Below are 111,117 nucleotides of genomic sequence, written 5' to 3' on the forward strand. Positions count from 1 at the left end.
GCCTTTCTCCCGCCCAGGTCGACGAACTCGATGTCTCGCTGCAGCGGCGCATGGCAGATGCGCGGCGGGACTACCTCTCCGGTAGCGAGGCAGAGCAGCACGCGGCGCGTGTGAAGCGCATGCAGAAGCGCCTTCATCGCTGGCTGGGCGCGTTGAGCCCGCAGCAGCGCGGGCGTGTCGAAGCGTGGAGCCGGGCGTTGCTGCCGACGACCGAGACGTGGCTGCTCGACCGCGAGCGACGCCAGTCTGCGCTGGTAGACGTCCTGCGCGCCGGAGCGGATGCCGCCGCCCTGTCGTCTCACATCCGTCCCCTGCTGTTGCCGGACGAGGGGGGGCTGCCGCCCGCACATCGCGAGCGGCAGGCGCGCAACCGGGCGCTGACCCTGCAACTGCTGGCCGATCTGTTCAATGAGGCGGACATGGGGCAACGCCGCCGCCTGCTGGGCGAGGTCGATGCGCTTGCCAGTCAGTTCGAAAGCATGGCCTGTACGGAGCCTGTTCGCGTTTCCGGCGCCGGCAGCCCATAATCCGGGCCTTTCCGGACGCCCCTTGTCCGGCCACGCCGCAGCCCGGCATGCTTCCCATGCACAAGACCGAACTCGACCGCCTCGCCATCGGCATGATGCTGCTGTTCTGCACCATCTGGGGCCTGCAGCAGGTTGCGATCAAGCTCGCCATCGCGGGGATATCGCCGGTGTGGCAGGCCGGGCTGCGTTCGATCGGCGCTGCGCTGATCGTCCTGCTGTGGTCGCGTCTGCGCGGTGTGCCCCTGCTGGCGCGCGATGGCAGCCTGTGGCCGGGGGTGCTGGCCGGCGTGCTGTTCGCGGCCGAGTTCGCACTGATCTTTCTCGGGCTGCAGTTCACCACGGCCTCGCGGGGTGTCATCTTCCTGTACACCGCGCCCTTCTTCGTCGCGCTCGGTGCGCGCTGGCTGCTGCCGCTCGAGCAGATGCGCAAGGCGCAGTGGGCGGGTATGGCGCTGGCGTTCATGGGCATCCTGGTCCTGTTCGGCGAGCATCTGCTCGCGCCGGTCGGCGCCTCGTGGACCGGCGATCTGATGATCGTCCTGGCTGCGGTGTTCTGGGCTGCGACCACGCTGACGGTGAAGGCGAGCGTGCTGGCGCGCGTATCGGCCGAGAAGACCCTGCTCTACCAACTCACGGTGTCGGGCCTGGGGTTGCCATTGTTGTCGATCGTGCTCGGCGAACCCGGCGTGTTCGCGCCGACGCCTGCGGTCTGGACGAGCCTCTTCTTCCAGACCTTCATCGTGGCCGGTGCGTCCTACCTGGGTTGGTTCTGGCTGATCCGGCAGTACCCTGCGACGCGGTTGTCGTCGTTTTCCTTCCTCACGCCGGTAATGGGGGTGCTCGCGGGCGGCCTGCTGTTGGGCGAGCCGCTGACGCCTGCGGTGTTTGCCGCGCTGGGGCTGGTGGGGGCGGGGATCTGGGTGGCGAACCGGCCGCGCTGAAGCCTCCCGGCGGTGTATCCGTGCCGGACCCATGATGCCGTGCGAGCGTGTTCGCCTATAGTGACGAAGTTCGTCCCCTGCAAGGAGCCTTGCCATGGCCCGTCCGGTCGTCGATTTCTGGTTCGAGTTCGCCAGGACCTATTCCTATCTGGCGGTGATGCGCATCGAGGAGGCCGCGCAGACGGCCGGTGTGGCGCTTGCGTGGAAGCCTTTCCTGCTGGGGCCGGTGTTTCTCGCCCTGGGTTGGAACGATTCGCCCTTCAACATCTATCCGCCCAAGGGGCGGTATATGTGGCGCGACCTGGAGCGCTTGTGTGCCAGGAATGGACTGCCGTTCCGGCGCCCAAGCCGCTTCCCGCGCAATGGCCTGCTTGCCGCGCGGGTGGCGCTGATTGGCGTGGAAGAGGGCTGGGTTGCGCGTTTTGCGCGCGCGGTAATGACGGCGAACTTCGCCGAGGACCGCGAGATCGGCGAGGTTGACGTGATCGAGGGCATTCTCGGCACGCTCGGATTGCCGGTCGCCGAGATCATGGCGCGTGCGCAGAGCGAGGATAACAAGCTCGCCTTGCGCCGACAGACCGAGTTGGCGGCCGAGCTTGGCCTGTTTGGCGCGCCCAGCTTCAGGGTCGGCGACGAGTTGTTCTGGGGCAACGACCGCCTGGAGGATGCCCTGGCCTGGGCAAGACAGTCGGGTTGAGTGCCTATTTCTTCTTCGCGGCCTGTTCTTCCTCGTAGCGGCGGATGCGCTCGTCGTAGCGCGCGCGGTCTTCAGCTGCCTGTTGGGCGCGGCGCGCCGCCGCCTCCTCTGCGCTGCGGCGCTCGCTGGCGCGTTGGTCCTCGGTCTCGGCGCGCTTGCGTGCGGCCTCGGCCTTCGCAGCATCCGCTGCGGCGTCGCGCTGAGCGCGGATGCGCTCCGCTTCGGGGGAAGGCGCGATGCCCGCGTCCGGACCGGGTGCAGGCGCGGCGGCTGGGGGTGTGGTGGGCAGTTCGCTGGGTGTGGCGGGCGCGAGCGAACGCGCATTGCCGCCCGTGTCCGCCTGCGCGGCAGCACGCTGGCGCTCGCGCAGGGTGATGCCGCGGGCCTCGGCTTCAAGCGTCCGGGCGCGCTGGATCGTCTCCAGACGTTGCTTCCGCGCCTGGTCGATGCAGCGGTTGACGAGGAATTTCTCATGACAGCCCGGCACGGTGGCCTCGAAGGTGGCCTCGGCCTGGTCGCGCAGGGCCTTGCCCTCGGCCTCCAGCGCTGCGGCGCGTGCGCGCTCGGCGGCCCGGTGCGCCTCCTCGTCCGTCTGTGCCCGCAGCGGACTGGAGAGCAGGGCGGACAGGGCGAGCGGGACGAGCAACAGGCTGCGGGGAAGCCGGGCACCATTCGAGGACATGGAGGAGGCGGGGCGTGGGCGGATCATCATACGCGCTGGTTTCCGGGGGTCGAGGTTCCGGGTTCGGTTGGGCTGGCGCGTAGAATAGCGCCTTTACTTCAATCCGCGGCCCCGCGGCCGTGTATCCGTTCGTGATCAGTCTTCGCAATTTGCGCCTCGCGCGCGGTGCCAAGGTCCTCATCGAGGCCGCCACGCTGCAGATCCACCCCGGCTGGAAGGTCGGCCTCACCGGCGCCAACGGCAGCGGCAAGTCCAGCCTGTTCGCCCTGCTGCGCGACCAGCTCCACCCCGACCAGGGCGACCTCGACCTGCCGCCGGGTTGGGTGATCGCCCACGTCGCCCAGGAAACGCCCGGGCTGGCGCAGCCGGCGATCGACTACGTACTCGACGGCGACGCCGAGCTGCGCCGCATCGAGGCCGAACTGGCCGCGGCCGAAGCCGCCCACGACGGTTCGCACATTGGCGAACTGCATGCCCGCCTGCACGAGATCGGTGGCTACGCGGCGCGCGCGCGCGCGGCAGCGCTGCTCGACGGTCTGGGCTTCCTGCAATCGGACATCGAGCGCCCGGTCGCAGACTTCTCCGGCGGCTGGCGCATGCGCCTGAACCTGGCGCAGGCGCTGATGTGCCGCTCGGATCTGCTGCTGCTCGACGAGCCCACCAACCACCTCGACCTCGACGCGGTGATCTGGCTCGAGGCCTGGTTGCGCGACTACCGCGGCACCTTGCTGCTGATCTCGCACGACCGCGAGTTCCTCGACGCCTGCGTGACCCATATCGCCCACATCGAGCAGCAGAGGCTCGCGCTCTACACGGGCGGCTACTCGGACTTCGAGCGCCAGCGCGGCGAGCGCCTGATCCAGCAGCAGGCGATGTTCGACAAGCAGCAGCGCGACATCGCGCACATGGAAGACTACATCCGCCGCTTCCGCGCCAAGGCGACCAAGGCGCGCCAGGCGCAGAGCCGGATCAAGGCGCTCGAGCGCATGGAGCGCATCGCCGCGGCGCATGTGGACACGCCCTTCAGCTTCGCTTTCCGCGACGCGCCGCCGGCGCCCGACCCCTTGCTGCAGATCGAGGACGGTGCGGTGGGCTACGGCGACAAGACGGTGCTGGAACGCATCACGCTCACGCTGCGCCCCGGCGAGCGCGTCGGCCTGCTCGGGCGCAACGGCGCCGGCAAGTCGACACTGATCAAGCTGCTCGCGCACGAGCTTCGACTTGCCACTGGCCGCCGCCTGGAGGGCAAGGGCCTCGCCACCGGCTACTTCGCCCAGCACCAGCTCGAGACCTTGCGCCCGGACGAGTCCGCGCTGCAGCACATGGTGCGCCTCGACCCGCAGACGCGCGAGCAGGAACTGCGCGACTACCTCGGCGGTTTCGACTTCCGTGGCGACGGCGTGGGTGGCACTTCGACGCCTGCGACCACCCCCTGCGGGCCGTTCTCGGGCGGCGAGAAGTCGCGTCTTGCGCTCGCGCTGCTGATCTGGCAGCGGCCCAACCTGCTGCTGCTCGACGAGCCGACCAACCACCTCGACCTCGAGATGCGCCACGCGCTGACCATGGCGCTGCAGGACTACGAGGGCGCAATGGTGCTGGTGTCGCACGATCGCGCGCTTCTGCGTGCCACCTGCGACCGCTTCCTGCTGGTCGACGGCGGGCGCATCCAGCCCTTCGACGGCGACCTCGACGACTACCGCGACTGGCTCGCCACCCGGCGTGCCGAGGTGGCCGCGGCGGCGGCCTGTCCCGACCAGGCCGCCGACAAGGCGGCACGCAAGGCCGACCGCGCGCAGGCCGCCGCCGACCGCCAGGCGCGCCTGGTGGCGCGCCGGCCGCTGGTGAAGGAGATCGAGCAGATCGACAAGCGCCTGGCGGCGTGGAACAAGGAAAAGGCCGAGATCGACGCGCAGCTCGCCGATCCGGCGCTCTATACCGGCCCGCAGGCGGGTGAGGTGCCGGCGCTCAACAAGCGCCAGGCCGAACTCGCCGGGCGCATCGAGGAGGCCGAGCTGCGCTGGCTGGAACTGCACGAGGCGCTGGAGGCGATTCCCGCCGACTGAAGCGGGCGACCTCGCAGCCTGCTGCCGATGGCCTATTCCGGCAGCCAGCGCGCGGGGTCGATGTCCCAGGCTTCGAAGTCCTCGTGGCCGACGATGCGGTCCTGCGAGTGGCGCAGGTCCACCGTCTCGGGCGTCAGGTAGTAGCCGCGGGTGTGGAAGATCACCTTCACCACCGGCTGCATCAGATTCTCGGGGTTCTGCGCCTGCACCACGGCCAGGCGGCGGCTTTCCAGCCGCACCAGCGAGCCTGTTGGGTAGATGCCCACGGCGCGGATGAAGGCCTGCACCAGCGTCGGGTTGAAGTGGAACTTGCTCCACTCCAGCAGCTTGCGCAGCGCCTCGGTGGGCGCCATGCCCTTGTGATAGACGCGGTTCGAGGTGATCGCGTCATACACGTCGACGATCGCGCCCATCTGGCCGTAGAGGCTGATCTCGTCGCCCTTGAGCTTGTTCGGGTAGCCGGTGCCGTCGAAGCGCTCGTGGTGCTGCGCCGCCACGTCCAGCGCGATCTGGCTGATGCCCGGCGTGCCCTGCAGGATGATCTTGCTCTGCACGACGTGGCTCTTCATCTTGACGAACTCGGCGTCGGTGAGCTTGGCCGGCTTGTTCAGGATATCGTCGGGCACCTTGGCCTTGCCCACGTCGTGCAGCAGGGCGCCGACGGCGATCTCGTGGATGATGTCGCGGGGCAGTTCCAGCGTGCGCGCGAACGAGGTCATCAGCGTGCATACCGAGACCGAGTGCTGGAAGGTGTATTCGTCGTGGTCCTTGAGCCGCGCCAGCGGCAGCATCGCGTCCTGCTGGCGGAAGATCGAGTCGACGATGCGCTCGACCAGCGGCTCGATCTGCTCGAGCTGGATCTGCTTGCCCAGCCGGATGTCGCCCATCATGTCGCGCACGATGCGGTTGGCTTCGCTGTGAAGGTTGCGGGCGCGTTCCACCTCCCGCTGCACCGAGACGCGCCGAACCGGCGCCGCAGCGTCGGTGGCGATCGCTTCGAGCACCTCGTCCACGTTGTGGGCGGCTTCTTCCTGCGTCGGCGCCTCCTCGACATCGAGCCCTTGCGCGGTGTCGATGTAGATCTCGTGCACACCCAGTTCGCGCACCTTGGTGACGTCCTCGTCGGACTTCACCGCGAAGCGGTTGCGCAGAAAGTTATGCTCCATCCACCCGCAGTTCAGATCGTGGATATACATGCCGGGCTGGAGCTTCTCGATCGGGATGAGCTTGATCATGTGGAGTCTGGTCTGGATTTGCCAGAATTATCCGATTCGCGGGCCTGGGTCGCCACGGCGACTTTGCCCGAAGCGAGAAGTTGTCCACATCCGGCATGCGGCTTGCCCGCGCCGCGCCCGCGCCGGAGGCGAATGCTAGAATCGCGCCTTCGCCAAATTCTTGTCCGCAGGAGCATCCGGTGCGTATCGTCTGTCTCGACCTCGAAGGTGTGCTGGTCCCCGAAATCTGGATCGAATTCGCCGAACGTACCGGCATTCCCGAGCTGCGCCGCACCACCCGCGACGAGCCCAACTACGACACGCTGATGAAGTACCGCCTGAACATCCTGGCGGAGAAGAAGCTCGGGCTGCCCGACATCCAGGACGTGATCGCCAGCATGGGCCCGATGGAAGGCGCGCGCGCTTTCCTCGATGACCTGCGCGATACCTATCAGGTCGTGATCCTGTCCGACACCTTCTACGAGTTTGCCAAGCCGCTGATGACGCAGCTCGGCCTGCCGACGCTGTTCTGCCACAGCCTCGAGGCCAACGACGAAGGCATCCTGGTCAACTACCACCTGCGCATGCCCGACCAGAAGCGCGAGGCCGTCAAGCGCTTCAAGGAACTGAACTTCAAGGTCGTGGCCGCGGGCGACTCCTACAATGACACCGCGATGCTGGGTGAGGCCCATGGCGGCATCCTGTTCCACCCGCCGGAAAACGTCGTGCGCGAGTTTCCGCAGTATCCGGTGGTGCGCGACTACACTGCGCTGCGCGCCGAGATCGACAAGGCATTCGCCCGCGCCGGCTGATCCAGACCATGCATCGCGAGCGCTTCTACACCCTGTCCGCCTCCTGCCCTGACCGCGTCGGTATCGTTGCCAAGGTTTCCGGCTTCATCGCCGAGCACAAGGGCTGGATCCTCGAGACCTCGCTGCACGCCGAGCCGGCGCAGGGCGGCGAGGCCGTCGGCCGCTACTTCATGCGCATCGAGATCAAGGCCGACTCGCTGCCCTTCCACCTCGCCGAGTTCCGTGAGCGCTTCCGCCCGCTTGCCGAGGCGCTCGAGATGGAGTGGAAGATCAGCGATTCCGCGGTCAAGAAGCGCGTGGTCGTGCTGGTCAGCAAGCAGGAGCACTGCCTGTACGACCTGCTCGCGCGCTGGCAGTCGAAGGAACTCGACATCGAGATCCCGTGCGTGATCTCCAACCACGACACCTTCCGTGGCTTTGTCGAGTGGCACGGCATTCCCTTCCACCACGTGCCCGTCACCGCCGACAACAAGGCTGCGGCCTATGCCGAGGTGCAGCGCATCTTCGAGGAGGTGCGTGGCGACACCATGGTGCTGGCGCGCTACATGCAGATCCTGTCGCCGGACCTCTGTGCCGCCTACCCCGGCCGGATCATCAACATTCACCACAGCTTCCTGCCCAGCTTCGTCGGTGCCAAGCCCTACCACCAGGCGTGGGCCAAGGGCGTCAAGCTGATCGGGGCGACCTGCCACTACGTTACCGCCGACCTCGACCAGGGGCCGATCATCGAGCAGGACGTGATCCGCATCGATCACTCGGATGCGGTCGAGGACATGGTGCGTTACGGCAAGGACATCGAGAAGACGGTGCTCGCGCGCGGCCTGCGTTACCACCTGGAAGACCGGGTGCTGGTGCACGGCAACAAGACGATCGTGTTCCGCTGAGCGGGATGGAGACTGGCGCGGCGAGTCTCGGCGGAGCAATGTTCAAGCGCGTCACAAACCAATACGATCGCGGATTTGGAAGGGTTTCACGGCATAACTGGAATGAACGTCATGCAAAGTTCGGAAAAACGGATGATCTCGGTTGAAAAGATCGGCGGCACGTCGATGTCCGCCTTCGGCGATGTGCTGCGCCACATCATGCTGTATGACAGCGCGCGTATCTATGGCCGTATTTACGTGGTGTCCGCCTATTCCGGCGTGACCAATCAGCTTCTGGAGCACAAGAAGACCGGCGAGCGGGGCATCTATGCGCTGTTCGCAGAAGGGGCGGACTATCACGCGGCGCTCAACGGCCTGGCCGTGAGTCTCAAGAAGCTCAATGCCGGGTTCGCCGATCTCGGCCTGCCGCTGGACGTCGCCGATGCATTCGTCGACACCCGCATCGGCGAGGTCAAGAAGTATCTCGATGCGATGCATCACGTACTCGCCAGCGGCTACATCCTGCGCAAGGACGTGCTGCTTGCGGCGCGCGAGGTGCTGGCCTCGATCGGCGAGTCGCACAGCGCCTTCAACAGCGTCGAGATGCTCAAGGCCAAGGGGGTCAATGCGATCCTGCTGGACTTGGCGGGCTTCCACGACGATGAGGCCTGGACCATCGACGAGCGTATCCAGAACAGCTTCAAGGGGCTGGACATCGCGAACAACGTGATCGTCGCCACCGGCTACACCAAGGGCACCGAAGGCATCATGCGCGAGTTCGACCGCGGCTATTCGGAGGTCACCTTCAGCAAGATCGCGGTTGAGGTGCGTCCGGCCGAGGCGGTCATCCACAAGGAATTCCACCTCTCCTCGGCCGACCCCAACATCGTCGGGCTGGAGAATGCGGTGGTTGTGGGGGCGACCAACTACGACGTGGCCGATCAACTCGCCGACGTCGGGATGGAGGCGATCCACCCCAAGGCGGCCAAACCGATGGAACTGGCCGGCATCCCGATCCGCCTCAAGAACACCTTCGAGCCCGAGCATCCGGGCACGCTGATCACCAAGGACTACGTGGGCGAGCGTGCGCGCGTGGAGATGGTGACCGGCAGCGACAAGGTCACGCTGGTCGAGATCCACGACCCCAGCATGGTCGGCACCGTCGGCTTCGACCTCGGCATCATGGAGATCTTCTGCAAGCACGGGATTTCCTACATCCTCAAGGCCACCAACGCCAACTCCATCGCCCATCTGCTGTGGGAGAACACGGTCACGCCTGCGCTGGTGGCCGAACTCGAGGCGCGCTATCAGGTGGTGACGGTTAAGAACAGCGCGATCGTGTGCGCGATCGGCTCCAACATCAGTATCCCCGGCGTACTCGCGCGCGCGGCGCAGGCGCTCGCCGACGCGCAGGTGAACGTAAACTGCGTCTCGCAGACTCTGCGTCAGGTGAACATGCAGTTCATCATCGAGCGTGGGGACTACAGGAAGGCGATCATCGCGCTCAACCACTCGCTTTGCGTCAGCCCCGGCGTGCCCGTGCCGCTGGCCTGAGTATCGCCCGGCGCCGCATTCGTGGCGCGAACGCAGAAGGCGGCCCCGAGGGGTCGCCTTCTGCGTTTACGTCTGCGCCACCTGGACGGCGCGGATCGTTCGTTCTCCCGCCGTCGCGACGATGATTCAAACGAGCGTTTGACATTGGCTTATGTCTGGATAAAATAAAACGAACGTTTGATTTACTTCTGCGGCCGCCGTCTGGCGGCCGCCGTCGATTCCACCCGAAGGAGACCTCCGCGATGCCCCAGTACACGCCGCCCCTGCGCGACATGCAGTTCGTCCTCCACGAAGTACTCGAAACCGTTGGCCAGCTTCAGGCCTGCCCGCCGCATGCCGAGCTCGACGTCGAAACCTTCAACGCGGTCCTCGAAGAGGCGGGCAAGTTCGCGGCCGAAGTGACTTTCCCGTTGAACGTCAGCGGTGACGCCGAGGGCTGCACCCTCGATCGCGGCACCCACGAGGTCAGCGCACCCAAGGGTTTCAAGGAGGCCTATGCGCAGTACGTCGAGGGCGGCTGGCCTTCCCTCGCCTGCGATCCCGAACATGGCGGCCAGGGTCTGCCCATTGTGCTCAACCAGTGCCTGTACGAGATGCTCAACAGCGCCAACCAGTCCTGGACCATGTATCCCGGCCTGTCGCACGGTGCCTACGAGGCCCTGCATGCGCACGGCTCGCCGGAGCAGAAGGCGACCTACCTGCCCAGGCTGACCAGCGGCGAGTGGACCGGCACCATGTGTCTCACCGAGCCGCACTGCGGCACCGACCTCGGTCTGTTGCGCACCAAGGCCGAACCGCAGGGCGACGGCACCTACCGCATCACCGGTGAGAAGATCTTCATCAGCGCCGGCGAGCACGACCTCGCCGCCAATATCGTGCATCTGGTGCTGGCCCGCCTGCCTGACGCGCCGGGCGGCAGCAAGGGCATCTCGCTGTTCGTGGTGCCCAAGTACCTGATCAATGCCGACGGCTCGCTCGGCGCGCGCAATGGCATCCACTGCGGCGGCCTGGAGCACAAGATGGGCATTCATGGCAACGCCACCTGCCAGATGGTGCTCGAGGGCGCGATCGGTACCCTGGTCGGCGCGCCCAACAAGGGCCTGCAGGCCATGTTCGTGATGATGAACGCTGCCCGCCTGGGGGTCGGCAACCAGAGTCTGGGGCTGACCGAGGTCGCGTTCCAGAATGCGCTCGCCTATGCCAAGGAGCGCATCCAGATGCGTAGCCTCACCGGCCCGAAGGCGGCGGACAAGCCGGCCGACCCGATCATTGTGCACCCCGACGTCCGCCGCATGCTGCTCACCGCCAAGGCCTATGCGGAAGGCGCGCGCGCGTTGCTGTGCTTCTGCGCGGTGCTCTCGGACAAGGAGCTGCACCACCCGGACGAGAAGGTGCGCCACGACAGCGCCGAGCTGCTCGCGCTGCTGACCCCGATCGCCAAGGCCTTCGTCACCGACAACGGCTTTGTCGCCACCAACGAGTGCATGCAGGTGTTCGGCGGTCACGGCTACATCAAGGAGTGGGGCATGGAGCAGTTCGTGCGCGATGCCCGCATCAACATGATCTACGAGGGCACGAACACCGTGCAGAGCCTGGACCTGCTCGGCCGCAAGGTGCTCGGCAACAACGGCGCCACGCTGAAGAAATTCGCTCGCCTGGTGGGGGTGCTGGTCGAAGCGGAGGGCGTCAACGAGAAGATGGCCGAGTTCATCAACCCGCTCGCCCAACTCGGTGAGCAGATGAGCAAGTTCACCACCGAGATCGGCTTCAAGGCCCTGCAGAACCCGGACGAGGCGGGCGCTGCCGCGGTGCCCTACCTGCGCGTGGCGGGTCATCTGGTGTATGGCTACTTCTTCGCCCTGATGGCTTCGGTGGCGCTGAAGAAGATCGCAGCCGGCAGCTCCGACCCCTTCTATACCGCCAAGCTGCAGACCGCGCGCTTCTACTTCGCCCGCCTGTTCCCCGAGACCGCGATGCTGATGCGCACCGCGCGCACAGGCAGTGCGGCACTGATGGACACCGACGCGGCGCTGGCCTGACAACCGAGCCCGGGGTGCGCACACCGGGGCTTCGCTCGCACGGCCCACCTTCCGGCCGGCGAACGTCGTCCCGGGCGCGCCCCGCTCCCATCGCAAGGATTCACCTATGTCCCGATTCATCATCAAGCGCGTGGCCGTGCTCGGCGCCGGCGTCATGGGGGCGCAGATCGCCGCCCACCTGGTCAACGTCAAGGTGCCGGTCATCCTGTTCGACCTCGCCAAGGACGGCGCGGACAAGAGCGCCATCGCGCGCCAGGCCATCGCCGGCCTCAAGAAGCTCAAACCCAGCCCGCTCGGCGTAGCCGAGGATGCCGAACTGATCCGCCCGGCCAACTACGACGAGCACCTCGAGCTGCTGCAGGGCTGCGACCTCGTCATCGAGGCGATCGCCGAGCGCATGGACTGGAAGCATGCGCTCTACGCCCGCATCGCACCGCACCTCGCCGAAGGCGCGATCCTCGCCAGCAATACCTCGGGTCTGGCCATCGGCCAGCTCGCCGAGCCGCTGCCGGTGGAACTGCGCCCCCGTTTCTGCGGCATCCACTTCTTCAACCCGCCGCGCTACATGCCGCTGGTGGAACTCATCGCCACTGCCGGCACCGCGGCGCAGGTGCTCGACAGCCTGGAAGCTTTCGTTACCTCCACGCTCGGCAAGAACGTGGTGCGCGCCAAGGACACACCCAACTTCGTCGCCAACCGCATCGGCGTCGCCGGCATGCTGTCCACCATGGCTGAGGCCGAGCGCTTCGGGCTCAGCGCCGATGTGGTCGATGACCTCACCGGCAAGCGCCTCGGTCGCGCAGCCAGCGGCACCTTCCGTACCGCCGACGTGGTCGGTCTGGATACGCTGGCGCATGTGATCCGCACCATGCAGACCCAGCTCCCGGCTGCAAGCGACCCCTTCCAGTCCAGCTTTGCCACCCCCGTGGTGCTGCAGGCCCTGCTCGAAAAAGGGCATCTGGGCCAGAAGACCCAGGCCGGCTTTTACCGCAAGCAGGGGCGCGAAGTGCTGCGCTTCGACCTGGCGCGCGACGACTACGTGCCCGCCGGGCAGAAGGCCGATGCGGTCTATGGCCGCATGCTCAAGCGTCCGGCCGGCGAGCGCCTGCGCCTGCTGCGCGAAGCCGAAGGGCCGCAGGGCCGCTTTCTGTGGGCGATCCTGCGCAACGGCTTCCACTACGCTGCGCTGCACCTGCAAACCATCGCCGACACCGCGCGCGACGTGGATCAGGCGATGCGCTGGGGTTTCGGCATGCAGCAGGGGCCCTTCGAGCTGTGGCAGGAAGCGGGCTGGCTGGAGGTCGCCCGCATGGTGCAGGCGGACATCGACGCCGGTGTCGCACTGTGCGCCGCGCCGCTGCCCGCCTGGGTGTTCGAGGGGCCGGTCGCCGAGCGCGGCGGTGTGCATCAGCCCGAAGGCTCGTGGAACCCGACCAGGGCGCGTTTCGAGCCGGCGCGTGCGCTACCTGTGCATGCGCGCCAGCTCTTCCGCGAGCGCGTGTTCGGAGAGGGGGGTGAAGACTGGCGCAATGCCGGTGCCACGGTATTCGAGGACGAGGCGATCCGGCTGTGGACGCTGGGTCGCAGCGGCCTCGATGATGTGCTGATCGCCAGCATCAAGACCAAGATGCACGCCATCAGCCCGGCGGTGATTGCGGGCCTGTCGCGTGCGGTGGACGAGGCCGAGGCGCGCTTCGCGGGCCTGGTGGTGTGGTCGGGCGACGAGCCCTTCTCGGTCGGTGCCGATCTGCAGGCGACGCTGCCCGCCTTCGCCACCGCGGGCGTACAAGCGATCGAAGCCGCTGAGGCCGAGATGCAGCGCGTCTTCCTCAAGCTGCGCTATGCCCAGGTGCCCACCATCGCCGCGGTGCGCGGCATGGCACTCGGCGGCGGCTGCGAGCTGCTGGTGCATTGCGCGCGCCGCGTCGCCCACATGGAGAGCTACATCGGCCTGGTCGAGGTCGGCGTCGGCCTCGTCCCGGGCGCGGGTGGCCTCACCTACATCGCGCGCCGCGCCGCCGAGAACGCACGTACCAGCACCGGGACGGACCTGCTGCCCTTCCTGTCCGAAGGCTTCAAGGCCGCGGCCATGGCCACGGTCGGCACCAGTGCCCTGGAGAGCCGCAAGCTCGGCTATCTGCTCGACAGCGATCTCGTCGTCGCCCACCGCGACGAACTGCTCTTCGTCGCCATCGGCGAGGCGCAGGCGATGGCGCGCGCCGGTTACCGTCCGCCGCTCGCGCGCTTGTTCCCGGTCGCCGGGCGCTCGGCCAGGGCCACCATCCTCGGCCAGCTGGTCAACATGCGCGACGGCGGCTTCATCACCGCGCACGACTTCCACATCGCCAGCCGCATCGCGCATGTGCTTGCCGGCGGCGAGGTCGAGGCCGGCACCTTGGTCGACGAGGCCTATCTGATGAAGCTCGAGCGCGAGGCCTTCTGCGGCCTCATCGTCCATCCCAAGACGCAGGCCCGCATCCTGGCCCTGCTCGACAGCGGCAAGCCGCTGCGCAACTGATTCCGCGGAGATCCACGACATGAAACAGCTTCAGGACGCCTACGTCGTCGCGGCCACGCGCAGCCCGATCGGCAAGTCGCACAAGGGCTTCTTCCGCAACACTCGCCCGGACGACCTGCTCGCGCAGGTGCTGCGCGCGGCGCTGGCGCAGGTGCCGGGCCTGGACCCGGCTGCTATCGAGGACGTGATCTGCGGCTGCGCCATCCCCGAGGCGCAGCAGGGTCTCAACGTGGCGCGCGTCGGCGCGGTGCTTGCCGGCCTGCCCAAGAGCGTGGGCGGCATCACGGTCAACCGCTTTTGCGCCTCGGGGTTGTCCGCCGTGCAGATGGCAGCCGACCGCATCCGCGTCGGTGAATCGGAGGTGATGATCGCCGCCGGCGTGGAGAGCATGAGTATGGTGCCGATGATGGGCAACACGCCCAGCCTGTCGCCGAGCATCTTCGCCAACACCGAGGACATCGACGACTACGGTATCGCCTACGGCATGGGCCTCACCGCCGAGAAGGTGGCGCAACAGTGGAAGGTGTCGCGTGCGGCGCAGGACGCGTTTGCGGTGGAGTCCCACCGCCGTGCGCTCGCTGCCCAGGCTGCGGGCCTGTTCGCGGACGAGATCACCCCGATCGGGGTGACGGAGCACCGGCTGGATCTGGCCAGCGGCCAGGTGAACACAGCCACCCGCACCGTGAATCTGGACGAAGGCCCGCGCACCGACACCTCGCTGGAAGGCCTCGCGAAGCTGCGTCCGGTGTTCGCCACCCCGCGCCGCGCCGACCTCAGCCCCACCGGGCTGGGCACGGTCACCGCCGGCAACAGTTCGCAGACCTCGGACGGCGCCGGCGCGCTGATCCTGGCGAGCGAGGCGGCGGTCAGGCGCTTCGGGCTCACGCCGCTGGCGCGCTTCGCCGGCCATGCCGCGCGCGGTGTGCCGCCGCAGATCATGGGCATCGGCCCGATCGAGGCGATTCCTGCGGCGCTGCGGGCCGCGGGGCTGAAGCAGGACGATCTCGACTGGATCGAGCTCAACGAGGCCTTCGCCGCGCAGTCCCTGGCGGTGATCAACAGCCTGGGGCTGGATCCGGCGAAGGTGAACCCGATGGGCGGCGCGATCGCGCTCGGCCACCCGCTCGGCGCCACGGGCGCCATCCGTGCAGCCACCGTCGTTCATGCACTGCGCCGCAACAGCCTGCGCTACGGCATGGTGACCATGTGTGTCGGCATGGGTCAGGGGGCGGCGGGCATCTTCGAGCGCGTCTGAGCCTGTAAGATTGCGCACTGAGCCCCGGGGCGTGCCCGCCGCGTCCCGGGGCTCGATTTTTTTGCAAAGGAGAGGACAAGCATGCCGAAACACGCCATGGCGCCAGAGGGGCCGGTGCAGTTCGAACCGGAGTTCATCGCCGGAGTACGCGAGATCTTCGAGCACAAGATCGCCTTCAATGCGCTGATGGGGTTGCAGATCGAGGAGGTCGACGGTGTGCGCGCCACCGGGCGGATCGAAATGCGCCCCGAACTGGTAGGTCATTATCTGCACAACCGTATTCACGGCGGCGTGATCTCCGCGTGCCTGGATGCCATGGGCGGGTTGGCGGTGATGACGGCGATCGGCGCGCGCCACCTCGATGAGCCGCCCCTCCAGCGTCTGCATCGCTTCTCCAAGCTCGGTACCATCGACCTGCGCATCGACTATCTGCGTCCCGGGATCGGTGACGCGTTCCGCATGGAGGCTGAGGTGCTGCGCCTGGGCTCGCGCGTCGCCTCGACGCGGATGAGCTTCCTCGGCGCGGACGGGAAGCTGCTGGCCACCGGCTCGGCGGCGTACATCGTTTCGTGAGCTGGGGATGAACGACGCAGCGTCCACCGCCGGGCGTGGCAATCTCTTCTCCGGGCTGCCGTCGCCGACCGGCAGCGAGATCTTCCAGACCCTGTTCGCATCCGCCGCCTGCCGCATTGAGCGTATCGTCTCGCAGGGCCATGCGAGTGCGCCGGGAGACTGGTACGACCAGGACGAGGAGGAGTGGGTGGCGTTGCTCAGTGGCACAGCCGTACTGATGTTTGAAGGGGGGGAGCCCGTGACGCTGAAGGCGGGCGACTGGCTCGTTATCTCCGCACATCGCCGGCACCGGGTCGCATCCACATCCGCGGATGCGGTATGGCTTGCAGTGCATGCCGCCGCGCAGGCCGATTCATGAGGCACTGAATTCATCTCCTGCGGGGTGGCCCCGCATGGAGGTGCTTCCGTGTGCGCTGTCCCGTGCGGCAGGTAGACGAAAAAACGGCGCCCCGAAGGGCGCCGCGCGAACCGGAACCAGAGGAGTATGGCTCCGGGCGGATGCTCAGTAGCGGTAGGCAGTTTCGCCGTGCGCCGTGATGTCGAGACCCTGGCGTTCCTCTTCTTCCGGCACGCGCAGGCCGACGAGCAGATCTGCGACCTTGTAGGCGACGAAGGCGACCACTGCCGACCACACGATGGTCACGATCACGCTCCAGGTCTGGATCCACACCTGCGAGGCGATGGAGAAGTCCTCGCCGCCGGTGCCGCCCAGGCCGGGTGCTGCGAACACGCCGGTCAGAATCGCGCCGACGATGCCGCCCACGCCATGTACGCCGAACACATCGAGCGCGTCGTCCGCACCCAGCATGTGCTTGAGGCCGTTTACCCCCCAGATGCAGATGAAGCCTGAGAGCGTGCCGATCACGATCGCGCCCATCGGGCCCACCGAGCCGCAGGCCGGGGTGATCGCCACCAGGCCGGCGACCGCGCCCGAGGCCGCACCGAGCATCGAGGGCTTGCCCTTGAGCAGCGCCTCACCCAGCGACCAGGCCAGCACTGCAGCAGCCGTCGCGAGCAGGGTGTTGATGAAGGCGAGTGCGGCGCCCGCGGTGGCCTCGAGGTTGGAGCCGGCGTTGAAGCCGAACCAGCCCACCCACAGCAGCGAGGCACCGACCATGGTCAGGGTCAGGCTGTGCGGCGCGAGTGCCTCACGACCGTAGCCGATGCGCTTGCCCACCATGTAGGCACCCACCAGGCCGGCGATACCCGCGTTGATGTGCACCACCGTGCCGCCGGCGAAGTCGAGCGCGCCATCCTCCAGCAGGTAGCCGCCCGGGCCCCACACCATATGGCAGATCGGCAGGTAGCACAGCGTGAACCAGATCACCGAGAAGATCAGCACCGCGGAAAACTTCATGCGTTCAGCGAAGGCACCCACGATCAGCGCACCGGTGATGCCGGCGAAGGTGGCCTGGAAGGCGATGAAGGCGAACTCCGGCAGCTTCGCGGTCTCGGTGAAGGTATCCGCCAGTGAGTCGATCGTCACCCCGGACAGGAAGACCTTGTCGAGCGAGCCGATGAAGGGGCTCGCCTCGGTAAAGGCCAGGCTGTAGCCGTAGATCGCGAACAGCAGCGCATTGAGCGAGAACACGGTCATCACCTGCATCAGCACCGAGAGCATGTTCTTGGCGCGCACCAGGCCGCCGTAGAACAGCGCCAGGCCGGGCAGTGCCATCATCAGCACCAGCAGGGTGGCGGTCATGATCCACGCCACGTCGCCCTTGTTGACCTCGACCGCGGCGGCAGCGGCCTCCTGGGCGAACGCGCCGCCGGATAGGCCGGCGAGCAGGGTCGCGGCCGGTAGGTAGGTGAGGAGCTTGGTCATTTTGCGGGTCTCCCTTACAGCGCGTCCGTGCCGGTCTCGCCGGTGCGGATGCGGATGGCCTGTTCGAGTTCGAACACGAAGATCTTCCCGTCACCGATCTTGCCGGTGGCGGCGGATTTCTCGATGGCTTCGATCGCCTGGTCGAGGATGTCGTCGGGGATGGCGGCTTCGACCTTCACCTTGGGCAGGAAATCGACGACGTATTCGGCGCCCCGGTAGAGCTCGGTGTGCCCCTTCTGGCGGCCAAAGCCCTTGACCTCGGTGACGGTGATGCCCTGCACGCCGATCGCGGAAAGCGCCTCGCGCACTTCGTCGAGCTTGAAGGGCTTGATGATGGCTGCGATGAATTTCATGGATGTCTCCGGTTCCGGATGGAAGGGCTCAGAAGCTCTTGCTGATCGACAGGATCACGCGCTCGTCGGCGAGATCCGTGTTCTTCACGTCGGTATCCACGTAATGCAGGCCGAACTCGAAGCCACCGTATTCCTTGCTGAGGCCGAGCTTCCAGTCGGTGTAGTTGTCCTGGCCGCGAATGTCGCTGTAGCCGACATGTGCGCCGAGGGTGACGCCATAGCCGATGTCGAACGACGCGCCGAGATCGAAGTACTGGCTGCCGTCGGAATCGGAATAGCCGAACAGGTCGCTGAACGCATACGAGTACTTGAAGGAGAGGGACTCCCACGACAGTCCGACGTAGCCTTCGAGCGTATGCGGCTTCTCGCTGCTGGCGCGATAGGCTGCGCCGTAGCTGCCCGGGTAGTAGTACTGCAGCAGGCCCACGTCGTAGCCGATCGGGCCGGCTTCGCCCGCGTACCCGGCGTACAGGTTGGTCTCGAGGCTGTTGCTGACATCGGTGGACGCATCGGACAGCCAGGAGACATTCGACGCCCAGAACCCGGCATAGAAGCCGCTCGCGTGTGCATAGTCGAACCCTCCCTGCAGTGCCGGGCGCTCGTCGGTCTGGCTGAAACCGCGAAAGGCGTAATCGGACACCAGGCTGAGGTTGGCGCTGAACGGGCTCTCCTCGGCCTGGGCGCTACCCGCGAACGGGAGGGCAGCGAGGAGGGTGGCAAGCGTTGCAACGGCACGGGTCTTTTTCATGATCTGCTCCTTGGGAGAGGTGTCGGAAGGTCTGACGAGCCATCCTAAGCAGACAGCGTGCCAGGTCTCTCAAAGCCCTATAGATAAAGGGGTTCAGAGATCCTGCAGGGGTGTGATGCTGCGGTGCGCCATGAATTCGGGCACAGAATCGGCGCGTGATGCACCGTTGCGGTGCATCACGCGCTCGCCTGGGGCGATTCCGGTGCGAGCGCGTGCGCATGCTAGACTTCCGGCCGTTTTCCAACCTCTCTGCAGGCGATCATGAGCACTCCCCGCTTCCTCGACGAAATCGGCGCAAAGCTTTCGGAAATCGCGGCGAACAGCCCGGTGCGCGACATCGAAAAAAATGCCAAGGCCATGCTCGGAAGCGCCTTCGGCAAGCTCGACCTCGTCACCCGCGAGGAATTCGAGGTGCAGCGCGAAGTGCTCGCGCATGCACGGCAGAAGCTTGCCGAGCTCGAGGCGCGTGTCGTGGAACTCGAGGCCCGGCTTGGCCAAGGTGGCAAGTCCTGAAGCCTGCGCAGCCCTGGCGCGGGTGGCGCGCCGCGAAGAGCCGCTCAACCCCGTGGCCCTGAATGCCCCGGTCGCAGTGCATTCAGGCAGCAGCATTCATTTGTCCTGAATATTCTCTTTTGTCATGCGTGGTATCTCCGCTAGACTGGCGCCCCACCCGGTCTGGAGATATCCATGTCGCTCGCGCTCGTGCGCACCCGCGCGCTGGAAGGGCTTGCCGCGCCCGAGGTCACGGTCGAGGTCCACCTCGCCAACGGCCTGCCGGCATTCAGTCTCGTGGGCTTGCCGGACACCGAGGTCCGTGAGGCTCGCGATCGCGTTCGGGCGGCGATCCAGTCCTCCCACTTCGAGTTTCCCCAGCGAAGGATCACGGTCAACCTCGCGCCTGCAGACCTGCCCAAGGAAGGGGGGCGCTTCGACCTCGCGATCGCGGTCGGCATCCTTGTGGCCTCGGGCCAGGTTGCCGCGGGCCGGATCGAAGCATTCGAGTTCTGCGGCGAGTTGTCCCTGACCGGCGAGCTGCGGCCGGTGCGTGGCGTGTTGGCCGCGGCACTGGCTGCGGCCCGCGCCGGGCGCGGTCTGCTGCTGCACGCGGCCAATGCGCCCGAGGCCGTGCTGGCACGGGGGCTGGAGGTGCTGCCCGCAGCGGACCTGCTTGCGGTGTGTGCGCACCTGAACGGACACGCTGCGCTGCAGCCTTGGCAGGCGGACGTTCTGCCCGAACGCGTGGACGACGGCGCCCCGGATCTGGCCGAGGTCCGCGGCCAGTTGCAGGCTCGCCGCGCGCTCGAGGTGGCGGCGGCGGGCGGGCATTCGCTGCTGTTGTTCGGGCCACCGGGCACCGGGAAGTCCATGCTCGCGCAACGCCTTCCCGGCGTCCTTCCCCCCATGAGCGAGGAGGAGGCGATGGAGGCGGCGGCAGTCGCCTCGATCGAGGGTGAGTTCGATGTCCGTCGTTGGGGGCAGCGCCCCTTCCGTGCGCCGCATCACTCGAGCTCGGCGGCGGCCCTGGTCGGTGGCGGTGCGGTGCCACGACCGGGCGAGATCTCGCTGGCGCACAGGGGCGTGTTGTTCCTCGACGAACTCCCGGAGTTCGACCGGCGCGTACTCGAATCCTTGCGTGAGCCGCTGGAGACGGGCTCGATCACGGTGTCCCGGGCGCGCAGGCGGGCTGAATTTCCGGCGCGCTTCCAGCTCGTCGCGGCGATGAACCCGTGCCCCTGCGGTCACCATGGCGACCCGCTGCACGCCTGCCGATGCTCGCCCGAGCAGATCGCCCGCTATCGCGCGCGGCTCTCCGGCCCGCTGCTCGACCGCATCGATCTGATCGTCGAGGTGCCGGCGGTCGAGCCCGAGGTGCTCGTGCGCAGCCCGCAGGGCGAGCGCTCCAGCGTGGTTCGCGAACGGGTACACGCGGCGCGCGCAGCGCAACTCGCACGCCAGGGGAGCGCGAACGCCCTGCTCCGTGCGGGCGAGGTGGTGGAGCACTGCCAGCCCGATGCAGACGGCGAGCGCCTGCTCTGCCAGGCCATGCAGCGCCTGAAACTGTCGGCGAGAGCGTATCATCGCGTGCTTCGCGTGGCGCGCACGCTGGCCGACCTGGCCGGCGCCGAGCGTCCAGGCACCACGCAGATCGCCGAGGCGATCCAGTATCGGCGCAGCCTAGAGAGTCGTTGAGGCGCGTGCTGAACCGGCTGCCGGGCCGGAACACCGCGCTTTGCAACGGTGTCCGGTCATGCGCCGGTGCGCTTGCCCTTCCTGGGCGCGTGGCGACCGCCCACAAGGCAGAGATGAAACAGAATCCGTCCCTCGATCGCCTCGCGTTCATGCTGGCGATGCTATCCGCCATCGGTCCGTTTGCGATCGACGCCTACCTGCCCGCATTCCCGCAGATTGCTGCAGGGTTGGGGGCGACCCAGCTCGAGGTGCAGCAGACGCTCACCGTGTATATGGCTGCGCTGGCCCTGATGGTGCTCTGGCACGGTGCGCTTGCGGACCGCTTCGGCCGGCGCACCGTGCTGCTGGTCCTGACCCTGGTGTTCTCCGCGGCTTCACTGATCTGTGCGCTGGCGCCGAGCATCGAATGGCTGTGGCTGGGCCGGGCGCTGCAGGGCGTCAGCGGTGGCGCAGGCGTGGTCGTGGGCCGGGCCGTGGTGCGCGACCTGCACGAGGGGCCGCAGGCGCAGCGCCTGATGTCGCGGGTGATGCTCATCTTTGCGCTGGCGCCTGCGCTGGCGCCGATGGTGGGTGCCGGTCTGCTCGCGCTCGCGGGGTGGCGCTCGATCTTCGTGTTCCTGGCGGTCCTGGGTGCCCTGCTGAGCTGGATGGTGTGGCGCTTCCTGCCTGAGACACTGGATGCCGGGGCGCGTCAGCCCCTGCATCCCATGCACCTGCTGCGAGGTTATGCCGCGATCTTCGCGCATCCTGCCTTCATGTTGCTGGCGGCGGGGATTGCGCTGAACTTCAACGGTTTCTTCGTGTATGTGCTGTCCGCGCCGGTGTTCATCATCGAGCATCTCGGGCTCGGTAGCGGCGGCTTCATCTGGCTGTTCGGCCCTGCGGTGGCCGGGATGATGATCGGCTCGCTGCTCTCCGAGCGTGTCGCAGGCCGGTGGTCACAGGTCCGGACCGTGGCGACCGGCTTCGGGCTGATGTTCGTCGCGGTTGCGCTCAACCTGGCAGTTTCCGCGATGCTGCCCGCGGGCGTGCCGCAATCGGTGCTGCCGATCGGCCTGTTCGCTTGCGGCATGTCGATCGCCATGCCGGCGATGAGTCTCCTGGCCCTGGAACTGTTCCCGGCGCGCCGTGGCATGGCTTCGAGTTGCCAGAGTTTCATGCAGATCGGCCTGAACGCAGTGACGGCGGGGATGACCGCGCCCTTGCTATGGTCGAGCACGCTGAGTCTTGCCGGCGGCATGGCCGTGTTCGCCGCCTGCGGAATGCTCACCTGGGTCGCCTGGAAGCGCCTGCCGGCGGCCCTGCGCTGATCGTGGCGGGCCTGCTCAGCACTGCTCCCAGGGCAGGCCGTCGTGGCGCCAGCCATTGACCGAGTTGCGATGGTGCTGGGTGTCGAGCTCGCCCTCGAAGCCATACAGGACGTTGTAAACGGTGGAGAAGCCGGACTCGAGCAGCGCCTTGCCAGCGACCTCCGAGCGGTTTCCGGAACGGCAGATCAGCACCAGCGGCCGGTGTCCGCCGTTGCCCGCGAGCTTCTTCACTTCGCCGATGAAGTTCGGGTTCACCTCCCAGTCCGGGCCATCGTTCCACGATACGTGGATGGCACCGACCGGATGGCCCACGAACAGGTATTCGATCTCGCTACGGACATCGATCAGCAGGGCGTCGGGATTCGACTGGAGCAGTTCGAACGCCTCGGTCGGGGTGATGTGCTTCATGCGCGGTCTCCTTCTTGTTTGGCGCGGAATTATATTCGGATTAGCCGATGCCTTCCGCTCCCTGTCCTTGCCGCCGTGTAGTGGTTGGCCCTGATGTCTGTGCGCCAGCGATTCGACTAACCTTGCGCGACATTTTCCAATCAACATCCCGCTGTCCAGTTCGCCGCCGGGGCCGGACGGTGCGATGCGGCGCCGGCGCATGCCGGCCATGTCCGGTGCAAGGAAACCCGACGCTATGCTTGAAGTGGATGGGCTGGTCAAAGCCTTCGGCGGCTTTCGTGCGGTCGACGGCTGTTCCCTGAGGGTCAGGAAAGGCGAGATTCTCGGCCTGATCGGCCCGAATGGTGCTGGCAAGACGACGCTGTTCAACCTGGTCGCCGGCGCCTTGCAGCCGAGCGGCGGCGCGATCCGCTTCCTCGGTGAGGACATCACCGCCTTGTCGACCGATGCGCGCTTTCACAAGGGGCTGGTGCGCACCTTTCAGATCCCGCACGAATTTCACAACCTCACCGCGCGGGAGAACCTCATGATGGTGCCGCCGCAGCAGCCAGGCGAGAACCTGTTCGCGAACTGGTTTGCGGCCGGCAAGGTGCGTGCGGCGGAAGAGGCGGTGCGCAAAAAGGCTGACGAGACCCTCGCCTTTCTGGAACTGGAGCACGTCGCCGACGAGCGTGCCGGCAATCTTTCGGGGGGGCAGAAGAAGCTGCTCGAGCTTGGTCGAACCATGATGACCGATGCGAAGCTGGTGTTGCTCGACGAGCCCGCAGCCGGCGTCAACCGTACGCTGCTGCGCAAGCTCGAGGAAAAGATCCTCATCCTCAACCGCGAGCGCGGCTATACCTTCATCCTGATCGAGCACGACATGGAGATGATCGAGAAGCTGTGCCATCCGGTGGTGTGCATGGCCGAGGGCAAGGTGCTGATCGAGGGCGACTTCCTGCGTGTGCGCTCGGACGCCCGGGTGCTCGAGGCCTACCTTGGCGAAACGCCGACCGCGATCGAGCGCGAGGCCGCCGAGCACGATCCCCAGGTCGAGGCGCTGCGTGAGCAGGAACTGCACCGGGAGGATCTGTGATGGCGCTGCTCGACATGAAGGAAGTGCGTGGCGGCTACGGCGACGCCGACATCCTGCACGGGGTGTCGATGACAGTGGGCGCGCGTGAGATCGTGGTGATCGTCGGCCCCAACGGCGCGGGAAAATCCACTGCGATGAAGTCCGTGTTCGGCCTGCTCGCCATCCGTGGCGGCAGCATCGTGTTCGACGGCGAGGACATCACCGGCTGGGCGCCCGACCGCATCGTGCAGCGCGGCATCTGCTACGTGCCGCAGGTGGACAACGTGTTCCGCGAGATGACGGTGCACGAGAACTTCGAGATGGGCGCCTTCCTGCGCCGTGGCGATCTCTCCGCGGCCTACGACCGCGTGTATGGGCTTTTCCCCGACCTGAAGGCCAAGCGACGCAATCTCGCCGGCGATCTCTCCGGAGGCCAGCGCCAGATGGTGGCGATGGGCCGCGCGCTGATGCTCGATCCCAAACTCCTCCTCCTCGACGAGCCGACCGCAGGCCTGTCGCCCAAATACATGGAACAGATCTTCCAGATCACCCGCGACGTGCGCGACGCCGGTGTCTCCATCCTGCTCGTCGAGCAGCACGCCAAGCAGGCGCTCGCCTTCTGCGACCGCGGCTATGTGCTCGCCACTGGCGCCAATCGCCACGAGGGCACGGGCCAGGCCCTGCTCGCCGATCGCGAGGTAGCCGAAATGTTCCTCGGCGGCTAAGGGAGCCCGGCACACATGAGTTTCATGGATTTCCTCAACTTCCATCTCGTGCCCGGTGTCGTGCTCGGCTCGATCTACGCGGTGGGTGCGATCGGCATAACGCTGGTGTTCGGCATCCTGCGCTTCGCCCACTTCGCCCATGGCGACATGGCCACGCTCGGTGCCTTCGTTGCGCTTGCGCTCGTCACCGCCGGGATGACGCCGTGGTCCGCGCTGCCGATCGCGATGGCGGTCGTCGCGGTGGTCGCGATCGTGATCGACAAGCTGTTCTACGACTACCTCAAGGCGCGGCCCAAGATCATGACCGTGATGGCCTCGCTCGGTGTCGCGCTGATGCTGCGCGCGGTGGTACAGGTCGTCTTCGGCGTCGATCCGCGCACCTACGCCAGCGGCATCGTTCGTCCGGATGACTACTTCGGCATCCTGTTGCGCGACCGCGAGCTGTACACGCTCGCCGCGGTGGTGCTGATCGTCGTGGGGCTCACGCTGTTCCTGCGTCATTCGCGCTGGGGCAAGGCGATGCGCGCGATGTCGGACAACCCCGATCTGGCAAGGCTTTCGGGCGTCGATAACCGCAAGGTCACGATGCTGACCTGGGCGATCGTCGGCGCCTTGTGTGCGGCCTCGGGCTTCATGCTGGGGATCAACAACGAACTGCAGTCGATGATGGGCTGGCAGGTGCTGCTGCCGATGTTTGCTGCCGCCATCCTCGGAGGGGTCGGACGGGTCGAGGGTGCGGTGCTCGGCGGCCTGATCGTGGGCGTCGCCGAGGAGATGTCGATCTTCATTCTGCCGGCGCAGTACAAGGCGGCCACCGCCTTTGCCCTGCTGCTGCTGATCCTGCTCGTCCGCCCGCGTGGCCTGCTCAACGGGAAGGTGCTCTGATGGATCTGCTCGGACTCGCCAACTACGCGGTCTTCATGGCCATCCTGATCGGCATCTATGCGCTGCTCGCGCTCGGGCTGAACATCCAGTGGGGCTTCACCGGCCTTTTCAACGCCGGCATCGCAGGCTTCTTCGCGATCGGTGCCTACACCTCGGCCATCCTCACCAGCTTGCCTGCGAGCGGACGACTGGGCGGCTACGAGCTGCCGCTGCTGGTCGGCTGGGCGGCGTCCATGGCGGCCGCGGCAGCGATCGCGTGGCCGATCGGCAAGATCTGCCTGCGCTTCCGCTCCGACTACCTCGCCATCGCCACCATCGGCATCGCGGAGATCATCCGCCTGGTGATCCGCACCGAAGGCTGGCTCACCGGCGGCGTGCGGGGCGTGACCGGCATCCCGCGCCCCTTCGGCGACCTCGACTACATGCCGTCGCAGATCGCCTACCTCGCGATCGTGGCCACCCTGGTGCTGATCGCCTACCTGCTCGTGGAGCGTCAGGTGAAGGCGCCGTGGGGGCGCATGATGCGTGCGATCCGCGACAACGAGCTCGCCGCCGCGGCGATGGGCAAGCAGGTCGAGGCGCGCCGGCTGCAGGCCTTCGTATTCGGCTCCGCGCTGATGGGGTTGGCGGGTGCGTTGTTCGTGCACTTCAACCGCTCGGTCACGCCCGAGGCGATCGATCCGATGATTGCGACCTTCCTGATCTGGATCATGCTGATCCTCGGTGGCTCGGGCAACAACCGCGGCGCGATTCTCGGCGCAGCGGTGATCTGGATCATCTGGTCGGTGTCCGAGCTGCTCACCGATCGTCTGCCCACCGAGATCGCGGTGCAGGCCAAGTACGCGCGCGTGTTCATCATCGGCCTTACGCTGCAGCTGGTGCTGCGCTTCCGCCCGGAGGGCATCCTGCCCGAGCGCCGGGTGGGTTCGCCGCCGTATCGCTGAGGGCTCGGAGCGCGGACACGGGAGAATCCGGCAAGGGCCCGCAGGGCCCGACTCAACCATCAGGTGCTTCGGCACATTCAGGAGGTGACAAGGTGAAGAAGAAGACAATCGCAGGTGTGGTGGGTGCGGTGCTGGGCGCCGCGGTCGTTGCGGCTCCGGCCCATGCGCAGGACGTCAAGATCGGCCTGATGGCGGCGATCTCCGGCCCGATCGCGGCGCTTGCGCCGCCGATGGCGGCCGCTTCGAAGCTGGCGGTGGCGCATGTCAACGAACAGGGCGGCATCCTCAAGGGCGGCAAGCTCGAAGCCGTGCTCGGCGACAGTGCCTGCAACCCGCAGAACGCGACCGATGCAGCCACCAAGGCGGTCAACATCGACCGTGTGGTCGCCATCGTCGGCCCGGCCTGCTCCGGCGCGGTGCTCGCTACGGCCAACTCGGTCGCCATCCCGGCCGGCGTGCTGATGATCACGCCCTCGGGGACCTCTCCCGAGATCACCAAGCTCAATGACAAGGACCTCGTGTTCCGAACCCTGCCGTCCGACGACTACCAGGGCCGGGCGCTGGCGCGTACGCTCAAGGCGCGCGGCATCGACAAGGTCGCGGTGGCCTATCTGAACAACGACTACGGCAAGGGCCTGGCCGAGTCCTTCAAGGCGGAGTACGAAGCCAATGGCGGCACCATCGCCGGCTACTCGGGGCATGAGGAGGGTAAGGCCTCGTACCGTTCCGAGCTGGCCGCGCTCTCCCGCGGCGGCGCCGATACGCTGATCATCTTCGACTACGGTGACGGCACCGGCCTGACGATCCTGCGCCAGGCGCTGGAGAACAACTTCTTCAAGACCTTCGTCGGCGCCGACGGCATGAAGTCCGAAGGCCTGGTGAAGGCGATCGGTGCGCAGAACCTCGAGGGTTACTTCGTCTCCGCCCCGGTGGGTGAGGCCTCGGCATCGCTGGACAATTTCAATGCCGCGTTCAAGGCGGCTGGCGAGAACACCGATGCGGTGTTCGCCACCACCTCATACGACGCAGCCTTCCTTGTCGCACTGGCGATCGAGAAGGCGGGCGGGGACAAGGCGAAGCTGTCGGAGTCGCTGCGCGCAGTGGCGAGTGCGCCGGGTGAGCCGATCATGGCGGGGGAGTGGGCCAAGGCCAAGCAGTTGATCGCTGAAGGCAAGGACATCGACTACAAGGGTGCCGGGGGCGACCACGAGTTCGATGCAGCCGGTGACGTGCCGGGCAGCTATGCCTTCTTCAAGGTCAGCGGCAGCGGCTACGAGGCGATCGGCGACATGCAGTGATGGAGAGTGTGCGTGGCCGGCCGCGTGCCGGCCTGCCGCTGTAACTCGAAGGGCCGGACAGGACGCTTCCTGTCCGGCCCTTCTTGCTTTGATGATGCGCCGCCGCCGCGTGCCTCGGCGCATTGCAAACGCTCACGCTTCGGGCATTGCAAATCCGGCGGCCATGGCGGATCCTCGGGGCATGCCGCGCGCGCCGCGGATCGGCCCTGTCGCCGCAGTCCGGTGGTTGTATTGCGCGCTCATGGTGCGGTGCTCGGGAGGGACGGACATGAAACGCTTCATTGCCTGGCTTTGTGGCCTGCTGTCGGCGATCGGCATCACCGCCTGCGACTACATCAACATGCGCGAACTGCAGCCCGGGGTGTCGACCGCTGCCGAGGTGCGCGAACGCTTTGGTCCGCCGCACATGGAGTGGCGCAACGAGGATGGATCCCTGACCTGGGAGTTCAGCCGTCAGCCCGAGGGGATCGAATGCTTCATGATCACCATCGGCTCGGACCAGATCCTGCGCAGCATCGACCAGGTACTGAACGAGCAGACCTTTGCCAGGGTCGAAAAGGGCATGGATCCCGATCAGGTCCGGCGACTGCTCGGCAAACCTGCGTCCAGCCAGTTCTTCGCCGTCAAGCAGGAAACCGTTTGGGACTGGAAGTACTCGCACGGATTCGCCGGCACCAACGAGCCTGAATATTTCACCGTGTCGTTTAACGTCGATGGCCGCGTGACGGGGACCGGGCGATACACCCTTCACCGCGGCCGTTGATACGGAGGCGGTCATGACGTATCCGATTTCGCATCGCTGGCGGCTTATGGCGGCTGCGCTACTGGTGCTCGCAGCCTTGCAGCTTCAGGGTTGTGCCAGCTTCGAGCCGCCGCGGCCCTTCGCCACCGAAGCCGAGGCCCTGGCTGCGCGGGGGGAGCCGACCCGGCGCTGGAGCAACGATGACGGCACCACGACGCTGGAGTATTCCACCCAGCCGAATGGCCGCAGTTGCCTGATGGTACACGTCGATCAGGGCGGCATCGTATTGCGCCAGTGGGATGCGCTGGCGCCGGATAACCTGGCGCGTGTGGAGCGTGGAATGGACAAGGAGCAAGTCTCCCGCCTGCTCGGCGCCCACCGTTCGGAGCAGCGCTTCAGAAACTCGGGCGAAGAGGTCTGGGACTGGAATGTGCGCAATGACGGCCCGGGCATCGCAACCTTGTTCAACGTTCACTTCATCGATGACAAGGTGGTCCGTACCAGCCAGACCTACGTCTATCCGCGCGAGGGCCCGGGATGGGGCGCTTGGGGAGCCTATCCTCCCTACCCCTGGGGCTGGGGGCCGGGTTTCTGGGGCTATCCGCGCCCCTTCTATCCGCACCCCTTCGCGCACCCCTGGTTCTGGTAGGGCCACCCCGCTTTCCCCGTGTCCGGATTGCGTTCGGTGCGGAGGCGGCAGCGTGGGGACTGCGGCGCGTCAGCCCGGTGCGTCCAGCAGCCGTTGCTGGAAAGCCTCGGCAGGCTCCGGGCGGCCGAAGAAGTAGCCCTGGAATCGGTCGCACCCGGCGTCGGCAAGGAACGCGAACTGCGCGGGCTGCTCGACGCCTTCGGCGATCACGATCAGATCCAGGGTCCGGCCGAGCGCGATGACGGTACGTGCGATCGCCGCATCGTTGGGGTCCGTCATGACGTCGCGCACGAAGGACTGATCGATCTTCAGATTCGTCAGCGGCAGGCGTTTGAGGTAGGTCAGGGAAGAATAGCCCGTTCCAAAGTCGTCGAGCGCGAAGCCGACCCCGAGCGCCTTCAGCGCCTCCATGCGCGTGATCGCCGATTCCACGTCTTCGAGCAGCAGGCTCTCGGTCAGCTCGAGCTTGAGGCGTCCGCGCGGGATGTTCGCGTAGCGTACGACGCTGGACACCATGTCGGCGAAGCCCTCGTGGCGGAACTGGCGGGCGCTGACGTTGACCGCGATCTCGATCGGCGGCAGACGTGGATCGCTCGCCCATGCGGCCAGTTGCGCGCATGCGGTTTCCAGCACCCAGGCGCCGAGCGCGATGATGAGGCCGCTTTCTTCCGCGATGGGGATGAACTCTGCGGGTGAGATGGGGCCGCGCTGGGGGTGCGTCCAGCGTAACAGCGCTTCGGCGCCGACGATCCGGCCGGAAGCGTCGACCTGGGGCTGGTAGTGCAGCGCGAGACTCCCGCCCGGCAGTGCTGCCCGTAGCTCGGTTTCGAGCTGGGTACGTTCGGAGAGCGCCTGTTCCATCTCGGGGCCGAAGAAGTGCATGCAATTCCGGCCAGTCGCCTTGCTCCGATACATGGCCATGTCGGCATGCTTGAGCAGTGCATCGGCGCTGTCGGGGGCGCTACCGAACAGGGTTACGCCGATGCTGGCGGAGATCCGCGTCTCGAAATGGCCCGAGCGGTACGCGTGCTCCACGGCGAGCAGGATCTTGTGGCCGATGGCCTCGGCTTGCGCCCGTGCTTCCTCGGGGTCCGTGCCCAGGTCCTCGAGCACCACGACGAACTCATCCCCGCCCAGACGTGCCACGGTGTCGCACTTGCGCGTGCTGCGGGCGAGGCGCTCCGCGATCTCGCGCAGCAGTTCGTCGCCGTGGTCGTGGCCCAGGGTGTCGTTCAGGGTCTTGAAGTTGTCGAGGTCGAGCAGCAATAGCGCGCAGTGCGTGCCCCGACGCTGGCTGCTCGAGATGGCGTGATTCACCCGGTCCATCATCAGGCGCCGGTTGGGCAGATGGGTCAGCGGGTCGTAGTAGGCGAGCGCGTGGATGCGCTGCTCCGCTGTGCGCAGCTCCTCAACCTGGGCTTGCAGACGGATCGACTGCTGGTCGAGTGAAGCCTGGTTGTTGGCGAGCCGGGCACGCATGTCGCCAAGGACGCGATCGAGTTGTGCGATCTCTTCGATGTGCGTGGATAGCGGGGGTGTCGGCGAAAAGTCCAGTTTGCCGATACGCTTGCCGGTGGCGGCGAGTGCTTCGAGCGGTGCGGCGATGCGGCGCGAAACGCGCTGCGCCACGGCCGCAGCAAGGATCATCAGCACGGTAAGGGCGAGTGCCGTGCCGAGCAGCACGCGTGACCAGGGCGCAGCGAACTCGGCGGCGGGCGCCAGGGTGAGCACCCACAGGCGCTGTTCTCCAAGACGATGCTCGTGCATGGCGGCGAGCCATGACTCGCCGCCACTGTCAATGCGCCGCTCCGAGTACGCGGTGCGTCCGGCTTGCCGCCACGCGACCAGCGCCTTGTTCACGCTGTCTAGACCGAGTGCACTCGCCGGCAGGAGCAGGCTGCCGAGCCATTCGTCCGAGGAAACGCCCTCGGGGCGCCGGGGCAGGCCGAGCACCCGCTCGTCGCTGGTGAGGATCAGGGCCAGCCCGCTCTGTCCGACGCGCGCCTGCTGCGTGGAGATCGACAGGTCGCGCAGCATGATGTCCAGGCCGAGGATCGCCTGCGTCCCGTCGCCAAGCTGGAAGCGCCGCGAGGTGGTCACCCCCGGGTCTCCCGTGGTGAAGAAAGTGTAGGGGGTTGTCCAGTGCGCCGCGCCGTCCGCGTTCGATTTCGCGCCGATGTACCAGGGACGGGTGCGGGCATCGTAGTCGAAGCGCTCCAGCGCCTCGCTGCGCTCGCCTTCCGGCGTCTCTTCGATGATCAGGTGCATGTCGCCCCAGTTCGCCCGATTCGTGACCCGGCTGCGCCAGCTGCCATCCGGCAGGCGGATCAGGACCCAGCCCCTGCCGTCTTCGGTGCCGAGCACGACCGAGCTGAGGTTCGGAACATGGGTCAGCAACGCCTTGAAGCGACGCTCGATCTTGAGCGGGTCGTCGAGTTCGGGCGGCAGATCCGCGATCCAGCTCGTCGACGGTGCGAGCAGGGCGGCAGGGAGCGAAACCGTCTGCTGCAGGGCATTGCGCACGCCATCGGCCACCCGGGTGAATTCCTTGGAGGCGAGGGTGTCGTGCAGGGGCTGCAGGCCGAAGATCGCGAACCCGAGCGCAAGCGCTACCACCGCGCTGCCGACGAGCATCATCAGGCGGGTGAAGAGGACGCTGCGAAGTGTGGTGCGTTGCTGCATCTCGAGGGTGGGTGTTCCGGGTGCGGTCGTGGCGCTCTATGCTGCCAGTTGAGCGTCGCGTGGTGTGTGACATTCGTCATTGCGGACGGCAGAACGAACAGTGCGGATCCGCGCTGACAGCGTGCCCGTGCGGTGATGACGCTCGTCCGGACGAGGCCTGGGGCGTCTCCGTGTGGCGAGATTTCCTCGCCATTCTGCCTTGGCAGCGTTTTGCGCAGGGACTAGAATCCAGGGCTTGCCGAGGAGCGCTGCGACCCACCGAACCTGTGCGGGCCAGGCTCGGCAACCGATCAACGGCGCTCACAAACCTTCAGCCGGTTTGTGGCGCCGTTCGCTTTTGTGCGTGGCGTTGCCCGGCGACCGTCGAACGACCGAGGACCCAGCCATGCAATCCGATCGCAGTACCGAACTTCGCCAGCTTCTCGCCGACCGCATCCTGATCCTCGACGGCGCGATGGGCACCATGATCCAGCAGGAGAAGCTGGGCGAGGCGGACTACCGCGGCGATCGCTTCCTCGACCATCCGAAGGATCTCAAGGGCAACAACGACCTGCTGGTGCTCACGCGCCCGGACGTGATCGTCGGCATCCACCGCGCCTATCTCGAGGCCGGCGCGGACATCATCGAGACCAACACCTTCAACGCCACCCGCGTGTCGCAGGCGGAGTACGGGCTTGAGGCGCTGGCCTACGAACTCAACGTCGAGGGCGCGCGCCTGGTGCGCGAGCTGTGCGACGAGTACACCGCGAAGAACCCCGCCAAGCCGCGCTACTGCGCCGGCGTGCTCGGACCGACCTCGCGCACGCTGTCGATCTCGCCGGACGTGAACGACCCTGGCTTCCGCAACATCAGCTTCGATGCGCTCGCCGACGACTACTACGACTCGGCCAAGGCCCTGCTCGAAGGCGGCGCCGACATCCTGCTGATCGAGACCGTGTTCGACACGCTCAACGCCAAGGCCGCGGTGTTCGCGATCGAGAAGCTGTTCGACGAGATTGAGAAAAGCGGCGGCCAGCGCGTGCCGGTGATGATCTCTGGCACCATCACCGATGCCTCCGGCCGAACGCTGTCGGGCCAGACCGCGGAGGCGTTCTGGAATTCACTCAGCCACGCGCAGCCGATCAGCTTCGGCCTCAACTGCGCGCTCGGCGCCGACCAGCTGCGCCAGTACGTCGAGGAACTGTCCAACGCCTGCGACACCCACGTGTCCGCCCACCCCAACGCTGGCCTACCCAACCCGCTGTCGCCCACCGGCTACGACGAAACGCCCGAGCACCTCGCCAGCCAGATTCGCGAGTGGGCGCAGAGTGGCCTGGTGAACATCGTCGGCGGCTGCTGCGGCACCACGCCCGCGCACATCGCGGCGATCGCCGAAGCCGTTGCGGGCCTCGCGCCGCGCGTCGTGCCCACCATCGAGAAGAAGCTGCGCCTGTCGGGCCTCGAGCCCTTCAACGTCGGCGGCGACGCGCTGTTCGTCAATGTGGGCGAGCGCACCAACGTCACTGGTTCCAAGGCCTTCGCGCGCATGATCCTCGAGGGCCGCTTCGACGACGCGCTCGCGGTGGCGCGCCAGCAGGTCGAGAACGGCGCCCAGGTCATCGACATCAACATGGACGAGGCGATGCTCGATTCGGTCGCCGCCATGGAGCGGTTCTGCAAGCTCATCGCTACCGAGCCCGACATCTCGCGCGTGCCGATCATGCTCGACTCGTCGAAGTGGTCGGTTATCGAGACCGGCCTCAAGTGCATCCAGGGCAAGGGCGTGGTCAACTCGATCTCGATGAAGGAGGGCGAAACCGAGTTCCTGCGCCAGGCCCGCCTTGCGCGCCGCTATGGCGCGGCGGTGATCGTGATGGCCTTCGACGAGCAGGGCCAGGCCGATACCTTCCGCCGCAAGACCGAGATCTGCGAGCGCGCCTACAAGCTGCTCACCAAGCCGGTGGCCGAAGGCGGCGCCGGCTTCCCGGCCGAAGACATCATCTTCGACCCCAACATCTTCGCCATCGCCACCGGCATCGAGGAGCACGACAACTACGCGGTCGATTTCATCAACGCCGTGGCTTGGATCAAGGAGAACCTGCCTTACGCCAAGACCTCGGGCGGGGTGTCGAACGTGTCATTCAGCTTCCGCGGCAACGACCCGGTGCGCGAGGCGATCCACACCGTGTTCCTGTATCACGCGATCAAGGCCGGCCTGTCGATGGGCATCGTCAACGCCGGCCAGCTCGGCGTGTATGACGAGCTCGCGCCCGAGCTGCGCGACAAGGTCGAGGACGTGGTGATGAACCGCCGTCCGGGCGCGGGCGAGGCGCTGGTCGAGTTCGCGCAGACGGTGAAGGGACAGGCCAAGGAGTCCGCGCAGGACCTCGCCTGGCGGGAATGGCCGGTGGAGGAGCGTTTGAGCCACGCGCTGGTCAAGGGCATCACCGAGTTCGTTGTTGCCGACACCGAGGAGGTGCGCGCCAGGCTCGAGGCCGAGGGCAAGCCGCCGCTGGCGGTCATCGAAGGCCCGCTGATGGCGGGCATGAGCGTGGTCGGTGACCTCTTCGGCGCGGGCAAGATGTTCCTGCCGCAGGTGGTGAAGTCGGCGCGCGTGATGAAGCAGGCCGTCGCCCACCTCATCCCCTACATCGAGGCCGAGAAGCTGCGCACCGGCGCCACCAGCAAGGGCCGCATCATCATGGCCACGGTCAAGGGCGACGTGCACGACATCGGCAAGAACATCGTCGGCGTGGTGCTGGGCTGCAACGGCTACGAGGTGATCGACCTCGGCGTGATGGTGCCGGCGGCGAAGATCCTCGAGGCGGCCAAGGAACATGGCGCGCAGGCCATCGGCCTGTCAGGCCTCATCACCCCCTCGCTGGAGGAGATGGCCCACGTTGCCGCCGAGATGAAGCGCCAGGGCTTCGAGGTGCCGCTGCTGATCGGCGGTGCCACCACCAGCCGCAACCACACCGCGATCAAGATCGCGCCGCACTACGACCAGCCTGTCGTGTACGTGCCCGACGCCTCGCGCGCGGTCGGCGTGGTCACCGCGCTGCTGTCGGAGGGGCAGAGCGAAGCCTTCAAGGCCGAGGTCGCCGCCGACTACGAGAAGATCCGTGCCCTGCATGCCGGCAAGAAGGGCATGCAGCTGGTGAGTGTCGAGGCGGCGCGCGCCAACGCCTTCCGTACCGATTGGACGGCCGAGCGCGTGGCCGCGTGCAGCACTGCCCACCAGGCCGGATTCACGCCCTACCAGCCCCCGCGACCCAACATGCTCGGCGTGCAGGCGATCGATGTCGAGCTGGGCGAGCTGGTGAGCTACATCGATTGGGGCCCCTTCTTCCAGACCTGGGACCTCGCCGGCCGCTTCCCCGCCATCCTCGACGACGCAGTGGTGGGCGAGACGGCGCGCAACGTGTTCGCGGACGGCAAGGCCATGCTGGACAAGATCGTCGCCGAGAACTGGCTGCAGGCCAAGGCGGTGTTCGGTCTGTTCCCGGCCAACGCGGTCGGCGACGACATCGAGATCTACACCGGCGAGGACCGCAAGCACCTTGCCATGGTGTGGCACGGCCTGCGTCAGCAGCACGAACGCCCGGCGGGCAAACCGCACTGGTGCCTGACGGACTTCGTCGCACCCAAGGAGTCGGGCGTGCCGGACTGGATCGGCGCCTTCGCGGTGACTGCTGGCCTGGGCATCGAAGCCAGGGTCGCCGAGTTCGAGGCCGCGCACGACGACTACCACGCGATCATGCTCAAGAGCCTGGCCGACCGCCTCGCCGAGGCCTGCGCCGAATGGCTGCATGAGCGCGTGCGCCGCGAGTGCTGGGGCTACGCCGCCGACGAGGCGCTCGACAACGAGGCGCTGATCGCCGAGCGCTACCGCGGCATCCGCCCGGCGCCGGGCTACCCGGCCTGCCCGGATCACACGGTCAAGGGGGCGTTGTTCGAGCTCCTCGATGCGCGGCACAATGCGGGCATGGATCTAACCGAGAGCTATGCGATGACGCCGGCTGCGGCGGTGAGCGGTTTCTACTTCGCCCACCCCGAAAGCCAGTACTTCGCCATCCCGAAGATCGGCCGCGACCAGCTCGAGGACTGGGCCCGTCGCACCGGCATGGAGGTGGATGAAGCGGCGCGCTGGCTCGCTCCGCTGCTGTGACCGGGGCGACCCGGGGCACACCGTCGAGGACGGTGGTCGCCGCCCGGGTCGCGATCCTGTGGACGCTGTTTCAGCTGTGGGTGGCGTCGCCGCTGCCGGTGGCGCTCGGCGTCGGCCAGTTCGCCGTGGGGCAGGCGCGCTCGATCCATCTGGCCTTCGCGCTGCTGCTGTGCTTCCCGCTCGTGCCCGCGACGTGGCGCGGGCACGAGCGGGTGGTGCGACTGGTCGACCCGATGCTCGGCGTGCTCGCCGCTTTCTGTGCGGGCTATACCTTCATTTTCTACGCCCAGCTCTCCACGCGGCCAGGTGATCCGTGGGCGATCGACGTCGCCATTTCGCTCGCCGGGCTGCTGCTGCTGTTCGAGGCCGCGCGCCGCCTGCTCGGCTGGCCGCTCGTGATCTTCCTGCTCGTGCTGCTCGCCTATGTCCTGCTCGGCCCGCTCGCGCCTGACCTGATCGCGCACAAGGGCGCCTCGCTTGCGCACATGATGGACCGGCTGTGGCTGGGAACGGACGCGGTGTTCGGTGTTGCGCTCGGCATCTCGGCGGAGTTCATCTTCCTGTTCGTGCTGTTCGGCGCGCTGCTCGAGAGCGGGGGCGGCGGGGCGTATTTCGTGCGCAGTGCGCTTGCGCTCGTCGGCCACATGCGCGGCGGGCCGGCGAAGGCGGCGGTCGGCGTGTCTGCGGCGACGGGGCTGTTCTCCGGGGCGTCGGTGATCAACGTGGTGTCGACCGGCCCGCTCACCATCCCGCTCATCAAGCGCATCGGTTATGCCCCCGACAAGGCCGCGGCGATCGAGGTGGCGTCCTCGGTCAATGGCCAGGTGATGCCGCCGGTGATGGGCGCAGCGGCTTTCCTGATGGTGGAGTACGTGGGCATCCCCTACACCGATGTGCTGCGCCACGCCCTGATCTCGGCGCTGGTCGCCTATGTCGGGCTGCTGATCATCGTGCACTTCGAGGCGGTGAAGGCGGGCATCGAGGGCCTGCCCCGCGAGCCGGTTCGCTGGCAGGCGTCGCTGCGCCGCCTTCTGCGCGGCCTGGTAGGCATGACGGCGGTGCTGGCGCTGCTCGCGGCGCTGGTGCCTTTGGCCAGGGTGTGGGTGCCGGCGGCGGGGCCGCTGGTGGTGGGGGGCTTGCTGGTGCTGGCCTATCTGCTGCTGCTGCGCTTCGGTGCGGCGAGCGCCCTGGAGGACCCCGGGGCGGGGCTGGTCTCGGGGCTGCGCACGCGGCCGGGTGAAGTACTGCGGGCCGGCCTGTACTTCCTGCTCCCGGTCGGGCTGCTGGTGTGGAACCTGATGGTCGAGCACGACGCGCCCGCATTCGCGGTGTTCTGGGCACTCGTGTTTCTCGCCTTCATCGTGCTCACGCAGCGTCCGCTGCTGGTCTGGCTGCGCGGCCAGCCCCGCGCGGCGCTGCGGCAGGCGTGGCGGTCGGGCGTCGAAGACCTGGCGAACGGCGTGTATGCGGGTGCGCGCGGTATGCTGGTGGTGGCGGTGGCGACTGCCGCGGCCGGGGTGGTGGTCGGGGTCGGGTCGCTGACCGGCATCGGGCTGGTGATGACCGAGGTCGTCGGGGTGCTCGCGGGCGGCAACATGCTGCTGATGCTCGCCCTGGTGGCGCTGGTCTGCCTGATCCTGGGCATGGGTCTTCCGACCACCGCGAACTACATCGTGGTGTCCGCGCTGATGGCGCCGGTGATCGTCACCCTGGGTGCGGAGTATGGCCACCCGGTGCCGCTGATCGCCGCGCATCTGTTCGTGTTCTATTTCGGCCTGCTCGCCGACGTGCTGCCGCCGGGCGGACTGGCCTCGCATGCTGCGGCGAGCATTGCGGGCGCCAACCCGCTGCAGACGGGGGTGCGCGCGTTTCGCTATTCGATGCGCATGGCAGTGCTCCCTTTCATGTTCGTGTTCAATCCGCAACTGCTGCTGATTGGCGTCGATCACCCGCTGCATGCGGTACTGACCGTCGCCGCAGCCACTGCCGGGGGCTTCGTGTTCATCTGCTTCAACCAGGCCTGGCTGCTGATGAAGACCACTCTCCTCGAGCGCCTGACCCTGCTCGTGGCCTCGTTCATGCTGTTCAACCCCGCGATGTTCGTGAATCCGCTCTGGCCCGCCCAGGAGCGTGTCGAGGTCGAGGTGATGAGCGCCGCGATCGAGGCGGCCTCGGTGGGCGAGCAGTTGCGTCTGGTCTTCGCGCGCCAGCCGGAGGAGGGGGCGTCGGCGGAGCGGGTGGTGATGCTGCCCATCGCGGCGGGTACGCGCTGGTCATCGCGCTTCGAGGCGATCGGCATGCGGCTGGTCAGCGAGGCATCGGGCGCCCGTGTGGCGGAGGTGAGCTTCGGCAGCGCCGCGGAGCGGATCGGCGTGCTGGCGGGTGATCGCCTGGTGGCGCTCGAGCGCGATCGGGGCGGACCATCGGCGCAGTGGCTTTACCTGCCCGCGCTCGCGCTCGTGGCCTGGGTGTGGCGGAGGCAGCGCACGCGCAGGGCGGCCGCATGAGTGCGCGGTGTGGCTTGCCGGGTCCGGGCAATGCGGGTGGCGCGAGCGACCGGCGCGCCGGGACAGGCTGTGGCGCCGGGTGTATCATGAGCCGTCACTAATATTTACCTGGGGCTTACATGGCAACCCTCGAACTGACCGCTGACAACTTCAACGAAACCGTCGAGCAGAACCCGATCGTCTTCCTCGACTTCTGGGCAGCCTGGTGCGGTCCCTGCCGCAACTTCGCACCCACCTATGAGGCGGCGTCCGAAGCGCATCCCGACATCGTCTTCGCCAAGGTCGACACCGAAGCACAGCAGGAACTGGCTGCGGCCTTCCAGATCCGCTCCATCCCGACCATTGCGGTGATCCGCGAGGGGGTGATGGTGTTCCGCGAGTCGGGTGCGCTGCCTGCGAGCGCACTGACCCAGGTCATCGATGGCGTGCGCGGTCTGGACATGGATCAGGTGCGCGCCGAGATTGCCGAGCAGCAGGCCGAGGGAGGCCAGCAGCAGGCCTGATCGGTCGCCCTCTGCGGGCGCCTGACGAATGCAAAGGCGCTGACAACCGGAAATCAGGTTGTCAGCGTTTTTTTGCGTTCCGCGCCGCCCACAGGCGTGCCGGTCGTGGGACCATCACTCCCGCGGCGACACTCGTGGCCGCCGTGCGGCTTCTCCGGCCTGTGCCTCGTTCAGCATGTCGTCGTGCTCCTGCATCTTCCACGGCAGGCTGCCCGGCGAGATGTGCAGGAAGTGCAGGTACTTCTCGAACTGGTCGAGGATGTCGTCGATGATCTGCTGCACCTCGTAGCCGTAAATGTCGTACGACTGCCCGCCACGACGCAGGAAGACCTCGGCGCGGCAGTAGTGCGCGGGGTTGTCCTCTGCGACCTCGGGGAAGGCGTATTCGGGCATGGCGTACTCGACCATGCGGATGTCGTAGATGAAATCGATCTGGCCTTCCTTGAGCACCTCGATGTAGGCGCGGCCCGACTCGGCGTCGACCACCACCTCCGAGGTCCAGCCCTGGCTGGCGAGCTCGCGCTGAACGTGCTTCATGCTGTCGGTGACCGAGCCGCGGATGAAGGCGGCGACCTCCTCCCGTGCCGGGAAGCGCACGAGCTCTTCCAGGCGCTTCTTCCACGTGCCCGAGCCGGTGCGGCTGCGCGCCATGTGCGACTGCAGCGAGACTTCGCGATGGCCCTCGATGATCAGCGCCCGCCACATGCCGAAGGCGGCGACGAGCATGATGATCGCGAACGGCAGCGCGCTGGCGATGGTCATGGTCTGCAGCGCCTTGAGACCGCCGGCGAGCAGCAGCACGGAGGCGACCACGCCTTCGGTGATGGCCCAGAAGGCACGCTGCCAGGCCGGCGTCTTCGCCGCGCCGCCCGAGGCGAGCGCGTCGATCACCAGCGAGCCCGAGTCGGACGAGGTGACGAAGAAGGTCACGATCAGGATCACGGTCATGAACGACACGATCGCGGTCAGCGGCAGACGCTCGAAGAGCTTGAACAGCGCCAGCGCGTGGTCGGCCTGCACCTCGTCGATGAGCGCCGTGTAGCCCTCGACCATGATCAGGTGCAGCGCGGTGTCGCCGAAGATCGAGAACCACAGGAAGGTGAAGATCGTCGGCACCAGCAGCACGCCGAACACGAACTGGCGGATCGTGCGCCCGCGCGAGATCTTGGCGATGAACAGCCCCACGAACGGCGCCCAGGCGATGGTCCAGCCGAAGATGAACAGCGTCCAGTTGCCGATCCAGTCGCCGCGCGAGTAGGCCTGCAGGTTGAAGGTGCGCTCGACGATGTTGTTGAGGTAGGCGCCGGTGTTCTGCAGGAAGGTCTCGAGGATCATCACGGTGGGGCCGACTGCGAACACGAACAGCATCAGCGCGACCGCCAGCACCATGTTGAGGATCGACAGGTTCTTCACCCCCTTGTCCAGGCCGGCAACCACCGAGATCAGCGCCAGCGCGGTGATCACCGCGATCGCGATCACCTGCACCGTGGTGCCGACCGGGATCGACGGCCACAGATAGTTGAGGCCGGCGTTGATCTGCGTGACCGACAGGCCGAGCGTGGTGGCGATGCCGAACAGCGTGCCGAGGATGGCGATGACGTCCACCGTGTGCCCGATCGGGCCGTGGATGCGCTCGCCGATGAGCGGATACAGCGCCGAGCGCATCGACAGCGGCAGGCCGTGGCGGAAGGCGAAGTAGGCCAGCACCAGACCCACCAGGCCGTAGATGCCCCAGATGTGGAAGCCCCAGTGGAAGAAGGCGATCTGCATTGCCTGGCGCGCCGCGTCCACGGTCTCGGCCGCGCCCTGCGGCGGCGAGGCGTAGTGCAGCACCGGCTCGGCCACGCCGAAGAACAGCAGCGCGATGCCGTAGCCGGCCGAGAACAACATCGCGAACCAGGCCGGAAAGCTGTACTGCGGGGCAGCGTGGTCAGGGCCGAGCTTGATGTTGCCCCAGCGCGAGAAGCCGATGGCGACGATGAAGACGAGGAAGATCGCCACCGACAGCATGTAGAACCAGCCGAAGGTCCTGGTGATCCAGGCTAGCGTCGACGAGAAAAGCTCGCCGGCGAGTTCGGGGTTGCTGATGGTGCCGACCACCAGTAGGAAGGTGACGACGACCGCTGGCGCGAACACCGGGATCAGGATGGTGGAGCTGCCTTTGTTATCTGCTGGACTCATCGGGTCTCCGGAATGGACGAAAACGGGCATCTGCGCAAACGACCGCCTGCGGTGCGAAGAATTTGTGCAAATGGGAATGCCTGAATTTTAGCACGTTGAAAAATCAGCTCATTTTCCCGGCCGCTTCATGGATCGCTTGCATGGCCGGGTGCGACAGACGGCGTTCGGTGGTGATTGCGTACACCTGGGTGGTGACGCCGGTGACCTCACCCAGCGCCTGCACGCCGTACTGCTGGCAGACGTAGTCGGCGATCATCGTTGGCGCTGCGAAGGCGCCTGCACTGGCCTGGCCAAAGGCCTTCATCAGTGCGCTGTCGTCGAATTCGGCCACGATCGAAGGCTGCACGCCATGTGCATCGAACCACTGCAGCAGTCCGGCGCGATGGGTGACGTCCTCGCCCGGCAGCAGGAAAGGCGCGCCGTCGAGGGTGGCGGGAAAGCCGTTGGCGAGGCGGGCAGCCAGCGCGGGTGCGGCGAACATCGTCAGCGAGCTCTCGCCGAGCAGGGTGCTGTGGCCGCGCACGCTGACGGTGGGCGGGATCGGCCGGTCGGCGATGATGAGGTCGAGCCGGCGCACCGCGAGCTCGGCCAGCAGCTCGGCGAGCGGCGCCTCGCGGCATACCAGGCGGCCGGGGCGTTCGGTGTGCAGCGCGGGTTCGATCAGCCGATGCACCACGGATTTGGGCATCGCGTCGGGAATGCCGATGCGGAAGGGCAGGCTACGGCGCAAGCTGTCCTCGCGCACGCTTTCGAGGATGTGGTCGCCGAGCGCGAAGATGCGCTCGGCGTCGCCGAGGATCCGCTCGCCGGCCTCGGTCAGCACTAGGCGGCGCCCGCTGCGCCGGAACAGGGTCACGCCGAGCGCACCCTCGAAGGTAGCGAGTTGGGCGCTGATCGAATGCGGCGCCAGTCCCAGCAGGCGTCCAGCTTCCGCGATGGTGCCTGCACGGGCGACCGTCCAGAAGTAGCGCAGGTGCTTGAAGTTGAGTTCGCTGGTCGCCATGGCGCTTGGTTCCGTCGAAAAAATCGATTTCTAGACTAATCGTAGTCGACTTTTTAAAGGATAGCTGCTGCCGTAGTCTGCACCTGTCGCCGCAACGCACCCCCACCAGGACGGTGGCGGCCGACGAGACCGCATACAAAAGGAGACCACGCCATGCGCCACTACGAAACCGACAGCACCCCGGCGGCTGCCCGTCTGCTCGCCCTCACCGTGCTCGCCGACGGCGGGCTGGACCGCGACGAGGTCGAGGCCATGATGCACACCGACCTTGCGCGTCGGCTCGGCATCGGCAGCGTCGAGTTCGAACGCATCCTGCGCGAGTACTGCGAAGACCTGCTGGCGAGCGCCCACCACATGGACGGCCTGCGCCTGAAGCTGGCCGACGAGGTTCTCGACCTGCTGCTGGAGGACATCACCGACCCAGCGCTGCAGCAGGCCATGCTGCGCGCGATGCAGGAGATCGTCAGCGCCGACGGTGTGGAAACCTCGACCGAGGTCGAAGTGCTGGCGAGGGCACTCGAGAAGTGGAGCAGGCGCCCGCACGCGCGGGCGCTCAACTGATGGCTGGCTGGCGGCCAGGTTCGGGACTAGGGCGTGGTCGTCAGCCCTGCGGCAAGGGAGGCCAGGATGGACAGCAGCGGGATCAAGCGATCGCGACCGCACTGATGGCGATCGCGCGCAAGGTGATCGTCCTCGACCTCAGCACACTGGAGCCCATGTACCTGTTCGCGATCGGCGTCATCGTGCTCGCGCTCGGCGTGACCTACTGGCTCGTTTCTGCGCGGCCTGCCGAGTAGGCCGCTCTGGACGGGGCCGAAAGCCCCGATCCGCTAGAGGATGAAGCGGCTGACCTGTTCCTGCATGCGCGCTGACATTTCCATCAGCCGTCCCGTTGCCGCAGAGGTTTCCTTCGTGACGTTGTGTATGTCGTCGGCACTTTCGGCGATCCCCTCCACGCTGCGGGCGACCTCGGTCGAGGCCGTAGACTGCTCGCTCAGGGCGAGATCGATGTCGTGGATGAGTTCGGCGACCCGACGCGCGATCTCCAACAGCGATTCGATGCTCTGCCCGGCTTCGTTGGCATGCTCTACGCTACGGCCGACTGCGGATACGCCCTCATCGATTCGTGTGACGACCTGTGTGGTGGAGTGCTGGATCGAATCCACCGTCGAGGTGATCTCCCCGGTGGACTGAGCGGTTCGTTCCGCGAGCTTGCGGACCTCATCCGCCACGACGGCGAAGCCGCGCCCCTGCTCGCCCGCGCGTGCAGCCTCGATTGCCGCATTGAGTGCGAGCAGGTTGGTCTGGTCGGCGATCTCCTTGATCACGTTCACGATCTCGGAAATCTTTCGCGATTCGTCGGCGAGATTGCGGATGCCTTCGGATGCGGTGTTGACGACCACCGAAACTCGGTCGATCTCCTGCTCGAGCTTTTTCAGTACGCTGCGCCCCGTGCGCGCTTTCGCATCCGATTCCTCGGCCGCCTTCGAGGCTTCGCCCGTGCGCGTGGAGACTTCGTTGATCGAGACGGTCAGCTCTTCGATACTCGCCGCGATGCTGGACGCCGCGTTGCTCTGCGCGTCTGCGCTTCGCTCGAGCTGCCCGATCCCGTCGCCCAGGTCTTTCGCAGCATCGCCAAGGGTCGAGGAGGAGGTGCGCGTCTGGCCGATCGTGTCGCGCAGCGAACTGCGCATGGATTCGACCGCCTGGAGCAACTGGCCGATTTCGTCGCGGGTCCGCGCGATCGCCGGCCCGGATGCGGGGACCAGGCGCCCCTCCGCGATATCGTTGGCGGCCGAAACCACGTGCCGAAGCCGCCCGCTGATTCGCCCCGCCAGCAAGATCGACAGCAGTGCCGCAAGAATGCTGCCGGCCACCAGCGCGATGATCGCGATCTGTTTGGCCTGCTCGGCTGCAGCCGTGCTCGCGTCACGGATCTGCTTGCCGCGTTCGTTCTGCTGCTTGACCAGTGCGGATGTGGCGTTGGCCACCTGGGTGCCTGCGGCGAGCCATTCCTCCTTCTGGAGCCGGTCGGCTTCGAACCTGTTCCCCTGACGCACAAGATCCACCGCCTTCGTGACCGAGTTCTCGTACGCAGTGGTCGCAGCGATGAATGCCTCCAGCAGGGAAGCTTCTTCTGCCGTGCTGACGAAGCCCCGGTACTCGGCAATCTTCTCCGACAAGGTCGCGGCAATGCTCTGGAGCGATTTCTCGGTCTTTTCCCTTTCGGCGTCGGATTCTGCGAGCATGAACTCGAGGCTGCGGATTCGGTAGCGCATCCGTGTTTCGCTGAGCGTTCCAGCCAGCGCGAGCGCGGGCATCGTTTGCGCCGTGATCTCGGTCGTGCGCTGCTGGAGCCTGTCGATCTGAACGTAGCAGACCAGAATCGCCAGAATCAGCAAGCTGCCAGATACGAAGAAGTTCACCACGAGCTTCGCTCGCAGGCTGAGGTTGTCGAACCAGTTCATCTCGGTCTCCAGGGGGCTGGTTTTTTAATGTTCGTATAAACAGTGAACCTGGTTTAACGACTGAACGCCCTCGGCCTTGAGAGAATTTGACCACGGTCCGTCGGCATGGCGCCCGCCCGTAGAATGCGATTGTTCTATTCGAACAGGGCGCCCACGCTCTGGCCGCTGTGAATGCGCTCGATTGCGGCGGCGAAGAGTGGGGCGACGTTCAGCACGGTGAGCTTGTCGAAGCGCTTCTCTACCGGCAGGCTCACGGTATTGGTGACTACGATCGAATCGATCGCGGCCTCGCGCAGGCGCTCGATCGCCGGCCCGCACAGCACGCCGTGGGTGGCTGCGGCGTGGATGCTGCGTACGCCGGCCGCGCGGAGCGTGTCCACCGAGGATACCAGCGTGCCGGCGGTGGCAATCTCGTCCTCGAAGATCACGATGTCGCGACCTGCAACTTCGCCGACCACGTAGCCCTGCTTCACCTGCGTGTCCGACACCCGGCGCTTGTCGATGATCGCCATCGGAATGCCGAGCCGTTCCGAGAAGCGGCCGGTGCGCTTGGCGCCACCGGCGTCCGTGGCGACCGCCACCATGTTCGACAGGTCGTAATTGCTGCGGAAATGTTCGGCGATGATGGAGACGGCAGTCAGGTGATCGACCGGTACGCTGAAGAAGCCATGCACCTGGTCGGCGTGCAGGTCCATGGTCAGCACGCGGTTCGCGCCTGCGGTCTGCAGCAGGTCTGCGATCAGCCGGCCGGTGATCGAGATGCGCGGCGCGTCCTTCTTGTCCGAGCGCGCGTAGGAATAGTAGGGGATGACTGCGGTGATGCGCTGCGCGGAGGCGCTGCGCAGGGCGTCGAGTGTAACCAGCAACTCCATGATGTGTTCGCTCACCGGCTCGGTGAAGGACTGCACGACGAAGACGTCACGCTCGCGTACGTTCTCGTGGATCTGCACGCGCAGGTTGTCGTTCGAGAAGCGCGAGATATCGATCTGTCCAGGGCGCAAGCCCAGGCGTTGGCTGATGTCGCAGGCAAGGTCGCGGCTGGCGTTGCAGGCGAAGATCTGAAGGCCATGCTTGATCATCGGGGCGTGTCTCCTGTGCTCGGGGGCTGCATGCGGAAGGGAGGGCGTGCGCCGCTCGCGCGCAGCCCTCATGCTACGGGAAGTTTTCGCGTGCAGGCGTGTCCTGACCGCTTGCGCGGCAAGGTTTTTTCCCACATCTTTCCGGTCTGAGGGCGGACCGGCGAGATGACGCACAAAAGAATGCGCCGCGGCCTCCATCGCCACACCGGGAGACGTGCATGGGGGATCTGGGTAAGGCGTTCGGGCGCCTGCGCGGCGATTTCTTCGGCGGCCTGACGGCTGGGGTGGTCGCGTTGCCGCTGGCGCTCGCCTTCGGTGTGGCCTCCGGGGCTGGCGCTGCGGCGGGGCTGTACGGTGCGATCGTGCTCGGTCTGGTTGCGGCCCTGTGCGGCGGCACGCGCACGCAGATCTCGGGGCCAACCGGGCCGATGACGGTCGTGTTCGCGTCCGCGCTGCTGGCGGTGGGGGGCAACATCGGCCTGGCCATGGCCGCGGTCCTCGTCGGCGGTCTGGTCCAGATCGCGCTTGGTCTGCTGCGTGCAGGCGGCATGGTCCGCTTCATCCCCTACCCGGTGGTTTCCGGCTTCATGAGCGGCGTGGGCGTCATCATCGTGCTGCTGCAGACCGCGCCGCTGCTCGGGGCGACGCCGCAATCCTCGCCCCTGGGTGCCGCACTCGCGCTGCCGGATGTGATCGCGGCGTTCAACGGGCAGGCGCTGCTGCTCGGCTTCCTCACCCTGCTGGTGGTCTTTCGCATGCCGATGGCGGTAAGCCGGATCGTGCCGGCGCCTCTGGTCGCGCTCATCGTCATGACGGCGCTATCGGTCACCGCCGGTTTCTCCGTGCCGGTGATTGGAGACATCCCCGCCGGGCTGCCCGATCTCATGCTTCCCTCTGTTTCGCTGGAGACGTGGACGACCGTGCTGGTGCTCGGCATCACACTCGGCATGCTGGGTGCGATCGACAGCTTGCTCACTTCGCTCGTGGCCGACTCGATCACGCGTACCCGCCACCAGTCCAATCGAGAACTGATCGGGCAGGGACTGGGCAATCTGCTGTGCGCCTTCGTCGGTGGCCTGCCGGGGGCAGGGGCGACCATGCGTACCGTGGTCAACATCAAGTCCGGTGGCCGTGGGCGCGCATCGGGGGTGATGCATTCACTCTTCCTGCTCGCGCTGCTGTTGGGGCTGGGGCCGCTCGCGAGCGAGATCCCGCTCGCGGTGCTGGCGGGCATCCTGATCAAGGTCGGCATCGATATCCTCGACTACCGCCTGCTGCGCCTGCTGCGCACCGCCCCGCGCACAGACGTGGCGGTGATGCTTGCGGTGTTCGTGCTCACCGTGCTGGTGGACCTGATCGTGGCGGTCGGGGTGGGGGTGGTGCTGTCGATGGCGCTGATCATTCATCAGCTCGTTCGCCAAGCCCGCTTCAATGTGCGTCCGCTGCCGCATGCCGAACGCGTGCTCGAGGGGGACGGTGGCGCGGACCTGGAGAGCGGTATCCGGGTGATCGAGATCGACGGTGCGTTCTTTTTCGGGTCGGCGAGCCAGCTGCTTGACCGTGTGGATCAGGTCATCGGAACCCGCATTGCGCTCTTCGACTGCAGCCGGGTGCCCTTCATGGATCTGTCGGCGCAGTTTGCGCTCGAGGAGATGATCGAGCGTCTACGCGCGCAGGACATCGAGACGCTGGTGGTGGTGCCCACGGCCATTCTCCCGCAGTTGCAACGCCTGCGCGCGCCCTGCCTGCCGGTGGCGATCCTGCGCGACGATCTGCCGAGTGCGCTCGCCGAGGCGCGACAGCGCGTGGCGGCTCAGGCCGGATAGCGCAGAAAGGGGGCGCGGGCCTGCTCCCACGCCGCTTCGTCGGCGCGCGCTGCTTCGTCCAGCGCTTCCGCAGGTGCGTGCGGGTCGTCCACCCATTCGCGCAGCAGCGGCGAGCCGTTGATCAGGTCGATTGCGAGCCGGTCGAACTCGTACTCGTAGCCGAAGTCGCGCCACAGCGGATATTCGGGCCACAGGCGGCGGATGGCCTTGAACGCAAGCGCCTGTACCCGCCAGGGGCGGAAGGTGGCGTGGTCGTAGTGCGCGGCGTCCTCGACGTGGATCTGTACGCCTGTGCACAGCTTGCCCGCATGCTTGTGGAAGGTGGGCTCGAACCAGCATGCGCGCAGCAGGCAGCCTTTGAGCCAGTTCGGGGCGAGGGCGCGCATCTCGGCGATGAGCGTGCGCGCGTCGAGGTCCGGGGCGCCGAAGAGCTCCAGCGGGCGGGTGGTGCCGCGGCCTTCGGACAGTGTCGTGCCCTCCAGCATCACCGTGCCTGCGTAGGCGCGCGCCATCCATAGGTTGGGCGCGTTGGGGCTGGGGTTGATCCAGGTCCGCTCGCCCAGCGGCCAGCCATGTCCGGGCGCGACGCCCGGCTGCCAGCCCTCCATGTCGATCACATGCAGGTCCACATCCAGCCCGAGCGTGGCCACGAACCAGTGTGCGAGTTCGCCCATGGTCAGGCCGTGGCGCATCGGCAGCGGGCCGGCGCCGACGAAACTCTCCCAGCCTTCGCGCAGCAGCGTGCCCTCGACTGGCCTTCCGGCGGGGTTGGGGCGGTCGAGGACCCACACCGACTTGCCATGCAGTGCCGCCTCTTCCAGCACGTAGCGCAGCGTGGTGATGAAGGTGTAGATGCGGCAGCCCAGATCCTGCAGGTCGACCAGCAGCACGTCGAAGCTGTCCATCATCGCCGCGGTGGGGCGGCGCACCTCGCCGTACAGGCTGAACACCGGGATGCCGAGCAGCGGGTCGGTGTAGTCGGGCGACTCCACCATGTTGTCCTGCTTGTCACCACGCAGGCCGTGCTGGGGACCGAACGCCGCAGACAGGCGGATGTCCGGCAGGGTGGCGAGCGCATCGAGGGAGTGGGTCAGGTCGCGCGTGACCGAGGCCGGGTGCGCAAGCAGCGCGACCCGGCGTCCGGCCAGCGGGCGGCGCAGGGCAGGCTCGGCGAGGAGACGGTCGAGGCCGAAGCGGACAGGGGAGGCCATGCCTTCAATCCGCCTTGTCTGCGCCGACCGTCAGGCTCAGGACGAACGTATCCCGGGCGTGGAAGTCGGGCTGGTCTGCGGTGTGACGCAGCGCCCAGTACTCGAGCGGGCCGTCCCGGCGCTCGATCACCGCGGCGAGGCCAACTTGCAGGTCGCTGCCATCGCCTGTGTCCGGCAGCAGCGCTGCCGGGACATGGGCTTCGAGCAGCAGCGTTCCATCGTCCTGCGTGCAGTGGATCTCCGGTGGGGTGGCGGGGCGGTAGGCCTCATCGCGCTCGCGCGGTGCCCGGAACCCATATACCGCCCACTGTCCCGAGGGCGAGAAGTTGTACTCGCGGTAGGCGGACTCGCCGGGTCGGCCGAGGAACGCCTCGAAGCAGGTGTGCTCCCACAACGCCTCGGCTGCGGCGGGGCGACGCGGTGCCGGGATGACGAGCTGATCGAGGGCGCCGCCTTCGATACGGAACTCGAAGACGGCGCCGCCTTCCGGTAGCGCGTACATCGTCGCCAACAGACGTCCCACCGGACCCTGGCCGGGCGTGCCAGCATCCGGACTGGTGGGGTGCGGGCGCAGGCCGACGGTGATGACGGGGACGCGGGGACGTTCGGTAAGGGGCTGGATCACGATCTGGGCTGGCAACGGAGGGCTGACGATGGGGGCGGGTACGGCTGCCGGACGGGGTGGGGCGCGCACGCGGCATGGGAGGTGCGATGTTAACCGGTTCGGGCGGCCGCGCCCATGGTGCCGCCGCTCGGGCGCGCCGCGCCGCGTGCTGGCCTGGGTGTCCCGCGCGAGGGATTTCCCCGCTTGAGCCCCTGCACCCGGCATCGCACACTGCGGTGCCATGCGTGCACCTCCGCTTCTCCTCATCGTCCTCGCCCAGCTCTTCGGCACTTCGCTGTGGTTCTCCGCGAACGCCGCCGGCGAGGATCTCCTGTACACCTGGGGGCTGCAGCCAGCCGACATTGGCCGGCTGACGATCGCGGTGCAACTCGGCTTCATCGCCGGCACGCTCGGCTTTTCACTCAGCGGGCTGGCCGACCGCTTTGCGGCGAGCCGTATCTTCGCCGTCTGTGCGGTCGCGGGGGCGATGGCCAACGCCGGCTTTGCCTTGCTTGCCCAGGGCTTGGGCGAGGGCTTGGTATGGCGTTTTGCGGTGGGACTTGCGCTCGCCGGAGTGTATCCGCTCGGAATGAAGCTGGTGGTGAGCTGGGTGCCTCAGCAGGCGGGGGCTGCGCTGGCGTGGCTGGTCGGCATGTTGACCCTGGGCACGGCGCTGCCGCACGGCGTGCACATGCTCGATTCCGGTTGGGGCTGGCAAGCCACGCTGCTGGTGTCCTCGCTCCTCGCGCTGCTGGCGGCGGGAATGATCTTCTCGCTCGGGGACGGCCCGCATCTCCCCCGCCGTGCCGGTGCGCCGAAGCTGCGCCTGGGTGAAGGGCTGTACGCGCTGCGGGTACCGGACTTCCGTGCTTCTGCCTTCGGCTACTTCGGGCATCAGTGGGAGTTGTATGCCTTCTGGACGCTGGTGCCGCTGCTGGTGAGCGCAGCGCGGGGGGGCGAGGCCGGGGCGCCTTCCGGGCCGGCCTTCGCGGTGATCGGCATCGGTGCCGTCGGCTGCGTGCTCGGTGGCTGGCTCAGCCGGCGCATCGGCAGCGCGCGGGTGGCCGCGGTGGCACTGGCGGTGTCGGCGCTGTGCTGCGCGTTGTATCCCTTTGCCACCGCCTGGCCGCCGCTGGCGCTGGCGGGACTGATGCTGCTGTGGGGCGCAAGTGTGGTGGCCGATTCGCCGCACTTCTCCGCCCTTTCCGCGCGCGCCTGCCCACAGGAAAGCGTGGGCAGCGCGCTTGCCTTCCAGAATGCGATCGGATTCGCGATCACCATGGCCTCGATCGAGCTCACCACCGGGCTGTGGCCGCTGATCGGTGACCGCGTTGCCTGGGTGCTGCTGCCCGGACCCTTGCTCGGCCTGCTGGCCTTGCGCCCGCTGTTGCGGTCATCGTAGGTCCGCATGCGGCTCCGGAAGCCGATCCCGCGTCGATGGCGGGCTGCGGCGCGTCCAGCACGGGCATAACGATCTGCTTCGTAGCGATCTGCGTCTTATCCCTGCTCGCCGAAGTCGTTAAACTCGCGGTCCTTGTCCAGTTTGAGCCGGAGCGATCCATGACTGTCCAGCGCGTCCTCACCGGGATCACCACCTCGGGCACGCCCCACCTCGGCAACTACGCCGGTGCCATCCGTCCGGCGGTCGCTGCCAGCCGCCAGCCGGGGGTGGAGAGCTTCTACTTCCTGGCCGACTACCATGCGCTGATCAAGACCACCGACCCGCTGCGCGTGCAGCGCTCGACGCTGGAGATCGCCGCCACCTGGATCGCCGCCGGGCTGGACACCGATCGCGTGTGGTTCTATCGCCAGTCCGACATCCCCGAGATCCCCGAGCTCACCTGGCTGCTCACCTGCGTTTGCGGCAAGGGCCTGCTCAACCGCGCCCATGCCTACAAGGCGGCGGTGGACCGCAACACCGCCGAGGGCGTCGACCCGGATGCCGGAGTGAACATGGGCCTGTACATGTATCCCGTGCTGATGGCGGCCGACATCCTGATGTTCAAGGCGCACTCCGTGCCGGTCGGACGCGACCAGATCCAGCACATCGAGATGGCACGCGACATGGCGGGCAGCTTCAATCACCTGTACGGCGAGCATTTCGTGCTGCCCGAGGCCGCCATTGACGCTTCGGTCGCTACCCTGCCCGGGCTGGATGGCCGCAAGATGAGCAAGAGCTACGACAACACCATCCCGCTGTTCGCGCCCACCACCGATCTGAAGAAACTGATCTTCTCGATCGTCACCGACTCCCGGGCGCCCGGCGAGCCCAAGGACGCCGACGGCTCGGCGCTGTTCCAGCTCTACCAGGCCTTTTCCAGCGCGGAGGAGACGCGCACGATGCGCACTGCCTTCGAGCAAGGGATTGCCTGGGGTGAAGCCAAGCAGGCGCTGTTCGACAGGATCGAGGCCACGGTCGCGCCGATGCGCACGCGCTACGAGGCCCTGATTGCCGAGCCCGAGCGCATCGAGAAGCTGTTGCACGAAGGGGCCGCCAAGGCACGCACGATCGCCACGCCCTTCCTTGCCGAGTTGCGCCATGCCGTCGGCCTGCGCCGGCTCTCCACAGTCGCCGGCGCGGCGAAGGCGGAAAAGGCCAAGGCTGCACTGCCGCAGTTCAAGCAGTACCGTGAGGCGGATGGGCGTTTCCACTTCAAGCTCGTCGACGCCGATGGCCGCCTGCTGCTGCAGGGCGAGGGCTTCGCCTCGCCGCGCGAGGCGGGTGCGGTGGTGGCCGCGCTCAAGGCGGGCGACGCCTTCGAGATGAAGGAGGCGGCGCTGTGGCTGGCAGGTGCGCAGGTCGCGGCGCTTGCGGACGACGTGGACGAGGCGGCGCTGCGCGCTGCGCTGGCGGCGTTCGCCGACGGAGGCGCGTAGCGGGTCGTGCAGTCCCGCGTGCGGGAAACCCGTTTGCCGGGTGTCCGACTCACCGGGCACCCAGCTTTGGCATCGGTGCCCGGCTTCGTTACCATCGGCGGTTCGTGTGCCGCTCCGCGCAAGGGGCGTGGCACAGTCTTCATCGCATTCGTCGAGGAGTCCCACTCATGATCGTCTTCGTCACCGGCGCCTCTGCCGGCTTCGGCGCCGCCATCGCGCGCAGCTTCGTCCAGGGAGGGCACCGCGTGGTCGCCACCGCCCGCCGCAAGGATCGACTGGATGCGCTCGCCGCCGAGCTCGGCGACGCGCTGCTGGCGGTGGAGCTCGATGTGCGTGACGCTGATGCGGTCGCTGCCGTGCCGGCGGCGTTGCCGGCGGGTTTCGCCGAGGTGGATGTGCTGGTCAACAACGCCGGGCTCGCGCTCGGCCTCGAGCCGGCGCACCAGGCCTCGCTGGACGACTGGCACACCATGATCGATACCAACTGCACGGGGTTGGTGCAGGTGACGCGGGCCTTCCTGCCCGGCATGGTGGCGCGCAATCGTGGTCACATCTTCAACCTCGGCTCCATCGCCGGGCGCTGGCCCTACCCGGGTGGCAACGTGTACGGCGCGACCAAGGCCTTCGTGCGCCAGTTCAGCCTCAACCTGCGCGCGGACCTGATCGGTACCGCGCTGCGCGTGACCGACGTGGAGCCGGGCTTGTGCGGCGGCACCGAGTTCTCCAACGTGCGCTTTCACGGCGACGACGACAAGGCGGCGAAAGTCTATGCCGACGTGCAGCCGCTGACCGCCGAGGACATCGCCGACTCGGTGTACTGGATCGCCACCCGGCCGGCGCACGTCAATATCAACACCATCGAGCTGATGCCGGTGGCGCAGGCCTTCGGTGCGCTGCCGGTGCACCGCGGCTGAGAGTCGGGGCAGGGGCGGGGTGTCGAAAGGGGCGCCCCGTGCTCAGGGGTGGAAGGGCCAGAACAGCGGGATCAGTGCGCTGCACAGTAGCCAGGTGAGAAGGTTCATCGGCAGGCCCAGGCGCGCGAAATCGGTGAAACGGTAGTTGCCTGCGCTGTACACCAGGGTGTTGGTCTGGTAGCCGATCGGGGTTGCGAAGCTGCAACTGGCGGCGAACATCACACCGACGACGAAGGGGCGCGGGTCCACGCCCATCTGCTGCGCCAGCCCGATCGCCACCGGGGTGAAGAGCACCGCGATCGCGTTGTTGCTCAGCGCTTCGGTCGCGATCGAGGTGATCAGGATCATCAGTGAGAGCATCATCCACGGCGACAGCCCGTCGCCGAACTGTGCGAGTTGCCCGGCAAGCATCTGGTCCAGTCCCGAGTTGCGCATCGCGATGCTGATCGCGAGCATGCCGAAGATCAGCACCAGGATCGGCCACTCGATCGATTTGTAGGCTTCATCGCTGGTGACGCAACCGGTGGCGATCACCACCGCGGCACCGATCAGCGCGAGGCCCTCGATCGGCATCACGTTCAGCGCGGCGAGCAGCATCACGCCGGCGAGGGTGGCCAGCGCGATCGGCGCCTTGTGGCGGCGGCTCGCCATCTGGCGGCCCTCGGTGATCGCGAACAGGTCGCCGTTGTCGCAGAAGCGCTTGATCTGCGCAGGCGTGCCTTCCACCAGCAGCACGTCGCCGCTCAGGAGCTGGAAATCGTCGCCGATCTGCGCGAACGAGGCGTCGCGGCGGTGCACGGCGACAAGATGGATGCCGTAGCGCGCAAGCAGATCCAGGTCGCGGATCGGGCGCTGAATGTAGCGCGAGGTCTGGCCGACGATGGCCTCGACCATCACCACGCCATGGCGGCGCAGCGTCTCGATGTCGTGCCCCGCGTCGGCCTGTAGCCCGACGGCGTCGGTGCAGCGCAGCGCGATCATTGCGTCGCTACGGCTGTGTACCACAACGCGGTCGCCGACCGCGATCCGGGTCTCAGGCGCCGGATCCTTCAGCTCCATGTCGTTGCGCACCAGGTTCAGTACCTTGATGGTTCCATTGGACAGGCGCGCTTCGCGCAACGTCTTGCCGGCCAGGTGTGAGCCCTCGGGTACGAAGAGCTCGGTCATGAACCAGCGCTCTGCGCTGCCGAACTGCTGGCTCAGGGTTTCGCGCACCGGGAGCACGCGCGGGGCCAACACCAGCATGAAGACGCTGCCCACGAGTGCGATCAGGATCGCGGGCAGGCTGATCTCGAACATCGAGAACGGCGCCAGCCCCTGCTCGCGCGCTACGCCGTCGACCAGGATGTTGGTCGAGGTGCCGACCATGGTGATCAGCCCGCCAAGGATGGTGGCGTAGGAGAGCGGGATCAGCAGGCGCGAGGGCGCGAGGCCCTGGCGGGCCGCTACAGCGATCACCGCAGGGATCATCACCATCACCACCGGTGTGTTGTTGATGAAGGGCGACACCGCCACGCAGGCCACGATCAGGGCCAGCAGCAGCCGGCGCTCTCCACCGCCCGCTGCCGCCGCCAGCCACTCGCCGAGCTGGTCGACGCAGCCGGTTCGCGACAGCGCCGCGCTGAGGATGAACAGGCAGGCGATCGTGATCGGCGCACTGTTGGAGAACACGCCGAGCACTTCTTTCGTCCCCAGCACGCCCGCGGCGAGCAGCACCGCGACCGCAGTCATCACTGCCACGTCGGGCTTCACCCATTCGCGCACGAAGGCTGCGAACAGGGCGATGAGTACGAGGCCGACAAGAAGCGGGGCGTGGATCTCCGGGATCAGCATGAGACGGGGAGAGGTTTGCAGAAGACGCAGCTTATCCCGGCCTTTATGCTTCACAAAGACTAAATTGCGCAGAGGTTATTCAAAAAGGTAATTTGAAGGCAGTTGCGCGCTCGACGTGAAACCCAGGGCCTAGCGCCGTGCAGCGGCCAGCCGCGCCTGTGCGGTGCGGTCCAGCTCGGCGGCGCGCTCGCGCAGGAAGCCCAGGAAGGCTCCGGCGAGCGGGGTGAGCTGCTTGCCCGCCGGGTACACCACCTGCCACTGTGTCTGCAGGGGGGTCTCCTTCACGCGCAGGACGGCGATGCCTTCGTCTGCAGCATGGGCAAGGGCGTGGGCGGATAGCAGGGAGAGCCCGAGCCCGCCGGCCACCGCCTGTTTCACCGCCTCGTTGCTGCCGAGTTCCAGACGGGGGCGTAGCACGAGGCCGTGCGCTGCGAAAAACTGCTCTGCGGCCTGGCGCGTGCCCGAGCCGTGCTCACGCAGCACGAATTCTTCTGCTGCGAGCGCCTCGATTGGAAGCCGCTCGCGGCTCGCCAGCGGATGATCGGCGGCCGCGACGACGACGAGGGGATTGGACAGGAAGGGCGTGGCGACCACCGGTGGCGCCTGGGGCGGGCGGCTCATGATGTACAGGTCGTCGAGGTTGTCGGTCAGGCGGCGGATCACCGCGTCGCGGTTGAGAACCACGAGCGAGACCTCGACGGCCGGTCGTTCGCGGCGGAAGTCCCCGAGCAGGCGCGGGATGAAGGTCTCCGCGGTGCTCACCACCGCCAGGCGCAGGCGCCCGACCACGTCACCGCGCAAGCCGGCGAGGCGTTCGTCGAGGGTCTCGAGCTCCTGCTCCAGGCGTTCCGCGGTTTCCACCACGAGCTTGCCTGCGGCCGTCAGGTGCAGGCGCCGGCCTATGCGCTCGAACAGCGGCAGCCTGACCTGGTCGGCGAGTTGGCGCAGCTGTGCGGACAGGGTGGGCTGGGCAAGGTGCAACCGCTGCGCCGCGCGGGAGACGGTGCCTTCGCGCGACACGGTGAGCAGCAGGCGCAGCTGATGGAAGGTGAGACGCATCGATGGAGAGGTAAAAGTGGTGATATAGAGAAAAGTCTATTTACATTACAACAATAAATCATTTTTCTGCATGTGTGCGCTGCGGCAGAATCTACGCGTCCGGTCGTAAAGGCCCCGTCGCAAGAACCTCCCCGCAAGGAATCCCACATGGTCGATGCAGTTCCCTTCTTCTTTGCCCTCGGTGCCGTCGCCTCCCTGGCCCGCTCCGGGCTGCGCCTGCCTGCAGCGGTCTTCGAAACCCTGTCGATCTATCTGCTGCTGGCGATCGGTCTGAAGGGGGGCGTGGAGATTGCGCGCTCGGAGAGCGCGACCCTGTGGCTGGATGCCCTGCTCGCGATCGGCCTGGGTGCAGCGATTCCGCTGTTCGTGTTCCCGCTCTTTCGCATGCGCTTCTCGCGTGCGGATGCGGCGTCGCTGTCTGCGCACTACGGCTCTGTGAGTATCGTGACCTTTGCGGTTGGCGCAGCAGTGCTGGCCGGACGCGGGGTCGAGGTCGAGGGGCATCTCGCCCTGCTCGCCGCGCTGATGGAAGCGCCAGCCCTGATCGTCGCCACCCTGATCGCCCGCTGGGGCGTGAAATCCGCGGATGGCAGTTCCACCGCGGGCGCGCTCGTGCATGAGGTGTTCGCAAACAAGAGCGTGGTGCTGCTTGGCGGCGGCATCCTGATCGGCTGGATCGCCGGGCCACAGGGGCTGGAGCCGCTGTCGCCGCTGTTCGTCGATCTGTTCAAGGGCGCGCTGTGCCTGTTCCTGCTCGAGATGGGCCTGATCGCGGCCGACCGATTGCCCGACCTGCGTCGCGCTGGTTTCTTCCTGGTGGCCTGCGGGCTTGCACTGCCGCCGGTGCTCGCGCTCGGAGGCTGGGCCGTGGCGCAGGCAATGGGCCTGGGGGTGGGCGGAACGGTGCTGATGATGACGCTCGCCGGCAGCGCTTCCTACATCGCGGCGCCGACCGCGATGCGCATCGCCGTGCCCGAGGCCAATCCCGCACTCGGGGTGGCCGCGGCGCTTGCGGTCACCTTCCCCTTCAATCTGCTGCTCGGGATTCCGCTATACCTGTGGTGGGCGCAGAAGATGGCGGGGGTTTGAGCAATGCGCCCGGGTCGCGCTCGCCGGATGGCGGCGCGGCCTGCGCCGCTGAGCCTTCGGCGTCTGCGCCCTCGTGCGCCAGATCGACGCCAGCCGGGAGCGTCGGCGGTGTCCCGGTTCGATCCTCGGAGTCCTCTGCGCTGAATGCGGCCGCGGCCTGGGCTGCGCCGGGCGCTGGAGCGGCTTCCGGGGCCAGAATCGTCTGTGGCTCCTCGGTATCGCCGTCGGCCGTGAGCGCTTCGTCCGGGGAGGCGTCCTGCGCGGTGCGCGGGCCCTGATCCTCGACCTTGTCTTCAACTGCTTCGGGGTCCTGAGCGCTCCCGGCGTTCTCGTCCGGTGTGACCATCTCGAGCACCTCCGGCGAGGTGCGCATCATCGGCGTGAACTGCGCGGGTTCGTCGACGATCTCGTCGGTGGTGCGACGCGAAAGGATGATCGCGAAGATCGCCAGCGGCACGAACGCCAGGCCCAGGTGCAGCGGTAGCGCGATGGCGCCGAAATGGCCCATCAGTGCGCCCGCGATGGCCGGGCCGGCCGCCGCGCCCACGCCGTGCAGGAACAGCACGCCGGTATTGCCGGCCAGGATCTCGTCCTGGTGCAGGTGGTCGACGAGGTGGGCCACCACGATGGGATAGACCGCGAATGCAGCGCCGCCGAACAGGAAGAGTCCGGCCAGGGTCACGTATTCGATGTGGCCGAGGAGTGCGACCAGGGTGCCGGACACCACGGCGCCGGCTGCTGCGACGCCGAGCACCAGGCGGCGGTCGCCGGAGTCCGAGAAGCGGCCCATCGGCCACTGCAGCACGGCGCCGCCGATGATTGCGGTGGTCATCAGTAGGCCGATGCCGGCCGCGTCCAGGCCGATGCGCTCGCCGAACACCGGCGTCAGGCTCCAGAACGCGCCCATCGACAGGCCGGACGAGAGTGCGCCGACGAAGGCGGCAGGGGCCGCACGCCAGATCATGCGCAGATTCAGGCGCGGGCGGCTGCCGATCTGTGGCTGTGGAAAGCGCGTCATCGTGACCGGCAGCAGCGACAGGCAGACGAACACCGCGGCGATCGCGAACAGGGTGAAGTTCTGCGGTGAATCCAGGCGCAGCATCTGCTGCGCAGCCGCCAGCGCAGCGAGGTTCACCACCATGTAGATGGCGAACACCTGGCCACGGCGCTCGGGCGCGGTCTGATCGTTGAGCCAGCTCTCGATGACGGCGTAGAAGCCCACCAGGCCCACGCCGGTGAATACCCGCAGGCCCATCCAGAACCAGGCATCCACGACCACCGCATGGAGCAGGATGCAACTCGCGACCGTGGCGCCGAAGAATGCGAAGGCGCGGATGTGGCCCATGCGCCGGATCAGCCGCGGCGCGACGAAGGTGCCGAGGAAGAAGCCGAGGAAGTAGGTCGAGCCGATGAGGCCGAGGGTGTTGTCCGAGAAGCCTTCCAGGCTGCCGCGCAGGGAGACCACGGTGTTGAGCAGCCCGGAGCCGAGCAGCAGGAGGGCGATGCCGGTGAGCAGGGCGCCGATGGGGACCAGGGTGCGGAGCATGGGCATTGCGGACACGACTGTCCGCCCCGTGTGGGGGCGGTCGCTGCGCCCGTGGAAGGATCGTCGGTGTCTGAATTCTAACAGGCGCGCCCAAACATGCCCCTGCGCGGGCCGTTTCAGCGTGGCCGGCGGGGTGGGCGCAAGTCCGGTGCGCGGGATTGTGCGGGTGTTGCGGCGCCGCATACCTTGCCAAGTGGCGGGGGTCTTGCAAGAATTGTGCGCGGCGCCAATCACGCGCCGTCTGCTTTACCCGGACCGACGCGGGGACGACCCCGCCCGCCATGCGCATGCACGCGGCGAACGTCGGCCTTTTTTTGCGGGACGACCCGCTGGATGAGGGTGTGCGCGAGAGATGCGTCCGCCCGAAGGGTTTCCCCTTGTCTGCCAAACCCAAGCTTCGCTCCTTCCCGGATCGCCTGCGCCAGATCGCAATGTTCGAGCTCGGCGGCCTGGTGCTGATCACGCCGCCCTTCGCCTGGGCAAGCGGGGTCCCGCTGACCGACTCCATCGGCTTGCTGGCACTGCTGGCCCTGGTCGCCGCGATCTGGAACGGCTGCTACAACACCAGCTTCGACTGGGTGGAAGGTCGACTTACGGGTCGCACCGCCGACCGTCGTCCGTTGCGGCTGCGCGTACTGCATGCGGTCGGTTTCGAGTCGGGCCTGCTGGTGATGACCCTGCCGGTCATCGTCGCGTGGACCGGCATGGGCTGGGTCGATGCGCTCATCGCGGACATCGCGCTGGCGATCACCTACACCCTCTACGCTTTCGTATTCAACCTCGGCTATGACCGCTTCTTCCCGATCCAGCCGGTCCGGGACAGGCTGCCGGACCCGGTTTCGGTGGAGCGCTGAGAAATGGCTCCATCGAACGGTCTGGATACGCTCGGCGCCGTTGCCGCAGCAGACCTCCGCAGGCTGAACACCTTCGGCCTGCGCGCGCGCGCCGCGTGCCTGGTCAAGGTGCGCAGTGTCGCCGACGTGCGCGCGGCCATCGCCACACAGCAGTGGCGTACGGGGCGCCGACTGGTGCTAGGGGGGGGCAGCAATCTGGTGTTCACCGGCGATTTCGACGGCACGGTGCTCAAGGTCGAGATCCACGGCCGACGCCTGCTGCGCGTCGATGACGAGGGTTGGACGATCGAGGCCGGGGGCGGCGAGTGCTGGCACGACTTCGTGCGCTGGACGCTCGACCAGGGCTGGCCGGGGCTGGAGAACCTGTCGCTGATCCCGGGTACGGTCGGCGCCGCGCCGATCCAGAACATCGGCGCCTACGGCCTGGAGTTGGCCGATCGCTTCGAGTCGCTCGATGCGGTCGATCTCGATACGGGTGCCCTGCGGATGTTCGACCTGGCGGCCTGCGGGTTCGGCTATCGGGACAGCGTGTTCAAGCGCAATCCGGGCAGGTGGCTGGTGAGTACGGTGCGCTTTCGCCTGCCGCGGCCATGGCAGCCGCTCACCCGCTACGCAGACCTCGCGCTCGAGCTTGCGGCGCGCGGTTGCAGCGCACCTGAGGCCCGGGCCGTCTCGGATGCGGTGATCGCGGTCCGGCGCCGCAAGCTGCCGGACCCCGCCGAGATCGGCAATGCCGGCAGCTTTTTCAAAAACCCGGTGGTCGACGCAGAACGATGCGCCCGGCTGCTGGCCGCCCACCCGGGCATGCCACACTACCCCCAGGCCGCCGGGCAGGAGAAGCTCGCTGCTGGCTGGCTGATCGAGCAGGCTGGCTGGAAGGGGCGAAGCCTAGGGCCGGTAGGCAGCTATTCCCACCAAGCTCTGGTGCTGGTGAACCACGGTGGCGCCACGGGGGGCGATGTGCAGCGTCTGGCGCAGGCCATCATGGCCGATGTGGAAGCACGCTTCGGCGTGTGCCTCGAGCCCGAACCCGTCTTCGTCTGAAAGGGCGTGTTGTCGCCAGTCCCGGCTCCCGCCCGCTACTTTCCCGCTCGTATAGATGATGCCCAAAAACGAATCCGCCGCTCGACTCTCCGCCCTCGGTGCCTCCCCTTCTCTCTCTCCCCCAGCCTCTGCACCCGTGCTCGCAGCGTTGCGTGCTGAGTTCGGCACCGAAGTGCTCTCCGGTGCCGAGGTCGACCCCCGACACTGCACGGACTGGAGCGCCTTGCCGGGTGGCGAGCCGCTGGCCGTGCTGCGCCCGCGCAGCACGGACGAGCTTGCACGCATGCTTGCGCTGTGTAACGCGCATGGTCAGGCCGTGGTGGCGCAGGGTGGGCTCTCGGGGCTGGTGGGGGGGGCGGTGCCGTGCGGGGGCGAGGTCGTGATCTCGCTCGAGCGCATGAACCGGATTGAAGCGATCGACGTGGATTCCGGCACGGTGACCGTGCAGGCGGGCGCGGTACTGCAGACGGTGCAGGATGCGTGCCGTGACGCAGGTGCGCTGCTCGCCATCGACCTCGGTGCGCGCGGTTCGTGCCAGATCGGTGGCAACGTGGCGACCAACGCCGGCGGCAATCGCGTGATCCGCTACGGCAATACGCGCGACTCGGTGCTGGGGCTGGAGGTCGTGCTGGCGGATGGCACCGTGCTCGACATGATGAACCGCATGGTCAAGAACAACGCCGGTATCGACCTGAAGCACCTCTTCATCGGCAGCGAGGGGCTGCTCGGTGTCGTCACGCGTGCGGTGCTGAAGCTGCAGCCCTTGCCGCGCGCCACCTGCACCGCGCTGGTGGCGGTGCCCGACTTCGATGCGGCGCTACGCTTTCTGCGCCATGCGCAGCAGAGTCTGTCCGGGCAGGTGAGCGCGTTCGAGATCATGTGGCGCGACTACTTCGAGGCCGCGCTTGCTGCGACGGGTAGCCGGCGACCGCTCGGGGACGACCACCCGGTCCTGGTGCTGATCGACATGCAGGGTGGCCAGCCGCAGACGGACACGCGACGTTTCGAGGCAATGCTGGAAGAGGCGCTGGCGGAGGGGTTCCTGCTCGATGCGGCGCTGGCGCAGTCGGTGGCCGATGCCGAGGCGCTGTGGGCGATCCGCGATGGAATCGCCGAGATCGTGCGCGACTACGCGCCGACGCTGAACTTCGACGTCTCGGTGCCGGTGGCGGAGATCGGCGCCTGCGCACAGGCCGTGCGCGAGAACCTGCAGGCCGGCTGGCCGGCGCTGCCCGCGCTGTTCTTCGGTCATGTGGGCGATGGCAACCTGCATGTGCTGGTGGGCCGTGTGCCTGAGGACGCAGCGACACGGCATGCGATCGAGGAAGCGGTCTATGGCGTAGTGCGCCGCCGCCGCGGATCGGTGTCTGCCGAGCATGGCATCGGCGTGCTCAAGCGCGACTGGCTGCACTATTCGCGCAACGAGGCCGAACTGGTTCTGATGCGCAGCCTCAAGGCGACGCTGGACCCGAAGGGCATCCTCAACCCGGGCAAGATGCTGTGAGCGCGATCGGGGCTAGATGACCTGGCGGGGGTGCTCGATCACTATCTGATAGACGAGGCTCTTGATCTGCATGCGGTCGGTGGGTGACAGATCACGGAAATCGACGCCATATTGGTACTCGACGTCGTCCTCGCCCTCCGCCGCGCCTTCCTGAACGTTGCGGATGTCCGCCGCCACGTCGATGACCGACTCCACATCATGGAGCTTGGTCTCGAAGCGCAGCCGCACCAGCCCGCCCTCCTCGCCGAGCGGGACGAGGCTGTGGATCAGGGCGCCGGTGGCGCTGAGGTTGAGCAGGGTTCCCTGAGCCATTTCGCCGCCGTCTCCCTTCCCGACCTGGGCGGGAATGCTGGTGCGCACCCGCACCGCCTTGCGGATCAGCGTGCCCTGGGCCTTGGTCGGAAAGCTCAGGTGCAGGTAATCGAAAGGCAGCTTGCACGCGCGCAGTACCGAGGCTCGGAAGGCGAAGGCGCTTTGGCGCGAGAAGGCGCGCACGATGACCAGGTCGTTCTCGATCAGTGCGATCCGGTTCCGCCCCGCGGCCGGTGCCGTCACCATCAGGCTGACGCCTTCCAGGTAGCCCAGTACGCGCACGAAGGCGCGCTGCATGCCGGTCGAGGCGGAGCACTCGATCTGCAGCCGGTCGCCAACCGCCAGGCGCATGTCTTCAAAGCTGAAACTGCTGCTCGCTTCTTGTTCTTTTTCGATTGTTCGCTCGGTCATCGTAGTCGCGCTGCAGAAAGGAGTGCGGGAAAGGTCAGAGGTTTGCCGCGCCTCGCATTGAATCGGTCGAGGCCCGAATGCGCAAGTGCATATTGCGCATTTCGGATACTGCGGGCGGATAGCGGCTGGAAAAGCCGGACACCTGGAGCGTCCGGGCGATCTGAATGTGCATTGCGGTGATGTATGATCCGCGCTCTTCTTTCGTGCCCGCTCTCCGCCTGGCGCCGATTCGCATTGTTTGGTGCGTCGGCTGGAGACGCTGCGCAGGACGGCATTTTTGGGCAGTTGAACGATCACCCTGGACCGCAGGTACCGCATGAGCACGGCTCCCTATCCCCTGTTCCTCGCATGCGCCGCTGTGCTGGCGGGAATGCCGATGGCGACCCAGGCCGCGAACTGGTACGACAACGCCGTCACCTACGTCCGCGGCACCGAGTTTACCGAGCCAGGCAACCGGCGCGAGGTGCGCAAGGACATCGTGCAGTTCACCCATGCGAGTGGCTACGCGCTCGGACAGAATTTTCTCAGCCTCAAGGCCCTTCGCTCCGACGCGACCGACCCGAAGAAAGGGCACAGCCGTGGCGCGACCGAGGTATATCTCGCCTACCGTCACCAACTCCACCTGGGCAAGGCGTTCGAGCGCAGCTTCGCGTTCGGGCCGGTGAAGGAGGTGGCCCTGAGCGCTGGCTTCGACCTCAACACCAAGGACACCGCGTTTTCGCCGCGCAAACGCTTCGTCGTGGTCGGCCCCACCTTCAAGTTCGACGTGCCCGGCTACCTTGACCTGAGCCTGATGGTGGGCAAGGAGTGGAACCGCTGCCGGCTCGGCGCGCCGGTCTGTCCGAAGCGCGAGATCGGCTTCGATCCGCAGTGGGTGGTCAATCTGGTGTGGGGTATTCCGTTCCGGGCCGGCTCGGTGCCGCTGCAGTTCGAAGGCTTCCTCGCCATCAACGGCGAGAAGGGGCGTGACTACGCCGGCACCCGCACCGGCACCGAGACCCTCATGCGTACTGCGCTGATGATTGATGTCGGGCAGATGGCCTGGGGCCGGAAGAAGTCCCTGCTCGTCGGCATCGGCTATGAATACTGGCGCAACAAGCTCGGCAACCAGACGTATCCCGATGGGCGCCCGCTTCCGGGTATCGACACCGACGCGCCGACGCTGCAGGTCGCCTGGCATTTCTGAACGCCGATGTCCGTGTCTGGCGCCGCTCCGTCTTGCCCGGCCTGCCCGGTGTGTCTGGACCCCGCGCCGCGACCCTTCATCACGGTGGGTGGGCGTGACTACTGGCGCTGCGAGATCTGCGAGGCAACCTTCCTCGTGCCTGCGCAGCGACCGGCGCAGGCCGATGAGCGGGCGGAGTACCTGCTGCATGCGAACGATCTTCAGGACATCGGCTACCGGCGCTTCCTGTTCCGTCTGGCCGAGCCCTTGCTGGTGCGCCTGCCGCCGGCTTGTGACGGACTTGACTACGGCTGCGGGCCTGGGCCTGCGCTGGCGACCATGCTGCGCGAAGCGGGGCATCGGGTGGCGCTCTATGACCCCTTCTTCGCACCTGATGCAGCCGTGCTCATGCGCCGCTACGACTTCATTACCTGCACCGAGGTGGCCGAGCACTTCCATGATCCTGCGACCGAGTTCAGCCGCTTTGACCGCATGCTGCACCCCGGGGGCTGGCTGGCGCTGATGACCTGCTTCCAGACCGACGATGCGCGCTTCGCAAACTGGCACTACCGGCGCGACCCGACCCACGTGGTGTTTTACCGCGAGGCCACCTTCCGCCACATCGCCCGCCTGCTCGGCTGGCAGTGCGAGATTCCGTGCAAGGATGTGGTGCTGATGCAGAAACCCGGCGCGGCGCATGCAGTTTAGGCGCGTTGCGCCGCTACTGTATGGGGGGGCGCTTACTCCGGAACGCAGATCTTCCCTTTCGAGGCGGCCGCCAGCGTCTTCACGCTCAGCAGCGCCACGACTGCGGTGAGCACCGCGAGCAACAGCCAGGCGAGCGAGGTGTAGAAGCCCAGCCCGCTGCGCACGCCCATCTCGAAGCTCGCCAGCGTCATCGCCGCGAGCGGGAAGGAGTAGGCCCAGCCCGAGATCGCGAACGGCAGGCGGAAGAAGCGCAGCGCGTTGCTTGCCAGCAGCAGGGTGAGGAAGAGCGCGGTGAAATAGAGCACGCGGGCAAAGACGTCGAGGCCGTCGATCAGCGCCACGTAGGCGAGGAAGCCGGCAGCCGGCGGCGCGATGAGGATGAACAGCGTCGGCGCGAGGCGGGCCGGCAGTGGCTCGTTGAAGAACAGGCGGTGCAGGATGATGGTCATCAGCACCAGCCAGAAGACCACTCCGATGCTGAAGAAGAACCAGCTCACATCCACTGGTGCGAAGCCCACGCCAGCGATCGGCACCAGGATGTTGCCCACCACCGGGATGAACCAGGCCGGGTTGGCGTGCTCGAGCTTGTAGCGAGGGTGGTGGATCCAACTGCTCATCGCGGCGAGCGTGAACGCAAGGTGCAGCGCCGCCCCGAGGCCCCAGATCCACGCGGCCGTACCCGGCATGTCGCGCCCCCAGGCCACGGAGAGCAGGATCAGGCCGATGGATATGGCGGGGAAGAAATTCAGTTTCACCGGATGCATCCAGTCGGCACGCACCGCCTGAGGGCGGCGCAGTAGCTTGCTCGCATACACCGCGAGCAGGAACAGGAAGATGCCTGAAGCGAGCAGGCGCAGCAGGTCGCCGATGGCTTCGGGGGCGCCCGATACGTGGTGGGCCTTGATCCAGGCGAGAGCGAGTCCGGCGAGGCCCATCACGATCGAGAACAGGGCGACCGGAAAATGCGTCAGCCGGTCAAGGGGCTCGGCGGCTGCAGATGTGGATGGTGCGGGCGCAGCGGGGGCGGACGGAATGGCGGACGGAACAGGGGCGTTCATCGTGAGGCTCCGGCTAGCGAAGTTCGGGGTAGGTCTTCCTGAGTTGGCCGTCGGCGAAGAATGCGCCGAGCGGAAGCAGCGCTCCGATCAGCAGCATTGCACCGAGCGAAGGCTTGAGCGCGCCGCGAACGAGTGCTGCGATGGTGCTGATCGCCAGTGACAGGAACAGCACGCCGTGTACGGGGCCGAGGAGCTTTACGCCGATCGGCTGATCCAGCATGTACTTCACCGGCACCGCGACGAAGACGAGCATGAGCAGGGCGATGCCGTCGGCGAAGGCCAGACGGTGAATCAGTTTGCGATGCGTGGACACGGGTACTCCTGTTACGGAAATGGGTGCCGCGCCATCGCCGGCGGTGTGGTTCCATTGGAACGTCCGTCAGCTGGCGCGGCCTGGGGTGGGGGCGGTGGATCACGACTCGCCGAACCTCGCGGTGCGGACGGAGACGCAAACCTTGCGCTGGGCCGACTATGTTGTCGGCTTCCTGCGCGCTTCCACACGCAAGCCGCGTGCCAGCAGTTGAGGTTTTCCTGGGCGGCGCTCGCACACGATGGTGTGGCTGGGGTTTGGCGTGGCAGGGCCTGGCAGGCAGTAATGGCAGTCTGCCGAAAGCAGACAAATTTGACGTAGCCATGACGCAGTCTGACGCAATGCGTGGCAGTTGTTTGCTGCGATCCTGGCTGAGGCGCTGAAAACCGGCCACGTTTTCACGGGTTTCGTGGCACCCAAATTGCTTCACTCCGGACATGAACGACAACCGCACTCGACCCCTCGTTTTCCGGGCCGCCGGATTGATCTCCCTCGCATGTGTCGGGCTGGCGATGGAGCGCATCGCACCGGCTTCGGAGCACGAATGAACGCGATCTCCCTTTCTCCCCTGGATCGGCTGCCGGCGCATGCGCGCGCGGTGGTGCGCGAGCTGTCCGGCGGCAACGAGTTCGCCAGCCGGCTCGCGGCGATGGGCATGGTGCTGGGCGCATCGGTCGAGGTGATGCAGAACAGCGGCCGCGGCCCGATGCTAGTGCGCGTGCGCGACACCCGGCTTGCGCTCGGTCGGGGCGAGGCCAACAAGGTCCTGGTCGAGGCGTGCCCGACATGAGCGCAGCGGCAAGCGGACGCGAGCGCGTGCTCATCGGCCTCGCCGGACAGCCCAACGTCGGCAAGACGACGGTGTTCAACCTGCTCACCGGGCTCGAGCAGCACGTCGGCAACTGGGCCGGCAAGACCGTGGAGCGCGCCGAGGGCACCGTCCGCCATGAGGGCGTCGAGGCCACGCTGGTGGACCTGCCCGGCACCTACAGCCTCACCGCCAATTCTCCCGAGGAGCGCGTCGCGCGTGATTTCCTGATCTTCGAGAAACCCGACGTGGTGATGGTGATCGCCGACGCCTCGGCGCTTGAGCGCAGTCTCTATCTGCTCGCCGAGCTGCTCGCGCTCGGGCTCGATACGCCGATCGTGCTCGGACTCAACATGACCGACGTCGCCGCCTCGCAGGGCATCGACATCGACCCCGGGGTGTTCGCGGCGGCGCTCGGCCTGCCGGTGGTGCCGCTGGTTGCGCGGCGGGCGCAAGGCGTGGCGGTGCTCGTCGGCACCGCGTTGCGTCTGGCCGTTGACCCATCGGCATGCAAGCCGGTGCGTCCGGAGATCGCCGCGCCGCACCGCGAGGTGCTCGCCGCGGTGCATGCACTGCTTGAGGGGCACGTGCCCGCCCCCTATCCGGCGCACTGGGTGGCGATGAAGCTGCTCGAGGGCGACGGTGAGCTCATCGACCTGGCACGCCAGTGGGCGCCCGAGCCGGTGTGGGCGCAGATCGAGGCCCTGCTCGGAGAGCACGAGGACGCGGTGCTCGACATCGCCGCGGGGCGCTACGAGTGGATCGAGCGCATGGCGCGCGCCGCGGTGCGACGCCCCCGCCTCGGCCAGGTGAGCCTGACCGACCGGCTCGACCGCATCGCCCTGCATCCGGTGTGGGGCCTGGTGCTGCTGATGGGTGTGTTCGCGCTCATCTTCGGGCTCACCTTCGAGCTCGCCGGGCCGGTGCAGGACTGGCTCGAGAGCGGGCTGATCGAGCCGCTCGGCGTCTGGCTGGGCGAGCGCCTGGCGAACGCGCCGCCCTGGGTCTCGGGCCTGCTCATCGACGGGGTGCTCGGCGGCGCCGGTACGGTGATCACCTTCGTGCCGCTGCTGGCGGTGTTCTTCGCCGCGCTCGCGCTGCTCGAGGACACCGGCTATTTCGCCCGCGCGGCCTACGTCATGGACCGCTACATGCACCGCATGGGCCTGCACGGCAAGAGCTTCCTCCCACTGTGCCTGGGTTTCGGCTGCAACGTGCCGGCGGTGATGGGCGCGCGCGTGATCGACTCGCCCAGCGGCCGCCTGCTCACCATCCTGCTTGCGCCGCTGGTGCCGTGCAGCGCGCGCCTGCTGGTGCTCGCGTTTCTCGCACCGGTGTTCTTCGGCGATGTGGCGCTGGCGGTGACGCTCGCCTTCATCGGTGTGAACCTGCTGCTGGTGGCGGTGGCGGGGAGCCTCTTCAACCGCTCCCTGTTCCGCGGCAAGCGCGTGTTCTTCATCATGGAGATGCCGCTCTATCACGTGCCCAGTGTGCGTACCATCGGGCGCTTCGTGCGCCGGCACGTGATCGCCTTCCTGCGCAATGCGGGCAGCCTGATCCTGATCTTCTCGGTGGTGCTGTGGGCGCTCGCCTACTTCCCCGGTGAGGGGCTGGAACAGAGCTGGCTCGGCCGCTTCGGCCAAGGCATCGCGCCGGTGAGCGAGCTGCTCGGCCTCGACTGGCGGCTCATCGTCGCGCTGCTGGCGAGCTTCGTCGCCAAGGAGAACGCCATCGCCGCACTTGGCATCCTGTACGGTATCGAGGGCGAAGGCCAGGCGCTGGCCGAGGTGCTCTCGGCGAGCATCCCGGTGGGTTCGGCGCTGGCCTTCCTCACCGCGACCATGTTGTTCATCCCCTGCGTGGCGACGCTGGTCGTGATGCGCACCGAAACGGGCAGCTGGCGCTGGCCGATGGTGAGCGTGGCACTACACCTCGCGTTGTCGATCGCGGGCGCAATGGTGGTGTATTGGGGGTGGATGGCGCTGGCCGCGGCCTGAAGGCCGGGCCGGTCCCACGGCGGGGCTGGTGTCCTGCCGGTACAGACGGTCCGGTGGTGCTCAGCCCACATGCGAGCGCGCCCAGCGCACGATGTCGGCGGCGGCCATGGCGCCCGCCTGGCGGGCGATCTCGCGGCCGCCACGGAACAAGGCCAGTGTTGGGATGCTGCGGATGCCATGGCGTGCGGCGATGGCCTGGTGGGCTTCGGTATCCAGCTTGGCAACGCGGAACTGTGGCTCGAGCATGCTCGCCGCCTGCGCGAAGGCGGGCGCCATCATGCGGCAGGGGCCGCACCAGGGTGCCCAGAAATCCACCAGCACCGGGATGTCGTTGCGGCCGATGTGGCGGTCGAAGTGGGGGCCGTCGAGCTCGAGGGGCTGGGCGGTGAAGAGCGGTTGCCTGCACTGGCCGCATGCTGGGTTTTCGCCCAGGCGCGCGGCAGGAACGCGGTTGACCGCGTGGCAGTGCGGGCAGACGAGGTGCAGGGCTTCGGACATGACAGGCACTCCGTAAAAGTCAGCCTTTGCTCATATCGGTGCGGGGCGCCGCAAGTTCAAGCCGTCCCGTTCTTGTTTGCCTTTGCGGGCCGCCGGGGAGGCGTGCCCACGCCATCCTGCTCCATCTGCATGCGCAGGTCATGTGCGTGCGCACGTGCCTGCCTGAAGACGGCGTCGGCCTCCTCCGGGTCGAAGTCGCTCGCATAGCGCTTTTTCACCCCCTGCTCGTTGAGCAGCAGGTGGATCGACGGTGCCACGCCGCGCTCGGTGAGGCTGCTCTTCGTGCATTCCAGCGCACAGCCGTCGAGCGCCAGAATGGGGCGGCCCGAGCGCGCAATCCTGACCAGCGCCGGCACGTTGCCGCCGACGCCGGCGATGCACGACATCTCCGCCTCGCCTTCATGGTCCAGGCGCAGGGCGACGTGGTTCGCCATCTGCGCGGCGCTGGAGCAGCCCGAGCAGGCGTAGACGAGCGGAAGGTTCTTCTTGCGGCCGGCCATGCGGCAGTCCTCGCGGAGAAGTTGGATGCGGTGGAAGTGTACGCCCACCGGCTGTGGGTACCAAGCCTGGGGATAGCCCACAAGGCGCAGGCAGGCAGCATGCGACGCGGGGGTTACAATTCGACCATCATCTGCTCATCCATTCCTATCCGTGCCCTCAAGACGAAAGCTCTATCGCGGGCGAAACCCTGCACGTGCCCAGAGCATCGCCGAGCTGCGCGCCATGGCGGAACATCGGCTGCCGAACTTCTGCCTCGAGTATGTCGAGGGCGGCGCCGACGACGAGCTCACGCTGGCGCGCAATCGCAGCGCGCTCGATGAGGTTTTGCTCTTGCCGCGTACGCTGGTCGATGTGTCGCAGCGCTCCCTCGCAGTGCCGCTGTTCGATGTGGACATCGCACTGCCCGCGATCATCGCGCCGACCGGTTTCAACGGGCTGCTGACGCACGCAGGTGACCGCGTGCTGGCCGAGGCGGCGAAGGTGGCCGGCATTCCGTTCTGTCAGAGCATGGTATCGACGGTGGCGCTGGAGGAGATCGCCGAGATCGGCGTGCGCCACTGGATGCAGATCTACCCTTTCAAGGACCGCGACAACCTTGCCGCGGTAGTGAAGCGGGCCGAGCTCGCTGGCTGCGAGGCGATCGTGCTTACCACTGACGCTTCGGTGTTCGGTAACCGCGAGTGGGACCGGCGCAACTACCGCGCGCCGATGAAACTCAGCTGGGGCAACGTGTTCGATGTGGCCCGGCATCCTGCCTGGGTTTGGGATGTGCTCGTGCCGCACGGCATGCCGCGCTTTCGCAACCTGGGCGACTTCCTGCCGCCCGGCATGGACAGCGCGAAGAACGCCGCAGCCTTCCTCGCCGCGCAGATGGATACCTCGCTCACCTGGGAGGACGTGTGCTGGCTGCGCGCCCTGTGGCCGCGCAAGCTGCTGGTGAAGGGCGTACTGCTGCCTGAGGATGCGCTGCGGGCGAAGGAGGCGGGCGCGGACGGTGTGGTGGTGAGCAACCATGGCGGCCGGCAGCTCGATGGTGCCCCGGCGCCGATCGAGACACTGGCTGCGGTGCGTCAGGCGGTGGGCGCGGAGATGACGGTGATCGTGGACAGCGGTTTCCGGCGCGGCAGCGATTTCGTCAAGGCGCGCGCGCTCGGCGCGGATGCGGCGATGTCAGGGCGTGCGACGCTCTACGGACTGGCTGCGGCGGGCTCGGCCGGTGCTGCGCGGGGGCTGGACATCCTGCGCAGCGAGATGGAGCGCACGCTCGGTTTGATCGGCTGTGCGCGCATGCGTGAGGTGGACGCGCGCTTCGTCGGCCGCGGCTGACGTCCGTGGGAGCGGCCATGGCCGCGAAAACTGCCGCAAGAGGGTGGATGTCCGCAGGCAAGCCCGCGCCCACGGTGAAATCGGCCGTCGGCTCCCGCGGACAGTTGCTTGCAATGACGCGTGGGTGCGATGGCGAGTCTCAGACGCCCCAGACCACCGGGGCTTCCTCGTGCAGCGACGCTTCCATCATGTTCAGCAAGGGCCAGGCGCGCTGGGCGAGCCCGACGGGTGCGGCCATGCCCGCGTGACCGGCTTCCTTCTCCGTCTGCTCGTGGTCGGGGTTGCGCTGGCGTTCGAGCTCGGCCTCACGGGCGCGGTCTTCCTCGATCGCGGCCTTGAGCCGTGCGATGGCGTCGGGCAGTTGCTGGGCGGTGATGATGCCCTGGGCGTCGAGCGGATCCTTGCCGACGATCTTGATGAGTTTCTTCGCAGCATCGCCGAACATGATGACGTCTGCGCTGGCGTGGGACTTGAAAGTAACGAGCATATCGATCTCCCTTGGGCTCAGAGGCCCTTGACGGCGTAGATGCCGGGCGCGTTGCGCCAGTAGCCCTTGTAATCCATGCCGCAGCCGAACAGGAAGCGGTCCGCGATGTCGAGGCCGGAAAAGTCCGCGCGCATGCCCGGGGCGGCCTTGCGCTCGTGCAGCTTGTGCACCAGCACCGCGGACAGCACCTCGGCGGCGCCTTCTTCCTTCAGGTGTTCGATGATGGCCTTGAGCGTGTGGCCTTCATCGAGGATGTCGTCGAGCACCAGCACGGTGCGTCCGCGCAGGTCCTGCGTGGGGCGTACCCGCCAGTCGAGCAGTGTGCCCTGCAGCGCGTGGCCGTAGCGGGTGGCGTGCAGGTAGGCGACCTCGAGCGGGAAGGGCAGGCGCGGCAGGATGCGGCCGGCGAGGATGAGGCCGCCGTTCATTACCGCATAGACGAGCGGGTTGGTGCCGGCCAGGCGCGCGGTGATCTCCACGGCCATGCGGTCGAGGGCGGCTTCGACGGTGCCTGCATCGGCGAGGCAGTCGGCTTCGTCGAGGGCGCGGCGGATTTCTTCGAGGTCGAGAGACATGGGCTGAATCCTGCAGGCGTTCGAGCTGCGTTCAATTCGGCCCCGCATTTTAGCCGTTTGCAGCGTCGGGGTGCTTGTGCGCCATGCGACGGCGCGGTAAAAGAAGGCGCATCATCGCTGCCGCCCGGAAACCGCCATGCCCATCCACGAAATCCGCCATCCGCTCGTGCGCCACAAGATCGGCCTGATGCGCGAAGGCGACATCAGCACCAAGAAATTCCGCGAGCTCACCGCCGAGCTCGCCCGTCTGCTGGCCTACGAGGCGTGCCAGGACTTCCCGCTCGAGGCGGTCGAGATCCAGGGCTGGGCCGGGCCGGTCGAGATCGAGCAGATCAAGGGCAAGAAGGTCACCGTGGTGCCCATTCTGCGTGCCGGCCTGGGCATGCTGGACGGCGTGCTCGACATGGTGCCGAGCGCCAAGGTAAGCGTGGTCGGTATCGCACGCAACGAGGAAACCCTGCAGCCCGCGCCCTACTTCGAGAAATTCGTCGGCCAGCTGAATGAGCGCATGGCGCTGATTATCGACCCCATGCTCGCCACCGGCGGCTCCATGGTGGCCACCGTAGACATGCTCAAGCGCAAGGGCTGCACCCACGTGCGCGCGCTGGTGCTGGTGGCGGCGCCCGAGGGCATCGCACTGATGAACGAGAAGCACCCCGACGTCGACATCTACACCGCAAGCATCGACAGCCACCTCAACGAGCACGGCTACATCATCCCCGGCCTGGGCGACGCGGGCGACAAGATCTTCGGCACGCGGCACAACTGAGGCTGTGGCGACGGCAGGCGCGTGTGCGGCTGCCGCCACCGCATCATCACCGTTTCATCGATAACGACAACCATGCCGGCTGCGCGGCACCCCGGCCGCGTGCGTCCGGCGGAGAACCCTCATGCGTGAAATTCCCATCCAGTCTGCCGAGCCCCTGTGGCGGCAGGTCATTTCCGGCGCCCAGATCCTGTTCGTCGCCTTCGGTGCGCTGGTGCTGGTGCCGCTGCTCACCGGGCTGAATCCCGCGCTCGCATTGCTCGGCGCGGGGGTCGGTACGCTGCTGTTCCAGTTCATTACCGGGCGTCAGGTGCCGATCTTCCTCGGCTCCAGCTTCGCCTTCATCGCGCCGATCATCTTCAGCATCCAGACTTGGGGCATCCCCGCCACCATGGGCGCGCTCGCTTGCGTATCGCTGATGTATTTCGTCTTTGCCGGCCTGGTGTGGAAGCATGGTGCCGACATCGTGCACCGCTACATGCCGCCGGTGGTGGTGGGGCCGATTATCATGATCATCGGTCTATCCCTCGCCGCCGTGGGCGTCAACATGGCGATGGGGCGCAGTGGCGACGGCAAGATCGAGCTCGTGCCCTACGCCACTGCGCTTATCGTGGCAGGGATCTCCTTCGGGACCACGGTGCTGGTTGCGGTGTTCGCGCGCGGCTTCCTGAAGCTGGTGCCCATCCTGTGCGGGGTGGGGGCGGGCTACCTGGCGGCGATCCTGTTCGGACTGGTCGATTTCGCTGCGGTGGGGGCGGCGCCCTGGTTCGTGATGCCGCAGTTCGTCACCCCGAGCTTCGAGCTTGCCGCGGTGCTGTTCATGCTGCCCGTGGCGCTGGCGCCGGCGATCGAGCACGTCGGCGACGTGCTCGCGATCGGCGGCGTGACTGGAAAGGACTACACCGAGAAGCCCGGTCTGCACCGCACCCTGGCGGGCGACGGAGCCGGCGTGCTGTTCGCGGGGCTGATCGGCGGCCCCCCGATCACCACCTACTCGGAAGTGACCGGCGCGGTCACGCTGACCAAGAACTTCAACCCGGCGATCATGACCTGGGCGGCGGTGCTGGCGGTGATCCTCGCCTTCTTTGGCAAGTTCAACGCGCTGCTGGCCTCCATTCCGGTGCCGGTGATGGGGGGGATCATGATGCTGATGTTCGGCTCGGTGGCGAGCGTGGGCCTGAACACGCTGATCAAGGCGCGCGTGGATCTGGAAGAGCCGCGCAACCTGGTGATCGTGTCTTCGGTGCTGGTGATGGGGATCGGCGGTCTGGCGCTGAACTTCGACGGCATGACGCTGCAGGGCGTCAGCCTGTGCGGCGTCGTCGCGGTGTTGCTGAACCTGATCCTGCCGAAGGCTCGAGCCGGCGTCTGATCAGCGCCAGCAGCCCGCGCAACAACGGCACCGCGGCGGGCAGCAGGGCGGACAGTTGGCCGCCGCGCACCTGGCGCACCAGCAGCCAGCCCACCCAGGCGCGCTTGGCCAGGCGCAGCGTGAACCGCGGCCGCACCAGCAGCACGGTGATCAAGGCCACCGATAGCACCGGAATGCGCTCCTTGGCCCATGCGAGGTGCTCGCGCAGGCCATCGGCGCGATCTAGGGCGCCGTCGATGCCGTCGAGCCGGCGCGAAAGATCCTCGCGCTGCGCGTCGGCACGCAGTTGAAGCTTCTGCTTGCGCAGCGCGAGGTCGAGGTGGCGGGTGTCCATGCGTGGGCGTGGAGCTCAGTCCGGTTTCCGGAGGGCGGCGCGGTCGCGTGCGAGTTCGGCGAGGCTGGCAGAGAACAGCTTCGTGCCTGCGCGGAAGGCACGCGCCGCGTTGCTCGCGGCCAGCAGCCCGCCGCCGATGCAGATCGCAGTGGAAATACCGAGCGCGAGCAGGCGGTGATCCTCCCAGAACAGCACGGTCAGGAAGATCATCACGAACACCAGTCCGAAGCCGAGCAACAGCCCGGCCAGCACGGTGTTCAGCGCCAAGCCGGTGAGACGGAGCTTCTCTTCCTGCAACTCGACCGCGAGCAGTTCGAGCCGCGTCTGCGCCGTCTGCAGGCCGGCGTCGAGGATGCCGTGCAGGCTGTCGGCCAGGCGCGGCCGAGGTCCGTCGCTCATCGACTCAGCGGCGGCTGACCAGCAGACCCAGTAGGAAGGCGACGCCGGCGGCGACCCCGACCGACTGCCAGGGGTTCTCGTGCACATAGTCGTCGGTGGCCCGCACGGCCTTCTTGCCGGAGTCGACGAGGGCGGCTTCGGCGTCGCTCAGGCGATCCTTGGCAACTGCGACGCGGGTGTTGATGCGCGCGCGCAGATCGTCGAGCTTGCCGCCTTGCTGGTCGGCAGTGAGCTTGAGGAGTTCTTCTGCGTCCGAAATCAGTAGCTTGAGGTCGTCGACGAGTTTGTCCTTCGAGGGTTGGGCGGTCGTGCTCATGTTGAGTCTCCTGTGTTGCATTGAAAGAGGCGCTGAGGCTTGAACAAAGGCTACGCTCTGCATCGACCGAAGGCAATGCAGGCGGCGTAAGCACTTGCGACGCGTCTTTGACAAGACCTAGCGGGAATTGATCCCGCTCCAGGCGGTCCATGACCATGCTTGGCACAATCGCGCCATGTTTGCCCTGCAGGCAGGCCCGCCATGCCAACCCGCTGGGGCCATTCAATCCATTTCACCCGAACGAACTCAAGGAACGCCCGCCATGATCCGCAAGCTTGTCGCCGTACTCGGCTTCGGCCTCCTCATGAATGCAAACGCCACCGAGGGCATCGATACCGAAGCCTTCTTCGCGGCGAAGATGACCGGTCTGGATGGCGCGCCGGTCGACATGGCGCAGTTCCGCGGCCGTCCGCTCATCGTCAATTTCTGGGCGCGCTGGTGCGGGCCGTGCCGCGATGAGATCCCGGAGCTCGTGCGGCTGCGCGAGGCACAGGGCGAGGACGGCATCGAGGTGGTCGGGGTCTCGGTGGAGGCCGAGGACAAGCTCGAGAGCGTGCGCGACTTTGCCAAGGCCTATGACATGAGCTACCCGGTGGCGGTGGCGGGCAAGGATGGGATCCCGCTCATGAAGGCGCTGGGCAACGCGCAGGCGGGCCTGCCCTTCACCGTATATATCGGCCGCGACGGCAAGCCGGTGGGCAGCAAGATGGGCGTGGTGCGACGGGCGGACCTGGAGGCTTCCGCCGCGTTGCTGTTGCAGTGACGAAAAAGCCGGCCGCGAAAACGGGTTTCGCGGCCGGCCTGGGGTGCGCGAGGCGCGCTTGCGCCCGGTCGGGGCTTACTCGAAAAGTCCCTTGTCGAGCATCACCGGCAATTCGGCGCTGACCTCGTCGAAGCGCAGGATGCGCACACCCTTGTGCTCCTTGAGGAAATCGGCCGCGTCCTCTTCGGTTTCCAGCGGTACGAACTCGTGCCCCATGGGGCCGAGTACGTCCGAGCCGACGACGTAGTACGCAGCCTTGGCGTCGATCGAGGTGAGGCCGTAGTACTCGGTCACGGCGATGCGCTCGATCTGGTCGCGGCTGTGGCCGGCGGCATACTTGCCAGGGTCATGCCAGAACTTGAACATGTCCTTGGCACCGTCGAAGAAGTGCGCATGCCCGTCCTTGTAGACGATGGTCGCGATCCAGTTGGGGTACTTCGCGGTGAGCATGCCGCACACCGGGCACAGATCCTTCTCGCCCGGCTTGGGCAGATCCGCCGCGGGGGCCTGGGCGAGCGCGAGGCTCGTCCAGGCCGCGAACACGAGAGCGAGCAGGGTCTTCATGACTTGTTCTGCTTCTCCATCATCTTCCGCCGGCGCTCGGCGCGGTTCTTGCGGATGCGGCTGACGTCGGCCGACATGTCGGTGTAGGCGGCGAGCAGCGCGCCGTCGAAATCGGTGATCTCGCCGCCGTTGGCCGCCTGCGAGGCCTTGGCCGCGTCGGCAGAGCCGTAGGCGACCTTGCTGCGTGCGGTCATCACGCCGGGCAGCTTGCTGCCGACCAGGAAGCTGGCTTTCTCGACCTCGACCAGCGGTTTGGTATCACCTTCGACGGCGTTGTCGCCTACCCAGATCGCCTTCGGGTCGCGGTCGATGTTCAGCGACAGGCTGATCGCCGAGCAATGCAGGGAACAGGTGCCGTCGGCGAGGTCGTCCGCGTAGTGCACGACCATCCGAGAGTGGTGGTACTGCTTGCGGTCCATGCCGCAGTACGGGCATTTGGGATACTTGGCGATGTCGTCGGCCTGGGGCTGGGCATCGGGCGCCGTCTTGGGGATGAACTGGGCCGGGGTGCCGTCGGCGGGACAGTTTGTCTGCGCGCTGGTCTTGCTGGCTGCGGCCATGCCGATGCTGGCCAGGACGGACATCTTCAGGGCTTCTCTGCGATCCATGTTGCACTCCTCGAGTGTGCCGGTGCATGCCGGCGGTATTGGAAAATGGGCGCCGCGCGGAGGATCGTCCCTCCGAATGGCTGAAACAGCCTTGACCTTTGTCTACTCATGTGCAGAAAGGATGAGAGAAAGCTGATTGAGGAGCAGTTTCTCGTCTGCTTCGCCGATGATCTTGCCGGCGATGCGCCCGTCCTTGTCGATGAAGTAGGTGATCGGCAGGCCCTGGACACCGTACTGACGGGTGATGCGCGAGTCGGGGTCGAGCACGCTCGAGTAGCTGACGCCAAGCTTTTCGATGAAGGTCGCGGCGGTTGCGCGGTCCTGTGCGACGTTGATGGCGATCACGGCCAGGCCGCTGTCCGCATGCTCGCGCTGCAGGGCATCCACGCGCTGCATGTGGCTGGCGCAGTAACGGCACCAGTCCGCCCAGAAATCGAGGATGACCGGACGCCCTGCGTAGTCCTCGGGGAACTTGCGCACGCTGCCGTCGAGGTCGACGGCTTCGAAGCGCGGGGCAGGGCTGCCCGTTCCGGGGCCGGCGTCGGGGCCGCCGCAGGCGGTGAGCAGGGTGCAGGCAAGCATGGCAAGCAGGCGCGTCATCGGCATGGACGTCACTCGAGCAGGATCAGGTTGGAGCGCAGCACCATGAAGCTCGCCACCGCCAGGAAGATGGCGAAGCCCGCTGCGGCGATTCCGGCCAGGCGTGCGCTCGCCCCGGGAGCCAGCTCGGAAAGGCTGGGTCGATGCGCGAACAGTGTGAGCACGCCGGCCGACAGGCCGGCTGCGGCCGCGGCGAACAGTGGCACGTAGAGCGCATAGCCCTGGTAATCGTACTCGGGCTTGAGGATGCAGAACGGGCAGTGATGGTTGGGGTGCTCGTAGATGTACAGCGATATGAACGCGACCACGCCCATCAGTGCCACGAAGAAGGCGGCGATCGAGCTCGCCCCCACCGCGAGTCCGCTCCAGATCCGGCGACCGGCGCTCTTCCAGTGCCAGAAGGCGATCGCGGTGGCAAGCGAGAGTACGGCATAGAACAGGATCATCGCGCTGCGTGGCGCCATGGCGCTGACCTCGCTGGCCACGGTGTCGGCCTCTTCCGAGAACATGCTGCCACAGCACGAGGTGATGACATCGGCCTCGAGGTTGATGAAGTAGTTGAACTGCAGCCACAGCACCACCGCCGCAAGCGGGGCGTAGGCGAGCAGCATCGTGTACTTGATGCGGATGAGCGGATAGTCGCGCGCGGCGTTGTCCAGCCGGTTGACGGCCAGCCAGGTCGAGGCGACGAAGAACAGCGTCAGTTGCGCGTACAGCGCCGGAAAACCGTACTCGTTGGCGTTCAGCGCGCCCACCGCGCACATTGCACCCACGAACATCACCGACATCTTGTCGGCGTTGAAGACGAACAGCAGGGTGGCGAGCAACTGCAGGCCGCAGACCAGAGCCACCAGCATCGAGAACAGGTAGGTCATGCGCTCGAGCCGGAGCTGGCGTTCGCTGCCGCTGCCGATGTCCCAGTGGCGGATCAGGTTGACGGCGAAGGGTGAGGCAGCCACCAGCATGGCCAGGCTCAGGCTGGCGGCCATCAGCAGGGCGATGATGGCGGGCTGGAAGATCATGCGGCCGCCTTGTCGTGCACGTCGATGAGCGCACCGTCGCGCAGTGAATACACGCGGTCCACCACATCGGACTCGACCACCAGCGGGTCGTGGCTGGTGAGGATCACGGTGCGGCCGGCTGCGGCGAGGCGCTGCAGGATGACGAGGAATTCGGCCGAGAGCTTGCTGTCGAGGTTGGCCGTGGGCTCGTCTGCGATCAGGATCTCGGGGTCGTTGATCAGCGCGCGGCAGATCGCCACGCGCTGCTGCTCGCCGCCGGAGAGCCATTCCACCTTCGCGTCGCGCCGGTGGGAGAGCTGCATGTCTGCGAGCAGCGCCTCGGCGCGTTCGAGCAGACGGGCGCGCGGCGTGCCGCTGGGGTAGCCGGGCAGGATGATGTTTTCGATTGCCGTCAGGCCCCGCACCAGGTTGAACTGCTGGAAGATGAAGCCGAAGGTGCTGCGCCGGATCTCGGTCAGGAAGCGCTCGGGCAGGCCTGAGATGTCTTCGCCCTTGAGCCGCACCCGGCCCTCGGTGGGCCGCGCGAGGCAGCCGAGAATGGTGAGCAGCGTGGTCTTGCCCGAGCCGGACGGACCCTTGAGCACATTGACCTGCGCCGGCGGGATGTCGATGTCGATGCCCTTCAGCGCCCAGAATTCGTTGTGCTGGCCCTGATTGAAGGCCTTGCGGATGTTGGCGAGTTCGAGCATGGTCTCAGCCCCGCATCACGGTGTCGGGATCGGTGGTCGCAGCGCGCCAGATCGGCACGAGCGTCGCCGCGGTGTAGGGCAGCACCGTGAACAGGAACAGCGTCGCCACCTGCAGGCCGTCGATCTTTGGTGTCAGCGAGAAGCTCGGATACAGCACCGCCCACCCCTTGAGGACCGGCTGCAGCAAGCCGAAGTTTCCATGGAACACGTGTACGTAGGCGGCGATGTAGCCGATCAGGAAGGCGAGCACGGAGATCAGGAAGCCCTCCCAGAACTTCATCGCGATCACGTCGCCGGTTTCCCAGCCGATGGCCTTGAGGATGCCGATCTCGCGCTTCTCCTCGGCGGACAGTCCCGCGGCCTTCTCCCACGCGAAGATGCCGAAGGCGAGGATGGCGGCGGATAGCAGCGCCAGCATCATGCCCTCGCGCCAGTCGAAGATCGAAGCATAGGTGCGCAGCACCTCCTCGCGCAGGATGGGGCGTGAATCCGGGAGCTTCTCCATCAGCTTGAGACCGACGTTGCGCACCTCGTTCGGGTTTGCCACCCACAGCGCGATGTCGGTGTAGTGGCCCTCGGGGTAGGAGAAGAAGCGGCGGAAGTCGGCCTCGTTGAGCAGCACCAGGTCGGCGCTGACGAGTTCCGACTCGTGCGGCAGCACATCGTTGATGATGAAGGTGTGCAGTTCGCCCGAATACGAGCGGAAGGAGATGCCGTTGCCGGCGGCCAGCCCGCGAGAGCGCTCCAGCGCAGGGCCGACGATGATCTCGCCCTCGGCGATCTCGCGGTCGGTCGCCACCATGAAGGTGTAGTTCGCCTTCATCACGCTGTCGTAGTAGTAGCCCCACAGCCGCCCTTCGATCTTCTGCACCCCGCGCAGGCGGCCGACGTCGTCGAGGTAGCCAGGCGGAATCAGATCGTGGCGACCGGCGATCAGGCGCTGCAGCACGATCTCGGGCGTGCCCGCGAGCACACGCGTGGCCTCGTTGCGCAGCGCATGGGTGTACAGGGCTACCGAGGCGAGCACGAACACCAGCAAGGTATAGACGAACAGCAGGCCCAGGCTCCGGGACTTGCGCCGGGCCAGCGAGCTGGCGGTGAAGTCAATCAGATGACGCTGCTTCTCGATCCAGGGGTTCATGGCGACTCAGCAGATTCTTCGGTGGCGGGAGCAGGGAGCCCGAGGGAAAGTGCTCCAGCGCCACGGGGTGATCCTGAAAGGCCGAGTGCAGATCGGCCTGCGTAAGGTGGCGCGTGTAGCGCGCTTCGGTGAACAGCGCGATGTCCGAGAGGCGCAGTCGCTCGACCAGCGCTTCGGTTTGCTGCAGCGCAGGCTCATGTGCCGCGCGCTGTCGCGCGGCGTCGAGGAAGGTGCCGCCGAAGAGGGCGGCGGCAACGAACACCGTGCCGAGCACCCGGTTCGACGGTCTGCTCATGCCAGGAGGCGCGCCGCACCCAGGCCGAGCGCGAGCAGCAGGCCGCTGAGGTTCGCGGCGGCGATGGTGTTGCGGATGGGTGGCACCAGCCGCTGCGGCGTCATCGCATGGGCGAGTAGCTGGCGCGCCGCGTTGACCGAGAACACCAGCGGCAGCAGGGCGATGGCCGCGGTCCACGGGAGCTGTCCGCCGGCGAGCGCCCCGGCCAGCCACAGGTAGGCGAAGGCGACCAGTAGCACATAGCCGCGGCTGGCAACACGCGGGCCGAGGCGCACGACCAGGGTGCGCTTGCCCGCCTGTGCGTCGGCACGCATGTCGGGGAACTGGTTGATGTAAAGGATGGCTGCCACGAGCAGCGCGAAGGGCAGGCCGGCGACCAGCGGCAATATGGAAAACTCGCCGCGCTGTACGAAATCGGTGCCCAGCACCACCAGCAGCCAGCCCGCGGTGATCGCCCCTTCTCCCATGCCGCGCGACATCAGCTTCAGCGGCGGCGCGGAATACGCCCAGGCAACGAGAAGCCCGGCCAGGCCGATCGCGACGAGGCCGGGGCCGGACAGGATGGTCAGCCACAGGCCTCCCGGGATCACCGCAGCGAGCAGCAGATAGCCGAAGCGGCGCATCTCCGCGAGGCTCAGGTAGCCGTTCTGGATGAAGCGGCTGCCACCGGTATAGGGATGCAGCAGTTCGGTGTTGAAGCCATCGGTGCCGTTGAGCGCGTCAAAATAGTCGTTGATGACGTTCGCCCCCGCGTGGGCGACGAGTGCGAACAGGATCGTGACCAGTGCCTTCGCCAGGTTGATGTCCAGCCCGCTGGCGGCTGCAGTCCCCAGCCCGATGAGCGAGCCGGCCAGCGTCACCGTCAGGAATGCGGGCCGGGTGGCTGCGAAGTAGCGCGCAAACCCGTTGGGGAACGGGTTGCGGAGGCTTTCGTCGCAGGGTTTGTCGACGTTCATGCTGGCGGGCGCCGACGATCAGGGCAGATCGCCGCGGCGGAAGACGAGATAGCCTGCGCCGGCACTGATGATGCCGAGCGCTGCCGGGTAGAGCACCGCGAAGTAGCGGTATCCCACCTCGCCGAACAGGTCGAGGATCACGTACGCGGAGGGGCCGAGCACGATCAGGTGCGGATCGAACATCGACAGCGCTGCGGTGCGGAACACCTGCAGCGGGTTCGCCAGGGCGATCGTGACCGCGATATCGGGGGAAACGCGCTCCTGGATCATCACGCCAAGCAGGATCAGATCGAGGAAGAGCAGGAAGATCAGCCAGGCGAGGAAGGCGGCGCCCTGTGCGACGTCGGTGGTGCGTGCAATCGACGAGATCAGCATGCCGAAGCCGAGGAAGCACATCGCCATCGCCGCGATCAGTGCGGTGTAGTAGGCGAACATACCCCACGGCACCTCGATCCCCTGAATCGTTGCCCAGCCCACCGCGAGCAGCATGGCAGCGAACACCGGCAGGAAGATGACGATGTAGCGGCCGACGAACTTGCCCCAGAACCACGCCCACAGGGACACCGGCAGCGAGAGCAGGTACTCGAACACGCCCGCCTCGCGGTCGCCGGCCACGGAGCGTACCGTGGTGATGAGCACGAAGATCGGCAGGATCGCCATGGTGAGCTGGATGTAGGTGACCAGCAGGCGCGACAGGCCAATGAAGCCGAGCACGCGCGACTCCGTGAGGCCGAACAGGAACAGCAGTGCGACGATGCCGCCGAACACCAGCGTGTAGATCTGGAACCAGCGTGCGCGCAGCGATTCCACGATGTCCAGACGGGCGGTGAGCCAGAACTGTTTCATTTGTCTTATCTTCCCTTCGCCAGCGTCTGCTGTCGCATTTCTTCGTAGGTCACGCTTTCGCCCTCGCTCATACCGCCCGCTGCGCCGTAGTTGTAGCCCATGGGCGAGGTGCGCGTGATGTAGCGCACCTGGCGCGGATCGTGCCAGGTCATCTCGTCACGGCTCTTGCTGTTGTAGTCGGCGACCCACATGCGGGTGGAGGGGTCGTCCATCCACGGGAAGCGATCGCGCTTCTCTTCCAGCCAGAAGACGAGGCAGCCGACGTCGTCGAACTTGAACACGGTGTCCTTGGGGCCGCCGCGCAATTCGGCTGCGAAGCGGCGGTCCGAGATCGCCATGTTGCAGCGCACGCAGGTGTCGCGGTCCCAGATGATGGATTTCATGCCTTCCGGCCATTTGCCGTCGTCACGGCAACCCGACAGGGCAGCGGCGAGGGGCGTGAGCAAAAGCCCCCCCTTCGCCAGACTTCCCATGAACTGGCGTCGATGTTGGTCGCACATGGTCAGTGGGGCCTTTCTGTCATTTCCAGCTTGGTGACCAGGCCGGAGTATCGGGAAACGACGCCGAGGAAGCGCAGACGGTCGGCGCCGGCGATCTCGCCATTCCATGCCGTTGCTGCGGGGTCGAAGCTGAACTTCCAGCTTTCGAGCGCCTTGGCGATGGCCGGATCGGCCTGCTTGAGCAGGATCTGGCAGTCGAGGCGGCTATGCAGTGCGCCCATGTCGGCCACCTTGTCGTCAAGCACGACGCGTCCGGTGTCCATCTCGATCACGCGGTTCACGAGGGCGGAGACTTCGTCCAGACGGTGACTGGAGATGATCATGGTCGCGTTCTGCACCCGCTCGGCGAGCAGGTCGAAGAAGATCTTGCGCGCCTCGGGATCGAGGTTGGCTGCGGGCTCGTCCATGATCAGGAGTCGGGCATCGCGGCCGAGCGCGATTGCGATCAACAGCTTCTGCTTCATGCCGCCCGAAAGCCGGACGAACTGGCGTGATCGAATGGTGTCGATCTCCAAGCCCAGTCGCTTGGCAATGTCGTCGATGCGCCTGGGATCGGAGCCGCACAGGCCGGCAGCGAAATCGATCAGTTGGCCGACCGGCATCTTCAGCGGCGGGGGCAACTGGGGGACGAAGCCGACCTCGGCCAGCACGTCGGCACGTGCCTTGCGCGGGTTGATGCCATTGATGGTCACAACGCCGTCGTGCACATACTCCCCGAGCAGGCAGCGGATCAGTGTGGTCTTGCCTGCGCCGTTTGAGCCAATGAGGGCAATGCGCTCGCCCAGTTCTACATCGAGCGAGATGCCGTTGAGGACGCGCGCACCACGAAAGGTTTTGATGACGTTATCTAGTCGGATCATGAATCGACTCTGTTGTGCTTTGCGGGGTTGGGGGTCTGGTCGTCATTATCTCAGAGCAGCTTGGAAAGTCCCTTGACTTCGAAGCTCAGCGAGCCAGTGGGGCAGGCGTCCACGCACAGGCCGCAGCGCGTGCAGTCGGGACCCAGCGGCACCTCGGGCTCGATCGCGCGGCCCTTGATGACGGTGTCGAGCACGTGCGGCACCAGGCAGACCTTGCGGCAGTCGCCTTCGTGGAAGCAGCCCTCGAGCTTGTACTTGATGCGCACCGGCGAAATGATGCCGACCACGCCATAGGTAAGGCCGATCGGGCAGGCGTAGCGACACCATGCACGGCGCGAGAAGAAGATCTCGAAGATCAGCAGGGCCACGACCCACAGGATTGACAGCCCCACGCCGTAGATCAGCGCGCGTGACAGGATACCCGTGGGCGAAATCGCTTCGAACACGGTGTACCCGGTGACGACGGCGAGCGCGGCGAAGATGATCCAGAACACGGTGCGTAGGCGACGATCCATGGGCTGGTCGGTCACGAGCTTCTTCCTGGCGAGCCAGAGGTGGATCTTCTCGGCCCATTCCGCAACCAGGTGATAGGGGCAGACCCAGGAACAGAAGGTTCGGCCGCCCAGCAGCGCCCACAGCAGCAGCACGGTGGCGGTACCGATCAGCAGGTTGGTGATGATGTGCTTGTGCGCCAGCATCACCTGCAGGGCAGAGTTCAGGTCCGCCATGTGGAAGCCGACGAAACGGGATGCGGTCAGCGCGCCCTCGAGCACCTGGATGTCGAGCCAGTAGGAGAATACGAACAGCAGGTTGGCGAAGATCAGCGTGGCCCAGCGCCGGTTGCGCCACTTGTGACTGGGCTTCTCGTGCGCACGGATGTGCTTGAGTTCGGCGATCTCGTCGCGGTTGTTCTTCTTGTAGAAGTGGATCTTCTGTGCCGCAGGGGAGATTTCCTTGGGCTTGTCGGGTTCCTTGCCGAACATCACCTTGATCTGGTCGATGTAGCGGCGTGTCAGCAGTTTGCTCATGATTGCCACACCTCGCGGGCGATGATGGTGATGGAGGCGGGCTCGGTCGGGCAGATCATCTCGCACACGCCGCATCCCACGCAGTTCTCATGCACGATCGGCCGAGCACGCGTGGTGCCATCGGGGCCGGTGAATTTCTCCAGCGAGATCGCGCCGGCGATCGGACATTCGCGCATGCACAGATCGCACAGCTCGAGGTCGTAGGGGTGGTCGGCGATCGGGATGGGCTTCCAGCGGTCAACCTTGATGTAGCGCATCGTGCCCTTGAAGTCGGGGCCGCGCGCCTGCCCCTTGAAGCCTTCGCCCTTCATCGCGAGGCAGGACTCGGGACGCGTCAGCCGCGCCACGCCCATGCGCTCGGTGAGGTTGAGCGTGGGCTCCGGGTCGTTCATCTTGGCGATCAGGGTGGGCTTTTGCGACAGCGCAGCACCCTCGCGCACTTCAAGGAAGTCCGGCTTATGGTATGTGAGCGAGCCGGTGGGGCAGGCGAGGATGCACTGGACCGCATCGCAGGAGAAATCGCAGGCCTGTTCGCGCGCATCGATATAGGGGGCGCCAACGCCAAAGCCGTCCACCAGGTCGGCGAGCTTGATCGCATTCACCGGGCAGACCTGCACGCACTGGCCGCACTTGATACAGGAAGAGAGGAATTCCTTCTCGTCCAGCGCGCCGGGCGGGCGCAGTCGGTTGGTGCGTGCATAGACCAGCGGCAGGTAGCCGGACAGGCCGGCGCCCAGCACGCCGCCGGTGAGCAGGATCGTGCGCAGTACCTTGCGCCGACCCTGGCGCTTGCGCTCCTTGGAGACGGGCGGGGCAGCCTTGGCGGTTTCGGCCTTGGGGCTGGCCTTGGGTTCAGGAGGGGGGGTTTGGTTTTCGCTCATGATGCGCTCCCTGGGGTGCGCCGTTCTGGCTTCCTGTACAGTGGCTTGTCGTCCTTCGCCTGCAGATCGGGTGTGGAGAAGGGGGCAAGGCGTTCGAGGAAGTCGAGCAGCTCGAGGACGGGCGAAGTCTTGAAGAAGCGGGCGTTCGGGATCTCCATCCAGATCCGGTCCGCATAGGCATATTCTTCATGCGGGGTGTCACCGTAGCCGTCCTCGTTACGGTCGAACCCCTGATAGGTGTCGAAGTAGTTTCCGGCCCACTTGTTCTTGGGGCCTTCGCCGCGGCCGCGGCCGGCCTGGAACACGTCGGTCAGGTTGCCTTCGAAGACGTTGCCGTACATCTCGTTTCCACCCAACTCGCTGGTCAGATAGACCGCGACGCCGTTGTAGGCAAAGCGGTTGTTCTTGAAGCGAATGGTGGTGTCGGGCTGGAAGGGCGAGAGATCGGAGCCGACGCCGATGGCGCAGTAGATGATCTCGTTGTCTTCGAGGAAGATGTCCGAGGATTCCTTGAAGCCCAGACCCATGCCGGTGGCGCCGGTCGCGTGCGAAATGATGTTGCCGCGCGCACCGCCGCCTTCCATGTACATGAAGTACACGCCGACCGCGTTGTCGTAGAAGCGGTTGTACTCGACGATGTTGTCGTTGGCGAACATGAAGTGGATCGAGTAGCGGCTGCGCCGGCCCTCGTTGCCGCGGTAGACGTTGCGGTGCGAATACCAGGCCACCATGTCGCGGGTATCCGTGACGAGATTGTTCTCGATCAGGTTGTCGTGGCTGTACCAGAGGCGGATGCCGTCGCCACGCACGCCGAGCTCGAAGTCCTTCGAGCGCACCTTGCTGTTGCGCAGGATGTTGTGGTCGGCCTGCTTGAGGTCGACGCCGAACAGACAGTCGGCGATGTTGAGGCCTTCCATCAGGTTGCCGTGGCCGCGCACGTTCAGGCAGGCGTCGTCTGAATCGTGGGACTCGCCTGATCCGGTGATGGTGAGGTTGCGCAGCGTGGCTTCGTTGGTCTCGAGCACGAACACCGTGCCCTTGTCGCCGCCGTCGATGACCACTTCGCCATCTCCGGCGGCTTCAATGACCATCCGCTTCTTCAGGTGGACCGGCCCGGAGTAATGTCCGGCGGGCACCTTGAGCACACCGCCTTCAGGGGTCTTTTCGACCAGTTCCTGGAAGGGCTGCAGGCCGTGGATGCGCGGGTCGCGCATGTAGAGCGGGATGAGCTGGACCGGCTTATGTACATCCACCCGCGGCGCGGTGGAAAAATCCGCGCCGCCCCCGGGGCCGCGGCCCCGGGGTTCGTCGTCACCCTCCTGGGCCTGCGCGGCCGGAAGGGCAAGCATCACTGCTGCAGCCAGCAATGTCAGCTTGTGCAAGATCGTCACGTGCGTTCATCCCCGTCAGGCGGAAGCCTGTTCGCGCTCTTCGCGCAATTGCTTGCGGCGCAGCAGCAGGGCGAGCATCAGGCACACGAACACCACCATCAGCAGGGCATAGCCCCAATGCGGATAGGAATAGGTGGAGAACTGCGCCACCTTGCCTTCGCCGAACACCGTGGGCATGAAGGGCTTGACCGTGAAAGCGCCCCAAGGATGGAGGTTGTGGCCGAAGAACCAGAGCCAGCCGGAATACTCGATCAGATAGAAGATCGGTAGAAGGCCGGGGATGAGCGCCAGCAGCAATTCGAAACCGCGAATCTTCATCACACCGAAGATAACTACGCCCATCGCGGCGATCATGCCGAAGATCGCAACCTTGGAGATCACCTCGACGTTCTTGCCCCATGCGGCAATGCGCTCGGGATCGTTGAAGAAGGTCGCGGACTCGTCCATGTAGTGCTTGACGTGGGCAGCGAGATTGCCCATGACAAACTGGTCCACGATCATCCAGGCGGACAGTGCGCCGAAGCCGACGATCATGACGCCGAGACGGGCCTTCTTCTGAGGTACGGCGAAGGCGACCAGCATCACGGCGAAGAAGGCGATGAAGAACTTGGAGAGCTTGGTTTCCACCGGGCCGCCCGTGGCGATCGGGTACATGCCCACGTAGTGGTTGATTGTGTTCATCTCATGAACGCAGTCGAGCGCGGTCGCCTTGCCGCTGAGCGTGGTCTGCTCGGCCAGGATCGGGTTGTAGCGGCCGGTGCCTTCGCCCATGTCCTCGGCCATCGTTTCCTCGGCCAGGCGGGAGGTCTTGGGCGGCGTGGAGCAGCCGTTATGTACGCCGTCAAAATGGAAGTGGATGCGGATGCCATCGGGGAAGGCATCTTCCGGGTAGTTCGGGGCGGTGAGGGAAACCCACCAGATCGGCGCGAAATAGGCAACGACCATCGCTACCAGGGCTACCAGCGTGAGGCCGGCAATCAGGCCGTTCTTGTTTTGTGTTGCAGACATTTCAAGCTCCGGTCGCAAGAGGGGTTGGGGATGCCGTTGCACGCGGCGGAAAAATGCGCACGCGCAACGGCAAGCGGTTGCCCGCTAAAGGATCACTTCGCTTCGCACATCGAGCCGGGCATCTTCAGGCTGGACTGATAGGCCGAGATTGCCACCAGCTGGTCATCGTTATAGGGCTTGATCACCTTGACCATGTCCGGGTTCGCGTTGCGGCGGTGGCCGTCACGGATCTCGGTCATCTGGCGCAGCAGGTACTTGTAGTGCTGGCCGGCGATCACGGGATAGAACTTTTCCTTGTCGCCTTCGCCGTTCGGGCCGTGGCATTCCTGGCAGTCCTTCTCGTACATCTCCTTGCCCTTGGAGATCTGGATGGCGGAGTCGGCGCCTTCGTACTTGCCGTGCTCGGTCGGGATGCACAGGCTCTCGATGTAGGCAGAAACGTCGGCCAGTTCCTGCGGGTCGACCAGAGTCACTGCGAACGGATACATGGTCGGGTTGTCGCGCAGGCCGGCACGGATGTCGGCCATCTGCTTGATCAGCACGGTGGTGTGCTGGCCGGCAAGCTGCGGGAAGGTACCGTCGGGACGGCCCGCGCCGGACGGGAGGTGACAGGCGCCGCAGATTTCATAGGCTTCCTCGCCGTTGACGATGTCGCCTTTCAGGTGCAGGGCTTCCATCTTTTCGCCTTCCTGGGCGTTCCAGACGTAGCCCTCGCCTTCGATGCCGGTCTTCTTCGGAGCCGGGGGGCCGGCGAAGGCGACGCTGGCGGAGAGGAGCGCGGCGAGCAGAACGGAGATCTTCATGGTGTAGTCCTTTTCGGTTGCTGGGCGAAGGGGGTTCGCCCGGGGTGTCGTCGTGCCTGCTCGGTTAGTCGACTGGGCAGGCAGCGGCGATCTTACTGCAGAGTCTCGAGCCAAGCTGCGATGGCCTTGATCTCTTCGTCATTGACGAGGTGCATTACGCCCTTCATCGCGGCGGTTTGACCGTTGTTGCGGGCGCCGCTCTTGATGTCCTTCATCTGCTGCTCGGCGTAAGCAGCGTTCTGCCCGGCGAGTTTGGGATAGGTCGGGATCAAGGGCTTCTTGGCGTCGGCGCCGTGACAGGCGTTACAGGTCTTTTCCATGTACAGCTTGGCGCCATCTAGGGCGGCCGAGGCCGGGGCGGCGATGAAGGCCGATGCGAGCAGTGCAGCGATCAGTTTCATGGTTTTCCTTCCTTCTCAGAATATCGGGGAGCTTGCCTGTGGCTTCGCTCCCCGACATGGACCTACTTGATTTTCAGTTCAGACCAGAGAGACGCTATTACTTCGCGCCTTTCTGCTCCAGGAAGGTCTTGGCGCGCAGGCCGATGTCGGCCGCCTTGACCTGGTACTGCCACACTTGCTCGGCCCACAGGTTCGCCTGCTCCCAGTCCTGCTTGGCGGCTGCGGCCTCGTGCTTGGCCTTGGCTTCCGGCATCTTGCCAAGCTGGTCGGTCGCGTCTTCCATCAGCGCGACGACTTCCGGATAGGCCTTGTAGTTCACCGAGGTGATGTAGCCGACGACCTGGTCGAGCACCGCCTGGGTGTCCGCAACCTTCTTCAAGGTGTTCTTGTAGTCGGTTTCGGTGTAGTTGGCGGCAGCCAGGGTCGCGCCCTCTTCAGCCACCCAGCCCTTCGGCTTGACCAGCAGGTAACCCTGCATCTCGAGGTGCAGCGCCGAGCAGAACTCGGTGCAGTAGTACGGATACACACCTTCCTTGTCGGCGGTGAACTTCACCGAGACGGTCTTGCCCGGCTCGACGGACGCATGCACGTTGTAGGTCGAGACGGTGAAGCCGTGGGTCTCGTCCTGCGCGCGCTCGAGGTTGGTCAGATACACCGTAACCTCGTCACCCTGTTCGACCTCGATGGTTTCCGGGGTGATGTGCGAGCGGATCAGCGTGCCATACACCGACACCTTGTTACCTTCGCGGACGGTCTTCTCTTCACCCGCACGCACCTTGCCTTCGTGGACACTGTCGGTACGGGTGTTGGTGCCGACCTTGTAGCGGATCGCGGGTTTCAGCTTGTCGGCCTGAATCGCGACCACATAGTGCGGCTCGCCCAGCGGCAGCGGCATGTCGTACAGCAACTGCATCTTGTCGTTGCTGATGTCGATCAGCTGGTGGTTCTGCGGGTGCAGCGGACCGACCGGGTTGAAGCGGTCGATCGACAGCTTGTTGAGCGCCACCAGATACTTGCCCTTCGGCTTGGTGGTGTCCCCTTCCATCGTCATCAGGTGGCCGATGTTGTAGTGGATGGAGATCTTGTCGAGCAGCTTGCCGTTGCAGAAGTCCCACTTGGCAACCATGGAGTCGACGTACAGCGAGGTGTAGGCGACGCACTCCTTCGAGTCGAACTGGGTGTGCAGCGGGCCAAGGCCGACCTGCACTTGCGTGTGCAGGGTGTCCTTCATGCTGATGACCGGGATGCCGTACGGATCGGTGGACTCGAAGCGCTTGTTCTTGACCGCGTCCATGATCTTGTCGAACGAGTACACCGACACGTGGGTGTCGAGCTTGCCCGACACGACGATGTATTTGCCGTCCGGAGTCACGTCAACGCCGTGCGGGCTCTTCGGCTCGGGGATCAGGAAGAGGATGCCTTCCTTGATCGCCGTTTCCATCGTGATCACGCGGTGGTTGTTGATGACCTGGACCTTGCTGTCGTCCTTGGCGATCTCGGCAGCGCGCTTCCAGTTGACTACGTGCATGTAGTCGGTGTCCTTGGCGGAGCAACCGGCTTCATACGGGGGACGACCCTTCTCGATGCCACCGACGTACCGCTCGGTGCAGAAGCTGTTGGTGAAGGACCAGCCGTCCGAGCCCAGCTTGCCGAAGTCGGAAAGGTCCTGTGAATACGGCGGCAGTTCGAGCGAGAAGGACTCTTCGGGCTTGATCTTGCCGTGCTCGCGGTCGAACTTCCAGTAGGTGACGGCACCGCGGTACTTCTCGTTGAACTGCTCGAGCGGATAGAACTTCTGGTTCTCGAGCGGCGAGGCGTACTGGGCGGCCTCGATGATGTAGTCGGTGTTCGGGGTGACGAAGGCACCGCCGTGGGCCGACTTCATGATCGGGTTGACGACGATCTGCTTGGTTTCGAAGTCACGCAGGTCGATGACGGCGATACGCGGGTTCGACTTGTCGTTGATGAACACGAACTGGCCGTCGTACTCGCCATTGGTTTCGGAGATCGCCGGGTGGTGCGTGTCGCCCCAGGTGATGTCCTTGCCGTCGATCCGGCCCTGGGCGAGCACCTTCTTGGACTCCTCGTCGTAGCCGTAGCCTTGCCAGGGTTCAGGTGTGAACACGCCGATGTACTTGAGGATACGCATCGAGGGGATGCCATATACGAGCATCTGGCCCGACTGGCCGCCCGAACTGAGCGCGATGAACTCGTCGCGACCGCCGGTAGGGGTGTAGGTCTTGGCTGCCGCCAGCAGATCCTGCTGGGTCAGGTTGCGACGCTTCATGACGTCCTGCAGCGACTCGGCGGCAAACGATGCGCCGGCGCCGAGGCCGAGTCCCGCCGCGATGAGCAGGGCCGTGGTCTTAACTGCCAGAGTTTTCATTTTGGGTACTCCCTAGGAAACAACTTAATCGAGCTACCTTCACCCTGATGGCCTTGCGAGCCACCGCTTTTTCCTCGTCCCCGGGTGGCTGTTCCGAGAGCCGCTCAGGGGTGAGTGCTACATGCTCCTGCTTCGTCCGGATATGAAGTTTCCGGTTTTTCATCGCCCTTTGCGGAAAGGCGATGCTGTGGTGCAGACAAATTATCGGGCGCGCGGAATTTCCAAAGCTTGATATTGATCAATAGTGCGAGCCCTAAGGGGTGCGACTTGGATAAGTCTGGACTTAGTCAAAGAATTACAGGGCAAGAAAATAATACAATGCTTATCCAGAATTGACTTGATGCAGAGCAAGAATGCCCTCTGGGCGAAAATATGATCCTGAAACCCCTGTGTATGTCTGGCGCGACCGGGTGGATTCATGTTCGAATCCGGGCTTTGTCTGCTCTCTGGCTCGGCCCCGGACCCAAGAATAATGAGCTCTGATTACCGCAACTCTCCGCTCGATGACAGTTTTGGCCGGTACAAGGTCAGTGCACAGGAGCGCAAGCAGCGTATCCGGGACGTGTTCAACCGGGTGGCGAGCCGGTACGACCTGATGAACGATCTGATGAGCTTCGGCATCCACCGAGCCTGGAAGCGCAGCTTCGTGGCTCGCCTGCCGGAGCGGGGGTTGTTCGTGGACCTGGCGGGCGGTACTGGTGACGTGGCGGCGCTGCTCGCACGCCGGAACGACCGCCGTGTCGTCGTGCTCGACCCCTCCATCCCCATGATGTGCGAGGGCCGGACCCGGAAAGACGCGGAGGGTGTGGAATGGGTCGCGGGCGAGGCCGAGTGCCTGCCTTTTGCCGACGCCTCGATCGACGTGCTCACCGTGTCCTTCGGCCTGCGCAACACGACCCGGCTCGATGCCGCCATTGCGGAGGTGGTGCGCGTCCTCAGGCCGGGCGGCACCTTCGCCTGCCTGGAGTTCTCCCGTCCGGTCAAGTGGTTCCGGCACCTCTATGACCCGTACTCGTTCCACGTCATTCCGCGCCTGGGAGCCTGGGTGGCGAAGAATCCGGCCGCCTACGAGTATCTCGTCGAATCGATCCGCAACTTCCCCGACCAGCAGCGCTTTGCAGCCATGCTGCAAGGGGCTGGCCTGGAGTCGGTGAGTTGGCGCAATCTGAGCCTCGGCATCGCCTGCATCCATCAGGGGCGCAAGCCGCCCCAGTGGTCGGGAGAGCGCTAAGCGTTCGCAGAAAGGGGAGGGTCCGAGTCATGGCAAGAGTTCGCAATCGTATTGCTGGGGCGCGTGACGCGTTTCGCAACCTGGGTAGTGCCGCGCTGCTCACGCTTGCAAGCGTCATTTCTTGCCTGCCGTCCGCGATGGCGCAGGAGGTGTGGCGCGAACCGGCCACCGGCATGGAGTTCGTGCGCGTGCCGGCGGGGTGCTTCGACATGGGCGACACCTTCGGCGATGGCGAGACCAATGAGTTGCCGGTGCACAAGGTGTGCATGAGTGCGTACTGGATCGGTCGCCACGAGGTGACGCAGGCGCAGTGGACGTCGTTGATGGACTACAACCTGTCCGTTTTTGCGACTTCGCCGCAGCACCCGGTGGACAGCGTCAACCAGATCGACATCGAGACCTTCGTCCGCAAACTCGGCGAGCACCATCCGGGCAAGGTGTTCCGCCTGCCGACCGAGGCCGAGTGGGAATATGCCTGCCGCGCCGCCGGCAAGGCCGAGAAGTTTGGCGGCGAGGCGCCGCCCGAGGGCGCCAATACCGCCGAGTATGCGGATGAGCATGGCGAGGGCAGTGTCGCGGTGGGCGCCTTCGCGCCGAATGCACTCGGCTTGCACGACATGAGCGGAAACCTGTGGGAGTGGGTGTCGGACGTCTATGCTGCCGACGCCTACGAGCAGCATGCGGCGGAGAATCCGCACTATCAGGCCGCCGGGCCGGCCCGGATGCTGCGCGGTGGAGGTTGGTCCCATCCCGGCGCCTTTGCCCGCTGCAGCAAGCGGCACATGCATTGCCGGCCCAGTGCCCGCTTCGACTTTGTCGGCTTCCGCCTCGTGCTCGAAGAGCAGGGGGCTGCCGCGTCTGATTGAATGCCGGCCCGTCCTGCGGGCCGATGTCTCACTTGAAGGTGGATGTTCATGAATACACAGAAGTTCGTCGGTCTTGCGCTCGGCCTGGGTCTTGCCGCGGCGCTGCCCTCCCATGCACAGCAGATCCTGCCGTCCCCGCCCATCCCGCCGGTGTTCGAGGGGCAGCAGGAACCGGGCGAGCCGAAGATCGGCAAGGGGCTGATGCTCGCACATGAAGGGCGCTATTTCATGACGCCCTGCCGCGACCGCAGCTACCTGAACGTGGAGGATGTCTCGACCGAGCAGGCGGTGATCGGTGCGCTGAAGGACTTCGGCCTCGCTCCGGGGCGCAACCTCTATGTGGAACTGCTGGCCGTCCAGCGTGGCGGCCTGCTTGAGGTTTCCGGCATCAACTTCGTTCACACGACGGCGCGCTGCCTTGGCGACACCGAGCATGCCGAGATCTGGCGTGCGGTCGGCCTGCAGTCCGACTGGGAAGCGGTGGCCGGGGGCGGCACCTTGCTCATCCACCGCGCCGGCGAGCCTGAGTCGCGGGTCCTCTACGGCGAGGCCGAACGCGACGGCGAGCGCCATCGCATCGGAGGCGCGGGTACGGCCCTGGAGATCGAGCCGGGCATCTGCCGCCTCGAGGACGGCAGTACGATGACCGGCTGGAAGGCCTCGTTGCGGCTCAGGACCGGCGAAACCTTGCAAGGTTGCGCCTGGGAGCGCTAAGCGGCGCAAGGGCGTGGGCGAAAAGGTCGTCCGCGCTCGAGGCGCGGGTTGGGGGCTGGTGCGGTAGGCTAGAGCGCCCAGTCGTAGTCGACCGTCAGCGGCGCGTGGTCCGAGAAGCGCTCCGACTTGTAGACCTGCGCGTTGCGTGCGGCTGCAGCCAGCCCTGGCGTGGCGATCTGGTAGTCCAGTCGCCAGCCCACGTTCTTCGCCCACGCCTGGCCACGGTTCGACCACCACGTGTAGCAGGCGTCGGTCGCCTCAGGATGCAGGCGGCGATAGACGTCGATCCAGCCCTGCTCGTCGAACAGGCGGCTCAGCCACGCGCGCTCCTCGGGCAGGAAGCCGGAGTTCTTCTGGTTCGACTTCCAGTTCTTCAGGTCGGCCTCGCGGTGGGCGATGTTCCAGTCGCCGCATACCACGACCTCCTGTCCGCTCTGGTAGAGCATGTCCATGTGCGGCAGGAAGCGGTCCATGAAGTCGAACTTCACCTGCTGGCGCTCTTCCGAGCTGGAGCCCGAGGGTAGATAGAGCGAGATCACCGACAGCTTGCCAAAGTCCAGCTGCAGGAAGCGGCCCTCGGCGTCGATGTCGGCGATGCCCAGGCCCTCGACTACGCGGTCGGGTTCCCGCCGGCTGTAGATGCCGACCCCGCTATACCCCTTCTTTTCTGCGTGGTGGAACCAGCCTTTCATGCCGTCCGGCGAGCGCATGGTCTCGTCCAGGTCGTTCGCTTGCGCCTTGAGCTCCTGCACACAGAGGAAGTCGGCCTGCTGCGCGGGCAGCCAGTCGAGCAGGCCCTTGCGGCAGGCAGAACGGATGCCGTTGAGGTTGAGGGAGATGATGCGTAACATGGACAGCCTCCAGTTCAAGCTGCTTGGCAGCCCAGAAAGCCGTGGATTTTAGCCGGGATTTCATCGCCCTCGCCTGCCGCAAGGGTGTGCTGCGCTTCGGCGCCTTCGTGACCAAGGCGGGGCGCAACTCGCCGTACTTCTTCAATGCGGGCCTGTTCGACGACGGCGCCTCGTTCCGCGAACTGTGCGGCTACTATGCGCGCACGATCCGCGCCTCGGGCGTGGGCTTCGACATGCTGTTCGGGCCGGCGTACAAGGGGATTCCGCTCGTGGCCGGCACTGCGATCCGCCTCGCCGAGGACGGGGTGGACCTGCCCTTCGCCTTCAATCGCAAGGAAGCCAAGGACCACGGCGAGGGCGGCACACTGATCGGCGCACAGCTCAAGGGCCGGGTGTTGATCCTCGACGACGTGATCTCGGCCGGCACCTCGGTCCGCGAGTCGGTGGAGTTGATCCGTGCTGCTGGGGCCACGCCTGCGGGGGTGGTGATCGCGCTGGACCGCATGGAGCGTGGCAAGGGCAGCCTGTCGGCGGTGCAGGAAGTGAAGGAGAGCTTCGGCATCCCGGTGATCGCGGTTGCCACGCTAGAGGATCTCATCGGTTATCTTGCCAACAGCCCTGACCTCGCTGCGAACCTCGAGGCGGTGAAAGCCTATCGGGAGCAATATGGAATCTCGTCAAGCTAGCGCGCAGATCGCACGGGCCTGCACTTTCGCCGCTCTGGTCGCCCTTTCGTCCATGTCCGGGCAGGCGGTCGCACAGCCGGTCTCGAAGAGCATCTACTGTTGTGACGTTGGTGGTCAGCCGGTGTGCGGTGACATCCTGCCGGCGGCGTGCTACGGACGTGCGTACCGCGAGATGAGCCCCTCCGGGGTGGTACGGCGTATCGTCGCCGCGCCGCTGACGCGAGAGGAGATCGCGGCGCGTGCTGCGGCGGAGCGCCAGCGCCGCGTCGATGAGGCCGAGCGCCAGCGCCAGCTGCGCCTGGACCAGGCCCTGCTCGAAACCTACCGCAACCTCGAAGATCTCGATTTCCGGCGTGATCGAGAGCTGCGCGAGCTCGACCAGAGCATCCGTCAGCTGCGCGAGCGTGAGAGTGAGCTGATCGCCCGCCAGCATCAGCTCATCGATGAGGCAACGCGCACCAACCAGAGCGATGTGGCTGCCGGGTTGGAAGACGACATCCGTCTGCTCGACAGTGAGATTGCCGCCCAGTCCTCGGTGATCTCGGCAAAGCTTCGAGACCGTAGCGCGGTGGTCGAGCGCTTCGAGGAGCATCGTGCCCGCTTCATCGAGCTCACCGAGGGGGGCAACCCCGAGGCGCGCGCCGCCATCCTCGAGCGCCGCTGAGCCGCATCGCATGGGAGCGGACTGCGCCGCCCGGCTGCGGGGGATGAGAGGCGTCGAACCCTCAATCGAAGGGAGTCCCGCATGACCCAAGCCCGGACGCTGGATGCAGTCGCGGCCCTTCTCTCCTGCGCGCAGCGCATCCTCTTCGTCACTGGCGCCGGCATTTCGGTGGATTCCGGGCTGCCGACCTATCGCGGCATCGGCGGCCTGTACCACGATCGTCTCACTAGCGAGGGGCTTACCATTGAAGAGGCGCTGTCGGGCGAGATGATGGCCACGCGGCCCGAGATCGCCTGGCGCTACATTGCCGAGATCGAGGCCAGCTGCCGCGGCGCGCAGCCCAATGCTGCACATCGTCTGATCGCCGCGCTTGAGCAGGAAAAGCGGATGGTCTGCGTGTTGACGCAGAACGTGGACGGGCTGCATCGCGCCGCCGGATCGCACAACGTCATCGAGATACATGGCACCGTGCACCGCCTGCAGTGCATGGCCTGCCACCATGGGCGCACGCTGCCGGACTATGCCGGGCTCGCGCTGCCGCCCGAGTGTCCGCAGTGCGGCAGCGTCATGCGCCCGGCAGTCGTGTTGTTTGGCGAGGCCCTGCCGACGCGGGCGGTGGAGCGGATCGAGGCGGTGCTGGCGCAGGGCGTGGATGCGGTGCTGTCCGTGGGGACGAGCAGCGTCTTCCCGTACATTGCCGGTCCGGTCGTATGGGCTGCGCAGCGGGGCGTTCCAACGGTGGAGATCAACCCCGGCGAAACACCGGTGAGCGCTCTGGTAACACATCGGCTACGCATGTGCGCAGCCGAGGCGCTGCCCGAACTCTGGTTCCGCATGCACCCTCGCGACCCCGCCGAGGACTGAAACAAGCCTGACGGGGGTGATGGACCCGCGGGGTTGCAAGACCCCAGCAGGCCGCATGCGCTTACAGAAGAACGCGCTCGATGCCGCCGTTGTTGGCCTTGGCGACGTATTCCGGCAGCCAGTTCTCGCCTAACAGATGCTTTGCGAGCTCGACCACGATGTAGTCGGGCTCGATGCCGCCGGCGTCATCGGCGTAGCGATGCATGCCCTGCAGGCAGCTTGGGCAGGACGTGAGCATCTTGATCTTCGCATTCGGATCGTCTTCGCGCAGTTTTGCGGCACCCTTCTCGATCTCCTCCTGCTTCCGGAAGCGGACCTGGGTGGAGATGTCCGGACGCGCCACGGCCAGTGTGCCGGATTCGCCGCAGCACCGGTCTGAGAGGTCCACGCGCGTACCCATCAGCGTGTTGGCCACCTTGATGCCGGAATGCACCTTCATCGGGGTATGGCAGGGCTCGTGGTACATGTACTTCACGCCCTGCGCGCCCTCGAGCTTGACGCCCTTTTCCATCAGATACTCGTGGATGTCGAGCAGGCGGCAGCCGGGGAAGATCTTCTCGAATTCGTACTTCTGCAACTGGTCCATGCAGGTGCCGCAGGACACGATCACGGTCTTGATGTCGAGGTAGTTCAGTGTGTTGGCGACACGGTGGAAGAGGACGCGGTTGTCGGTGGTGATCTTCTGCCCCTTTTCGTCCTCGCCGGCAGCCGTCTGCGGATAGCCGCAGCACAGGTAGCCCGGCGGCAGCACGGTCTGTGCGCCGACGTGGTAGAGCATGGCCTGGGTCGCGAGGCCGACCTGGCTGAACAGGCGCTCCGAGCCGCAGCCGGGGAAGTAGAACACCGCCTCAGACTCGCCGTTGGCCTTGTGCGGGTCCCGGATTACAGGGATGACCTTGTCGTCTTCGATATCGAGCAGCGCGCGGCTGGTCTTCTTGGGCAGGTTGCCCGGCATGGGCTTGTTGATGAAGTGGATCACCTGGGCCTTGATCGGCGCCTTGCCGAGCGTGGCCGGCGGCGCCTTCACCTGCGGCTGGATGAGGCCGAACTTCCGGCCCATCTCGTAGCCGAGTCGCTGCGCCTTGTAGCCCCACTCGATCATGCCGGTGCGGATAGCCTTGATCGTGGTCGGATCCTTGATGGTCAGGAAGGCCATCGCCGCGGCCTTGCCGGGGTTGAAGGATTTCTTGCCCTGTTTGCGCAGCAGGTTGCGCATCTTCACCGTGACGTCGCCGAAGTCGATGTCCACCGGACAGGGCTTCTCGCACTTGTGGCAGATCGTGCAGTGGTCTGCGACGTCTTCGAACTCTGCCCAGTGCGCGAGCGAAACGCCGCGGCGGGTCTGCTCCTCGTACAGGAAGGCTTCGATCAGGAGCGAGGTGGAGAGAATCTTGTTGCGCGGGGAATACAGCAGGTTGGCGCGTGGCACGTGCGTGGAGCACACCGGCTTGCACTTGCCGCAGCGCAGGCAGTCCTTGATGTCGTGGGCGATCTCGCCGACGTCAGTCTGCTCCATGATGAGTGACTCGTGGCCCATCAGGTTGAAGCTGGGGGTGTAGGCGTTTTCGAGGTTGGCCTTCCACGCGCCGCCGCGCATGAGCTTGCCGCGGTTGAAGCGGCCCTCGGGGTCGACCTTTTCCTTGTAACGCCAGAAGTTCGCCATCTCGCCGTCGGTGAGATAGTCGAGCTTGGTGATGCCGATGCCATGCTCGCCGGAGATCACGCCGTCCAGGCTGCGCGCGAGTGCCATGATGCGGTCGACCGTTCGGTTGGCGGTCTGCAGCATCTCGTAGTGGTCGGAGTTGACCGGGAGGTTGGTGTGCACGTTGCCGTCGCCGGCGTGCATGTGCAGGGCGACAAAGACGCGCCCGCGAAGGACTTCCTTGTGGAGGTCCTGGATGCGCGCGAGCACTGGCGCGAACAGGTTGCCATCGAAGATGTTGCGCAACTGCGGGCGCAGCTCGGTCTTCCACGACACGCGGATCGAATAGTCCTGCAGGCGGTGGAACAGGACCGGGTCGGCCGTGCGGTTGGAGAGCTCGCCGGCCGTGATGCCGAGCTCAGCGAACTGCGCTTCGGCCGCGGCCAGCGGCAGGTCGAGATTGTCGAGCAGCCACTGCCAGCGGCGTCGCACCGCGGCGACCTGCTCGAGCGCAGCCTGGCGGCGGTCGCCGATGAGCTCCTCGCGGTCGACCTCGGCGTCGCCGGAATCGACCGGCAGCTCGCCCTGCAGGAACTCGGCGAGGCGATCACAGAGTGCGATCTTGTTCTGCAGCGAGAGCTCGATGTTGATGCGCTCGATGCCGTCGCAGTATTCCCCCATGCGTGGCAGCGGGATGACCACATCCTCGTTGATCTTGAAGGCGTTGGTGTGGCGCGAGATCGCCGCGGTGCGGCTGCGCTCGAGCCAGAAGCGCTTGCGCTGTTCGGGGCTCACGGCGATGAAGCCCTCCGAGCCGCGCGCGTTGGTCATGCGCACCACGTCGGAGGCCGCCTGCATGACTGCGTTTTCGTCATGGCCGACGATGTCGCCGATCAGCACCATCTTGGGGCGGCCGTGGCGCTTGGCCTTGGTGGCATAGCCCACCGCCTTAACGTAGCGCTCATCGAGGTGCTCGAGGCCCGCGAGCTGAACGCCCGCAGCGTGGCCTGCGCCGCCCGGCTTGAAGTAGTCGGTGATCTCGACGATGGCCGGCACCGCCTCGCGTACCTGGCCGAAGAACTCCAGGCACACCGTGCGCGTGACCGGCGGCATCTTGTGCAGCACCCAGCGCGCGGCGACGATGAGGCCGTCGGTGCCTTCCTTCTGCACGCCCGGCACACCGCCGAGGAACTTGTCGGTGACGTCCTTGCCCAGCCCGACCTTGCGGCAGGCGGCGCCTTGCATGGCAATGACTTCCTCGCCGAGCGGTGCGTTGCTGAGGCCGTCGAAGCGGCGCAGCCGGAAGCGCACCGTCTCCTGCTCGTGGATCTTGCCGAAGTTGTGATCGAGGCGCTCAACCTCGAGCCAGTTGCCGTCGGGCGTGACCATCTTCCACCACGCCAGGTTGTCGAGCGCGGTGCCCCATAGGACGGCCTTCTTGCCACCGGCGTTCATGGCGATGTTGCCGCCGATGCAGGAGGCGCTGGCCGAGGTCGGGTCGACTGCGAACACGCGCCCGGCCAGGCTGGCAGCTTCGGACACGCGCTCGGTGACCACGCCGGCGCCGGTGCGGATAGTGGGGTAGGGCTCGGACATCGGCCCGTCCACGCCTTGCAGCACGGTGGCTTCGACCGGGCTCATTGCGAGCAGCTTTTCGGTGTTGATCACCGCAGAGCTGGCGTCGAGCGGGATCGCGCCGCCGGTGTAGCCGGTGCCGCCGCCGCGCGGGATGATGGTGAGGCCGAGCGCGATGCACTCGCGCACCAGCGGTGCCATCTCTTCCTCGGTATCGGGGTAGAGGACGACGAAGGGGTATTCGACCCGCCAGTCCGTGGCGTCGGTGACGTGCGAGACGCGGGCGTGGCCGTCGAAGCAGATGTTGTCGCGCCGGGTGTGCCGTGCCAGCGCCTTCAGCACCATCTTGCGCCGGCGCGCGGTGTCGTCGAACCAGCGCTCGAAGTCGGAGACGGCCTCGCGGGCGCGCGCGATCAGCAGCGCGACCAGGTCATTGCCCTGACGGCGTTTCTCGACCTCGTTCAGGCGATGGTCAAGCGCACCGATGAGCGCCTCACGCCGTTCGCGCGAGGTGAGCAAGTCGTCCTCGAGGTAGGGGTTGCGGCGCACCACCCAAATGTCGCCCAGCACCTCATACAGCATGCGTGCCGAGCGGCCGGTCACGCGCTCGCCGCGCAGCTCGTCCAGCGCCGCCCAGGCTTCATTGCCGAGCAGCCGAATGACGATCTCGCGATCGGAGAACGAGGTGTAGTTGTACGGGATCTCTCGCAGGCGTTGGCTCATTTGGCTATCCGGGGACTGCTGCTGGAAAGCGTTTCATTCTAACGAACCGCAGTGCACCATGCAGCAAAAAACAAGACCTTAAGCGCGTCAGGGATTAGGCGTGGCGCGGGTTTTGCGACGCCAGGCGGTCATCGCTCCCCGGGTTCCACATGTCCTGCGCCGCACGCGGCGGAGAGCGCGATCTCGATGCGCCAGCCCGGGTCGACTAGTCCGGCGACCTTTACGCAGGCGCGCGCCGGAGCGCTTCCGGAGGGGATCCAGGCGTCCCAGAGGGCGTTCATGGCGCCATAGTCGGCGAAGTCGGTGAGGTAGATCGTGGCCATCAGGATGCGGTTCGGCGCGCTCCCGAGCAGGCGCAGCTGGCGTTCGATGCTGGCGAGGACTTCGCTGGTCTGGGTGCGGATGTCGGTGCCGCTGCTGGCAGGAACCTCGACGAGGTGAATGACTCCGGCATGGACGACTGCGTCGGCGTAGCGGGCGGTGACGCCGTGGCGTTCGATGTCTGACATGGGAAGTGCGTCTCGCGTGTGGAGGGGTACGGCTCAGTATAGGCCGTCTCCGCGGATCAGGCTGCGGCTAACCCCCCCAGCAGCCATGCGATCGCCGCGTACCGCAGGCCCTTGCCGAGTGCCATCCAGCACAGGCAGGCGACCCAGTTCAGGCGTAGAACGCCAGCGGCCGCGCACAGGGCGTCGCCTATCAGCGGCACCCAGGACAGCAGCAGGCTGGCGCTGCCCCATCGGCGCACCTGCGCCAGTCGGGGCGGGACTTCCTTGCGTGGCAGCAGTCGTCCAAGCAGGTAGGTGCTCATGCCCCCCGCGGTGTTGGCGATGGTTGCCGTCAGCAGCGCTGTCGCTGCCAGCCCGGGTTGCAAGGCGACGATGCCCGCGAACACCGCCTCCGAACCACCCGGCAGGAGCGTGGCGGCAAGGAAGGCCGAAACGGCGAGGGTGGAGAGGGTCGTGAGCTCACTCAAGGAGGGGCTCCAAGGATACTGTGGCGATAGAGATATGAATATGGAATTGACTGCGAGGCTGTGGAAAATGCAAAATGCATGCACGCGACATGCGTGACCCTATCGAGGAGGATGAAGCCATGAAGAGAGTCTTTGGTGTTGCAGGCCTGATGCTGACCCTGGTAGCCGCAGTGCCGGATTCGGCCTGGGCCAATCCGCAGCACGAGCGCATGCGGCAGTGCAACGCGCAGGCACGTGAGCAGGCGCTCAAGGGCGATGCACGCAAGGCGTTCATGAGCACCTGCCTGCGTGGGCAAAAGGATGCGATCAACGGCGGTGAAGAGGAGGCGGGCGAGCGGGCGAAAGCGCTTGCACCGGTGGGCGAAGCGCCGACACAGACGGGTGCGAGCCTTGCAGCGCCCGACGAAAAGACGCGCCGCAAGGCCTGCAACCAGACGGCCACCGAGCGCTCACTCAAGGGGGCCGAGCGCAAGGCCTTCATGGCCGAGTGCGTAAAGGTTTGAGCGTGTCCGCGAAGCGCCTGGTGCCCTTTGGCAGCCAGGTGCTGCACCGACAGGCTTTCGCTCATTCGAAATCGAAGAATACGATCTCGCGCTCGTCGCCCTCTTCGCACGCGAAGCCACAGCCGATCCGGCCTTGGCCCGTAAGCAACAGACGATCCTGGCGGACTAGGTGCTCGACCTGTCCTTCCACGGCAACATAGGTCCCATTCGTGCTCTCGTCGAACAGGATGAAGCCCTCATGACGGCGTTCGATGCGGGCGTGTTGTCGCGAAGCACGTGGGTCGCCGATTACGATGTCATTGCCAAGTTCGCGCCCGAGCAAGACCACCGGCCGGATTTCCTCGACGTGGACGACGCCGTTCCGGTGTCGCAGTTGAAGTCGTTCATTGCGCTGTGCCAGCGGTTGGCGGACGGCTTCTGCTTTGCCATGGCCGATCTCATGCACCGTCACGTCGAACCGGCTTGTGTCGAGCCCGGCTACGGGCCTGCTTGCTACCAGATGACGCGCTGCACTCCCGAGCCGTGCAATTGCCTGTGCCGAGGCGAGCGCCTGCTCCGCCTCGCATTGATTCGCGATACGCAACGCCTGGACGACGCCTTCGCCACTGGGCTTGCCCATTTCAGTCGAGAGTGCGCCGACATGCACGCCCAAGCGAGCAGGGTGCTTTCTTCCGCGCAGCGGTGGAAGGTTGCGGATGCGGTCGAGCGCGTCGACGGCGGCCTGAATGGCCGCGTCGGCATCGTCGAAGCGTGCGAGGGTCCGCTCACGGGTGGCCTCGATGAGTCGCCCCCCATGTGCGCTGATCGCACGCTCGATCCGATGTGCGCAACGCGCCGCTGCGCGATCGGCTTCATCATCGCCGACCCGCGTCGCGAGCGTTTCATCGCCCCCGTGCAGGGCGGCAAGGATACAGATGTTCATGCGATCGGACATCGGCACTCTGTTACGTCGGCCTGTCGGGCCGGGTCAGGATCTGTGAAGGGAGCTTCCATGTGCGTCGGTGGCCGCGTCGTGCATGAACCTACGCCTCGCTCTGGCCCGGCCGGAGCAGGCTGATCGTTGCGGACTGTGGCGCGACAGGTAGCTCTGGCGGGTCGAACGCGGTGTCTCCCTCCTCGACGATCGTCTGCTGCGTCAGCCCGACGAAGTCGAACAGACGCCGATCTGCGAGGTGGGAAGGCACGACGTTCTTCAGTGCGGTGGCGAGCGACTCGATGCGCCCCGGGTAGTCCCGTGCCCAACCCTGGAGCATGTTCTTGATCTGCTTGCGCTGCGCGTTCTCCTGCGAGCCGCACAGGTTGCAAGGGATGATGGGGAAATCCATCGTGCGTGCGAAGCGCGCGATCTCGGCTTCGGTGCAGTAGGCGAGCGGGCGGATCACCACGTGGTTGCCGTCGTCACTCACGAGCTTCGGGGGCATGGCCTTGATCTTGCCGCCGAAGAACATGTTCAGGAACAGGGTCTCGAGCATGTCGTCGCGATGGTGCCCGAGCGCGATGCGGGTGGCACCGAGCTCCTTCGCCGTACGGTAGATGATGCCGCGGCGCAGGCGCGAGCACAGCGAGCAAGTGGTCTTGCCCTCGGGGATCTTGTCCTTGACGATCGAATAGGTGTCTTCGGTGACGATGCGATACTCGACCCCTATCGATTCAAAGTAGGCCGGGAGCACATGGTCGGGGAAGCCGGGCTGCTTCTGGTCGAGGTTCATCGCCACGATGCGGAAGTCGACCGGGGCCCGCTCACGCAGTGCGAGCAGGCAGGACAGCAGGGTGTAGGAGTCCTTGCCGCCGGAAACGCACACCATCACGGTGTCGCCGTCGCCGATCATGTTGAAGTCGCCGATCGCCTCGCCGACCCCGCGCTCGAGCTTCTTCTTCAGGCGCAGAAAGGTGTTGGAAAAACGTTCGTCGCCGGTGTTGTCGGGGGCGGGTCGGTTCTCTGCGGGGGCGTAAGCGGCAGTCACGGTGCAAGGGCCTGTCTGGAAGTCAATGCGGGATTATCCCAGAAAGCACGGTGCGCTACCCGATCACAAATGCACGCTGCGCCCCCCGTCGACCGCGATGATCTGCCCGGTGACGTAAGGGGCGTCGAGCATCAGAAATCGTACCGTGCGCGCAATGTCGGCAGGCGATCCCACGCGCTTGAGCAGGGTGTGTGCGATGATCCGTTCGCGCTCCTCGGGGGGAAACTGCCCGTCTTCCGGCCAGTCGATCGGCCCCGGCGCCACGCCATTGACGCGGACCTCGGGCGCGAGCTCGACGGCCAGCGATCGGGTGAGCGTGGCGAGCCCCCCCTTGGCAACGTTATAGACCGTATAGCCGGTGAGCGGCCAGTCGGCGTGAATATCCACGATGTTTACGATGGCGCCTCCGGCGCGGCGCAAGGCGGGCGCCAGGGCTTGAGACAGGAACAGCGGCCCCATGAGGTTGGAGCCCACGAGCTCGTCCCACGCCGCGCGGTCGATGCCGCCGATCGGCGTCGGGAAGAAGCTTGATGCGTTGTTCACCAGGCCGTCCAGCCCTTCGCCGCGTGCCAGCACCTGGGCAGCGATATCCTCGGCGGCGCCGAAGCGGGCGAGGTCGCCGCGGACGGTGAAGGCCGAGTCGGCCCGGAGCGCGTTGAGCGAGGCTGCGAGCGACTCGGCCTCGCCGGCGCTGCTGCGATAGTGCAGGACTACGCGCGCGCCCGCTGCGTGCAGGCAACGTGCGATTTCCGCGCCCACACGGCGTGCCGCGCCGGTGACGAGGATCCGCGGTGCGTGCGTGGGGCCGGAGGGGGAGGAGTGCTGCGTGTCGTTCATGCGCTTGCCCTGATGTGGTTCGCTCGGTCGGCTGCGCCCGGGAAGCTGCCGGTACAATCTCCGGCTTTCTTCGACCCTGGATCGCCCGACCATGTCTGCATTGCCCCAGCCCTCCGCCGATGCGCTCACGCAGAGCGCGCGCCTGCTCGAACGCATCGAGGCCGAGATCGAGACGGCCGGCGGCTGGATTCCGTTCTCGCGCTACATGGAGCTCGCGCTCTATGCGCCCGGTCTCGGTTATTACAGCGGCGGCGCGCGAAAGTTCGGTCCTGGCGGCGATTTCATCACTGCCCCTGAGCTTACGCCCCTTTTTGGTCAGGCGCTTGCGGCCCAGGTGGAGCAGGTGATGTGCGCGAGCGAGGCGGAGGTGATCGAGGTCGGCGCCGGCACCGGCCTGCTCGCCGCCGACCTGCTGCTCGAACTCGAACACCGCGGCCGTGCGCCGGAGCGCTACGGCATCCTCGAGCTTTCGGGGGAGTTGCGCGCGCGCCAGTTCGACACCCTTGCTGCGAAGGCGCCCCATCTGGCGGGCCGCGTGCACTGGCTGGACGCGTTGCCTGACACCTTCTGCGGCGTGGTGGTGGCGAACGAGGTGCTGGACGTGATGCCGGTGCATCTGATCGTTTCGCGCGCCGATGGGCTGTTCGAGCGCGGGGTCGCCATGGCCCAGGATGATGCGGGCGTCCGACGCCTGTGCTGGGCTGACACGCCGGCGCAGGGTGCAGTCGCCGAGGCGGCAGGCGCACTCGCGCTGCCCGCGCCGCAACAGGGTGAATACGTGACTGAGCTGAACCTCGCGGGTGGCGCGTGGGTCAGCGCGTGGGCCCAGAGTCTGGTGCGTGGCGCCATGATCCTGATCGATTACGGCTATCCGCGCGCCGAGTACTACCTGCCCTCGCGCGCGAGCGGCACCCTGCTCTGCTATTACCGCCACCACGCCCATGGCGACCCCTTCCTGTGGCCGGGGCTGAACGATATCACCGCGTTCGTGGATTTCACTGCGGTGGCGGAGGCGGGCTTTGCTGCCGGCCTGGATGTGCAGGGCTATACCACGCAGGCACAGTTCCTCTTCAACTGCGGCGTGCTCGACTGCCTCGCCCGCCGTGGCCCGCAGGAAAGTGCGGACTACATCCGCGCCGCGCGCGCGGTGCAGCGCCTGACCACGCCGCAGGAGATGGGCGAACTGTTCAAGGTGCTGGCGCTGTCGCGCGGAATCGATACGCCGCTGCTGGGCTTTGCGCGCGGAGACCGGCTGCACACCCTGTGAGCCGCCTTCCAGGGCTCAGAGCGTGCGCTCCTCCAGCCAGGCTGCGATGCGCATCGCGACCAGTTCCCAGTCGTGCTCGAGCATCATGCCGTGGCCGACGTTGGGGAAGATCTCCGCCTGACGCGCATAGGTCAGCGCGGTCATGTGCACCTGGTCGGGCGGGATCAGGGCGTCGTGCTCGGCACCCAGGATCAGCATCGGTGGGCGGTGCATGCGCGCCGGCTGCGGCAGGTTGAATAGCGACATGTCCCAGATCGCGCGGTGGGACTCGGGCTGACTGAGACGGTAGTAGCGCTGCAGTTGGTCGGCTGCGACCGGCTGGTGGAACAGTGCTTCGCGCAGGCTCTCGATGTCTACCTCGTTGCCCGCCATGATCCGGTTGAGGTCCGACAGCAGGTTGGGGCGCTTGAACATCAGCCCCACCGCCGAGCTCATCAGGCCCTGAGGCGGCACCGAGGACATCAGCACCACGGCCGGAGCGTCGTGCTGCTCGAGGTACTTCTGTACCACCAGACCTCCCATCGAGTGTCCGACCAGGATTGGCGGGGCGGGCAGGCTGGCTGCAACTTCGGCGACGTCGCGCACGTAGTCGTCGATGGAATAGGTGTCCAGCAGTTCTCGGCTACGGCTCCTGCCGTGTCCGGACAGCGAAACCGCATAGGCAGCCCAGCCTTGACGTGCGAACCAGGGCAGGAAGTGCTCTTCCCAGCACCAGGCCGAGACATAGGCGCCGTGCACGAAGAGCAGGGGATGGTCGTGTGTCGGTCGTTCGGGTGCGTGACACAGCACCTCGAGTTCGCCGAAGCGGGTGTTGTTCATTGGGGATCCTTGTTCCGCGCCTTCACGGCTGCCACACGTGCGGCGTGCAGTGCGTGCGGAATGTCTTTCTTGTCGGGACAGCTTGCGACGATTGTAGCGGCGTCGACGTTGCGTACGGCGCTCAGCGCTGTGCGCCAGTGTGACAAAGGTCGCCAGATGCCGCGATCTTCTCCGCCGCGACCGGCATGATCGCAGGCTGCGGCCTGGAGCATGAGCTCGAAGCGCTCCGGGCGTCGCAGCCCGTCGCAGCGCTCGATCAGCTTCACCATGGTTTCGGGGCGCAGCGCCTCGGCGAGCGCGAGGATGCCGTGTTCGCGCGCCACCATCTCGGCGAGTTCGCGGCATTCGGCGGGCGCCTTCAGGCGGGTGGAGACCTCGCGGGCGCGTCGGGCACTCGCCGCCTCGTGGCCATAGTGGTGGGGGAGAACATGGGCCGGTGTGTCGGCCTTGCCCAGGTCGTGGAGCAGACAGGCCCAGCGCACGGGTAGCGGTTGCTCCCCCCTGGCCGCAGCGTCGACGACGAGCAGCACATGTTCGCCGCTGTCGATCTCGGGGTGGTGCTTCTCGGGCTGGGGCACACCGAAAAGCCGATCGAGTTCGGGCAGGATCGCGGCGAGCGCGCCGCAGTCGCGCAGTACACGGATCATGCGCGAGGGCCGCTCCTCCATCAGCCCGCGGGCGAATTCCTGCCACACGCGCTCGGGGACCAGGTGGTCCACCTCACCGGCGTCGACCATGTGCCGCATCAACGCCATGGTTTCGGGGGCGACATCGAAGGCGGTAAAGCGTGCGGCGAAGCGTGCCACCCGCAGGATTCGCAGCGGGTCTTCGGCGAAGGCGGGGGAGACGTGACGGAACACGCGTGCAGCGAGATCGCGCTGGCCACCGCAGGGGTCGATCAGCTTGCCGTCTTCCGCGCGTGCGATTGCGTTGATGGTAAGGTCGCGGCGGAGCAGGTCGTCCTCCAGCGTGACCTCGGGAGAGGCGTGGCAGACGAAGCCGGTGTATCCATGGCCCGACTTGCGCTCGGTGCGTGCGAGCGCGTATTCCTCATTCGTTCGTGGGTGCAGAAAGACCGGAAAGTCGCGCCCGACCGGGCGGAACCCGCGTGCGATCATTTCCTCGGGGGTGCTGCCGACCACGACCCAGTCGCGATCCTTGACCGGCAGCCCCAGCAGGGCGTCGCGCACCGCCCCGCCAACGACATATGCCTGCATCAGCCGTAAAGATCCTCTTCCGGGATGGACTCGGTCTCGGCGCGCGCAGCCACGGCCCAGTCCTGCATGTGCGGATTGGCCAGCAGGGTGGCGAGGTACTGACCGGCCACGCCCTCGGGCTTCACGCCATAGGTCTGGAAGCGGAAGGCGACCGGGGCGAAGGCTGCGTCGGCGAGGCTGAAGCGGCCGAACAGATAGGGGCCGTCGTTGCCAAAGCGTGCCCGGCAGTCGGTCCAGATTGCGATGATGCGCGCGATGTCGGCATCCACTTCGGGGCTGTGGCCGAAGCCGGTGTAGTCCTTGCGCACGTTCATCGGCATGCGGCTGCGCAGATTCTGGAAGCCAGCGTGCATCTCCGCGGTCACCGCGCGGGCGATGGCGCGCGCGGCAGCGTCCTCGGGCAACAGCGCAGGATTCTTCTCGGCGAGGTATTCGCCGATGGCGAGGGAGTCCCATACCTTGAAGCCATGGTCGTTCAGGCAGGGCACCTTGCCCGAAGGCGAGTGCGACAGGATGCGTTCGCGGCTGCCGGGGATGAACAGCGGGATGCGGATCTCCTCGAAGTTGAAGCCGCCCTCGCGCGCGGCCAGCCATGCGCGCAGGGACCAGGACGAGTAGTTTTTGTTGCCGATGATGAGCTTCATCGCGGGCTCCGGGGCTGATGTGGGTGGAATTTCAGCGCCGCGCGTGGCGGCGGAACGGGTAGTAGAAGGCGCGCGGCCCGGCATCGCCCAGCCAGCCGGGTGCCACCGCCTCGAGTGGGGTGGCCGCAAGGCCGTAGGGCAAGGGATCGCCGTAGGCGACGTTGTCCACCCGCATCGACCGCACGTTGTCGCGGCTCATCAGCGGCTGGGGGGCGAGCTCCATCAGGCGCGCCTGCATCATCGCGATGTTCTCGGGCAGCGGAATCACCTTGCGGCGCTTGCCGACCGTGAGTTCGGACACGTACTCGACCAGTTGGCGCAGGGTATAGACGGTGGGGCCGGCGAGATCGAAGGTCTTGCCGGTGGCGTCGGGACGGACCAGGCTCTGCCAGACGGCTTCGGCCACATCTTCCACGTAGACCGGTTGGAAGCGGACGCTGGCGCCGGCGAGGGGGATTACCGGGAACATGCGCACCAGGTCTGCGAACAGGTTGAGGAAGCTGTCCCCGCGACCGAAGACCACCGAGGGGCGCAGGATGGTCCACTCGGTCTCGGGTGTCGAGGTGCGGATGGCGGTTTCGCCCGCAGCCTTGGAGCGCTGGTATTCGGAGGGGCCGCCCGAGTCCGCGCCGAGCGCGCTGATGTGCACCAGGCGCGGCACGCGTGCGGCGCGACAGGCCGCCACGATCTTCTGCGGCAGCTCGACGTGCGCACGCGCGAAGTCCGGGCCGAAGGGCGTGCCGGGGCGCGAGTGCAGCACGCCGACCGTGTTGACCACGGCGTCTGCGCCAGCCACCAGTGCGGAAAGGGTTGCGGGGTCGTGCACGTCGGCTTCGACCACCTCGGCGTTGGGCAGCAGCAGCACATGACCGGCACGGCTGCGGCGGCGGGTAGGAAGGATGACCTTTACGCCTGCTTCGCACAGGCGGTTGGCAATGGCGCTACCGATAAAGCCGGAGCCGCCGATGAGGACGATGCGTTTCGGATTCATGGTTCGACTCGGAGGGTTTCTCGTTATTGATGCGGCGATGCCGCAGGGCTGGAGCTTACTCGCTGGCGGGCGCGGGCGCGATGGTCCCCAGGCGAGCCGTGAGCGATTGTGGCCGTTTTTCCATCATTGCGGCATAGATCACCGCGTTTGCGAGCACCTTCTTGACGTAATCGCGGGTTTCGTCGAATGGGATGGTCT

The 111,117-nt window shown here is 66.4% G+C and carries 107 protein-coding genes and 1 riboswitch (2 of these 108 running past the window's edge); of the genes, 51 read left to right on the top strand and 56 right to left on the bottom strand.

Annotation, left to right across the window (positions count from 1 at the left end):
- The 3 genes from ACPT9U_RS03835 to ACPT9U_RS03845 all read left to right on the top strand — a co-directional run.
- Positions 1-527, top strand: partial view of a DUF6279 family lipoprotein gene (locus tag ACPT9U_RS03835; protein WP_435749945.1) — the 3' portion only. It extends 358 nt beyond the left edge of the window; 527 of the gene's 885 nt are visible here — the last part of the coding sequence; the start codon falls outside the window, past its left edge; it ends in the stop codon at positions 525-527.
- A 56-nt stretch (positions 528-583) separates the two neighbouring features.
- Positions 584-1,468, top strand: coding sequence for a DMT family transporter (locus tag ACPT9U_RS03840; protein ID WP_435750025.1), 885 nt, complete (start codon positions 584-586; stop codon positions 1,466-1,468).
- A gap of 94 nt (positions 1,469-1,562) precedes the next feature.
- A complete protein-coding gene (locus ACPT9U_RS03845) occupies positions 1,563-2,165 on the top strand; it encodes a 2-hydroxychromene-2-carboxylate isomerase (RefSeq protein ID WP_435749946.1) in 603 nt (200 codons plus the stop codon).
- Positions 2,166-2,169: 4 nt separating this feature from the next.
- Here ACPT9U_RS03845 and ACPT9U_RS03850 read toward each other — a convergent pair whose 3' ends face one another.
- On the bottom strand, positions 2,170-2,877 hold the full coding sequence (locus ACPT9U_RS03850) for a hypothetical protein (protein WP_435749947.1): 708 nt from the start codon (positions 2,875-2,877) through the stop codon (positions 2,170-2,172).
- Between the two features lie 101 nt (positions 2,878-2,978).
- Here ACPT9U_RS03850 and ACPT9U_RS03855 point away from each other — a divergent pair, with 101 nt between their 5' ends.
- On the top strand, positions 2,979-4,910 hold the full coding sequence (locus ACPT9U_RS03855) for an ATP-binding cassette domain-containing protein (protein ID WP_435749948.1): 1,932 nt from the start codon (positions 2,979-2,981) through the stop codon (positions 4,908-4,910).
- A 32-nt stretch (positions 4,911-4,942) separates the two neighbouring features.
- On the opposite strand, the gene ACPT9U_RS03860 is transcribed toward ACPT9U_RS03855, so the two are convergent.
- Positions 4,943-6,145 (bottom strand): HD-GYP domain-containing protein, encoded by a 1,203-nt coding sequence (locus ACPT9U_RS03860; RefSeq protein WP_435749949.1) that lies wholly within the window; start codon positions 6,143-6,145, stop codon positions 4,943-4,945.
- Between the two features lie 179 nt (positions 6,146-6,324).
- On the opposite strand from ACPT9U_RS03860, the gene thrH reads away from it, so the two are divergent.
- The 8 genes from thrH (at position 6,325) to ACPT9U_RS03900 (ending at position 16,096) form a co-directional block, all read left to right on the top strand.
- Complete coding sequence (gene thrH / locus ACPT9U_RS03865) at positions 6,325-6,936, top strand: bifunctional phosphoserine phosphatase/homoserine phosphotransferase ThrH (RefSeq protein WP_435749950.1); 612 nt, start codon at positions 6,325-6,327, stop codon at positions 6,934-6,936.
- Positions 6,937-6,944: 8 nt separating this feature from the next.
- Positions 6,945-7,820, top strand: a complete 876-nt coding sequence (gene purU, locus ACPT9U_RS03870; RefSeq protein WP_435749951.1) for a formyltetrahydrofolate deformylase — start codon at positions 6,945-6,947, stop codon at positions 7,818-7,820.
- Between the two features lie 132 nt (positions 7,821-7,952).
- A complete protein-coding gene (locus ACPT9U_RS03875) occupies positions 7,953-9,353 on the top strand; it encodes an aspartate kinase (protein ID WP_418363908.1) in 1,401 nt (466 codons plus the stop codon).
- Between the two features lie 242 nt (positions 9,354-9,595).
- A complete protein-coding gene (locus ACPT9U_RS03880) occupies positions 9,596-11,392 on the top strand; it encodes an acyl-CoA dehydrogenase C-terminal domain-containing protein (RefSeq protein WP_418363907.1) in 1,797 nt (598 codons plus the stop codon).
- Between the two features lie 106 nt (positions 11,393-11,498).
- On the top strand, positions 11,499-13,910 hold the full coding sequence (locus ACPT9U_RS03885) for a 3-hydroxyacyl-CoA dehydrogenase/enoyl-CoA hydratase family protein (protein ID WP_435749952.1): 2,412 nt from the start codon (positions 11,499-11,501) through the stop codon (positions 13,908-13,910).
- Between the two features lie 19 nt (positions 13,911-13,929).
- Positions 13,930-15,165 (top strand): acetyl-CoA C-acyltransferase, encoded by a 1,236-nt coding sequence (locus ACPT9U_RS03890; RefSeq protein ID WP_435749953.1) that lies wholly within the window; start codon positions 13,930-13,932, stop codon positions 15,163-15,165.
- 81 nt (positions 15,166-15,246) lie between these two features.
- Positions 15,247-15,738, top strand: a complete 492-nt coding sequence (locus ACPT9U_RS03895; protein ID WP_418363904.1) for a thioesterase family protein — start codon at positions 15,247-15,249, stop codon at positions 15,736-15,738.
- A gap of 7 nt (positions 15,739-15,745) precedes the next feature.
- Entirely contained in the window at positions 15,746-16,096 is a 351-nt protein-coding gene (locus ACPT9U_RS03900; protein WP_435749954.1) for a cupin domain-containing protein, read from the top strand.
- Between the two features lie 144 nt (positions 16,097-16,240).
- Here the strand turns inward: ACPT9U_RS03900 and ACPT9U_RS03905 are convergent, their stop codons facing one another.
- Genes ACPT9U_RS03905 through ACPT9U_RS03915 form a run of 3 tightly spaced genes read right to left on the bottom strand, consistent with a single transcriptional unit; the run spans position 16,241 to position 18,664 of the window.
- The gene (locus ACPT9U_RS03905; protein ID WP_418363902.1) at positions 16,241-17,563 is read right to left on the bottom strand and encodes an ammonium transporter; all 1,323 of its coding nucleotides are present in this window, start codon (positions 17,561-17,563) and stop codon (positions 16,241-16,243) included.
- Positions 17,564-17,577: 14 nt separating this feature from the next.
- Positions 17,578-17,916, bottom strand: coding sequence for a P-II family nitrogen regulator (gene glnK, locus ACPT9U_RS03910; protein ID WP_281050418.1), 339 nt, complete (start codon positions 17,914-17,916; stop codon positions 17,578-17,580).
- A 28-nt stretch (positions 17,917-17,944) separates the two neighbouring features.
- A complete protein-coding gene (locus ACPT9U_RS03915) occupies positions 17,945-18,664 on the bottom strand; it encodes a TorF family putative porin (protein WP_435749955.1) in 720 nt (239 codons plus the stop codon).
- A gap of 261 nt (positions 18,665-18,925) precedes the next feature.
- Between ACPT9U_RS03915 and ACPT9U_RS03920 the strand changes: the two genes are divergently transcribed.
- The 3 genes from ACPT9U_RS03920 to ACPT9U_RS03930 all read left to right on the top strand — a co-directional run bounded on the left by ACPT9U_RS03920 (position 18,926) and on the right by ACPT9U_RS03930 (position 22,164).
- Positions 18,926-19,177 (top strand): accessory factor UbiK family protein, encoded by a 252-nt coding sequence (locus ACPT9U_RS03920; protein WP_418363900.1) that lies wholly within the window; start codon positions 18,926-18,928, stop codon positions 19,175-19,177.
- A gap of 174 nt (positions 19,178-19,351) precedes the next feature.
- Positions 19,352-20,854 (top strand): YifB family Mg chelatase-like AAA ATPase, encoded by a 1,503-nt coding sequence (locus tag ACPT9U_RS03925; RefSeq protein WP_435749956.1) that lies wholly within the window; start codon positions 19,352-19,354, stop codon positions 20,852-20,854.
- A gap of 113 nt (positions 20,855-20,967) precedes the next feature.
- The gene (locus ACPT9U_RS03930) at positions 20,968-22,164 is read left to right on the top strand and encodes a multidrug effflux MFS transporter (RefSeq protein ID WP_435749957.1); all 1,197 of its coding nucleotides are present in this window, start codon (positions 20,968-20,970) and stop codon (positions 22,162-22,164) included.
- A gap of 15 nt (positions 22,165-22,179) precedes the next feature.
- Here ACPT9U_RS03930 and ACPT9U_RS03935 read toward each other — a convergent pair whose 3' ends face one another.
- The gene (locus ACPT9U_RS03935; RefSeq protein WP_435749958.1) at positions 22,180-22,572 is read right to left on the bottom strand and encodes a rhodanese-like domain-containing protein; all 393 of its coding nucleotides are present in this window, start codon (positions 22,570-22,572) and stop codon (positions 22,180-22,182) included.
- A 235-nt stretch (positions 22,573-22,807) separates the two neighbouring features.
- Here ACPT9U_RS03935 and ACPT9U_RS03940 point away from each other — a divergent pair, with 235 nt between their 5' ends.
- From ACPT9U_RS03940 to ACPT9U_RS03970, 7 genes are all read left to right on the top strand, one after another.
- Positions 22,808-23,647, top strand: a complete 840-nt coding sequence (locus ACPT9U_RS03940; RefSeq protein ID WP_435749959.1) for an ABC transporter ATP-binding protein — start codon at positions 22,808-22,810, stop codon at positions 23,645-23,647.
- Positions 23,647-24,351, top strand: coding sequence for an ABC transporter ATP-binding protein (locus ACPT9U_RS03945; protein ID WP_418363895.1), 705 nt, complete (start codon positions 23,647-23,649; stop codon positions 24,349-24,351). Before ACPT9U_RS03940 ends, ACPT9U_RS03945 begins: the two co-directional genes overlap by 1 nt.
- Positions 24,352-24,366: 15 nt before the next feature.
- Positions 24,367-25,236 (top strand): branched-chain amino acid ABC transporter permease, encoded by an 870-nt coding sequence (locus ACPT9U_RS03950; RefSeq protein WP_418363894.1) that lies wholly within the window; start codon positions 24,367-24,369, stop codon positions 25,234-25,236.
- Positions 25,236-26,180 carry a branched-chain amino acid ABC transporter permease gene (locus ACPT9U_RS03955; RefSeq protein WP_435749960.1) on the top strand — a complete coding sequence of 315 codons (945 nt, stop codon included), beginning with the start codon at positions 25,236-25,238 and terminating at the stop codon, positions 26,178-26,180. Before ACPT9U_RS03950 ends, ACPT9U_RS03955 begins: the two co-directional genes overlap by 1 nt.
- A gap of 92 nt (positions 26,181-26,272) precedes the next feature.
- Positions 26,273-27,478, top strand: a complete 1,206-nt coding sequence (locus tag ACPT9U_RS03960; RefSeq protein WP_435749961.1) for an ABC transporter substrate-binding protein — start codon at positions 26,273-26,275, stop codon at positions 27,476-27,478.
- A 268-nt stretch (positions 27,479-27,746) separates the two neighbouring features.
- Positions 27,747-28,241 carry an outer membrane protein assembly factor BamE domain-containing protein gene (gene bamE / locus ACPT9U_RS03965; RefSeq protein WP_418363891.1) on the top strand — a complete coding sequence of 165 codons (495 nt, stop codon included), beginning with the start codon at positions 27,747-27,749 and terminating at the stop codon, positions 28,239-28,241.
- A gap of 13 nt (positions 28,242-28,254) precedes the next feature.
- Positions 28,255-28,869 (top strand): hypothetical protein, encoded by a 615-nt coding sequence (locus tag ACPT9U_RS03970; RefSeq protein WP_435749962.1) that lies wholly within the window; start codon positions 28,255-28,257, stop codon positions 28,867-28,869.
- 69 nt (positions 28,870-28,938) lie between these two features.
- On the opposite strand, the gene ACPT9U_RS03975 is transcribed toward ACPT9U_RS03970, so the two are convergent.
- The gene (locus tag ACPT9U_RS03975; protein WP_435749963.1) at positions 28,939-31,551 is read right to left on the bottom strand and encodes a bifunctional diguanylate cyclase/phosphodiesterase; all 2,613 of its coding nucleotides are present in this window, start codon (positions 31,549-31,551) and stop codon (positions 28,939-28,941) included.
- Positions 31,552-31,785: 234 nt separating this feature from the next.
- Positions 31,786-31,860: riboswitch (S-adenosyl-L-homocysteine riboswitch) on the top strand.
- Between the two features lie 76 nt (positions 31,861-31,936).
- On the opposite strand from ACPT9U_RS03975, the gene metH reads away from it, so the two are divergent.
- The 3 genes from metH to trxA all read left to right on the top strand — a co-directional run bounded on the left by metH (position 31,937) and on the right by trxA (position 38,708).
- Complete coding sequence (gene metH, locus ACPT9U_RS03980; protein WP_435749964.1) at positions 31,937-35,698, top strand: methionine synthase; 3,762 nt, start codon at positions 31,937-31,939, stop codon at positions 35,696-35,698.
- Between the two features lie 32 nt (positions 35,699-35,730).
- A complete protein-coding gene (locus ACPT9U_RS03985; protein ID WP_435749965.1) occupies positions 35,731-38,205 on the top strand; it encodes a TRAP transporter fused permease subunit in 2,475 nt (824 codons plus the stop codon).
- Between the two features lie 119 nt (positions 38,206-38,324).
- A complete protein-coding gene (gene trxA / locus ACPT9U_RS03990) occupies positions 38,325-38,708 on the top strand; it encodes a thioredoxin (RefSeq protein ID WP_435749966.1) in 384 nt (127 codons plus the stop codon).
- Positions 38,709-38,822: 114 nt separating this feature from the next.
- Here the strand turns inward: trxA and ACPT9U_RS03995 are convergent, their stop codons facing one another.
- Positions 38,823-40,889: a BCCT family transporter gene (locus ACPT9U_RS03995; protein ID WP_435749967.1), complete on the bottom strand. Its 2,067-nt coding sequence runs from the start codon at positions 40,887-40,889 to the stop codon at positions 38,823-38,825.
- A 103-nt stretch (positions 40,890-40,992) separates the two neighbouring features.
- On the bottom strand, positions 40,993-41,892 hold the full coding sequence (locus ACPT9U_RS04000; protein WP_435749968.1) for a LysR family transcriptional regulator: 900 nt from the start codon (positions 41,890-41,892) through the stop codon (positions 40,993-40,995).
- Between the two features lie 153 nt (positions 41,893-42,045).
- Here ACPT9U_RS04000 and ACPT9U_RS04005 point away from each other — a divergent pair, with 153 nt between their 5' ends.
- The gene (locus ACPT9U_RS04005; RefSeq protein WP_418363884.1) at positions 42,046-42,453 is read left to right on the top strand and encodes a TerB family tellurite resistance protein; all 408 of its coding nucleotides are present in this window, start codon (positions 42,046-42,048) and stop codon (positions 42,451-42,453) included.
- The gene (locus ACPT9U_RS04010; RefSeq protein WP_435749969.1) at positions 42,453-42,689 is read left to right on the top strand and encodes a phosphate-starvation-inducible PsiE family protein; all 237 of its coding nucleotides are present in this window, start codon (positions 42,453-42,455) and stop codon (positions 42,687-42,689) included. Before ACPT9U_RS04005 ends, ACPT9U_RS04010 begins: the two co-directional genes overlap by 1 nt.
- Before the next feature lie 33 nt (positions 42,690-42,722).
- On the opposite strand, the gene ACPT9U_RS04015 is transcribed toward ACPT9U_RS04010, so the two are convergent.
- Positions 42,723-44,360 carry a methyl-accepting chemotaxis protein gene (locus tag ACPT9U_RS04015; protein ID WP_435749970.1) on the bottom strand — a complete coding sequence of 546 codons (1,638 nt, stop codon included), beginning with the start codon at positions 44,358-44,360 and terminating at the stop codon, positions 42,723-42,725.
- Between the two features lie 134 nt (positions 44,361-44,494).
- Positions 44,495-45,439, bottom strand: coding sequence for a ribose-phosphate diphosphokinase (locus ACPT9U_RS04020; RefSeq protein WP_435749971.1), 945 nt, complete (start codon positions 45,437-45,439; stop codon positions 44,495-44,497).
- 218 nt (positions 45,440-45,657) lie between these two features.
- Between ACPT9U_RS04020 and ACPT9U_RS04025 the strand changes: the two genes are divergently transcribed.
- Positions 45,658-47,265: a SulP family inorganic anion transporter gene (locus ACPT9U_RS04025; protein ID WP_435749972.1), complete on the top strand. Its 1,608-nt coding sequence runs from the start codon at positions 45,658-45,660 to the stop codon at positions 47,263-47,265.
- On the opposite strand, the gene ACPT9U_RS04030 is transcribed toward ACPT9U_RS04025, so the two are convergent.
- Together ACPT9U_RS04030 and ACPT9U_RS04035 are read right to left on the bottom strand one after the other, a co-directional pair.
- Positions 47,253-48,476 carry an exo-beta-N-acetylmuramidase NamZ family protein gene (locus ACPT9U_RS04030; protein ID WP_435749973.1) on the bottom strand — a complete coding sequence of 408 codons (1,224 nt, stop codon included), beginning with the start codon at positions 48,474-48,476 and terminating at the stop codon, positions 47,253-47,255. The genes ACPT9U_RS04025 and ACPT9U_RS04030 overlap by 13 nt on opposite strands.
- Positions 48,477-48,480: 4 nt before the next feature.
- Positions 48,481-49,101: a DOMON-like domain-containing protein gene (locus ACPT9U_RS04035; protein ID WP_418363879.1), complete on the bottom strand. Its 621-nt coding sequence runs from the start codon at positions 49,099-49,101 to the stop codon at positions 48,481-48,483.
- 220 nt (positions 49,102-49,321) lie between these two features.
- On the opposite strand from ACPT9U_RS04035, the gene ACPT9U_RS04040 reads away from it, so the two are divergent.
- The 3 genes from ACPT9U_RS04040 to ydfG all read left to right on the top strand — a co-directional run bounded on the left by ACPT9U_RS04040 (position 49,322) and on the right by ydfG (position 52,871).
- Positions 49,322-50,482: an MFS transporter gene (locus tag ACPT9U_RS04040; RefSeq protein WP_435749974.1), complete on the top strand. Its 1,161-nt coding sequence runs from the start codon at positions 49,322-49,324 to the stop codon at positions 50,480-50,482.
- 158 nt (positions 50,483-50,640) lie between these two features.
- Positions 50,641-51,957, top strand: a complete 1,317-nt coding sequence (locus ACPT9U_RS04045) for a tryptophan--tRNA ligase (protein ID WP_435749975.1) — start codon at positions 50,641-50,643, stop codon at positions 51,955-51,957.
- A 167-nt stretch (positions 51,958-52,124) separates the two neighbouring features.
- On the top strand, positions 52,125-52,871 hold the full coding sequence (gene ydfG, locus ACPT9U_RS04050; protein WP_418363876.1) for a bifunctional NADP-dependent 3-hydroxy acid dehydrogenase/3-hydroxypropionate dehydrogenase YdfG: 747 nt from the start codon (positions 52,125-52,127) through the stop codon (positions 52,869-52,871).
- A gap of 42 nt (positions 52,872-52,913) precedes the next feature.
- Here the strand turns inward: ydfG and ACPT9U_RS04055 are convergent, their stop codons facing one another.
- Positions 52,914-54,704 (bottom strand): SLC13 family permease, encoded by a 1,791-nt coding sequence (locus tag ACPT9U_RS04055; protein ID WP_435749976.1) that lies wholly within the window; start codon positions 54,702-54,704, stop codon positions 52,914-52,916.
- A 129-nt stretch (positions 54,705-54,833) separates the two neighbouring features.
- Positions 54,834-55,763, bottom strand: a complete 930-nt coding sequence (locus ACPT9U_RS04060; protein ID WP_435749977.1) for a LysR family transcriptional regulator — start codon at positions 55,761-55,763, stop codon at positions 54,834-54,836.
- Between the two features lie 147 nt (positions 55,764-55,910).
- Here ACPT9U_RS04060 and ACPT9U_RS04065 point away from each other — a divergent pair, with 147 nt between their 5' ends.
- Positions 55,911-56,852, top strand: a complete 942-nt coding sequence (locus tag ACPT9U_RS04065) for a sodium-dependent bicarbonate transport family permease (RefSeq protein WP_435749978.1) — start codon at positions 55,911-55,913, stop codon at positions 56,850-56,852.
- Here ACPT9U_RS04065 and ACPT9U_RS04070 read toward each other — a convergent pair.
- Complete coding sequence (locus ACPT9U_RS04070) at positions 56,791-58,398, bottom strand: MFS transporter (protein ID WP_418363872.1); 1,608 nt, start codon at positions 58,396-58,398, stop codon at positions 56,791-56,793. The two genes, ACPT9U_RS04065 and ACPT9U_RS04070, sit on opposite strands and share 62 nt — an antisense overlap.
- 377 nt (positions 58,399-58,775) lie before the next feature.
- On the opposite strand from ACPT9U_RS04070, the gene ACPT9U_RS04075 reads away from it, so the two are divergent.
- From ACPT9U_RS04075 to ACPT9U_RS04085, 3 genes are all read left to right on the top strand, one after another.
- Positions 58,776-59,252, top strand: a complete 477-nt coding sequence (locus ACPT9U_RS04075) for a PACE efflux transporter (protein WP_435749979.1) — start codon at positions 58,776-58,778, stop codon at positions 59,250-59,252.
- Between the two features lie 3 nt (positions 59,253-59,255).
- Positions 59,256-60,296 (top strand): UDP-N-acetylmuramate dehydrogenase, encoded by a 1,041-nt coding sequence (gene murB, locus ACPT9U_RS04080; RefSeq protein ID WP_435749980.1) that lies wholly within the window; start codon positions 59,256-59,258, stop codon positions 60,294-60,296.
- 136 nt (positions 60,297-60,432) lie between these two features.
- Positions 60,433-61,800 carry an FAD-binding oxidoreductase gene (locus tag ACPT9U_RS04085; RefSeq protein ID WP_435749981.1) on the top strand — a complete coding sequence of 456 codons (1,368 nt, stop codon included), beginning with the start codon at positions 60,433-60,435 and terminating at the stop codon, positions 61,798-61,800.
- Between the two features lie 12 nt (positions 61,801-61,812).
- Here ACPT9U_RS04085 and ACPT9U_RS04090 read toward each other — a convergent pair whose 3' ends face one another.
- Positions 61,813-62,523: a flagellar brake protein gene (locus tag ACPT9U_RS04090; RefSeq protein WP_435749982.1), complete on the bottom strand. Its 711-nt coding sequence runs from the start codon at positions 62,521-62,523 to the stop codon at positions 61,813-61,815.
- A gap of 316 nt (positions 62,524-62,839) precedes the next feature.
- On the opposite strand from ACPT9U_RS04090, the gene ACPT9U_RS04095 reads away from it, so the two are divergent.
- Positions 62,840-63,709: a hypothetical protein gene (locus tag ACPT9U_RS04095; RefSeq protein ID WP_435749983.1), complete on the top strand. Its 870-nt coding sequence runs from the start codon at positions 62,840-62,842 to the stop codon at positions 63,707-63,709.
- 6 nt (positions 63,710-63,715) lie between these two features.
- A complete protein-coding gene (locus ACPT9U_RS04100; protein ID WP_418363866.1) occupies positions 63,716-64,396 on the top strand; it encodes a class I SAM-dependent methyltransferase in 681 nt (226 codons plus the stop codon).
- A gap of 32 nt (positions 64,397-64,428) precedes the next feature.
- Here the strand turns inward: ACPT9U_RS04100 and ACPT9U_RS04105 are convergent, their stop codons facing one another.
- Complete coding sequence (locus ACPT9U_RS04105) at positions 64,429-65,454, bottom strand: SLAC1 anion channel family protein (protein ID WP_435749984.1); 1,026 nt, start codon at positions 65,452-65,454, stop codon at positions 64,429-64,431.
- A gap of 13 nt (positions 65,455-65,467) precedes the next feature.
- Positions 65,468-65,767 carry a DUF3817 domain-containing protein gene (locus ACPT9U_RS04110; protein ID WP_418363864.1) on the bottom strand — a complete coding sequence of 100 codons (300 nt, stop codon included), beginning with the start codon at positions 65,765-65,767 and terminating at the stop codon, positions 65,468-65,470.
- A 541-nt stretch (positions 65,768-66,308) separates the two neighbouring features.
- Here ACPT9U_RS04110 and ACPT9U_RS04115 point away from each other — a divergent pair.
- Complete coding sequence (locus tag ACPT9U_RS04115; protein WP_435749985.1) at positions 66,309-66,554, top strand: FeoA family protein; 246 nt, start codon at positions 66,309-66,311, stop codon at positions 66,552-66,554.
- On the top strand, positions 66,551-68,569 hold the full coding sequence (gene feoB, locus ACPT9U_RS04120) for a ferrous iron transport protein B (RefSeq protein WP_435749986.1): 2,019 nt from the start codon (positions 66,551-66,553) through the stop codon (positions 68,567-68,569). The genes ACPT9U_RS04115 and feoB overlap by 4 nt, the downstream gene beginning before the upstream one ends.
- A gap of 60 nt (positions 68,570-68,629) precedes the next feature.
- Here feoB and trxC read toward each other — a convergent pair whose 3' ends face one another.
- Together trxC and ACPT9U_RS04130 are read right to left on the bottom strand one after the other, a co-directional pair.
- Complete coding sequence (gene trxC, locus ACPT9U_RS04125) at positions 68,630-69,067, bottom strand: thioredoxin TrxC (protein ID WP_418363859.1); 438 nt, start codon at positions 69,065-69,067, stop codon at positions 68,630-68,632.
- A 56-nt stretch (positions 69,068-69,123) separates the two neighbouring features.
- On the bottom strand, positions 69,124-69,567 hold the full coding sequence (locus ACPT9U_RS04130) for a putative zinc-binding protein (protein WP_435749987.1): 444 nt from the start codon (positions 69,565-69,567) through the stop codon (positions 69,124-69,126).
- 223 nt (positions 69,568-69,790) lie between these two features.
- Here ACPT9U_RS04130 and ACPT9U_RS04135 point away from each other — a divergent pair, with 223 nt between their 5' ends.
- Positions 69,791-70,894: an alpha-hydroxy acid oxidase gene (locus ACPT9U_RS04135; RefSeq protein ID WP_418363857.1), complete on the top strand. Its 1,104-nt coding sequence runs from the start codon at positions 69,791-69,793 to the stop codon at positions 70,892-70,894.
- A gap of 139 nt (positions 70,895-71,033) precedes the next feature.
- On the opposite strand, the gene ACPT9U_RS04140 is transcribed toward ACPT9U_RS04135, so the two are convergent.
- Together ACPT9U_RS04140 and ACPT9U_RS04145 are read right to left on the bottom strand one after the other, a co-directional pair.
- Entirely contained in the window at positions 71,034-71,381 is a 348-nt protein-coding gene (locus ACPT9U_RS04140; RefSeq protein ID WP_418363856.1) for a DUF1840 domain-containing protein, read from the bottom strand.
- Positions 71,382-71,398: 17 nt separating this feature from the next.
- A complete protein-coding gene (locus ACPT9U_RS04145) occupies positions 71,399-71,956 on the bottom strand; it encodes a hypoxanthine-guanine phosphoribosyltransferase (protein ID WP_418363855.1) in 558 nt (185 codons plus the stop codon).
- 136 nt (positions 71,957-72,092) lie between these two features.
- Here ACPT9U_RS04145 and upp point away from each other — a divergent pair, with 136 nt between their 5' ends.
- Complete coding sequence (upp, locus tag ACPT9U_RS04150; RefSeq protein ID WP_418363854.1) at positions 72,093-72,725, top strand: uracil phosphoribosyltransferase; 633 nt, start codon at positions 72,093-72,095, stop codon at positions 72,723-72,725.
- A gap of 121 nt (positions 72,726-72,846) precedes the next feature.
- Entirely contained in the window at positions 72,847-74,094 is a 1,248-nt protein-coding gene (locus ACPT9U_RS04155; RefSeq protein WP_418363853.1) for a uracil-xanthine permease family protein, read from the top strand.
- On the opposite strand, the gene ACPT9U_RS04160 is transcribed toward ACPT9U_RS04155, so the two are convergent.
- From ACPT9U_RS04160 to ACPT9U_RS04170, 3 genes are read right to left on the bottom strand one after another with little or no spacing between them, the layout of a single operon-like run.
- Positions 74,027-74,428 carry a YqjK-like family protein gene (locus ACPT9U_RS04160; protein WP_418363852.1) on the bottom strand — a complete coding sequence of 134 codons (402 nt, stop codon included), beginning with the start codon at positions 74,426-74,428 and terminating at the stop codon, positions 74,027-74,029. The two genes, ACPT9U_RS04155 and ACPT9U_RS04160, sit on opposite strands and share 68 nt — an antisense overlap.
- 15 nt (positions 74,429-74,443) lie before the next feature.
- Complete coding sequence (locus tag ACPT9U_RS04165; RefSeq protein ID WP_418363851.1) at positions 74,444-74,827, bottom strand: phage holin family protein; 384 nt, start codon at positions 74,825-74,827, stop codon at positions 74,444-74,446.
- A 4-nt stretch (positions 74,828-74,831) separates the two neighbouring features.
- Entirely contained in the window at positions 74,832-75,143 is a 312-nt protein-coding gene (locus ACPT9U_RS04170) for a DUF883 family protein (protein ID WP_418363850.1), read from the bottom strand.
- Between the two features lie 262 nt (positions 75,144-75,405).
- Between ACPT9U_RS04170 and ACPT9U_RS04175 the strand changes: the two genes are divergently transcribed.
- A complete protein-coding gene (locus ACPT9U_RS04175; protein ID WP_418363849.1) occupies positions 75,406-75,906 on the top strand; it encodes a TlpA family protein disulfide reductase in 501 nt (166 codons plus the stop codon).
- A gap of 75 nt (positions 75,907-75,981) precedes the next feature.
- On the opposite strand, the gene ACPT9U_RS04180 is transcribed toward ACPT9U_RS04175, so the two are convergent.
- The 18 genes from ACPT9U_RS04180 to nosZ form a co-directional block, all read right to left on the bottom strand.
- The gene (locus ACPT9U_RS04180; protein WP_418363848.1) at positions 75,982-76,470 is read right to left on the bottom strand and encodes a nitrous oxide reductase accessory protein NosL; all 489 of its coding nucleotides are present in this window, start codon (positions 76,468-76,470) and stop codon (positions 75,982-75,984) included.
- Complete coding sequence (locus ACPT9U_RS04185) at positions 76,467-77,078, bottom strand: nitrous oxide reductase accessory protein NosL (protein ID WP_435749988.1); 612 nt, start codon at positions 77,076-77,078, stop codon at positions 76,467-76,469. The genes ACPT9U_RS04180 and ACPT9U_RS04185 overlap by 4 nt, the downstream gene beginning before the upstream one ends.
- A gap of 102 nt (positions 77,079-77,180) precedes the next feature.
- Positions 77,181-77,684, bottom strand: a complete 504-nt coding sequence (locus tag ACPT9U_RS04190) for a TlpA family protein disulfide reductase (protein ID WP_435749989.1) — start codon at positions 77,682-77,684, stop codon at positions 77,181-77,183.
- A 5-nt stretch (positions 77,685-77,689) separates the two neighbouring features.
- The gene (locus ACPT9U_RS04195) at positions 77,690-78,700 is read right to left on the bottom strand and encodes a hypothetical protein (RefSeq protein WP_418363845.1); all 1,011 of its coding nucleotides are present in this window, start codon (positions 78,698-78,700) and stop codon (positions 77,690-77,692) included.
- Complete coding sequence (locus ACPT9U_RS04200; protein ID WP_418363844.1) at positions 78,697-79,389, bottom strand: ABC transporter ATP-binding protein; 693 nt, start codon at positions 79,387-79,389, stop codon at positions 78,697-78,699. The genes ACPT9U_RS04195 and ACPT9U_RS04200 overlap by 4 nt, the downstream gene beginning before the upstream one ends.
- Positions 79,390-79,393: 4 nt before the next feature.
- A complete protein-coding gene (locus ACPT9U_RS04205; RefSeq protein WP_418363843.1) occupies positions 79,394-80,530 on the bottom strand; it encodes an ABC transporter permease in 1,137 nt (378 codons plus the stop codon).
- Positions 80,493-80,825, bottom strand: coding sequence for a hypothetical protein (locus ACPT9U_RS04210; RefSeq protein WP_435749991.1), 333 nt, complete (start codon positions 80,823-80,825; stop codon positions 80,493-80,495). Before ACPT9U_RS04210 ends, ACPT9U_RS04205 begins: the two co-directional genes overlap by 38 nt.
- Positions 80,822-81,781: a prenyltransferase gene (locus tag ACPT9U_RS04215; RefSeq protein WP_418363841.1), complete on the bottom strand. Its 960-nt coding sequence runs from the start codon at positions 81,779-81,781 to the stop codon at positions 80,822-80,824. The genes ACPT9U_RS04210 and ACPT9U_RS04215 overlap by 4 nt, the downstream gene beginning before the upstream one ends.
- An 18-nt stretch (positions 81,782-81,799) precedes the next feature.
- The gene (locus ACPT9U_RS04220; protein ID WP_418363840.1) at positions 81,800-82,627 is read right to left on the bottom strand and encodes an ABC transporter permease; all 828 of its coding nucleotides are present in this window, start codon (positions 82,625-82,627) and stop codon (positions 81,800-81,802) included.
- Positions 82,628-82,632: 5 nt separating this feature from the next.
- The gene (locus ACPT9U_RS04225) at positions 82,633-83,010 is read right to left on the bottom strand and encodes a hypothetical protein (RefSeq protein WP_418363839.1); all 378 of its coding nucleotides are present in this window, start codon (positions 83,008-83,010) and stop codon (positions 82,633-82,635) included.
- Between the two features lie 119 nt (positions 83,011-83,129).
- Positions 83,130-83,987, bottom strand: a complete 858-nt coding sequence (locus ACPT9U_RS04230) for an ABC transporter ATP-binding protein (RefSeq protein ID WP_418363838.1) — start codon at positions 83,985-83,987, stop codon at positions 83,130-83,132.
- A 50-nt stretch (positions 83,988-84,037) separates the two neighbouring features.
- Positions 84,038-85,015 (bottom strand): NapH/MauN family ferredoxin-type protein, encoded by a 978-nt coding sequence (locus ACPT9U_RS04235; RefSeq protein ID WP_418363837.1) that lies wholly within the window; start codon positions 85,013-85,015, stop codon positions 84,038-84,040.
- Positions 85,012-85,896, bottom strand: coding sequence for a 4Fe-4S dicluster domain-containing protein (locus ACPT9U_RS04240; RefSeq protein WP_418363836.1), 885 nt, complete (start codon positions 85,894-85,896; stop codon positions 85,012-85,014). Before ACPT9U_RS04240 ends, ACPT9U_RS04235 begins: the two co-directional genes overlap by 4 nt.
- The gene (gene nosD / locus ACPT9U_RS04245; RefSeq protein ID WP_418363835.1) at positions 85,893-87,287 is read right to left on the bottom strand and encodes a nitrous oxide reductase family maturation protein NosD; all 1,395 of its coding nucleotides are present in this window, start codon (positions 87,285-87,287) and stop codon (positions 85,893-85,895) included. The genes ACPT9U_RS04240 and nosD overlap by 4 nt, the downstream gene beginning before the upstream one ends.
- A 15-nt stretch (positions 87,288-87,302) precedes the next feature.
- Entirely contained in the window at positions 87,303-88,295 is a 993-nt protein-coding gene (locus ACPT9U_RS04250; RefSeq protein ID WP_418363834.1) for a hypothetical protein, read from the bottom strand.
- 92 nt (positions 88,296-88,387) lie between these two features.
- Positions 88,388-89,098 (bottom strand): c-type cytochrome, encoded by a 711-nt coding sequence (locus tag ACPT9U_RS04255; protein ID WP_418363833.1) that lies wholly within the window; start codon positions 89,096-89,098, stop codon positions 88,388-88,390.
- Positions 89,099-89,190: 92 nt separating this feature from the next.
- On the bottom strand, positions 89,191-89,499 hold the full coding sequence (locus ACPT9U_RS04260) for a c-type cytochrome (protein WP_418363832.1): 309 nt from the start codon (positions 89,497-89,499) through the stop codon (positions 89,191-89,193).
- Positions 89,500-89,596: 97 nt separating this feature from the next.
- Complete coding sequence (gene nosZ, locus ACPT9U_RS04265; RefSeq protein WP_418363831.1) at positions 89,597-91,885, bottom strand: Sec-dependent nitrous-oxide reductase; 2,289 nt, start codon at positions 91,883-91,885, stop codon at positions 89,597-89,599.
- A 472-nt stretch (positions 91,886-92,357) separates the two neighbouring features.
- On the opposite strand from nosZ, the gene ACPT9U_RS04270 reads away from it, so the two are divergent.
- The 3 genes from ACPT9U_RS04270 to ACPT9U_RS04280 are packed head-to-tail and all read left to right on the top strand — an operon-like array spanning position 92,358 to position 94,696.
- Complete coding sequence (locus ACPT9U_RS04270; protein WP_418363830.1) at positions 92,358-93,116, top strand: class I SAM-dependent methyltransferase; 759 nt, start codon at positions 92,358-92,360, stop codon at positions 93,114-93,116.
- A 29-nt stretch (positions 93,117-93,145) separates the two neighbouring features.
- The gene (locus ACPT9U_RS04275) at positions 93,146-93,982 is read left to right on the top strand and encodes a formylglycine-generating enzyme family protein (protein WP_418363829.1); all 837 of its coding nucleotides are present in this window, start codon (positions 93,146-93,148) and stop codon (positions 93,980-93,982) included.
- A 48-nt stretch (positions 93,983-94,030) separates the two neighbouring features.
- Positions 94,031-94,696 carry a hypothetical protein gene (locus tag ACPT9U_RS04280; RefSeq protein WP_418363828.1) on the top strand — a complete coding sequence of 222 codons (666 nt, stop codon included), beginning with the start codon at positions 94,031-94,033 and terminating at the stop codon, positions 94,694-94,696.
- Positions 94,697-94,764: 68 nt separating this feature from the next.
- Here ACPT9U_RS04280 and ACPT9U_RS04285 read toward each other — a convergent pair whose 3' ends face one another.
- On the bottom strand, positions 94,765-95,547 hold the full coding sequence (locus ACPT9U_RS04285) for an exodeoxyribonuclease III (protein WP_435749992.1): 783 nt from the start codon (positions 95,545-95,547) through the stop codon (positions 94,765-94,767).
- A gap of 41 nt (positions 95,548-95,588) precedes the next feature.
- On the opposite strand from ACPT9U_RS04285, the gene pyrE reads away from it, so the two are divergent.
- The 3 genes from pyrE to ACPT9U_RS04300 all read left to right on the top strand — a co-directional run bounded on the left by pyrE (position 95,589) and on the right by ACPT9U_RS04300 (position 97,761).
- Positions 95,589-96,233, top strand: a complete 645-nt coding sequence (pyrE, locus tag ACPT9U_RS04290) for an orotate phosphoribosyltransferase (protein WP_435749993.1) — start codon at positions 95,589-95,591, stop codon at positions 96,231-96,233.
- Positions 96,214-96,897 carry a hypothetical protein gene (locus ACPT9U_RS04295; protein WP_435749994.1) on the top strand — a complete coding sequence of 228 codons (684 nt, stop codon included), beginning with the start codon at positions 96,214-96,216 and terminating at the stop codon, positions 96,895-96,897. The genes pyrE and ACPT9U_RS04295 overlap by 20 nt, the downstream gene beginning before the upstream one ends.
- An 81-nt stretch (positions 96,898-96,978) precedes the next feature.
- Positions 96,979-97,761 (top strand): NAD-dependent deacylase, encoded by a 783-nt coding sequence (locus tag ACPT9U_RS04300; RefSeq protein WP_435749995.1) that lies wholly within the window; start codon positions 96,979-96,981, stop codon positions 97,759-97,761.
- A 61-nt stretch (positions 97,762-97,822) separates the two neighbouring features.
- Here the strand turns inward: ACPT9U_RS04300 and ACPT9U_RS04305 are convergent, their stop codons facing one another.
- From ACPT9U_RS04305 to ACPT9U_RS04315, 3 genes are all read right to left on the bottom strand, one after another.
- Positions 97,823-101,701, bottom strand: a complete 3,879-nt coding sequence (locus ACPT9U_RS04305) for a DUF3683 domain-containing protein (RefSeq protein ID WP_435749996.1) — start codon at positions 101,699-101,701, stop codon at positions 97,823-97,825.
- Between the two features lie 128 nt (positions 101,702-101,829).
- Positions 101,830-102,210, bottom strand: coding sequence for a RidA family protein (locus ACPT9U_RS04310; protein ID WP_435749997.1), 381 nt, complete (start codon positions 102,208-102,210; stop codon positions 101,830-101,832).
- Positions 102,211-102,266: 56 nt separating this feature from the next.
- Positions 102,267-102,677, bottom strand: a complete 411-nt coding sequence (locus ACPT9U_RS04315) for a YqaA family protein (protein ID WP_435749998.1) — start codon at positions 102,675-102,677, stop codon at positions 102,267-102,269.
- A 119-nt stretch (positions 102,678-102,796) separates the two neighbouring features.
- Between ACPT9U_RS04315 and ACPT9U_RS04320 the strand changes: the two genes are divergently transcribed.
- On the top strand, positions 102,797-103,180 hold the full coding sequence (locus ACPT9U_RS04320; protein ID WP_435749999.1) for a PsiF family protein: 384 nt from the start codon (positions 102,797-102,799) through the stop codon (positions 103,178-103,180).
- A 61-nt stretch (positions 103,181-103,241) separates the two neighbouring features.
- Here the strand turns inward: ACPT9U_RS04320 and ACPT9U_RS04325 are convergent, their stop codons facing one another.
- From ACPT9U_RS04325 to ACPT9U_RS04335, 3 genes are all read right to left on the bottom strand, one after another.
- Positions 103,242-104,102: an FHA domain-containing protein gene (locus ACPT9U_RS04325; protein WP_435750000.1), complete on the bottom strand. Its 861-nt coding sequence runs from the start codon at positions 104,100-104,102 to the stop codon at positions 103,242-103,244.
- 100 nt (positions 104,103-104,202) lie between these two features.
- On the bottom strand, positions 104,203-105,144 hold the full coding sequence (ttcA, locus tag ACPT9U_RS04330; protein WP_418363818.1) for a tRNA 2-thiocytidine(32) synthetase TtcA: 942 nt from the start codon (positions 105,142-105,144) through the stop codon (positions 104,203-104,205).
- Positions 105,145-105,207: 63 nt separating this feature from the next.
- Positions 105,208-105,981 (bottom strand): pteridine reductase, encoded by a 774-nt coding sequence (locus ACPT9U_RS04335; protein ID WP_435750001.1) that lies wholly within the window; start codon positions 105,979-105,981, stop codon positions 105,208-105,210.
- Between the two features lie 91 nt (positions 105,982-106,072).
- Between ACPT9U_RS04335 and ACPT9U_RS04340 the strand changes: the two genes are divergently transcribed.
- Positions 106,073-107,248 carry a class I SAM-dependent methyltransferase gene (locus ACPT9U_RS04340; protein ID WP_435750002.1) on the top strand — a complete coding sequence of 392 codons (1,176 nt, stop codon included), beginning with the start codon at positions 106,073-106,075 and terminating at the stop codon, positions 107,246-107,248.
- Positions 107,249-107,263: 15 nt separating this feature from the next.
- Here ACPT9U_RS04340 and ACPT9U_RS04345 read toward each other — a convergent pair whose 3' ends face one another.
- The 5 genes in view from ACPT9U_RS04345 to ACPT9U_RS04365 are tightly spaced (at most 55 nt apart) and all read right to left on the bottom strand, a layout consistent with a single transcriptional unit that may run on beyond the window.
- On the bottom strand, positions 107,264-108,067 hold the full coding sequence (locus ACPT9U_RS04345) for an alpha/beta hydrolase (protein WP_418363815.1): 804 nt from the start codon (positions 108,065-108,067) through the stop codon (positions 107,264-107,266).
- Positions 108,064-109,284 carry a multifunctional CCA addition/repair protein gene (locus ACPT9U_RS04350; protein ID WP_435750003.1) on the bottom strand — a complete coding sequence of 407 codons (1,221 nt, stop codon included), beginning with the start codon at positions 109,282-109,284 and terminating at the stop codon, positions 108,064-108,066. Before ACPT9U_RS04350 ends, ACPT9U_RS04345 begins: the two co-directional genes overlap by 4 nt.
- On the bottom strand, positions 109,284-109,928 hold the full coding sequence (locus tag ACPT9U_RS04355) for a glutathione S-transferase family protein (RefSeq protein WP_435750004.1): 645 nt from the start codon (positions 109,926-109,928) through the stop codon (positions 109,284-109,286). Before ACPT9U_RS04355 ends, ACPT9U_RS04350 begins: the two co-directional genes overlap by 1 nt.
- A gap of 31 nt (positions 109,929-109,959) precedes the next feature.
- Positions 109,960-110,919, bottom strand: coding sequence for a complex I NDUFA9 subunit family protein (locus tag ACPT9U_RS04360; protein WP_435750005.1), 960 nt, complete (start codon positions 110,917-110,919; stop codon positions 109,960-109,962).
- 55 nt (positions 110,920-110,974) lie between these two features.
- On the bottom strand, positions 110,975-111,117 hold the 3' end of the coding sequence (locus ACPT9U_RS04365) for a transglycosylase SLT domain-containing protein (RefSeq protein WP_418363811.1). Its footprint extends 1,813 nt past the window's final position; 143 of the gene's 1,956 nt are visible here — the last part of the coding sequence; its start codon lies off the right edge, out of view; the stop codon is at positions 110,975-110,977.

This window comes from Thauera sp. AutoDN2 (assembly GCF_051280715.1).
In the GTDB taxonomy this organism is placed as follows: domain Bacteria; phylum Pseudomonadota; class Gammaproteobacteria; order Burkholderiales; family Rhodocyclaceae; genus Thauera.

Bases quoted from the DNA above. Each gene is read 5' to 3' on its own strand.
- ACPT9U_RS04230 (WP_418363838.1), bottom strand. From the start codon at position 83,987: ATGATCCGACTAGATAACGTCATCAAAACCTTTCGTGGTGCGCGCGTC.
- ACPT9U_RS04040 (WP_435749974.1), top strand. From the start codon at position 49,322: ATGCGTGCACCTCCGCTTCTCCTCATCGTCCTCGCCCAGCTCTTCGGC.
- ACPT9U_RS04295 (WP_435749994.1), top strand. From the start codon at position 96,214: ATGGAATCTCGTCAAGCTAGCGCGCAGATCGCACGGGCCTGCACTTTC.
- ACPT9U_RS04220 (WP_418363840.1), bottom strand. From the start codon at position 82,627: ATGAAACAGTTCTGGCTCACCGCCCGTCTGGACATCGTGGAATCGCTG.
- ACPT9U_RS04090 (WP_435749982.1), bottom strand. From the start codon at position 62,523: ATGACCGAGCGAACAATCGAAAAAGAACAAGAAGCGAGCAGCAGTTTC.
- ACPT9U_RS03875 (WP_418363908.1), top strand. From the start codon at position 7,953: ATGATCTCGGTTGAAAAGATCGGCGGCACGTCGATGTCCGCCTTCGGC.
- ACPT9U_RS04335 (WP_435750001.1), bottom strand. From the start codon at position 105,981: ATGAACGACACGCAGCACTCCTCCCCCTCCGGCCCCACGCACGCACCG.
- ACPT9U_RS03895 (WP_418363904.1), top strand. From the start codon at position 15,247: ATGCCGAAACACGCCATGGCGCCAGAGGGGCCGGTGCAGTTCGAACCG.
- ACPT9U_RS04240 (WP_418363836.1), bottom strand. From the start codon at position 85,896: ATGAGCGAAAACCAAACCCCCCCTCCTGAACCCAAGGCCAGCCCCAAG.
- ACPT9U_RS04105 (WP_435749984.1), bottom strand. From the start codon at position 65,454: ATGAACGCCCCTGTTCCGTCCGCCATTCCGTCCGCCCCCGCTGCGCCC.
- ACPT9U_RS03935 (WP_435749958.1), bottom strand. From the start codon at position 22,572: ATGAAGCACATCACCCCGACCGAGGCGTTCGAACTGCTCCAGTCGAAT.
- ACPT9U_RS03930 (WP_435749957.1), top strand. From the start codon at position 20,968: ATGAAACAGAATCCGTCCCTCGATCGCCTCGCGTTCATGCTGGCGATG.
- ACPT9U_RS04160 (WP_418363852.1), bottom strand. From the start codon at position 74,428: ATGGACACCCGCCACCTCGACCTCGCGCTGCGCAAGCAGAAGCTTCAA.
- ACPT9U_RS04130 (WP_435749987.1), bottom strand. From the start codon at position 69,567: ATGGCCGGCCGCAAGAAGAACCTTCCGCTCGTCTACGCCTGCTCGGGC.
- ACPT9U_RS04310 (WP_435749997.1), bottom strand. From the start codon at position 102,210: ATGTCAGACATCGAACGCCACGGCGTCACCGCCCGCTACGCCGACGCA.
- ACPT9U_RS04325 (WP_435750000.1), bottom strand. From the start codon at position 104,102: ATGAACATCTGTATCCTTGCCGCCCTGCACGGGGGCGATGAAACGCTC.
- feoB (WP_435749986.1), top strand. From the start codon at position 66,551: ATGAGCGCAGCGGCAAGCGGACGCGAGCGCGTGCTCATCGGCCTCGCC.
- ACPT9U_RS04305 (WP_435749996.1), bottom strand. From the start codon at position 101,701: ATGAGCCAACGCCTGCGAGAGATCCCGTACAACTACACCTCGTTCTCC.
- ACPT9U_RS04015 (WP_435749970.1), bottom strand. From the start codon at position 44,360: ATGAACTGGTTCGACAACCTCAGCCTGCGAGCGAAGCTCGTGGTGAAC.
- ACPT9U_RS03860 (WP_435749949.1), bottom strand. From the start codon at position 6,145: ATGATCAAGCTCATCCCGATCGAGAAGCTCCAGCCCGGCATGTATATC.
- ACPT9U_RS03995 (WP_435749967.1), bottom strand. From the start codon at position 40,889: ATGAGTCCAGCAGATAACAAAGGCAGCTCCACCATCCTGATCCCGGTG.
- ACPT9U_RS03905 (WP_418363902.1), bottom strand. From the start codon at position 17,563: ATGACCAAGCTCCTCACCTACCTACCGGCCGCGACCCTGCTCGCCGGC.
- ACPT9U_RS04185 (WP_435749988.1), bottom strand. From the start codon at position 77,078: ATGGATCGCAGAGAAGCCCTGAAGATGTCCGTCCTGGCCAGCATCGGC.
- ACPT9U_RS04260 (WP_418363832.1), bottom strand. From the start codon at position 89,499: ATGAAACTGATCGCTGCACTGCTCGCATCGGCCTTCATCGCCGCCCCG.
- ACPT9U_RS03890 (WP_435749953.1), top strand. From the start codon at position 13,930: ATGAAACAGCTTCAGGACGCCTACGTCGTCGCGGCCACGCGCAGCCCG.
- ACPT9U_RS04115 (WP_435749985.1), top strand. From the start codon at position 66,309: ATGAACGCGATCTCCCTTTCTCCCCTGGATCGGCTGCCGGCGCATGCG.
- upp (WP_418363854.1), top strand. From the start codon at position 72,093: ATGCCCATCCACGAAATCCGCCATCCGCTCGTGCGCCACAAGATCGGC.
- ACPT9U_RS03880 (WP_418363907.1), top strand. From the start codon at position 9,596: ATGCCCCAGTACACGCCGCCCCTGCGCGACATGCAGTTCGTCCTCCAC.
- ACPT9U_RS04000 (WP_435749968.1), bottom strand. From the start codon at position 41,892: ATGGCGACCAGCGAACTCAACTTCAAGCACCTGCGCTACTTCTGGACG.
- ACPT9U_RS04195 (WP_418363845.1), bottom strand. From the start codon at position 78,700: ATGATCTTCCAGCCCGCCATCATCGCCCTGCTGATGGCCGCCAGCCTG.
- ACPT9U_RS04100 (WP_418363866.1), top strand. From the start codon at position 63,716: ATGTCCGTGTCTGGCGCCGCTCCGTCTTGCCCGGCCTGCCCGGTGTGT.
- ACPT9U_RS03970 (WP_435749962.1), top strand. From the start codon at position 28,255: ATGACGTATCCGATTTCGCATCGCTGGCGGCTTATGGCGGCTGCGCTA.
- ACPT9U_RS04095 (WP_435749983.1), top strand. From the start codon at position 62,840: ATGAGCACGGCTCCCTATCCCCTGTTCCTCGCATGCGCCGCTGTGCTG.
- ACPT9U_RS03900 (WP_435749954.1), top strand. From the start codon at position 15,746: ATGAACGACGCAGCGTCCACCGCCGGGCGTGGCAATCTCTTCTCCGGG.
- ACPT9U_RS03920 (WP_418363900.1), top strand. From the start codon at position 18,926: ATGAGCACTCCCCGCTTCCTCGACGAAATCGGCGCAAAGCTTTCGGAA.
- glnK (WP_281050418.1), bottom strand. From the start codon at position 17,916: ATGAAATTCATCGCAGCCATCATCAAGCCCTTCAAGCTCGACGAAGTG.
- ACPT9U_RS04320 (WP_435749999.1), top strand. From the start codon at position 102,797: ATGAAGAGAGTCTTTGGTGTTGCAGGCCTGATGCTGACCCTGGTAGCC.
- ACPT9U_RS03850 (WP_435749947.1), bottom strand. From the start codon at position 2,877: ATGATGATCCGCCCACGCCCCGCCTCCTCCATGTCCTCGAATGGTGCC.
- ACPT9U_RS04030 (WP_435749973.1), bottom strand. From the start codon at position 48,476: ATGGCCTCCCCTGTCCGCTTCGGCCTCGACCGTCTCCTCGCCGAGCCT.
- ACPT9U_RS04155 (WP_418363853.1), top strand. From the start codon at position 72,847: ATGCGTGAAATTCCCATCCAGTCTGCCGAGCCCCTGTGGCGGCAGGTC.
- ACPT9U_RS04285 (WP_435749992.1), bottom strand. From the start codon at position 95,547: ATGTTACGCATCATCTCCCTCAACCTCAACGGCATCCGTTCTGCCTGC.
- ACPT9U_RS04045 (WP_435749975.1), top strand. From the start codon at position 50,641: ATGACTGTCCAGCGCGTCCTCACCGGGATCACCACCTCGGGCACGCCC.
- ACPT9U_RS03840 (WP_435750025.1), top strand. From the start codon at position 584: ATGCACAAGACCGAACTCGACCGCCTCGCCATCGGCATGATGCTGCTG.
- ACPT9U_RS04300 (WP_435749995.1), top strand. From the start codon at position 96,979: ATGACCCAAGCCCGGACGCTGGATGCAGTCGCGGCCCTTCTCTCCTGC.
- ACPT9U_RS04200 (WP_418363844.1), bottom strand. From the start codon at position 79,389: ATGCTCGAACTCGCCAACATCCGCAAGGCCTTCAATCAGGGCCAGCAC.
- ACPT9U_RS04060 (WP_435749977.1), bottom strand. From the start codon at position 55,763: ATGCGTCTCACCTTCCATCAGCTGCGCCTGCTGCTCACCGTGTCGCGC.
- ACPT9U_RS04145 (WP_418363855.1), bottom strand. From the start codon at position 71,956: ATGTCTCTCGACCTCGAAGAAATCCGCCGCGCCCTCGACGAAGCCGAC.
- ACPT9U_RS04140 (WP_418363856.1), bottom strand. From the start codon at position 71,381: ATGCTCGTTACTTTCAAGTCCCACGCCAGCGCAGACGTCATCATGTTC.
- ACPT9U_RS03925 (WP_435749956.1), top strand. From the start codon at position 19,352: ATGTCGCTCGCGCTCGTGCGCACCCGCGCGCTGGAAGGGCTTGCCGCG.
- ACPT9U_RS03955 (WP_435749960.1), top strand. From the start codon at position 25,236: ATGGATCTGCTCGGACTCGCCAACTACGCGGTCTTCATGGCCATCCTG.
- ACPT9U_RS04065 (WP_435749978.1), top strand. From the start codon at position 55,911: ATGGTCGATGCAGTTCCCTTCTTCTTTGCCCTCGGTGCCGTCGCCTCC.
- ydfG (WP_418363876.1), top strand. From the start codon at position 52,125: ATGATCGTCTTCGTCACCGGCGCCTCTGCCGGCTTCGGCGCCGCCATC.
- ACPT9U_RS04340 (WP_435750002.1), top strand. From the start codon at position 106,073: ATGTCTGCATTGCCCCAGCCCTCCGCCGATGCGCTCACGCAGAGCGCG.
- ACPT9U_RS04355 (WP_435750004.1), bottom strand. From the start codon at position 109,928: ATGAAGCTCATCATCGGCAACAAAAACTACTCGTCCTGGTCCCTGCGC.
- ACPT9U_RS04350 (WP_435750003.1), bottom strand. From the start codon at position 109,284: ATGCAGGCATATGTCGTTGGCGGGGCGGTGCGCGACGCCCTGCTGGGG.
- ACPT9U_RS04235 (WP_418363837.1), bottom strand. From the start codon at position 85,015: ATGAGCAAACTGCTGACACGCCGCTACATCGACCAGATCAAGGTGATG.
- ACPT9U_RS04170 (WP_418363850.1), bottom strand. From the start codon at position 75,143: ATGAGCACGACCGCCCAACCCTCGAAGGACAAACTCGTCGACGACCTC.
- ACPT9U_RS04215 (WP_418363841.1), bottom strand. From the start codon at position 81,781: ATGAACGTCGACAAACCCTGCGACGAAAGCCTCCGCAACCCGTTCCCC.
- ACPT9U_RS04210 (WP_435749991.1), bottom strand. From the start codon at position 80,825: ATGAGCAGACCGTCGAACCGGGTGCTCGGCACGGTGTTCGTTGCCGCC.
- ACPT9U_RS04010 (WP_435749969.1), top strand. From the start codon at position 42,453: ATGGCTGGCTGGCGGCCAGGTTCGGGACTAGGGCGTGGTCGTCAGCCC.
- ACPT9U_RS04135 (WP_418363857.1), top strand. From the start codon at position 69,791: ATGGCGGAACATCGGCTGCCGAACTTCTGCCTCGAGTATGTCGAGGGC.
- ACPT9U_RS04175 (WP_418363849.1), top strand. From the start codon at position 75,406: ATGATCCGCAAGCTTGTCGCCGTACTCGGCTTCGGCCTCCTCATGAAT.
- ACPT9U_RS04345 (WP_418363815.1), bottom strand. From the start codon at position 108,067: ATGAACAACACCCGCTTCGGCGAACTCGAGGTGCTGTGTCACGCACCC.
- ACPT9U_RS04180 (WP_418363848.1), bottom strand. From the start codon at position 76,470: ATGAAGACCCTGCTCGCTCTCGTGTTCGCGGCCTGGACGAGCCTCGCG.
- ACPT9U_RS03940 (WP_435749959.1), top strand. From the start codon at position 22,808: ATGCTTGAAGTGGATGGGCTGGTCAAAGCCTTCGGCGGCTTTCGTGCG.
- ACPT9U_RS04255 (WP_418363833.1), bottom strand. From the start codon at position 89,098: ATGAAGATCTCCGTTCTGCTCGCCGCGCTCCTCTCCGCCAGCGTCGCC.
- bamE (WP_418363891.1), top strand. From the start codon at position 27,747: ATGAAACGCTTCATTGCCTGGCTTTGTGGCCTGCTGTCGGCGATCGGC.
- purU (WP_435749951.1), top strand. From the start codon at position 6,945: ATGCATCGCGAGCGCTTCTACACCCTGTCCGCCTCCTGCCCTGACCGC.
- ACPT9U_RS03945 (WP_418363895.1), top strand. From the start codon at position 23,647: ATGGCGCTGCTCGACATGAAGGAAGTGCGTGGCGGCTACGGCGACGCC.
- nosZ (WP_418363831.1), bottom strand. From the start codon at position 91,885: ATGAAAACTCTGGCAGTTAAGACCACGGCCCTGCTCATCGCGGCGGGA.
- trxC (WP_418363859.1), bottom strand. From the start codon at position 69,067: ATGTCCGAAGCCCTGCACCTCGTCTGCCCGCACTGCCACGCGGTCAAC.
- ACPT9U_RS04225 (WP_418363839.1), bottom strand. From the start codon at position 83,010: ATGAAATCCATCATCTGGGACCGCGACACCTGCGTGCGCTGCAACATG.
- ACPT9U_RS04250 (WP_418363834.1), bottom strand. From the start codon at position 88,295: ATGTCTGCAACACAAAACAAGAACGGCCTGATTGCCGGCCTCACGCTG.
- ACPT9U_RS04165 (WP_418363851.1), bottom strand. From the start codon at position 74,827: ATGAGCGACGGACCTCGGCCGCGCCTGGCCGACAGCCTGCACGGCATC.
- ACPT9U_RS04025 (WP_435749972.1), top strand. From the start codon at position 45,658: ATGGGGGATCTGGGTAAGGCGTTCGGGCGCCTGCGCGGCGATTTCTTC.
- murB (WP_435749980.1), top strand. From the start codon at position 59,256: ATGGCTCCATCGAACGGTCTGGATACGCTCGGCGCCGTTGCCGCAGCA.
- ACPT9U_RS04055 (WP_435749976.1), bottom strand. From the start codon at position 54,704: ATGCTGATCCCGGAGATCCACGCCCCGCTTCTTGTCGGCCTCGTACTC.
- ACPT9U_RS04190 (WP_435749989.1), bottom strand. From the start codon at position 77,684: ATGCCGATGACGCGCCTGCTTGCCATGCTTGCCTGCACCCTGCTCACC.
- ACPT9U_RS04275 (WP_418363829.1), top strand. From the start codon at position 93,146: ATGGCAAGAGTTCGCAATCGTATTGCTGGGGCGCGTGACGCGTTTCGC.
- ACPT9U_RS03915 (WP_435749955.1), bottom strand. From the start codon at position 18,664: ATGAAAAAGACCCGTGCCGTTGCAACGCTTGCCACCCTCCTCGCTGCC.
- ACPT9U_RS04070 (WP_418363872.1), bottom strand. From the start codon at position 58,398: ATGCTCCGCACCCTGGTCCCCATCGGCGCCCTGCTCACCGGCATCGCC.
- ACPT9U_RS04280 (WP_418363828.1), top strand. From the start codon at position 94,031: ATGAATACACAGAAGTTCGTCGGTCTTGCGCTCGGCCTGGGTCTTGCC.
- ACPT9U_RS03885 (WP_435749952.1), top strand. From the start codon at position 11,499: ATGTCCCGATTCATCATCAAGCGCGTGGCCGTGCTCGGCGCCGGCGTC.
- ACPT9U_RS04020 (WP_435749971.1), bottom strand. From the start codon at position 45,439: ATGATCAAGCATGGCCTTCAGATCTTCGCCTGCAACGCCAGCCGCGAC.
- ACPT9U_RS03975 (WP_435749963.1), bottom strand. From the start codon at position 31,551: ATGCAGCAACGCACCACACTTCGCAGCGTCCTCTTCACCCGCCTGATG.
- ACPT9U_RS03845 (WP_435749946.1), top strand. From the start codon at position 1,563: ATGGCCCGTCCGGTCGTCGATTTCTGGTTCGAGTTCGCCAGGACCTAT.
- ACPT9U_RS04005 (WP_418363884.1), top strand. From the start codon at position 42,046: ATGCGCCACTACGAAACCGACAGCACCCCGGCGGCTGCCCGTCTGCTC.
- trxA (WP_435749966.1), top strand. From the start codon at position 38,325: ATGGCAACCCTCGAACTGACCGCTGACAACTTCAACGAAACCGTCGAG.
- ACPT9U_RS03950 (WP_418363894.1), top strand. From the start codon at position 24,367: ATGAGTTTCATGGATTTCCTCAACTTCCATCTCGTGCCCGGTGTCGTG.
- metH (WP_435749964.1), top strand. From the start codon at position 31,937: ATGCAATCCGATCGCAGTACCGAACTTCGCCAGCTTCTCGCCGACCGC.
- ACPT9U_RS04205 (WP_418363843.1), bottom strand. From the start codon at position 80,530: ATGAACCCCTGGATCGAGAAGCAGCGTCATCTGATTGACTTCACCGCC.
- ACPT9U_RS04270 (WP_418363830.1), top strand. From the start codon at position 92,358: ATGAGCTCTGATTACCGCAACTCTCCGCTCGATGACAGTTTTGGCCGG.
- ACPT9U_RS04360 (WP_435750005.1), bottom strand. From the start codon at position 110,919: ATGAATCCGAAACGCATCGTCCTCATCGGCGGCTCCGGCTTTATCGGT.